The following is a 115,343-nucleotide window of genomic DNA, read 5'->3' as shown; positions in this document are numbered from 1 at the left end:
TACCTTCTTGAAAAATAAAACTGCCTTTTTTTATCTGCATTTTATATTCAACAGATGCAAGTAATTCCTTTAAATCTTGAGATAATTTCATACTGTTTGTCACAGCAATCACCTTTCTTCTTATAAGCAATACATTTCCTATTTTGAGTGTAAATATGTTGAAAATGCAAGAGCTATTTTAAAAATATAGTAAAATTTCAATGACCGTAAGGAGGAGAGACTGAAGATGTGAACAAAATGCGAACAGATTTGTGAAGAATTTTTGAATGGGGAAAGTGATGTGAGAAAAGTCACATTGAATTTGCAACTTATTTTTTATAATAAAGGCAAATAAACAATTGAAAGCTTACTAAGGATTGCAGCAGAAAAGAAGGGATATAGATGCACGAAAAAATGAAAGATTCATTAGAACGGCCACTTCAAGATTTACGTATTTCAGTTATTGATCGTTGTAATTTTAGGTGCACATACTGTATGCCTGCTGAAGTGTTCGGACCTGATTATGCTTTTTTGCAGGAAGAGTTTTTATTAACGTTCGATGAAATAGAAAGATTAGCAAGATTATTTATAAGTATGGGAGTCAATAAAATTAGGCTGACTGGCGGTGAACCGTTATTGCGTAAAGATTTACCTCAGTTAATCGCAAGGCTTACAAAACTAGAAGGCTTAAAAGACATTGGGCTCACAACAAACGGAATTCATTTAGCGAAACAAGCTAAGGCGTTAAAAGACGCGGGATTAAAGCGTGTAAATATTAGTTTAGATGCGATAGAGGATCACGTCTTCAAAAAAATTAACGGAAGAAATGTAAGTACAAAACCTGTACTGAAAGGAATAGCAGCAGCAAAGGCTGCTGGATTAGAGGTAAAGGTAAATATGGTCGTAAAAAAAGGAATGAATGATAGTCAAATTCTTCATATGGCTCGTTATTTTAAAGAAAAAGAAATTCAGCTCCGTTTCATTGAGTTTATGGATGTAGGCAGTACGAACGGATGGAATTTTGAACAAGTGATTACGAAGGAACAATTAATAGAGAAGATTAATCGCGTATATCCGGTTGAACCTGTTACACCTCGTTATTTTGGAGAAGTTGCGAAATTGTATCGATATGTAGGGAGCGATGCAGAAGTTGGATTTATTACTTCAGTATCAGAGTCATTTTGTTCTTCTTGTACGAGAGCTCGTATTTCGGCAGACGGTAAGTTTTTTACGTGTCTATTTGGAACGAAAGGAACGGATTTGCGAACGCTTCTTCGAGAAAATATTTCTGATGCATCACTATTAAAAATTTTACAACATACGTGGCGATATAGAACAGATCGATATTCAGATGAAAGAACGGCGGATAGTACAAATAAACGTCAAAAAGTTGAAATGTCTTACATTGGCGGATAGCGAGAGGAGGATTTCCTATGCAAGAGCGATATTCAAGGCAAGTATTGTTTTCTAGAATAGGTGAAATGGGTCAAAGAAAAATAAGAGAAAAGCATGTACTTTTAATCGGTGCGGGTGCACTAGGAGCTGCGAATGCAGAAGCATTTGCTAGGATGGGAATTGGGAAATTGACAATTGCCGATCGTGACTACGTCGAATGGAGTAATTTACAGCGGCAACAGTTATATACAGAAGAAGATGCAAAGCAATGCAAACCAAAAGCAATTGCAGCGGCAGAGCATTTAAGAAAGATTAATTCTGAAGTGGAAATTGTACCAGTTGTAACTGATGTCACAATGAAAGAAATGGAAGAGTTAACAAAAGAAGTGGACCTTATATTAGATGCGACTGACAATTTTGATACGCGTCTACTTATAAATGACATTTCACAAAAAGAAAATATACCTTGGATATACGGTGGATGTATTGGAAGTTACGGTGTAACGTATACAATTCTTCCAGGGAAAACACCGTGTTTTCGTTGCTTAATGGATCATCCTATGGGAGGTGCAACATGCGATACAGCCGGAATCATTCAACCAGCTGTACAAATGGTTGTTGCTCACCAAGTGACAGAAGCGATGAAAATATTGGTGGATGATTTCGATGCGCTGCGAGGGACAATGTTATCATTTGATATTTGGAACAATCAGTATCTCTCATTAAAAGTAAATAGACAGAAAAAAAGTACATGTCCATCTTGTGGGAAATTACGAACGTATCCAAGTTTAACATTTGAAGCACAAATGAAAACGGAAGTGTTATGCGGACGGAATACAGTTCAAATCCGTTCAGGAATAAAGAGAAATCTTAATTTAACCGAAATTCAAAAACGATTACAAAAGAGTGTACATGTCAAAAAAACACCTTACTTACTATCATTTTTAATTGATGAATATCGTTTCGTTTTATTTATAGACGGTAGGGCATTTATTCATGGGACAAATGATGTGAAAATAGCAAAACGATTATACGCAACATATATAGGGTGAACAGAAAGTGAGCGTCACCTTATTGAAAAGAGGTGAAAAAAGAATGTTAGAAAAACGTATACCAATTCCAGTGGCAGAAGCAGTTGCGCGTGTAATGGAATATGCCTACCAAGGTGAAATAGAAAAGGTTTCTCTTATAGAAAGCTACGGTAGAACACTTGGAGAAGATGTTATTGCAGATCATGATGTTCCGCATTTTAATCGCTCTCCGTACGATGGGTTTGCGATTCGAGCGGAAGATACAAAAGAAGCGAGTAGTAGTAACCCCATTCAGTTTGAAGTAATTGGCGAAATTGGAGCAGGTTTTGTTTTTCCAGAAGAAGTGAAACCATTTCAAACTGTCCGTATTATGACAGGCGCCGCAATTCCAGCCGGATGTAATGCAGTTGTTATGTTAGAGCTAACAGAAGGATTTGAAGAAAATGAAAAGACTTATATGAAATTGAAACGCTCCTTTATTGCTGGGGATAACATTTCTTTTAAAGGAGAAGATGTAAAACAAAATACCGTCCTTGTGAAAAAAGGTACTGTTATTAATCCTGGAGTAGCAGCACTTCTTGCTACGTTTGGTTATAGTTCTGTACACGTTATAAAACAGCCGGTTATTGGAATTGTAACGACAGGAAGCGAACTGCTTGAAGTACATGAACACTTAAAGCCAGGGAAGATTCGAAATAGTAACTCCTATATGATTGCTGCTCAAATTGAACGAGCTGGCGGAGTTGTACAGTATTATGGACAGTTCGCTGACGATATTGAGACGTGTTATAACACTGTAAAAAAAGCGATAAAAGAAGTCGATATTTTAATTACAACTGGTGGCGTTTCGGTAGGAGATTATGACTATTTACCTGCTATTTATGAGAGATTACAAGCAAATGTACTTTTTAGCAAAATAGCGATGCGACCAGGAAGTGTGACAACTGTAGCTGAGGTAGAAGGAAAACTACTATTTGGTTTATCTGGTAATCCTTCTGCTTGTTATGTCGGTTGTGAATTATTTGTTCGGCCAGTTATTCGAACATACTTGCATAGAAAAGATTCGCATGTATTTCGTGCAGAGGCGATTTTACAAAAAGACTTTCCAAAAGCAAACCCATTCACTCGTTTTGTAAGAGGAAAAGTGGAAATTGTAAATGGAAAATTGCAAGCGACACCAGTTGGTTTAGATAAATCTAGTGCAATTTCTTCACTTGCAGAGGCGAACGCATTTATTGTCCTGCCGGGAGGAACAAGGGGATTTGAAGCAGGAATAACTGTTTCGGTACTGTTATTAGAATCAAACGCTGGAAGTGAGTGGCCATGGGAAGAACCACTTCGGTCGTACAAATGATAGAAAAATAGATTGCTAACTTATATGAAGATAAGAGGTGCAAGATGACACATACGTATTATGAAGTGATTGATACACCTATTTCAATTGAGGAAGTTACAAACAAAGTAATTTGTCGTGAGTGCGGCGCAGTTACTACTTTCATTGGTACTGTTAGAGAATTTACGAAAGGCCGTCGTACGCTATATTTAGAGTATGTAGCATATAAAACAATGGCAGAAAAACAGCTTGAGAAAATTGGTACTGAAGTAGGAGAGAGGTGGCCTGGGACATTTGTCGCCATTACACATCGCATTGGTACATTACAAATTTGTGATCTTGCTGTTGTCGTCTCTGTTTCTACACCACACAGGAAAGCAGCCTATGAGGCGAACGAATATATTATGGAGCGTATAAAACAAATCGTTCCCATTTGGAAGAAAGAATTTTGGGAAGATGGTGAATCATGGATAGGTGATCAGTTAGAAAAGGTAGCATATGAGAATGATGAGTCTGGAAAGGGGATGAGAATATGATTGAAGTACTATTATTTGCACATTTACAAGAAGAAGTAAGTAAGTCAGCATTACACATAGATTGTGAAAATATTACGGTTGCTAAACTTAAGGAAGTGCTCATTAAGAAATACGACGTAGCGATTTCAAGTGAGATTATGGTTGCTATAAATGAAGAGTATGCAAATGAGGATGACATCATTCAAACTGGCGATGTTATAGCAATGATTCCGCCAGTGAGTGGTGGTTGATTCTTTTCAGCCTAATCATGTTAGGACGTGATTAGGCTGGAGGGAATGAATATAACTATGCATACATAGGAGGGAACAGGATGAAAAGTCCTAATTTTCAATTAAGTTTACAAACTTCTAATCTAGTTATCGGGTTTATGGTATGGGTCATTTTATCATCATTAATGCCTTATATTAAAGCGGATATTCCATTAACTGCGGGACAAATTTCTATGGTAACAGCAGTACCGGTTATATTAGGTTCTGTTCTTCGCATTCCAATTGGTTATTGGACAAATCGTTTCGGAGCAAGAAAATTATTCTTTATTAGTTTTATTCTATTATTATTTCCTGTCTTTTATATTAGTGTTGCCAATTCAATGATGGATTTAATTATTGGTGGTTTATTTGTCGGAATCGGTGGTGCTGTATTCTCTGTAGGCGTAACTTCTTTACCGAAATACTTTCCGAAAGAGAGTCACGGTTTTGTAAATGGTATATACGGTGTCGGTAACGCAGGAACAGCAATTACTTCGTTCTTAGCACCAGTTATCGCAACTTCAGTTGGCTGGAGAACGACAGTACAGTGTTATTTAGTTTTACTCGCAGCATTTGCACTTATGAACTTTTTATTAGGCGATCGTAAGGAGAAAAAGGTGAATACACCATTAATGGAACAAATAAAAGGTGTATATAAAAATGAAAAACTTTGGTTTTTATGTATCTTTTACTTTTTAACATTTGGATCTTTCGTCGCATTTACTGTATACTTACCAAACTTTTTAGTATCTCACTTCGGATTAGAAAAAGTGGATGCAGGTATGCGGACAGCAGGATTCATTGTACTTGCAACAATTATGCGGCCAATTGGCGGTTGGCTTGGTGATAAATTTAACCCATTTAAAATATTAATCTTCGTATTTATCGGTTTAACACTTTCAGGTATTATTTTATCATTCATGCCTAGTATGAACGTATATACTTTTGGTTGCTTACTAGTCGCATTTTGTGCAGGTATCGGTAATGGTACAATCTTCAAACTCGTTCCAATGTACTTCTCAGAACAAGCTGGTATTGTAAATGGACTCGTTTCAGCTTTAGGCGGACTAGGAGGGTTCTTCCCGCCGCTAATTTTAACATTATTATTCCAACTAACAGGTCATTATGCAATTGGATTTATGGCATTATCAGAAGTCGCACTTGCTTGTTTAATCATTACAGTGTGGATGTATAGTCAAGAAAAGCTGTTAGTGATGTTAAAGAATCATTAAAAAAGAAAAAGAGCCGTCCCGAAGTATTTTGGGATGGTTCTTTTAGTAATAGACTTCAACTTGTTTTTTATTGATATCTTAACAAATGTTTGTTTTCTAAAATATTGTGGTTTTTAAATAAAAAACAGAAGGGTAATGGAATTTTATGTTAAAAAATAGATATCAGATGTTATTCAATTAAAGGGCAGGTTAGCTCAAGCACAAAGATTAAACTAATTTTTAGAAAGCAAATATATCGAGAATGAAAATAATAACTTTTGAATTAAACGATGACTATTGATCGCTAACGAATCGATAAATAGTCGCTCCTTTCTAAAAGCTATCTATTAATATGTATAAAAATATATCAATAGCTTGAAATGTTCCGAAATTCAAAAAACATATAAAGGTATCTATAACAAGAAAAAACTGCATATTTTTTAGGACCAGATTTTTGGGTAAGGCTAATGGAGATTGTGAAAAAGTACACTTAAAATAAAGAATACAGTTTAGGTTGATAAGATAAAATTATGAATTTGTATAAATAATTCATAATTTTCTTTGTGATTCATATTTGATATGTTAAAGAAAAGAGAGCGTTTAATCCAACTAAAATATATGTAGAATGAGGTTTTAAATGTTTATTTTCATTATATTAGACGTAATAGTGCCAATATTAATATTGATGCTAATTGGTGCAATCTTACAAAGGAAGTTCCAATTTAACTTAAAGCAGCTATCTACACTTATTAATTATTGCTTGATGCCAGCGGCTGTATTTGTGAATATATATGATATTAGTATAGAAACAGGTTTGTTGCTCCAGATCATGTACTATTTAATGTTTTATAGTCTGAGTCTAATGCTAGTAAGTCATTTTATTTCAAAAACATTAAAGTTAGAAAAAGGAGAAAGTGCAGCTCTAAAAAATAGCATTTCGTTAATGAATTCCGGTAATTATGGATTACCAGTAAGTCAATTGATTTTCAGTCACAATCCAGTGGGGGTTTCCATTCAGATTTTCATTGTGATTTTCCAAAACCTTTTAACTTATTCATATGGGATTTATAACTTACTATCAGCAACAAAAACAATCGGAGGTATTATTCAATCATTTATAAGACTGCCTGTATTTCATGCGCTCGTACTAGGGATTCTCTTTCAATCGTTTACAATTCAAATACCTAATTCTATCTTTCTACCTCTTAATCAGCTTGCGAATAGTTTTGTTGCCATAGCACTCATATTGCTAGGAGCACAATTAGCCAACATTAAGCTTAATTTTTTCCATAGAGTCATAACATGGTCTTTAATTGGAAGGTTACTGATGGGGCCATTATTAGCACTTTCCATGATCTACCTCTTAAACATTGATGGAATTGTTGCACAATCATTATTTATTGCAAGTTCTTTTCCTACTTCAAGAAATACATCAACTATTGCTATGGAGTATCAAATAGAGCCTGAACTACATGCACAAATCGTTTTATTTTCAACACTTTTCAGCATTATTACAGTAACTGTCGTTATTTATTTGTCATATATTTTGTTTTGAATATACGTTTAAAACCGAATGGATTTGAGGCGGTAAATGATGGATGGAAATCCCATTGATATGAGAGGAAAACAGTCTATGATATATTGGGGGGCGTTTACAATTGTACCGTGTCTGATAATCAAGTGGCTTAATTCAAAAAAAGGAAACTCGTTACGGGTTATTTCGTATGAAAATCTTTAAAGCATCTGCATATAGACTTGCGAAAAAAGACATAATTTCGCTTATAATTGACGTTACGTGAGCTTAGTTTGATAGCGATGGGGTGGGAGTGTCAAGTAAGAATTTTTTCTTTATTGATTTTATGCGGTTTTTTCGCAAAATTGTAACTAAGGGGGGATTCCAAGTTGAGTAAACAGAATATCAGCACAACAGTTTCAGGAGATATAATTGTTACCCATCTAGTTGGAAATATAAAAACAGATGATGTGTATGAATGGTTTAATGGTTTTGAGCAGGTTTGTCAGCAATTCATTTCTGAAGGGCGGAAATACAAATTGTTGGTGGATAGAAAAGGATACACGCCAAATCATTTTTCTGTTCAAAAAGTATGGAAAGAGAAGTTCTTCAATGAAATCATTTTGAATAACAGTACGGCAATTGCATTTCTCCTTGAAGAGGGGGAGATAATGGATTATTTACAACAATCTAATACGAAAGAATCTGTGAGATTTTTTGATGATTATGAACAAGCGCTAATTTGGTTGAATGAATATCCAATATAAAACCTGTATTGAAGCAGTTGCCCTCAAGCAACTGCTTTTTTTGTCCGTAATTGTTGCCGTTATTTTTCTTCACAGATTCTTGTCCAATTGTTTGTCTGATCCTAAAAAACGTTTGTTCAAAGCTAATTACTATTTTAGCTAAGTGATAGATTACATTTTATGAGTACGAGAAAGTCTTTTTATAAGTTTAGCAAGGACAGAAGTTAATTCCTGTTTCATACGCTTCGTAAACGATGGGTCCTTACCTGAAGTTGAAATAGTGACAACATATTGATTATTTCTTATAACGCCAGGTGTGTGAAAAGATGATTCTGTACCATCACTTACAACGTTAACCCACTGGAAATCATGAGCGGCCTGTTTGACCATCATATTTACAGCGTGTTGATTTGTAGCTGCATAAATAAGGTGAGCATCTTTAATATCATCATTACTAAAAGCTTTTTGCTTCCAAGTAATATAAGAAAGTTCCTTCATTTCCTCGCAAATTTCTGGGCTGACAACAGTGACGAAAGCGCCTGTATCTTTTAATCCAGACGCTTTTCGATATGCAATTTTACCTCCACCAATGATAATGACCACTTTATTTTGTAGATTAAACATAAGAGGGTACATGTTATACATATATGCATTCCTCCATTCGTTCTAACAATGTTAGTTTCATATATGTATCAAACTGAAGACAGTTACAAGTCGTAACGTGATCATATTTTTTTGTATGCAATTCAATTTTTTGAAGTAATAATCCGGTAAAGAGAAGGTACGGCATGACATATACATGGGACGCAGTCGATGTTATATCCTTGAGCTCAACAGCAAAAGAGGGAGTTCCTTTCGTTAAAAAGGAACAGGATACTGGCATACCAAGTTTTCGTTCGACAGCTGCTCCGATTAGTTGTAACTCATGTATCGGTTGTGTATCACTACTGCCTCGTCCTACGAGTAAAATACTACTATTTTGCATTGGCATAGCTTCACGTATTCTTTTCACTACAAGTTCCACCATATGTGGATGTGTACTAAAAGGAGGTACAACTGAAAATGTTATTTGTGGATATTTCTTTTGTAGTTGCTCTATTTCAAAAGGAATATCACGTTTATAGTGAGCTGCTGCAAATAATAAAACAGGTACAATCATTATTTCAGTTACTCCCTCTATTATCGTTTCTGTAACTGCATCCGAAATAGTAGGTGTCGTTAGTTCTAGAAAAGCTATTTTTTGAATTCTTTCGTTTCGCTCTTTCATAACAGATTGAATAAATTGAATGAATTGTTCATTACCTTCTTGTAGCCGGCTCCCATGTCCAACATATACAATTCCTTTCATTGTCTCACCATGTCTTTCTTCATAAGAGTTTCTTGTAATTGATGATCTACGTTATGAAACCCAACTTTATTTGCATAGTGTAAAGTTGGAACGTCGGTATACGAGAATGGGAGAGTAAGAATATTGATAAAGCCAAGGCGTTTTATTTCTGCTAGAAACGTATCAATAGAAGCACGACCTTCAAATACAATGCTATCCCATGAGAATTCAGAAAGAATACGTGAATGAATTTCATCGAAGCGATGATCAATTGTGTACTCATGAGTCATCATATAGGAACCAGCACCAATTTTTTCTTGAATAACAGCAATTCGGTTAATGTTTCGTCCTAAATAAATCGTTGAATTCGAAGAAAATTGCGCAGGTTTACTGAACAATCCATATTGCATGAGCTTTTCTTGAATAGAAAGGTTCATATACTGAAGTTCTGCCTGTAAGGAACGAATATCTTTATAATATTTACTGCATGATTGCATTAAGATGTCTACACTGTCAGCGGAACAAAATACAAGACGATCAACGTTAAAAATCTTATTGATTTGTTCAGAGGTTAATGTGTATTCTTTCTTTTTGAAAGTTGGAATTTGATATATTTCTGCACCGGACTCTTGTAACATTTGCTTTATTGCGCTTTTTTTATTTGTTGCAGATGCAAATAAAACTTTTTTCTCGTGTAATGGTTTACGTTCTTTCCAAGCGATCTGATCCCGTAAGGAAACGACATCACCAACAATTGTCATAGAAGGATTAGAAATATTCTCGTTTTTGACGATAGGAACAATAGTTGAAAGTGTTCCTGTGACAACGCGCTGTTTCCCTGTCGTACCCCATTCGATGACTGCTATTGGTGTATCTTCCTTTTTGCCTGCTTGTAGTAAATTTTCGCAAATTGTAGGTAAGTTTTTTATACCCATGTAGTAGGCGATTGTGTCGCTATTGTGGGATGAATTATATTTTCCATGATCGGTTAAAGGACCTTTCGCATGCCCAGTTAATAAAGTGACGCTATTACTATAGTTGCGGTGGGTGAGGGGGATGCCAGCATAGCTACTAGCGGCGATGCTAGATGTAATGCCTGGTACAATTTCATATGGAATGTTCGCAGATGCTAAAGTTTCTGCTTCTTCACCAACACGGCCAAAAATAGATGGATCTCCGCCCTTTAAGCGGACTACGATTTTTCCTTCTTTCGCAAATTGAAGGAGGTGGGCGTTAATCATTTCTTGTCGCATAGTATGATTCTTTGGCATTTTTCCGCAATAAATAAGTTCGCATGTTTCTTTTGTATAACTAAGAAAGAAAGGGTTTAATAAACGGTCATATAAAACGATATCTGCACGATTTAAACAATCTATCGCTTTCTTTGTAATAAGCCCTTCATCACCTGGTCCTGCACCAACTAAATATACATATCCGTTCATAATCGCACCTCATCTATTTTTATGTAAAAGGAAGCCAGGGGGAGGCTTCCTTTCGTAAATTACATGTATATATAAATATCCCCGTCAATAACTTCTACTTCATACGTTTGAATACAACCGTCATCAGGTTTTTGAACTTCACCTGTTAGTAATGAAATTTTCCAATCATGTAGTGGACAAAAGACGAATTCGCCAGACACAATTCCTTCTGCTAACGGTCCGTTTTTATGAGGACAACGATTTTCTACAGCTCGAACATCGCCATTTGAAAGGCGGAATAGGGCGATAGATATACCTTTCATTTGCACCTCTTTACCGATTTGAATAGGAAGGTCTTCTGCACGCATAATTTTTATTTTATCTTTCGTTTGTATCATATAAATCACAGCTCCTTATTTCACAGTTTCTACTTCATACATCGCTTTTAACGACTTCGTTTCTATTGCTTGTCCCCAAGCTTCTTTATATGTGCCACGAGCTGTTTGGAAGCGTTCATTTAGTGTAGTGACCATATTTGCATCTTGCAGTATTTCTTTTATGTGATCGAAGCCTAAACGCTCTGTCCAGTAGGCAGTACGCTCTCCGTAAATACCAGTTTCACGATAATATTGCATGTAAGCTGTAGCGATGCGAAGGACATCATCTTCAGTAGGGACAATCATTACAAAATCAGCTTCGCGTACTTCCGTACCACCATTTCCGCCAATATAAAGTTGGTATCCATTTTCGACACAAACAACGCCAAAATCTTTCGTCAGTACTTCCGCACAGTTACGCGGACAGCCCGTTACACCCATCTTCATTTTATGAGGTGTATCTACCATTTCTAATGATTGTTCAAGCAACATACCAAGTCCTAATGAATCTTTCGTACCGAAACGGCAGAAACGAGAGCCAACACATGATTTTACATTACGAAGAGATTTTGAATACGCATATCCAGAAGTCATATTTAATTCAGCCCATACGTTAGGTAAATCTTGTTTCTTAATACCGTATAAGCCAATTCGGCTCGCACCTGTAATTTTCACAAGTGGAACATCGTACTTTTTCGCAACTTCAGCAATTTTCATTAAATCATCAGCTGTTGTAACACCTCCGTACATGCGTGGAATAACAGAGAATGTACCATCGTGCTGGATGTTACCATTCATTCTTTCATTCACGAAACGGGATGATTTATCATCTTCATATTCTTCTGGAATCGCCATACGTAAATAGTAGTTTAAAGCAGGACGACATTTTGAACAGCCTTCTTCAAGTACAAAACCAAGAACGTTTCGTACTTCTTTTGGAGATTTTAAACCTTTCTCATGAATGGCCGCTACGACTTTATCACGTGATAAAGGTGTACATCCGCACATACCGGTAGACTGCACAGAAGCATCAAAAGCATCTCCAAGTGTATGAGATAAAACTTGTTCTACAAGCGGACGACATTTACCACAAGACCCTGCGGCTTTCGTACAGCCTTTAACTTCTTCAAAAGTCTTTAACTCTTGTTCTAAAATGGCGTGAACGATTGTGCCTTTCGTAACACCATTACATCCGCAAATCGTGTCATCAGCACTCATAGTAGCAACGTTAAGTTCACTTTCTTCACCAGCTTTGTGAAGAATGGAAGCGGCTGTATATTCTTGTATATCTTCTTCTTTCTTTAACATGCTAAAGAGGCGTGTTCCGTCAGCTGTGTCACCATATAAAACGATACCGATGACTTTATTGTCACGAATTAATACTTTTTTATAGGAACGTTTACATTCATCAAAGATTGATATTGCTTTCGTTTGAGCATCTTCATAAATTTGACCAGCAGAGAATAAATCACAACCTGCAACTTTTAATTGCGTACCGACAATACTGCCCGAATATCCATCAGTTTGTAAATTTGTTATATGTTTTGCTAATATCGCACCTTGTTCATAAAGAGGAGCAACAAGTCCATATGCGATACCGTCATGCTCTGCACATTCTCCAACTGCATAAATGGACTCATCATTTGTTAGCATATAGTCATTGACTACAATACCGCGATTTACAATTAAACCAGCATCTTTTGCTATTTGCGTATTTGGGCGTATTCCGACAGCCATTACGACTAAATCACAATCTACAACTTCACCATCTTCAAATTGAATGCCCTCAACATGGTCTGTACCAAGAATTTTTACAGTTTTCTTTTCCATTAGAAATTTCATGCCTTGCGCTTCCAAATCTTCGCGTAATAGAGAAGCTGCTTTCGTATCTAGTTGCTGCTCCATTAAGTTTGGCATTAAATGAACAACATGTACGTCCATCCCTAAGTCAATAAGACCTCTTGCGGCTTCTAAACCAAGTAACCCACCACCAATAACAACGGCCTTTTTCTTTTCTTTAGCGGTGTCTATCATAAATTTTGTATCTTCAATTGTTCGAAATCCTGTTACACCAGGAAGAGTAGAACCTTCAACAGGTAAAATAAAAGCACTAGAACCTGTTGCGATAATGAGTTTGTCATATGTAAGAGTACGATTTTTTTCGGTGATAATGATTTTTGCTTCCCGGTTAATAATTTGAACTCTTTCGTTTGTATATAAAGTTATTTCGTTTTCTTCATACCAACTGTATTCATTCATAATGATATCTTGCATATTTGTTTTGCCTTGTAAAACGTGAGAGAGCATAATGCGATTGTAGTTTGGATGTGATTCATCTCCCAAAATAGTAATCTCATATGAATCACTATTATGTTTTAATATTTCTTCCATACAGCGTATTCCAGCCATACCATTTCCGATCATAACTAAACGTTTTTTCATTTTCGTTTCCCCTTTTTCTGTGAAATGTTGAACAAAGGATTATATTTCTATTATAGAAAATCCAAAAAAGGGGAGATGTGATATTTATCACATTTTTATAATGATTCACAAATTGTTAAAATTCGGATTTATTCGAGAGGGATGTGTATATTCTTTACCAAATGAAAAAACAGGACATAAGTATGTATACTCATGTCCTGCACTTGATTTATACTCTCGTAATTGCACGTGGAAATAAAATGTTATTTTCTAAATGAATATGCTCAAATAAATCAGACTCTAGTGCTTCAAGGCGTTGGTAAACAAGTCGATAAGTGCCGCAAGCTCCTTCTGGAGGAGTAAAGTCATTTGTAACTTTACGAAGCTCTTTAATAATGTTGCCTGCGTGGTTATGTTCATTTTCCAACTTATCTACTACTTTACGTAAATTCACATAGTTTTCTTCAATTGGATTTTGTTCAAATTCTAAAATTAATGGAAAATCTTCTGTTTCTTCTTTAATTAAATGTTGTTCTAATTCCATCTTTAATTCGTGAAATAGCTTATGAATTTGAGCTAAATGAGGCTGACTTGCCCCATGAACACGTACTACTTTTGTCACATACGGACTTAATTGTGGCAACTCTTCATTTAAATAGCGATGATGCTTATTTATAACATAATCAATCAATTCGCGATAAGAAGCATTTTTCCAATCAATTTCAGATTCATTTAATCGTTTCATATTATTATAAAGCGTATTTAACTCTGTAAGCACTTCAGTAGCTGATAAATTTCTTTCATGAATTGCATCAATAAGCGGTTTATTGCCACCACAACAAAAATCTATTCTATATGATTTAAAAAGATCACTAGCTTTCGGGAATTGTGTAACAATCTCACCGACAATAGAAGTTTCAGTAAATGTATGTTCCATATGAATGCCTCCATAAAGTTTAAATGTAATATCTGAATTAAGAATAGCGATAAATTAAAATCTATGTAGTGATTGAAATCACTTATTCTGTGTCATTTTTGAGAATAATAATAAGAATGTTATTAAAATAAGGGGGGAAAGTAATAAGTGGTAATATTTTACGTTAATAAAAAAGAAGCTTAGTAAAAGCTTCTTTTTCATTATTATTTTTCACATGCAATTCCATCGCCATCACGATCAAGATGAGAGCTATAACCTGGTTGCCCTTTATGTAAAGGAGCTTTCCCAGCTGCTCTAACTGCAGCACAATTTTTGTAGTATGCACTATCAGTATTACCATTAGCTGGTTGTGTGTGAGCTTGCTGTGCTTTTTGCTCTTCTTGTTGCTTCCGATTTTGTTCGTCAGCTAGGCGTTTTTGTTCTTCTTGTTGTTTACGAGCTTGTTCATCAGCCTGACGTTTTTGTTCTTCTTGTTGCTTACGAGCTTGTTCATCAGCCTGACGTTTTTGTTCTTCTTGTTGTTTACGAGCCTGTTCATCAGCTAGACGTTTTTGCTCTTCTTGTTGTTTACGAGCTTGTTCATCAGCCTGACGTTTTTCATCCTCTTGCTTACGAGCTTGTTCATCAGCCTGACGTTTTTCATCCTCTTGCTTACGAGCTCGTTCTTCGGCTAGACGCTTCTCATCTTCTTGCTTTTGAGTTTTTTCGTCCGCCTCTTTCTTTTCTAGCTCTTTTTTCTGTTCGCTATCTTTTTGCTCTTCATTGTTAGAGGCAACTTTTGTACTAGTTGCTGTCGTTTTTTCAGAAGAAGGAGCTGAAATACCTAATAACGCAACAAAAATGACAAATAATACGGCTGTAATAATAAATTGTTTTTTCGCTACACCTGTTTTCTTAATAACAGATAAGATTGCTAGCACAAGGAAGAAAATAAATAAAACAAAACTTAAAATAGAAAAGAATTCAACAATTGGGTTATTAGAAGTTTCAGCACTAGTTATTATTGATACAATCGAAATCATAAAAAGAATAACGGCAGGACGACCATATTGTTTTGCTTTTCCATTTTTCTTAAAGAATGAAATGATACATAAAATTAAAAGAATAAAAGCAATAAAAAATAAAGCAGCACCAATATTACTCAAAATCGCCATTTTCATACCTCCATTTGTAAGATTTTTCTTATTGATTATATAGGAACTTATTGGATATTACACGTTTTATATAAATTTAGAAAATTAATATTTTTCCTAAACTTATAAACATTTATTTTGTATATAAGGAAAAATAGATATATTTCCTATTACTTTTTGAAAGAGATTTCATAAATTATAGTATATCGATTGAAAGGAGGAGATTTGAATGGAATTTCAATTGTTGGTAACTTGTATATTACAAGAAGGTAATGCTTACTTTTTAGTAACGAAGGTAGACGATGTTATTACGTTAAAAGTACCGATTACTGCGGGAGTAGCAGGTTTATTCTTAGCTGTAGGTGTACCAAGATGTTCTTAATTTAAATCTCTATAGTAGAAGGGGAAGGGACATGCCTTCCTTTTCTACTATTACATAATATAATTATGTAAACTTAAATATCATATTTGTGATAGCACGTTTGAAATGGACATGCATATACTATAATGTTTCATTGGATGTTAGCGGTGAAAGGTAGTTTTAATAAGTGCATCCAGTGATGTTTTTAAGCTATGAAAATAAAAGAGGTGCTATTATATATGAAAAGAAAAACATTGGATATTCCAGTTACATTGCGAAGAGAGTGGTTTTTAATAGAGTTAGCTCATTTAACGAAAAAATATGGAATTGAAATTGCAACTAGCAAAATGGATGCTGCACCGTTTTTAAGAGATCAAGTTACGGAGTCAAAGATAGGGGAAGGGCTACAATACGATAAATATGATGATGAGTATATAATTGAAAATTAAAGGGTAACAACAAAATTAAATTAATTTATAACAAAATATAAAATAAAGCAGATTCTAAATATAGAATCTGCTTTATTATGAAATACTTGTAGTCAACTAGCCTCTTTCTAGTGTTTTTCCTACATATTTCTCTTGCGTTATTCCAAAAGAGTCACGAAGAATGCGAGCATAATCTTTAGAGCCTATTGGTCGTTTATTTTTGGTGCCTTTAAAGGTTTCTGTATAATTTTTATTTGTTAATGATATGTGACCATAAGTAGTTAATTTACAAGTGATAGCTCCTTTATTAAAAGGAGATTCTTTATGCTCTACAATCACTTTTTGAATGTTATTCACTTTTTTCTCATCTATTGGATCTACAGTGAAAGCATAGCCTATTTTCCATTCGTTTGAAGGTTCAGATTGTAAGAAACTTGTAGATTCCCCGTTAGCTCCTTTTCTCATTTCTAAAATATGCGTACCTTTTCGAGTATTTTGCTTACGAATTCGATATTCTCCTGTTTGAGAGGAGATGACTTCTCCGTTAAAAGGGACTGGATGTAAAGGGAGATGAGATGCAAAACCTGCATCCACAACATAATCTTTATCCTCATGACTTAATATGATAATGACATGACCATCATCGGGTTTCCATTTATTATCGTACAGATCATAAACAGTACCGGCTACTTTGTATACTTGAAACCCACAATCAATTAAAAAATAATACAATAAGGAGTTTAATTCATAACACAGTCCACCTCGTTTTTGAATAAGTAACTTTTCTATTAAGTTATCTTTTGAGATATTTTTAATAGTACCAGCCATAATATCAAGATTTTCATAGGGGAGAATCATTCCCATTTTTAACAGAATTTCATCTAAATCATCAAATGTTATTTCTTTTGCAGGAATTTTTAAGCGTTTAAAAAACTCCTTTTGTAAATTGGTCATCATAAAGTATTCTCCTTTCTTTTTACAGAATTTTCTTCTGCTCACCGATAGGTTAGTACTTCTAAAAAGTTAATTCAAGTGCGCGGAAATTATCATAATATATGTTTCTGGAAATATGATTTTCTATTCGGAAATTTCAGTTTAATTTTTAATCGTAGGAAAGTCATATAATATAAGCTCCTTTAAAATTAGTTTGTATTTAATGAAAAGAAAGTACATATCTTTATTATATTTTTCAATAATTAACTAGTAATAAAATATTTTTTTACTAAAATTTTTTCAAGATTTGTATGCTTTATATAAACAATAATGATTTAAAAAATATCTGGGTGTAGCGAAGTTAACAATTATTGAGAAACTTTTTTGTCGTATTCTATCAAAAGGAAGAGGTAGAAACAAAGAGAATAACGAGAGTTAAGGAAGAGGGTATACAACTAGTAACCTTCTAAAAATAGGGCTAACATCTTTTTAAAATAAAAGATTAGCTATTATTAAGGAAGGGAAAATATAAAATATTATAAAGAACACCTTCTTTCAAAAAAATAGGGGGAGTAATATGCGACTGATGAGAAGATGTGTGGCCTTACTAATTGTATTTTTTATCATGACTCCAACGATTAGCACAAATGTACAGGCAGAAGTTGTAAAAGAGCTTGGAAAGGGGTTTCCTGATACAGAAGTATTCACACCTGGAGAATGGTTTTTAGGCCAAAAACCAGCTAATTATGATGAGAATAAACCGCCAATTCTCTTTGTACAAGGAAGAAATGGTAATGCTGATAGTTGGTATGGAAAGACAGTATATCATGATATAAATGATATGTATGATTATGCTTTAAAAGCAGGCTATCAAACAGTGTTTATACAATTGTATGATGCAGCGGGGAAAGGTTCGGCTAGTCAGTGGGATAATGGAAAATTGTTAGCACAAAAACTTGAAGAGATATATAATCATTTCGGTAAAAAAGTTAATATTGTAGCGCATAGTAAAGGTGGTATTGATACACAAGCCGCATTAGTTGAATATGATGCGAATCGATTTGTTGGAAATGTTATTACACTTGCTACACCGCATCACGGCTCAAATTTAGCAGATTTGTCATATAGTTGGTGGGCAGGGTGGCTTGCTTCTATATTAGGTCAAAAAGATGATGGTACGTATTCGTTACAAATAGGTGAAATGGCAAAGTTTCGTTCAATAATAGATAACAACCCAGCAGCTAAATTAAACCGTTACTATACGGCTACTGGAACTAGCTGGGGACCAACATTTTCTGCATTATCTATGGGCGGGTTATATTTATCATCGTACGGTTCAAATGACGGACTAGTAAATGAATGGAGTGCGAAGCTATCGTACGGTACACATTTATTTACAGATTCCAGATTTGATCATGACAATATAAGAAAAGGATCAGCTGTTTTTGCACGAATTGAACCATATTTACGTACGACAAATGTGGGATTACCAGCTTTAGTAGCACCCAGCAATAGTTCAAATGAAAATCTAGAACAATTAAATACAACTTCAAATCAAAATATTTTAGGAGGCGAATTACCACAAAATCAGTGGATAGAGCAAAGTATTTCTGTTGATAAAAAGGCTGAAGGAATAGTTTCTGTACTAACTGCTTCTTCTGATGTAGAAGTACAAATGGTATCTCCAAAAGGAAAAATCTATGCAAATAAAGATAGCGCTATAACTACTGGTGAAGGCGAATCTTTCTTTAATGGGGCGACAATTAGAACATTTAAGTTTGATAAATTGGAAGTAGGCGAATGGAAAATCAAAATGATGGCGAAGCAGTCGAAAGATGCATATTTAGTTGTAAGCGATTACAAGGATGACGCACCATTTGTTCTTCGAATGCCTACAAAAGTTAAAGTAAATAAACTTGAGTATAAACTCAAAAAATCACCTGTAGCACCTGAAATGAAAGGGGATCTTTCCATAACAGTAAGAGTCGTTAATAAAGAAGGTAAGTTAGTCTCTGAATTTAATGAATTACAAAATGTTCATACGAATACATTTTCAGGTGCTTTGAAAGATATAAAACAACCGGGAGTATATAACGTTACGATGGATATAAAAGGGATGAATAAAGAAGGAAAACCATATAATCGTACGATTGTTAAGTCGGTTTATGTAGAGAAATAAGGAAGAATAAATAAGCATAATAAAAAAGTGCAGAAATCTTGTGTTAGAAAGAATTCTGCACTTTTTTATGTGGGGTGAGATAATAAAAGTTGAAGAAAACTGTTATTCAATAAAAAAAGATGCTGAAATAGTATCTGAATGTGAAGAAATAATATTACCTCCGATTCTTAATAAATTAAAACCATATAGTAGTATGTGGAAATTAATTGCAATTGGCATGTATGCTTGTACTATAAAAGGAAATAGATTTGGAATATAAAGCGGTCAAATAATGAAATGTAGTATTTGGGTATTACCTGTAACACCTTTTGAAGATGATAAGCTTCAAAATTTGATAGAAAAATCAATGGAATTTCTAAATGGATTGAAGTAACAAGGAAACGTTTATCACGCTATTTTCCGAGCAGTAAGACTCCCACCTCAAAATTCAGCGAAAGCAAAGAAGTTAGATGGGGGATGAACTAAACCCCCACTCATTAAAATTTCACTTTACTATATTAATTTCGTCTGACAAAATAGCAATATTACCTTTAGCTGTATGGATGTTATCATTTGGTGAAGTTATGATATTTAATCGTATGTATATTAGATTATTTAGTTTATTTTTTATTTGCGTAGTTGAGCAGGAAGAAGTCAGAAAATATAGAATAATGTACATATGAAGCATCATTTGTTTTTGGTGTGAATAGTAATTAAAGATACGCTAAAATATTTAAAATTGTAACGAAAGAGAGATTAAATAATAGAAGGAGCAACTTACATGGAAAATATATTAAAGGTATCTTCAAAATCAAGCCCAAATTCAGTCGCAGGTGCAATAGCAGGAGTACTAAGAACAAGTGGTAATGTGGAAATTCAAGCGATTGGGGCTGGAGCTATAAATCAAGCGATTAAAGCAATTGCGATTGCAAGAGGGTTCGTCGCTCCAAGTGGTATTGACTTAGCTTTTGTTCCAGCATTTCAAGAGATTTCTATTAATAATGAAGAAAGAACAGCGATTAAATTAATTGTAGGTCCTAGAAAGAAAAGGTCTTAGTAGAAGAGAGTGTTACTATAAGGGGAAAAGGCCAATAGACTTCCCATGTTAGATACGTTATTTTATGTAACCGATCTCCTTGGGTGTGGAAACGGCATTATACCGGATGCATGTCTGTTAAGTTCTCCTTAAACTTAGCGAGTGTTCTAGATACTTAAAAATCAACAACACTAAAACTGCTCATTCTTCTCCCAAGATTCAACGATATAGTATGAAAATTTTAGTTAGATCATCTAAAAGGAAGTAGTGACACTTAGTAGAAATAAATACGTGAGAATGTTGTGTGATTTATGGAGATTTAGGAGGTAATTTAGATATGTTAAAGAAACTTATGAATTGGTCAGAATCAATAACACATAAGAAAGTACTAGAAATTTGTGAAAGAAATAATGCTGTTGCTTATCCTTAACAATTAAGCATGTTATGAAAGCAAAAGACATATACAAAAAACATGAAGATTATGTAATAAATCAAATTGAATGCGATACAATCCTAGGATTGGCAAGTGTCACTTTAAGTCAGTTTGAACAAGGAGAAGAGCTTTTTGTTAAGTGCTTGGATATGGCTAAAAAACATAACTGTACTCGACTAATCACCTTAATTCAATACAACTTAGGTTTTCTTTATGCAAAACAAGGTATATCCGCAACTGCAATTCGACATTTAATGGATGTGTATAAATCTGAAAAACCATATCATAAAACTGTATTCTTACTGGCTCGAGAACATTTCAAAGTAAATGAAATTGAAAAAGCACAAGAATTTTTGACTCAAGGCTTTGAATTAGCTGATGTTGAATATACACATCATTTACGAATACTTCGAGCACAATACGATGAAAATTATAAGCAGAATCTAGAAACAACGATTGCAGATGGACTAGATTACTTTGAATCCCAAAAACTTTATGGATTTATGGAAGAGTACTCTGGAATTTTAGCGAAAAAACTTTATCAAGAAGGTAATCATGAGAAGGCTAGCCAATACTTTAATATATCTTATGATGCTAAAGAATTACTTCAGAAGGGAAGTGCGTTAAAATGAAAAAAGTACTAATAGGATTTTTTAGTTTTGCTGCTGTTTTAACTATTGGAAGTTTTACAGAATCTTTTACATCACAAGCTGATCATGGTAGACCACCTGCACCACAAAGACCAGATTATATTTCTAATGTGGCCGATTTTGATCACGGTAGACCACCTGCGCCGGCATACGAATACGGCGATACTTATATTGATCATGGTGAGCATATCTAAAACAAAAAGAGGACGTGATATATACGTCCTCTTTTTGTTTTATTTTAATTACGACCGAATTATATTTGAAATAATATAAAGGATAATGTTCTAGTATATCAATTCCATCAATAATAATGTCTGCGTGTGGCTTGCTATCAAGAAACTGTCCAAGTGTCAACAGGAACAAGTGTTAGTTTCTCATATAAATCTCATAATTGAGAATTGGTTTAAATAACCGGTGCAACAACAGCGAAATGCGATTCGTATATTTGCTCACATTTTGTTTACGTACTATATAAAAAAGTATGAAAATCTATAAAAATAATTATTTCAATAAAATTTGTTTTAGATATTAAAAAGTGCCAAAACCCTTGTGGTATAAGGGATTTGGCACTTTTGTGTTTTTTATATTTTATCAAATAAACAACCCTAAAACTGCTCATTCTTCTCCCAAGATTCAACGATATAATGTGCAATCGTCGGATTGAAGCCTTTACCAACTAAAAACATAATGGCAGCAACTTCTGTTAATGCGTGTTCATGTGATGTATGTTTTGCTTCATTTAAACCGTAATCTACCCATGGTTTTACGAAATCTAGTACGGGTTTCTTGAAAGGTAAAAACTGTGTACCGACAACTTGTTGAATTTGTTGTTGTGTTGGTTCAGTAATTGGTCCAGGTGGCAATATTTGTGGTTGTGTAATGTCTAGTGTTGGTCCAGGCGGTAAAATTTGTGGTTGAGTTGGATCTATTGTTGGTGGTTTAGGTGGTGAGACACGTGCGTCGTAGTTTGGTTGATACATTTGTTGTTGGTATTGCGGTTGTTGTGGTTGAGTTGTGTATGGGTTTTGTGGTGCTGCATATGGATTTTGAGGATATTGTTGTTCTTGGTTTTGTGGTGCTACATATGGATTTTGAGGATATTGTTGTTCTTGGTTTTGTGGTGCTGCATATGGATTTTGTTGATATTGTTGTTCTTGGTTTTGTGGTATTACATATGGATTTTGAGGATATTCATAATTTGGACGTGCGTCATATGGATTTTGTTGAAATTCAGTTTCTTGGTTTTGCGTTGTTGCATATGGGTTTTCATCATATTGTGGTTCTTGCTGTTGTAACTCTTGTTCTTCGTATTGTTCTGTGTATCTCTGTTCTTGTTGTTGAGGATACAATGGTTGCCTTGGATAAGGCGGTTGATTATTATAGAACATGTTTATTCCTCCTTCATGATGATGCCTACCACCTAGTGTATGGGCGGACAAGAAAATATGTGATGAAAAAATGCGGGCGTGTTACAATAAGTAACTGGGTGAAGATAAAATGACAAAACAAGAAAAAATTCAAAAAACAATTACTTTTGTAAAACATATTTTAGAAAAAGATGCGAGTGGGCATGATTGGTATCATATTGAACGTGTACATAAAATGGCGATTTCTTTATCTGAGCAAGAAGGTGGAAATCGTTTTATAATTGAAATGGCAGCATTACTTCACGATGTGGCAGATGAAAAGCTAAATGAAAGTGAAGAAGCAGGAATGAAAAAAGTTTCTGATTGGTTAGAAGAGCTGCGGGTTGAAGAAGAGGAAAGTAAACATATTCTTCATATCATCGCCAATATGTCTTATAAAGGTGGCCATGGCGGCACATTAGAGTCACTTGAAGGGAAAATTGTTCAAGATGCGGATCGTTTAGATGCTCTTGGTGCAATAGGAATTGCTCGTACATTTGCATATGGTGGGGCGAAAGGGAGATTAATGTATGACCCAACTATTCCGCCGCGTGAAGAAATGACGAAAGAAGAATATAGAAAAAATAATGATCCATCTTTAAATCATTTTTATGAAAAACTTTTGAAATTAAAAGATTTAATGAATACGAATGCAGCAAAACAAGAGGCTGAAATTCGTCATCGTTATATGGAACAGTTTATTGAACAATTTATGAAAGAGTGGAATGCACAAATATGAAAATGTTAACTGTGGAGAACTTATCAAAATCATATGGGGAAAAGCCGTTATTTGATGGATTATCATGTAGTATTACAGAAGGACAACGTGTCGGAATTATTGGTGTAAACGGAACTGGTAAATCGACATTATTAAAAATTATTGCAGGATTAGAAACTCCTGATACAGGTGATATGACGCATTCACGTGGGTATACAATTAGTTATTTATCACAGCAACCAGAGTTTGATGAAAAACTGACAGTATTAGAGCAAGTGTTCCATGGTGATACACCTTTAATTCGTCTTCTTCGTGATTATGAAAAAGCACTATTAAATATTGAAAAAGATCCAAGTAATGAAAAAGTACAGGAACAATTATTTGCAGTGCAGCAACGTATGGATGCAATGAGTGCATGGGAAGCAAATGCAAATGCGAAATCTCTTTTAACGAAATTAGGAATTACGGACTTCACTGCAATTGTTGGGAACTTATCTGGTGGACAGAAAAAACGTATCGCAATGGCACAATGTTTTATTGAAACACCTGATTTATTAATTTTAGACGAGCCTACGAACCATCTTGACCATGAAACAGTTGAATGGTTAGAAGAATATTTAGCGAGATATACAGGTTCGGTATTACTTGTAACCCATGATCGTTATTTCTTAGATCGTGTGACGAATCGTATTTTTGAATTAGATAATGGTAAATTATATAGCTACGAAGGAAACTATAGTACATTTTTAGAAGCGAAAGCACTTCGTGAAGAGCAAGAATTGGCACAAGAATCGAAACGCCAAAATTTATATCGTCGTGAACTTGCTTGGATTCGTCGTGGTGCAAAAGCCCGTTCTACGAAACAAAAGGCGCGTATTCAGCGTTTTGATGAGCTAAAGGCACAAGAAGGACCAGCTGCAAAACAGTCAGTTGATATTGCACTAAGCGGAAGTCGTCTAGGAAAGAAAGTACTTGAGTTAAAAGATGTAACGAAAAAATTTGGCGATAAGACGGTATTACATAATTTTAATCATATTGTGAAACCGGGTGATCGTATCGGAATTATTGGGGCGAATGGAAGCGGGAAATCTTCCCTATTAAATATGCTTGCAGGTAAGTTATCTCCTGATAGTGGTGAAGTTGAAGTAGGACAAACTGTAAAAGTTGCTTATTATACGCAAGAAAATGAAGAGATGAATTTAAATCAGCGTATGATTGAATACATTAAAGAGATTGCAGAAGTTATTCATACGACAGATGGAAAAGTAATTGGTGCATCTCAAATGTTAGAACGTTTCTTATTCCCGACGCATTCACATGGTACACCACTTGGTAAACTATCTGGTGGTGAAAGAAGACGTTTATATTTATTACGTATTTTAATGGGAGAACCAAACGTACTTTTACTTGATGAACCTACGAACGATCTAGATACACAAACATTAACAGTACTAGAAGATTATTTAGAAGATTTCCCAGGTGTCGTTTTAACTGTATCGCATGACCGTTACTTCTTAGATAAAGTAGTAGATGAACTGTTCATCTTTACTGGTGGAGGCGAAGTGCGTGAGTTTTTAGGTAGTTATACAGATTATTTAGAAATGGAAAAAACGAGAGAACTTATGGAGAAAGCGGAAGTTCAAAAAGAGAAAAAAGTTGTAGAAGAAGCTCCAAAACAACAACGTAAACGTAAACTTTCATACAATGAACAGCGTGAATGGGAAACGATTGAAGATACAATTGCCGAACTTGAAGAGAAAATTGAGTCAATTGGAGAAGAACTTGCGAAAGTTGGATCTGACTTCACAAAGGCACAAGAATTATCTGAAGCACAGCAGAAAACAGAAGAAGAGCTAGAAAAAAAGATGGAAAGATGGAGTGAACTATCAGACATCGTTGAAGGATTAAAATAAAAACAAGCTGCATATATTGAAAAGTAAAGAGAAAAACTTTACACTATTGGTAGAACCTATTTTAGGAGGGAAAAAATGAGAACATCTAATCCAATGTTGAAAAAAGAGGCATTCCGTAAAGAGGGAGCAAGCGCTTCTGCGATGACGATTGGCGGAACAGTAGGCAAAACGTTTATTATGCTTATCTTGCTACTTGCAACGTCTGTCTATTCATACATACAGATGATGCAGGGGACGATGAAGATGCCAGTATTAATTGGTGCTTTAATCGTTGCGGCAATCATCGCATTCGCGTCTATGTTCTTCCCGCGTATTTCACCTTTTGGTGCACCAATCTATGCAGCGGTAGAAGGGGTTGTGTTAGGAAGTATTTCAGCAGTTTATACAATGAAATTTGGCGATTCTATCGTTTTAAATGCTGTATTACTAACAATCTCAATTCTATTTGCAATGTTAGTGTTATATGCAACACGCGTAGTAAAAGTAACGGATAAATTCCGTACTGGCGTTATGGCAGCAACACTTGGAATTATGGTTATGTATTTAGTCGTATTCCTACTAAATATGTTTGGTGTAACTGTTCCATACATTCACCAAGGTGGTACAATCGGTATTATTATTAGTGCAGTTGTTATTGTAGTTGCTGCATTAAACTTATTACTAGATTTCGATTTAATCGAAAATGGTGTACGTAGTCAAGCTCCGAAATATATGGAGTGGTATACTGCGATGGGACTAATGCTTACATTAGTATGGTTATACTTAGAAATTCTTCGTTTTGTTTCTTACTTTACGAAAAATGACTAATAAAAAAATCCTGCATGAAAAATGCAGGATTTTTTTATTTTCAAAGATATATTGAATGTATGGTATAATATGGATGTTAGCAACTTGAAGTGAAGGAGATGGAATATGATGAAAGAGAAGAAGGGGATTATGAAAAAACTATTTTCTAAAAGTTTTTTCATAGAACTAGATGAAGCTTTAACGTATCCATCATCAAAAGTTATTACTTCAGCGATTGAAGGATATGCAGCTGAATGCAATGAAAGACTAAAATTTGAGAGTAAAGTTAAACCGATTACTTTCTACTTAGAAAATGCAATGTACCGTGCTGAAATAAAGATGGCTCGCGGAGGATATTACATATCTTGTACTGAAGTGTAATAAATTTTGAAACCATACATGTTTGAACTATGTATGGTTTCTTTTTTTGTTTTGTAAGGTCTAAAATAATACTTTTTACTTACGGATATATCATTTTGTGCTTTTTACCATTCAAACATTTCTCCTTACAATGAAGAAAAACATGTGAGGTGGTATAACTTATGATGAATCGAGTTGTATTAATCGGTAGATTGACAAAGGAGCCAGAATTATACTACACAAAACAAGGCGTCGCTTATGCACGAATATGTGTTGCGGTGAATAGAGGATTTCGAAATAGTTTAGGTGAACAACAAGTCGATTTTATTAATTGTGTCGTTTGGCGCAAATCGGCTGAGAATGTAGCTGAATATTGTAAGAAGGGGTCGCTCGTTGGGATTACAGGGCGTATTCAGACTAGTAATTACGATGATGAACAAGGCAAGAGAATATATAGAACTGAAGTTGTGATTGAGAGTATTACCTTTTTGGAGAGAAGGCGGGAGGGGGCATCGTAATAAAAGGTGATTTTAAGTAATAGCTTCGGAAAAAATTGTGGAAAGTATTTTAATAAACTTAAAGAGGGGATACCGCCAGCTTTTTTGAAAAAATAAGTAAAGAGTATATAAAATTTTAGAACGTTTTTTGGCTAATCCAGTAACAAACGAGAATCGTAAAACCCATCACAGGATAGGAATGTATAAAAAGATGAATCGAGTGATAGAAAATAAAAAAAGGGATTCCTTCTGAGCGTAAGGAATCCTCCTTTTTGTTGCTACCGATAATAGGACGTTATGTTAACTTTACATGAATATGTTATACAATAGATAAAAAAGAGATGGGGAGAACAATGAGTATAAACTATCCATTTAAACCAAAATCAAATCGTTATTTAGTACCAGGACAATTTTGGACTATTCCTTTAGATAACAGTAAATTTGCATGTGGTAGAGTAATTGAAACAGATCCAAATAGTAGAAGGGGATTTTTAGCAGGTTTGATGGACTGGATCGGAGATAGCCCACCTATGGCTGAAAATTTAAAAGGTTGTAAAACGTTAATACAAATAGATGTTCATATTAAAACCATTCATGAAACAGCATTGGATGGTTTTATAAGTGGCTATCGTTCATTAGAATTAGATGGAATTGAAACAGAGTATTTCACTTCACAAATGGTTCATGATGAGAATTGTATGTTAATGAAAGGATATTCAGTACTTAGACAGGCGACCAAAGAAGAAGCAGATACGTATAATCAGTTCGGTTACGCAGGTTACATGATGATTAAATGTTACGCAGAAGATTTATTAGCAAATAAATAACTTCCAATAACGAAAAATATGTAAATAAGCTATCCATATGGAGAGCTTATTTACATATTTTTTTTGTTTAGCGTGTTTTTTTCAAAAATAATGGCGATGCCTCAAGAAATGGATAAAAAGTAAAAATCATCGGAAACGAAAGCTTTTAAAATCCCGTTCCTAATTTAAAATGTAAAAAGAATGAAATAGTATGGTAGCGGGAAGAAAGTAGTAAAATTAAGCATCCGAGTAGGAGTATAGAGTGATAATATGTTACAATACAGCTAAGAACATGCAATAAAGGAGAGTTTTTTACGTGAAGATTAAAGCAATTGAACCGACGCCAAGTCCAAATACAATGAAAGTTATTTTGAATGAAGTATTACCATCAGGAGCGCGTAATAATTATACAAATGAAAATAAAGAACAAGCACCAATGCAAGTGCAAGAAATTTTGAAAATTGAAGGCATTAAAGGTGTATATCATGTAGCCGACTTTTTAGCAGTGGAGCGAAATGCGAAGTATGACTGGAAAGTTTTATTACAACAAGTTCGTGCTGTTTTCGGCGAAGAAGTATTGGAAGAAAGTGAAGAACAACAACTTGCTCATTTTGGAGAAGTGAAAGTGTTTGTTCAAATGTTCTTTACAATTCCAATGCAAGTAAAGTTAACAGATGGAACGACGGAAGAACGTGTTGGTTTACCAGATCGTTTTAAAGAATCAATTATGAAAGTGCAAATGTCTGCACCAAACGTTGTAAAAGAGCGTAAATGGGTAGAACAAAGTACACGTTACGGTAACTTTGAAGAAATCGGGAAAGAAGTAGTAGAAGAGATTGTTGCTGCTTATTCAGAAGAACGTGTAAATGAAACGGTTAAAGAATTATTAAATCAAGCAGGTGCTGTTGAAGTAACGATTCAAAAGCGTGAGCCATATAAAGTAACAGAAGAGATGATGAAAGATTCTGACTGGAAAAACCGTTTTGCAGCATTAGAACAAATGGATCCTACTGAAGAAGATATTCCAGTGTTGAAGATGGCGTTAGATGATGAAAAAGTTTCAATTCGTCGTTTAGCAACAGCGTATTTAGGTATGGTAAAAGGTGATGAAGTATTACCTTTATTATATAAAGCTTTATTAGATCGCTCTGTAAGTGTTCGTCGTACTGCAGGAGATTGTTTATCAGATGTAGGTGATCCGGCAGCGATGTTCGTTATGATTAAATCTCTGAAAGATCCAAGTAAATTAGTACGCTGGCGTGCAGCTATGTTCTTATTTGAACTTGGAGATGAAAGTGCGATTCCAGCATTAAAAGCAGCGCAAGATGATCCAGAGTTTGAAGTAGCCATGCAAGCACGTCTAGCATTAGAGCGTATTGAAGGCGGAGAAGAAGCAAAAGGTTCTGTATGGAAACAAATGACGGAGTCTCGTAAAGGGGAATAATATATGATTGTTTTCTATGATAGTTGGTGTCCGATGTGTACGGCCGTTGCAGAACGTACGAAAAAATTAGATAAAAAGGGTAAGATGGAATTTGTTTCATTTCGAGATGAAAATGTAGTTGAGAAGTATGAACTTTCTCAAGAACTACAAAGCAAGATGGAACAAAGATTGTATATTTTAAAACATAATAAGTGGTATGACGGTATTCAGAGCATAGATGTATTAGCAAAGGCCGTTCCATCTTATTGGTTTGCCGTTCCTTTTATAAAGCTATCTATCGTACTTGGTTTTGGAAGTAAAGTATACGATTATATCGCTAATAATAGAAAACTTGTTCCAGTGGGGCATTGCCGCGGTGGGGTTTGTGAAATCCCTACAAAAAAATGAAATCATCGTTATCTTTCTTTTGCACCTATTAATAGAGCGTGATATGATGAATTTGGAATGAAAGTTGAAGGAGAGATTACAAGATGTCAAATGCTTATGAAGAATACATGCGCCAAATGGTAATCCCAATGCGCCAAGAGTTAGTGCGTTCTGGGTTTGAAGAGTTAACTACAGAAGAAGCTGTAACAGAATTTATGGAAAATACATCAGGTACAACTTTAGTAGTTGTAAACTCTGTTTGTGGTTGTGCAGCTGGTTTAGCACGTCCATCAGCAGGTCAAGCGGTTGTTCGTGCTGAAAAACAACCTGATCATCTTGTAACTGTATTCGCAGGTCAAGATAAAGATGCTACTGCAAAAATGCGTGAATACTTCGGAGAAATTCCTCCATCTTCACCATCTATGGCATTATTAAAAGGAAAAGAAGTTGTTCACTTCATTCACCGTCATGAAATTGAAGGTGCAACTATGGACGAAATTATTACGAACTTAGAACAAGCTTTCGAAAAGAATTGCTAAAGAAGGGGGAGAGTAAATCTCCCTCTTTTCTTTATATAGAGGTGAAACAATGATCGTAACAACAGCAGGAAGAACGAATAAAGAAATGACAGATTATGCAAAGCAGGTAGCCGCAGAATTAAATCGTTCATTCGTTAAACGTAATGACATACCAGTGCATAAATTACATGAGCAGTATCAACAAGATGTGCTTGTCGTAGGGAAGAACCGATTAGCTATTTATCCGAAAGGTACGGAAGAATCGTTTTTCTTTCATCCGAACTCAGCGATGTTTCGTGTGAAAAGGTTAATGCGTGGAGAACACGATCCGTTTGTACAAGCCACGCAATTAGAGAGAGGAATGACAGTGTTAGATTGTACGCTCGGGATGGCATCAGATAGTATTGTAGCTAGTTATGTTGTTGGTGAAAGCGGAAAAGTAACAGGACTTGAAGGCAATGAGTATATGGCTTATATTATGGAAAATGGTTTGAAAACATGGTCTTCATCCGTTTCTGAAATTGATGAAGCAATGCAAAGAATTCAAGTAAAGCAAACGGAGCATTTTTCATTTTTAGCGCAATGTGAAGACAATAGTTACGATGTCGTTTACCTTGATCCGATGTTTGAAGAAACTGTCATAGAATCCGATGGAATTAAAGGATTAAAACACTTCGCTTTGTATCATGATATTACTGACGAAACAATTGCGGAGGCAAAACGAGTGGCGAGAAAACGTGTCGTTTTAAAAGATCATTTTCGTAGTTCTAGATTTGAAAAACACAATTTTTATGTATACAAAAGAAAAAGTGCTAAGTTTCACTTTGGTGTAATTGACCCTTGCTAATTGTTTGAAAAGATGTATAATAAGCAATAATTAATTAAATATACTGTCTGTGATGAAGAGAGTAGTCTTTTTTAGAAGGAAAGCGAGCTAGGGATGGTGTGAGCCTAGTACGGAAGAAAAAGGTGAAGCGCACTTCGGAGATGCTTCTTGAACGAATAGTAGAGAAAGCCGAGGCCCCCTGTCCTCGTTATAAACGGGAAAGTGGTTCGTAACGAACAACAAGGGTGGTACCACGGGTTAAAACTCGTCTCTTTTTTAGAGACGAGTTTTTTGTGTTTTAAAAAATAAGGAGGTTGTATCATGGATTATAAAATGCAGTTTGCGGAAAGTTTATCTAATATTTTCACGAATGAATTAACGCAAAAACAAATTTTAGATTTAATTGAAACACCGAAACAAGATGAATTTGGAGATGCAGCGTTCCCATGCTTTTCATTAGCGAAGCAATATAAAAAAGCACCAGCTCTTATCGCAAAGGAAGTTGCTGAGAAATTCAATGATCCGTTTTTTACGAAAGTAGAAGCCGTTGGTCCTTATGTAAATGTATTTTTCAATCGTGAAACTGTAAGTGATGCAGTATTAAAAACAGTTTTAGCGGAGAAAGAAGAGTTCGGTCAAAACCACTTTGGCTGTGAAAAAACAGTAGTAATTGATTATTCCTCTCCTAATATCGCGAAACCTTTTTCGATGGGGCATTTACGTTCTACAATGATAGGAAATTCGCTGAAACATATCGCTGAAAAATGTGGCTATGAAGTTGTAGGGATTAATTATATAGGAGATTGGGGAACACAGTTTGGAAAGTTAATTACGGCTTATAAAAAATGGGGAAATGAAGCAGTAGTTAAAGAAGATCCAATACGTGAGCTATTTAAGTTATATGTCCAATTCCATGAAGAGGTAAAAGACGACGAAGAACTAGAAGAAGAAGGACGTGCTTGGTTTAAGAAACTAGAAGAAGGTGATGAAGAAGCGGTAGAACTTTGGAATTGGTTCCGTCATGAGTCCCTTAAAGAATTTTCTCGCATTTATGAACTTCTCGGCGTAGAATTTACTAATTTTCAGGGAGAAGCATTTTATAATAATTTAATGGAAGATTTTATTGGGATTTTAGAAGAACATGAGTTGCTTGAAGAATCAGAAGGTGCATTAGTCGTTAATTTAGAAGAAGAAGGAATGCCGCCTTGCTTAATTAGAAAATCAGATGGTGCGACGATTTATGCAACGCGTGACTTAACGGCAGCTTTATATCGTCAAAACACTTATGGGTTTGATAAAGCGCTATATGTTGTTGGTCCAGAACAAAGCTTACATTTCAATCAATTTTTCACCGTATTAAAAAAACTTGGCTATACTTGGGTTGATGGTATGGAACACGTACCGTTTGGCTTCATTTTAAAAGATGGTAAGAAAATGTCGACACGTAAAGGAAGAGTTATTTTACTTGAAGAAGTACTCGAAGAAGCAATCGAACTTGCAAAACAAAATATTGAAGAGAAAAATCCAAACTTAAAACAAAAAGAAGTAGTAGCAAAGCAAGTCGGTGTTGGTGCAGTCATCTTCCACGATTTAAAAAATGAGCGTATGCACAATATTGAATTCTCATTAGAAAACATGCTGAAATTTGAAGGAGAAACAGGCCCGTACGTACAGTACACACATGCACGTGCTTGTTCTATTTTAAGAAAAGAAAGTGTAGAATTTGAAACATGTACATTTGCTTTAAAAGACGATCATAGCTGGAGTGTCGTAAAATTACTAAATAAATTCCCGCAAATAATTGAAGCAGCTTTCAATAAAAATGAGCCATCGTTTATTTCGAAATATATATTAGATGTAGCACAATCATTCAATAAATATTACGGTAATGTTCGTATATTAGAAGAGAGCAAAGAAAAAGACAGCAGACTCGCATTGGTTTATGCTGTGACGGTTGTATTAAAAGAAGGATTACGTTTACTTGGGGTGGAGGCACCTGAGGAAATGTAACATAGTAGTAAACTGACAAACTGGGTCTAGTATAAACCTGGTTTGTTTTTTTATTGGATATATATTTTTTTTGCAAAATCAATTAAAATCTTTTTAGAGAGGGTGATTCATATTGATTCGAACTTTTATTTTACAAATTCCTTGTCATAGAAGATTAGATAGGAGTTTTTTTAAACTACAAAAGTACATACCTTTATGTGCGCGTTGTACAGGCATGCTTATTGGTATTTTAATGTTTCCAATTTATTTTTATATGACACCTTCATTTCTTTTGGCAATCATACTATCATTTTTCGCTCAAATTCCGTTACTTATCGATGGGCTCACCCAAAAGTGGAAATGGAGAAGTAGCTCAAATTTGCTAAGAATAACTACTGGTGTATTAAGCGGTAATGGTATGGGATTATTCATTTCATCTACTGTTATATGGATATTATCTTAAGATATATAGTAATGGAGGTATTTACATAGATGTTCTGGATTTATTTAATTCTAATTTTTATTTCAGGCGGAAGTGGAATTGGTTTTATGACTCAAAATAACTATACAGAAGCAATAATAGCTTTTGTTATTTGTATACTATTGTTTGGGCTACTGTATTATTATCTTAAAAGAAACAAAAGAAAGAGAAAAGCAGATTGTGACGATTTAGACTGTACGGATTGTTTTGATTGTGATTGTACTTGTTAAATTTTTCTTCCAAATAAAAAGCTAGTGTATTTTTAATAATACACTAGCTTTTTGCTTTGAAATTTTAAGAAAAGTGTAGGAATACGGCTATTATATAGAGAACTTTAGTTTTGTATATAAAAGGAGGCGGGAAAATAATCTGTTTTGAACCACATTGGATTTCTAATACGGCTTCTTATTTACTAGATGGGGAGAAACAATCGGAATTTATTCAGCTAGGTGTTTTGCAGAAATTATTTGAAAGTGATACGCAAAGAAATGGTAAAGATGGCAATATATGCATGAAAATACCGATATATTTAAGTGAATTAGGTGTGAAAAATATTGAATGTAGAGTAAGCGATAAAGTGAACTTTTTAGATTTAAATATGCATCACAATGATAAAAACGATTTGTATCAATCATTAAAAGAAGAGGGGATTGCAGGTGATCCGGGTGATAAGCAACAATTTGTAGAACGTTTAATAGCCAGAGGATTAATATATGATAATGCGCTAGCTCAATATGAAGCTGAACTACGATTTTTTAAAATATTTCATGTGTATTCTTCTTTTGTATACGCTCCCAATATGAAAATTAAATTTGGTGACATAGTTTGTTAAAAGGTATGATGTATAAGGATTGTCGTTTAATGTCGATAAGTCGATATTCGACATATAATCGCTGATAAATGTTAAGAATCGGTCGATATAATTTGAAAATCGCCGATAAAATGAAAGAATCGCTGATATATTTGAATTATCGCCGATATAATTTTATGTACTAATTTCAGCTTCTACAAGATTAAAATTGCATGTTACGTTATTCCATATAATTAAACAAAATACGGAGAAAAACAATCATTTTTACTATATTTTGTTATAAATTTGAATAATATTAATTAATACGATCCATTATAAGAGATTTTAGTTGAATACATACTATATGGTGTGTAAAATCTAAGCAAGTAGCAGTTTAAATATAAATTCGAGGTGAATGCATGCTAGATTTTAAGCAGTTAGAAACTTGTTTAAAAGACAAGAGATTTGTAGATGGATTACAGGAAATAAATAATGAAATTGCATATATAAAAGAAACGAATACTTTATCCTATGTGAAGAATTGGCTGGCCAATATTCCTTCGCATAAGGAGCTCGATATATTAATTCGCCTTACTGATGAAGGGCTTATGCACCAATACAGTTCATTCCTCATTCGTTACGCTTATAAAAAATTCCCAAATATGAGAACGCTCTCTTTATATTGTGATGAGTTAATTGATGAGCGGAAAATTCTTGAAGCAGAGCAGTTGTTAAAATCTTCTTTAGAAGAGTTAAGTAAAGAAGAAATAGATGCAGATTTCTTAGCGAAAACATACTTTACGTTAGTACGATGTCTTTTAGAAATGAAACGAAACGAAGAAGCGTTAATGTATATGCAAAAAGCAGAGGAGTACAGTACACGCGCAGTGTTTGATAAATGGGGCTACGTTTATATGCATACAGGTGAATGGGAGAAAGCGGAAGAACAATTTATTGCTGGCATGCAGCATGAAGATTGTGAAGAGTTATCTACCTATTTATTATCACAATTGTATGCGAATAAAGGAGAACAAAAACGCGCGATACAGTTAATCGATGATGCAATTGTAAAATTCCCACAAGTACCATATTTTCATTTTGAGAAGATAAAGTATTTATTAGATTTAGAGCAATATGAAGAGATGTTAGCGGTAATAGATAACATAAATACTCAGCTGCCGTATCATGCCTATAATACTTACTTTGTACATTTACGTGCAGAAGCACTGTACAAAATGAATAAATTTGCAGATTTACAAAAACTATTAAAAGAAGAAAAGAGTTTAAAAGAATCTTTATATCATAATTTAGAAAAAAATCCGGATGGAAAAAAGGTTCACTTGCCGATAGTTCCTATTGTACAAAAGGATAATTATTGTGTTCCGACAAGTTTAGAGATGATGTTGCGTATATGGGGAGAGAAACGTACACAAGATGAAATAGCAGAGTTTATTTTTGATATGACAGGTTCGAAGTTTTCAGATACTGTTTCTTATTTAGAAGAATTAGGTTATGAATATCGTTATTTTAAAGGGAATAAAGAGAATTATAAGAGACTGATTGACGAAGGAATTCCTGTTTTATTAAGTATAGATATTGAGCATGCTTCACACGTACAAGTTCTATCTGGATATGATGATACATTGCAAGCTTTCTATGTTCAAGATCCAAACTTTATAGAACCAGTTCTTGTGGAATATAGTAAATTACAAGAAAAATATCGTTATACAGGCTGTTTAGCAATCACGTTTGTTCCGAAAGAAAAGAAGGAGCAACTAGCGTTTCTAAGTGAAGAAGAAAATCGTTATTTTAAATCTATTTTTTCTCTTACGGATCATTTAGATGAACATGACAAAGAGGGGATTAGTAACTTAGTACAATTTTTAAAAGAAACGAGTGATAATCCAAATACGTGGTTATATACGATAAAGCACTTAGATGTTGAAGTAGATAAAGAATTTATTTTATATTGTATCGATAAGTTAATGGAAAAGTTTCCGAACTCGGACTTTGTTAAATTGCATGGTGCACAGTGTTTTATTCGTCTTCAAGAAGTAGAGAAAGCGGAGCAAATGCTGACAAGCGTTGAGAAGAAAAATAATCGTGCTTTATATCATTTAATAAACGGAAGATATGCTTTTGAACAGGAAAGTTATCTAGAAGCGATTTCAAGCTTTCGTTTATCGTTACAATTAGACGCAGATCAGCCTATTGCTTGGAGTTTTCTCGCTTTATCCTATATGTATATTGATCAATCTGAAAAAGCATTGCAATACTCTCAAGTTGCGTTAGAGCGTAGTCCTGAAAGGTTCACTTTAACAAATCACGGTTTAATATTAATAGATTTAGAAAGATATGAAGAAGCATATGAAATCTTTAATGACTTGTTAAAAGAGTATAAATATGAAGCGCATGTATGGTATGAACGAGCGAGATGTGCACATCAACTAGGGAAATTATATTTAGCAATAAAAGGGCTTAAAGTAGCGATTCATTTGGATAGTAATGCACCTTACATTTATACGAAACTTTCGGAAATATACGAATCTGATTTGAAGGATGAGGAAAGTGCGAAAGAAATTTTATTAAAGGGTATTGAGAATTGTGATGATAAAGCACCTCTTTACGTAAAATTAGGTGATTATCATTTTCAAAATGATAGCTTGGAAGAAGCAGAAGTATTGTATAATCGTGCTTTAGAAGAAAATGATGAGGATGTTTATTCTCACTTCGGACTTACACAAGTTTATATGGCAAGAGAACAATATAAGGAAGCAAAAGAATATATACTTGGTCTTGAGAAGCAAATTGAAAAGAGCCAAGATTTCCTCATGAATGCAGGAATGGTTTTATGGGATGCTGAAATTGAACTTGGTGGAAATGAAGAAGGGTTTAAAGTAGCGCTATCTAAGTTAGAAAATGGTATAAAGAAAAGTGATTATAATGTAGCAAGTGCGTTAGATGAATATGTGAATCGAATTAAAGGAACGGAATTTGTACAACGAGGTATAGCATTTTTAAGAACGTTACACAAAGAAAGAAATGAAGTAAGTGAGTACGGTTGTTATGCAGGTATTTTATATGAATCTATTGGACAGTACGGCCAAGCGATGAAAAGATATAATAAGGCGATAGAACAAATGGAAACGGCATTACCGTATTACCGAATTGGCGAAACACTTATGGCATTAGGGCAATTGACGGAAGCAAAGCAGGCGTATGAAACATGTTTAGAGCTTGATGGGAATTTCGTAGGTGTACATTTACAGCTTGCGGAAATATACGAAAAAGAAGAAAACCGTTCTAAAGAACAAAGTCATATGGTTCAGGCGATGAAAGAAGAGCCGTTGCATATTAATATGGAATATTTGGCACAGCTTTCAGTAGATATGAATCTTCAGGAAGAATTGCTGACTGAACTAGAACAATTAGCGGACGAAGTACCTGAAATATGGCGTTTAGATGCGATTGCATATGTGTACGGAGCGATGAATGAAACAGATAAAGAACAAGCACAGATTGAATACGCGCTACAATTAGATGGTGAGCATATAGAAGTACTATATCATTATGCAAAAGTATTAGTGAAAAAAAGAAATGTAAAAGCAATTGAAGTTGCAATGAAAGTAATACAAAAAGATTTTGATAATGAACGTATATTTGATGTTTATGTAAAAGCAGTAGAGCAACATAAAAAATTGTCTAACATACGAGATTTTCTTCATACATTAAAGGTGAAAAAAGCAGAAAGGAGTACAGCATTCATGTATGCTGCAGCTGCGGTTACGGAAATATGGATTGAACGCCAGCTGCATGAACAGCCGAAACGATCTATCATTACGAGAGCTTTTTATCGTATGAAAAATCGTGCGAAAGAAATTTCAATGGTTACTATGATAATTGATTTATATGAAATCTCTTTAAAGTTAAATCCGAAAAATAGTATGGCAGCACAGCGATTTGCGCTATTTTATGAGAATGTAGAGATGAATAAAGAAGCAATAGAGATTCTACACACGTCACTAGAAAATAAATGGGATTATGACGTAGCGAAGCAACTTGCAAATCTTTTCGTTGAGTGCGAGGAAGAAGATATGTTAAGAGATGCTTTGGAATTAACGAAACAAATGGTTCGAGAACTACCAGATGATTATGATACTCTTCTTCTGCAAGCACAAGTATTCTTTAAAGCAGGGGAAGAAAGAAAAGCAGAAAAGATTATCTTACAATTAACAGAGCAAACACCGTTTGTAAGTAGAGCATTTCTTGCTTTAGGAGAAATATATCAAAGTCAAGAAAGGTTTGAAGAGGCAATTCATGTATTAGAAAATGCTTCTATACATCATCCAAATGAAACAGCAATTCTTCTTTCTTTAGCATCTTCATATCATGGTGCCGGCCAAACGATAAAGGCAGAAAAAATAACAAATGAAGTATTAATAATTGACGCGAGTGATTTGTTAGCAAGATATGATCGAGCTTGTTATTTAGCACAGTTAAATAGAAATGAAGAGGCGAAGGAAGAGCTTGAATTTGTCCTTCGTGAGGATGAATCGGGATTCTTTGCTGAACTTATTGAGGATGATGAAAATTTAGCAGCATTGCGAGAATTTGAAAAGTAATTGTATAAGAATAGGGAAAAAAGATAAGGATATATTTTGAATTAGTTGACAATTAGTTGCTAAATGGCATAAAATAACTTTTAACAAAGTATACAAATCTGAAGACGAGAAAGAGTAAAATAGTGAGCTGTTCTCCAGAGAGCCGGTATATTGCTGAAAACCGGTGTGCAGACGTTATTTGAAAATCATCTCCGAGGAGCCGAGGCTGAAAGTAAGTAAGCCCGGACGGATGTCTACCGTTACAAAGAACACGTATGATAGTACGTTGCTAAGTGCTATTAGTGAAAAAGCTAATAGAATTAGGGTGGTATCGCGGGTAAACCCGTCCCTACTTTATAGGGACGGGTTTTTTGTGTGCTTTAAAATATTCAAAGGAGTGATTGTATATGGAAAAAGTAGATGTAAAAGAATCAGCTGTAGGAAGAGAAATGCGAATTCGCAAACAGTGGAACGAACAAAATATTTTCGAACAATCAATTCAGAATCGAGAAGGCGCACAGTCTTTCGTATTTTATGAAGGACCACCAACGGCGAACGGACTACCGCATGTAGGTCATGCACTTGGACGAACAATTAAAGACTTAGTAGCAAGATATAAAACGATGGCTGGTTATAAAGTGTTAAGAAAAGCAGGATGGGATACACATGGTTTACCTGTAGAATTAGGCGTTGAGAAGCAACTTGGTATTTCTGGTAAACATGAGATCGAAGAATATGGCATTGAACCATTTATTCAAAAGTGTAAAGAGAGTGTTTTCACATATGAGAAGCAGTGGCGCGAATTCACTGAAAGTATTGGTTATTGGGTAGATATGGATGATCCATATGTAACTTTAAAGAATCCATATATCGAAAGTGTATGGAATATTTTGGGGACAATCCATGAAAAAGGATTGTTATATAAAGGACATAGAGTTTCACCATACTGCCCAAGCTGCCAAACCTCATTGAGCTCACATGAGGTTGCACAAGGGTATAAAACAGTAAAAGATTTAAGTGCAACTGTGAAGTTTAAAGTGAAAGATAGTGAAAATGAGTATTTCTTAGGTTGGACAACGACACCTTGGACACTTCCAGCAAACGTTGCGCTTGCTGTCCATCCAAATATAGAATACGTTAAAGCAAAACAAGAAAGTCATGTATACATTGTTGCGAAAGAACGTGTACAAGAAGTATTAAAAGAGAACTATGAAGTATTATCTGTTCATAAAGGCGAAGAATTATTAAACACATCTTATACAGCGCCATTTCCGATGAAAGAAGTTACAAATGGTTACCGCGTTATTGCAGCAGATTTTGTAACGGGAGATAGTGGTACAGGACTTGTTCATATTGCTCCAGCATATGGAGAGGACGATTATAGAGTTGTCCAAAGTGAAGGATTGTCATTCTTGCACGTTGTAGATGAAAAAGGTGAGTATACAGAGGCAGTACCATTTTTGAAAGGGAAATTTGTAAAAGATTGTGACGTGGATATCGTTCGTTATTTAGCGAAGGAAGGTTTACTGTATCATAAAGAAAAATATGAACATAGCTATCCGCATTGCTGGCGTTGTGATTCACCACTACTTTATTATGCAGGAGAAAGTTGGTTAATCCGAACAACTGCAATTAAAGATACATTTTTACAAAATAATGATTCTGTTACTTGGTATCCGGATCATATGAAACATGGACGTTTTGGTAAGTTTTTAGAAAATATGGTAGATTGGAATATTAGCCGAAATAGATATTGGGGAACGCCATTGAATGTATGGGAATGTGAAAGTTGTGATCATCAGTTCGCACCGAAAAGCATTGCCGAATTAAGAAAGCATAGTACGAAAGAAACACCAGAAGATTTGGAATTGCATAAGCCTTATGTAGATGAAGTGCAAGTCTGCTGCGGGAAATGCGGAGGCACAATGAATCGTACACCAGAAGTGATTGATGTTTGGTTTGATAGTGGTTCTATGCCATTTGCACAATATCATTACCCATTTGAAAATAAAGAGTTATTTGAAGAGCAGTTTCCAGCGGATGTTATTGCCGAAGGAATTGATCAAACACGCGGCTGGTTTTATAGTTTATTAGCAGTATCAGCACTATATACAGGAAAAGTACCGTATAAACGAGTGTTATCACTAGGGCATGTTTTAGATGAAGAAGGGCAGAAAATGTCTAAAAGCAAAGGAAATGCACTAGATCCAGTTGATTTAGTAGATAAATTTGGTGCAGATGCGCTAAGATGGGCTTTACTTGTTGATAGTGCCCCGTGGAATGCGAAGCGTTTTTCTGAAAGAACAGTACTGGAAGCGAAATCTAAATTTGTAGATACATTAGTGAATGTGTATAGCTTCTACGTTTTATATGCAAATTTAGATGAGTATAATCCGAAAGAAACGTATGATGTAAAGCTTACGAAATTAGACGAATGGGTATTATCAAGATTGCATAGTACAACGAAAAAAGTGAGAACTGCACTTGATGATTATCAATTTACGAATGCAGCTCGTGAAATTGCAGCACTTGTAGATGAAGTGAGTAACTGGTATGTAAGACGCTCACGTAATCGTTTCTGGGAATCTGGTATGAACGCTGAGAAAGCAGCTGCGTATGAGACACTTCATGAAGTGCTTGTAACAATTAGTAAATTAATTGCACCATTTACACCGTTTGTTGCGGAAGACATTCATCTGAATTTAGAAGGAAGAAGCGTTCATTTAGCCGATTATCCAGTTGTAAATGAATCACTACTTCAACCGAAATTAGAAGCGGAAATGGATGCTGTTTTACAAGTTGTTGAACTTGGAAGAAGTAACCGTAATCAGCATTCTTTAAAAGTAAAACAGCCGCTAGCAGAACTTGTATTACTTGAGCATAACGAGAATGATATGGATTGGGAATCTTATCGTGATATCGTTATGGATGAGTTAAATGTAAAAGCGTTCCATGTTGAACTCGATGAAACAAAATACACATCATATCAATTGAAGCTTAATTTTAAAACAGCGGGGCCAAAATTCGGTAAAAATGTGAATGCAGTGAATGGTTGGCTAAAACAATTATCACAAGAAGAAGTACAAAACTTTGTATCAACAGGAAGAGCAGTTTACGAAGCAACACTAGGAGAAGAAGTAGTTGTAACTGCTGACGATGTGTTAGTTGAGAAAGTTGCAAAATCAGGATTCTCTAATACGACTAACGGACAATATACAGTTATGTTAGATACGAATGTAACGGAAGAATTGTTACAAGAAGGAGTAGCGCGTGAATTCATTCGTGCGGTTCAAGAATATCGTAAACAGTTGAATTTACCAGTTAATTTACGAGTCGATATTATTCTTGATACAGAAGAAGAACTACAGCGAACGTTAACGAACCATAAAGATTTATTGGAAGAAAACTTACTCGTTAAACAATTTACATTTGGTAACTTAACGAACGAAGACGATGAACTTTCTTTAGGTGAAACAAAACTTAGAATTAAATTAAGTGCAGCTAATTAAAGAAAAAAGGAAGTTGGAATGATTCCAACTTCCTTTTTTGTATGATTAGAATTTATTTGACTATACATTCGATAGGACCACTAGCAATTGTCTTTTTTCATAACGTACCGAACACAATACCGTAGAAATATATTTCTACAGTATTGTGTTCAATTCATACATAAATATTGAGAAAATTTCACTTACCCTAAATGGAAAGGTAATAGAAGTGTTCATAGAGAATTACTCGTAGATTCAATTTTTATCCATCCGTTTTGCGGGGAATGATTGCCTAGTGGTAATGGGATAAGGTTGAGCTACTTTATTAGGGGGAGTGGTTCTATGTTTAATAAAAAAATGGTGGCAATGGCAATGACTGTGCCGTTAGTAATGGGGACAATTTCTACGGTTTCGGCATTGGAAAAACAACAGCAAGTAAAGTTAGAAGCTTATTCACCGCAGAAAAAAGCAACTGAATATTTAAAAGAAAATGCTGCGCAGTATGGATTGAAAACAGATCTTTCAGACTTGCAATATATTTCTACAACAGAAACGTCAGTAGCTTCATATGTTAGGTTCCAACAAGTTGTTAATGGTGCACCTGTATTTTCAAAACAAATAACAGTTACGCTTAACGGAGAGGGAAAGGGAGTACTCGCTGTTTCTGATTATCAGCCTGTTACAGGTGTGAAGGAAGTAACGACAAAAATTAGTGAAAAAGATGCAATACAAAAATCAATGGCGTATGTTGGAGAAGCAAGTGAGCAAAATTTATGGGCTCCTACAGATAAAGAATTCGGATATATTGTTGAAGAAGGAATTGCTCGTCCAGTATATAAAGTTGTAGTCCATTCTAATAATCCATTTGGTGCGTGGGAAACATTTATTGATGCAGAAAATGGAAAGTTAATTAAAAAAGTTGATATAAACCGAAAAGTAGAAGGAACAGGAAAAGTATTTTTACCTAACCCTGTCGTATCAAGCGGGAGTTTAGTGGGATTAAAAGATAATAATGATGCAGATTCTACAGCGCTAACGAACCAATTAAAAACTGTTACTTTAAAAGGCTTAGATGGGACAGGTTTTTTAATTGGAGAGTATGTAACGATTTCTTCAAAAGCGAGAACAAAATCTACAAACTTACAATTCAACTATACACGTGCAAATGATAGCTTTGAAGATGTAATGTCATATTATCATATTGATACATTGCAACGTTATATTCAAAGTCTAGGGTTTAAAAATATTAATAATCGTTCGATTAAAGTGAATGTGAATGGAACAACAGCTGATAACTCATTCTATTCACCGACAACGAAAGCTTTAACATTTGGTACTGGCGGTGTTGATGATGCAGAAGATGCTGGAATTATCGCACATGAATACGGACATTCGATCCAAGATAACCAAGTTCCTGGCTTTGGTAGTTCAACAGAAGGCGGAGCGATGGGAGAAGGATTTGGTGACTTCTTAGGTGCTACGTATGAAGATGCTGTATCGACAACAGGATATGGAAAAGCATGTGTTGGAGAGTGGGATGCGGCAGCTTACTCTAGTTCAGATCCAACGTGCTTACGCCGATTAGATACGAATAAAGTGTATCCGAAAGATATAAAAAATCAAGTACATGCTGACGGTGAAATTTGGTCACAAGGTCAATACGAAATGGCACAAGCTTTTGGCCGTGATGTAGCAACAAAAATCATTTTACAATCACACTGGTCATTAACACCAAACTCTAAATTCAGTGATGGAGCGAAAGCGATTAAGCAAGCGGATGCTCTTTTATATGGCGGACAACATGCTGCTGATATCGATCGCATTTGGGCAGCGAGAGGCATTAGTACGAATTAATATAAAAAGTCGTGGCATTTATAAGCCACGACTTTTTAATTTGCTTAAGAGCTGGTACTAGTAAGTAAAGCTATATCAATGATAGTGTGAATATATCCGTATCCCATTTACTTTTTAGCTTCTTTAAAAACAAAATGCTCTTTAAATTTTCTAGATTCAACTTTTTGACCATTTCGCATCGATCGGAATGGGTGTTCTTGCCATGTAATAATAACATCAACTTCATCTGCTTTTGTAGCAACGGGTAAATTAGCGTGTTCAAATCCAGTTTTTCCACTTGCCAAACGACTTTCCTTTAGGGAAAAGAGTTCATATTTCGTTTTCTTATTTGGTTCGTTGCGGAATACTTCGACATTTACATTATATACTTCACTATTCCCGACATTCTTTACTGAAAAATGATATGTTTGAAATTCCTCTTTTTTAGCTTGAAGCATATTCTTGTTTGTTTTTTTCGGTTTATCAATATTCACTTGCCATTGATCAGAGTTTTGAGAGATTGGTAAAGATTTTGGTGAATAGGCATACGTTTCGTTTACTACAATTAAGCAAAACAAAAGGAGAAAGAAACTAATTGCTTTTTGCATATACACACCTCGCTTTAAAATTTTTATTAATATGCGTAAATGAATTAGTTTTTATGTAAAAATTGGAAAATATGAAAGGTGTAATTTTGGATTTAATACATAAGAATATGTATTACAAAATTAACTTTTCACACTTTAGAAGAAGTTAGGAGTTATAAAACCAGAATGTTTCAAAAAAAGCTTGCGTTTTATAAGGTAAGGAGTTAGAATACTCTGTAAATATAAAAAGTGATGATCAGGAAAAGTACATGGTGCAAAGGTCTACAGAGAGCAGCCGGTTGCTGGGAAGGTTGCGATACCGCATGATGGAAAGACACCTGTGAGTGTTGCTTTGAACGTGATTATTAGTAAAAGCAAACGGTACCTACCGTTATCAGGGCTAAGATGGTCAGTATGACAATTTGGGTGGTACCGCGGAAAAAATCCGTCCCTATTTATAGGGGCGGATTTTTGTATTCTTTGAAAGGGGGTGAGTGACCGTGGATGATGACGATGACAACAATAACGTAAATAAATATAAAATTACTGGAGGGAAAAATAATGGATTCAATAATGAAGCGTTCACTCACAAAAGAATGTACAAAGCAAAGTGGAAAGGTTGTATTACTTCAAGGATGGGTAAAAAAGATTCGACATCTTGGAAATGTTAGTTTTTTATTATTACGGGACAGAACAGGAGTAATTCAATGTGTATTAGAAAATGAATTGGCTGGATATAAAGTGGATGTAGAAAGTGTCGTTCACGTAATTGGTGAAATAGTCGAGACATCGAAAACAGAATTGGGTGTTGAAGTACTTGCTCATGAAGTGAAAGTAATAAACGGTGCAGAGCCACTTCCATTTGAAATAAATAAAAAGAAGTTACAAGTTGGCTTAGATCAACTACTTAATGAGCGAGTAATATCATTAAGGCATGAGCGAACCGCAGCGATTTTTAAAGTAAAATCTGCACTCGTTCAGAGCTTTAGTGAAGTTCTTATAGAGAACGATTTCACACGAATATTTACGCCAAAAATTGTTTCGCAAGGGGCAGAAGGAGGAGCAAATGTTTTTAAGCTTCCATACTTCCAAAAAGAAGCTTATTTAGCACAATCACCACAGTTCTATAAGCAAATGATGGTGGCAGGTGGGTTAGAACGAGTTTTTGAAATTGCACCTGTATATAGAGCAGAACATCATAATTCTTCCCGTCATTTGAATGAATATATATCGTTAGACGTAGAGCTTGGTTTTATTCATGATTTTTATGAAGTGATGCAACTAGAAACGGATGTTTTACGATATATGTTTCAACAAGTAGCGAAAAAATGTGAAATAGAACTACAACTATTACAAATAGAAGTACCTATTATTACTGAAATACCTAAAATTACATTGTTAGAAGCACAAGAAATTTTGAAAAGTAAGTATCGTAAAGAATCTCCTGTAGGGGATTTAGATACAGAAGGTGAAAAGTTACTAGGGAAATATGTGAAGGAAATATATAATAGTGAATTTGTTTTCATTACGCATTATCCGAAAGAAGCGAGACCGATGTATACGATGCCGAATAAAGAGAATCCATCTATTACTGATTCATTCGACTTATTATATAAAGGATTAGAAATAACGTCAGGGGCACAGCGAATTCATAATTATGAAATGTTACTCGCTTCGTTTAAAGAAAAAGGATTACACCCAGATAAATTTCAATCTTATTTAAATACATTTCGATATGGTTGTCCACCACATGGAGGTTTCGGAATTGGGTTAGAAAGGGTTGTATATAAACTTTTAGAATTAACAAATGTACGAGAGGCGAGTGCTTTTCCGAGAGATTGTACTCGTCTCATACCGTAAAAAGAATCTTCGCGATTATCGCGAAGATTCTTTTTTTATAGTTCGTTTAAAAAGGTGAAAATATAGACTCTTTCTTTTTCTAATAAGCTTAGTAAAAGTCAGTTGAAATATGAACCATTTCGACAAAAAAATCAATATACCCTTGACAGTTACAAATATAACAGATATACTTCATATTAATTTCAAAAGAAAATATATTCTAAATATTAAAATGTGTTGAATAGGAGTAGTAAGGTCATGTATTTGTACAGAGAGCTATGGGTTGGTGTGACATAGTCAAATGACATCCTGAACTCGCCTAGGAGCAGTAAGGTGGAACGGAATTACATTCTTAGTAAATCTTAACGGTTAACCTTCGATATTAGGTTTGTAATCAAACGATTACTACTAAGGTGGATTCATAATGGAATCAATAAGGGTGGTACCGCGTTAAGTAAATGGCTTAGCGTCTCTTTATATAGAGATGCTAGGCCATTTTTTTATTATATAGAAGAAGAAATGGAGGGTTTAATTGGGTAGGTCTGTAAAATTTATTTATTTATATAAAAAGATTTAATTAGGAGGAAAATGAGATGAAACAGACGGAGCAATGGACTTCGAAATTAGGTTTTATAATGGCTGCAGCAGGATCTGCAATTGGACTTGGTGCGATATGGAAGTTTCCTTATATCGCTGGGAAGAGTGGGGGAGGAGCGTTCTTTTTAATCTTTATATTATTTACTGTTTTAATTGGACTACCGCTACTTATAGCTGAATTTATGATTGGACGCAGTACGCAGAAACAAGCAGTTGGAGCATTTAAAAGGATTGCACCAAATACAGGATGGCATTGGATTGGACGCCTTGGTGTTGGAACGTGTTTTATACTACTTTCGTTTTATAGTGTTGTAGGTGGATGGGTATTAATTTATTTATTCAGAGGAATAACTGGACAACTGATTACTCCAGGACAAAATTACGGTACATTATTTACTGAAACAATTGGGAATCCCGCTTGGGCTATTATGGGCCATTTCGCTTTTATGTTCATTACGATATGGGTTGTATCAAAGGGTGTACAAAACGGAATTGAAAAAGCAAGTAAATATATGTTGCCAGCATTGTTCGTTTTATTTGTCGCTCTTATTATTCGTTCGTTAACACTTGATGATGCAATGAAAGGTGTGAAGTTTTTCTTACAACCAGATTTTTCAAAGATTACTTCAGAAAGTATTTTGTTCGCAATGGGACAATCATTCTTTGCGATTAGTATCGGGATTTCAATTATGGTTACGTATAGTTCCTATTTAAATAAAAAAGAAAGTTTACCAAAATCAGCAATAACAATTGTTGGATTAAATTTATTTGTTTCATTATTTGCAGGTCTTGCTATTTTTCCAGCCGTATTTTCATTAGGAATGGAGCCAACAGAAGGACCTGGATTACTGTTTATCGTATTACCATCTGTATTTAGTCAAATCCCATTCGGTGGATTTTTCTTAACAGTATTCCTTGCACTATTTACATTTGCAACATTAACATCGGCATTTTCTCTACTAGAGACTGTTGTTTCAGCATTAGCAAATGGTGAACAAGAAAGAAGAACGAAATTATCATGGATGATTGGCTTCTGCATTTTCTTAGTAGGTATACCATCTGCGTTATCATTTGGAGTATGGAGTGATATTACGATTTTTGGAAAGAATATTTTTGATGCAGTAGACTTTTTATCTAGTAATATATTAATGCCACTTGGAGCACTATTTATTAGTATTTTCGTTTCATTCAAAATGGAGAAGAAGGTACTAGAAGCAGAGTTTTTTGTAGGTGGAAATTATGGAAAGAAAGTATTTACTTGTTGGGTATTTTTACTTCGATTTGTAGCACCACTTGCAATCATTATCGTCTTCTTAAATGTAATAGGGATTATTTAACATTAAATGTTATAATATTCAGTAAAAAAGGGTGATGATCATAAAGAAAAATTTGATAGAAGCAGGGAAATATATGAATATTAGAGGGAAAAAGCTATACGTTGAAACACATGGAAATCCTAAAAATAAGCCAGTCTTATACTTGCATGGTGGACCAGGAGAAAGTTGTTATGATTTTTCATTTCATCAAGCGGAACGTTTAAAAGATTCTCTATATGTAATTATGATAGATCAAAGAGGTGTTTGTCGCTCAGAAGAAATTACTGAAGACGAAGCTTTTGGATTAAATGATTTGATTGAAGACTGTGAGGAATTAAAAAAAGTATTACAAATTGAGAAGTGGTCTATAATTGGACACTCTTTCGGTGGATATGTAGCATTGCTTTATGCGTCGATATATCCAAGTTCAATAGAGAAAATAATATTTGAAGGACCAACTTTTGATTTTGCATTAACAAGTAGAGCTTTGTTGCAAAAGACAGGGCATTTATTAAAAAAGTATGGAAAAGAAGAAGTAGCAAAAGAGTCTCTTGCTTATTCATCTAGCGATGCTAGTTCAGAAGAGTTGTTAGAAGCTTATATAAGATTAAGCGCTGAATTAGAAGAAAAAAGAATGGAGATTTACAATAATAAGGAAGATAGGACAGATGAGAGTTTATACAGTGATGAAGAGTGGGAAATATTTTCAAATCGCTCCAAAATGCACTTTGATAGATTAAAATTAGAGGGAGCATGTCATACATCATTATTATCAAAAATAAAAGATGTACAAAATCTAATGTTATTAATTGTAGGAAAACATGATGTAGTAACGTGTGAAGAACAAATTAAAACATTTAATAAAGATGCCCGAAACGGCAAGTATATCGTATTTGAAGAGAGCGGCCATTCACCTCATTATGAGGAAGCAGATAGATTTGCAGAAACAGTCATACATTTTTTGAAATGAAGAAAAGGGTGCTTCTATAAATGAGAGGCACCCTTTCTAAATTTCTGAATATGTGATTGTGATGTTAGGCCACTTACTTTGCCAATTCTTTTTTATAACTCTGTTTTTGTACATATGTAATCGTTCTTTCGATTCAAGAAAGTGAGCTGTTGGTTTCACTTGTAAGGAAAGGACATCTTCAATACCACATGGGGCTGTTAAGATAACGTTGTTTAGTTCATCAAGTGTAACTCCTAAAGCCGTTGCTGTTTCAGGGAATTTAGAAATAGCATTAACAGAAGAAGAATATGGTGGCATATTATTCACTACATGCATACGAGCTTGATTTTTTACAGACCAAGGGATAGTAGCATCAATATTCATTAATTTCGTTTCTAATGATTGTTCGTATATCTCATCTTGATGTAGACTATCATAATAAATCACATCAACATCAGGCATAGCCGTTTTCGCTTCATAGTCATGTAAAGTATCCCAAATTTTAGAACGAACAAATCCGGCACAAATCCACCAATCAGGTAGCTCTAGTGATTTTGCCATTTGTAATACATTCATCATCCATTCGTCGTTTTCTATTAAGCGAATGATATCTTGTTCTGTTTGTATAGTCATTTGTTATATCACCTGCTTTTTTTTAGAGAGTAAATTTAATTCATAAGCTTTATAATCCATGTAATCCAGTAAGCACCTGGTATGAATAACAGTTGAGCTAGTAATGTACCAAAAAGTCTAGAAATCATTAGCCAAGCATACATTTTACTCATTGCTTCAGCACCTTCTTCTGATTGAAGAGCTCGCTCTGTTAAAAGAGCAATACGTGGATCTAGTAGCACTGTTAATAAAATAGTAGCAAAACCATTAATAAGACCGGAAGCTGTAGTGGCTTTTGTTGCGAAAGCTGGAATTAAAAAAGAAGCATATAGTGCGGAAAGAACTCCCGCTGTATAAATAGCAGTAGCAAACATGTTAATAAGCATAATACGCTTTGGAATACCACCGATACGCAGTCTATGAATCATTTCTAACTTTGGAAAGCGGACATATTTTTTTGTGTACTTTAATTTTTGAATGTTATTCGTTTTCATCATTCGAATGAAAGAACCGTCTGTTTCAAAGTTTTGAATGACATATCCAAATAGTTTTGTCAAAGTTGGATACAGTATAATCGCAAGCAATGTACCGATAGAAGCAGATAATAGTACAAGACGTATAATATGCTCTAAATCAATAGAAGGATCTAGTTTTGCTTCGTCCACAATCCCGCCAAGTAAAAAGGCTTGTAGTAAGTTTGACGTTCTTGAAATGAGTAATACGATTCCTACGACGGATAATGCGACAGCAATCTTCTTTAAACGAACCCCCGCTAATCGAATACTATAAGAGCTTGTTTCAACTGCGTGAATCACAATTGTGAAAGCCATTATAAAAATTAACGTAATTGACATTTGTTTCACCAGTTTCTATTAAAATAATTGTAACTTTTTTACTTTATCATATCTATCGTATTTTGTAACTGAAAGTATGTGACATATGGAAATTGATTTTTCGAAAAATAGATAATGATAGTATAATAGGGAGAAGTGGAAGGGATGTTAGCACTTATTTATACCGTAAATTAAGTGGAGGAATGAAGCATGTATAAAACATTTCTATTTGATTTAGATGGAACTTTAACGGATCCGAAAGAAGGGATTGTAAACTCGGTTTTATATGCATTAAAAAAAGTAGGAATTGAAGAAGTACATATAAGTGAGCTAGATTCATTTATAGGTCCTCCTATTCAGCAATCATTCATAGAGAGATATAATATGAGTGAAGGAGAGGTTGAGCGTGCTGTTTTTTACTTCCGTGAGTATTTAAAGCAGCGTGGATTGTTTGAAAATAATGTATACGAGGGGATTGTGAAGCTCTTGCAAAAATTAAAAAGTTCAGGGAATCGCATATTCGTAGCAACTTCAAAGCCCACTGTATTTGCGAAACAAGTTATAGAGCATTTTCAATTAACGAATTATTTCGAAGACATCATTGGAAGTAATTTAGATGGTACGAGAATAAAAAAAGAAGAAATAATTGCTCATATTTTACAAACACATGAAGAACTAAATAAAGAAGAAATGATAATGATTGGTGATAGAAAGCACGATATAATAGGTGCAAATCAGAATGGAATTGCTTCAATTGGTGTTTTATATGGCTATGGCTGTGAAAAAGAACTGACTGAAGTTAGTGCGACCTACATAGTGAAAGATGTTGAAGAACTGTATCATTTTTGTGTAGAGAAAAATTTAATACAGCAGTAAATATAGATTCTAGCAATCCCTTTATAACGTATGACGATGAATTCGTTTCTGTTTAAAGGGATTTTTCATATGTAATCGAATAATTATAATTAGACATTTTTAGCATAAAAATTTGTATGAATAAGAGGAGGGATGTCAGAATTAAAAGGTTAGTAGAAATTTATCAATAAAATTTTGAATATTCTGTTTAATGGAGGGGTAAAATTGGAGTTAGTTATTATATTATTAGCACTAAGTTTACTTATGTTCGTAGCATACAGAGGTTTTTCTGTTATTTTATTCGCGCCGATATTTGCATTATTTGCAGTATTTTTGACAGAACCTAGTTATGTATTACCTTTCTTTTCTAATATCTTTATGGAGAAAATGGTTGGATTTATAAAATTATATTTTCCTGTGTTTTTATTAGGAGCAATATTTGGAAAAGTAGTGGAAATGTCAGGAATTGCAGATTCTATCGCAAAAACAATTATTGAGTTAGTTGGTGAAAAACGTACTATATTAGCGATTGTATTAATGGGGGCTATTTTAACGTATAGTGGTGTTAGTGTGTATGTAGTAGTGTTTGCTGTTTATCCGTTCGCAGCTAAGTTGTTTCGACAAGCTAATATTCCAAAGCGTTTAATCCCTGGAACGATTGTTCTTGGAGCAGTAACGTTTACAATGGATGCGCTGCCTGGATCACCACAAATTCAAAATGTAATACCTACAACATTTTTTAAAACGGATATTTATGCTGCACCGATACTTGGGATTGTAGGAGCAATTTTTGTTCTTACATTAGGTTTACTATATTTAGAGAGTAGACGTAAGAAGGCAAAAGCAGCAGGTGAAGGATATTTTGGTTTTAATGATGGAAATACTGAAATGGCAGCATCTTTGCAAGTAGAACAAAAAAATATGCCATTAATTAATAACATTGAAATCACAAGAGCACAACAACTTATTGCATTTATACCACTTATTTTAGTAGGTGTAATGAATAAAGTGTTTACTATTATGATACCGAAGTGGTATCCAAGCGGTTTTGATTTTTCTGCAATTGGTATGAAAGCATTTGGAAAAGTAGAATTAAGTGCAGTAGTAGGAATTTGGTCTGTAGAATTGGCACTTATTATAGGGATCTTAACAACGTTATTATTATATTGGAAGCGAGTAGTAACAGGTTTCCAAGCTGGATTGAATACAAGTATTGGTGGAGCGCTACTTGCAACGATGAATACAGGAGCTGAGTTTGGATTCGGTGGTGTCATTGCAGCACTTCCAGGCTTCGCAATTATGAGAGATGGCATCTCTGCTACTTTCACAAATCCGTTAGTGAATGGTGCAGTAACGACGAATATTTTAGCTGGAATTACAGGCTCGGCATCAGGAGGAATGGGAATAGTATTAAGCGCAATGGGAGATAAATTTATTGCAGCGGCCAATCAATTTGATATTCCATTAGAAGTTATGCACCGTATCGTATCAATGGCATCAGGAGGAATGGATACACTACCACATAACGGGGCTATTATTACTATTCTTACAGTAACGGGATTAACACATAAACAGTCATATAAAGATATATTTGCTATTACTATTTTGAAAACGGTTGCTGTATTTTTAGTTATCGCATTCTATACTTTAACAGGACTCTATTAAAAAATTTGAATCGTAAAGATTCATCAAATCGATAATTTATATTATAAAATATTAATTAGGATAAGAAGGGGTGGGGGACTTGCAAGAAGTTTCTGAGTTTCGTATGCCAAAGTCGGTATTATATGGAAGGAATTCGCTTGAAAAACTGGGAGAACAATCAAAAAAGTTAGGGAAAAGAGCTTTTATAGTTACTGATACAATTATGGAGAAATTAGGATATGTTGAAAAGTGTATGCAACAACTAAATAAGAAAGGTATTACTGTTAGTACATATAATAAAGTGGATGCTGAGCCTACAAATATACACGTATTAGAAGCGTTATCTCTTTGTAAAGAGGAAAAGTGCGATTTTATTATTGGTATTGGTGGTGGAAGTTGTATTGATGCTGCGAAAGCAGTAGCGGTTTTATATACAAATGGTGGAGAAGTTGAGGATTATGTCCAAAAGGATATTGAAATAGAAAACAATCCACTACCACTTATTGCAATTCCAACAACTTCTGGTACTGGTTCGGAAGTTACAAGTGTAGCAGTAATTACGAATAAAAAAACAGATGTAAAAATGATGATGAAGCATCCTAGTTTTATACCGAAAGTAGCAATTATAGATCCAGTTTTGACAAGTTCGTTACCATCACAAATTACGGCAGCAACAGGAATAGATGCGTTATGTCATGCGATTGAAGCTTATATTTCTAAATTTTCACAACCACTTACAGATGTACTTGCTCTTTCAGCTATTGAAAGTATTATGAAATATTTACGTATAGCATATGAAGATGGACGTAATATGGAGGCAAGAGAAGCGATGATGATTGCTTCCTTACAAGCTGGAATTGCATTTTCTAATGCATCAGTTACATTAGTTCATGGAATGTCAAGGCCAGTGGGAGCATTATTTCATGTACCGCATGGAATATCAAATGCCATACTATTACCTACAGTGTTAGAGTTTACGAAAACAAGTGCAGTGAAAAGGTTAGCAAAAATTGGACGTAACTTAAATAAGGATTTGTATTCGAATTCTGATGAGGAAGTAGCAGACTATACGCTTTGGGAAATAAAAAAGCTTTGCTATGATCTTCGTATTCCAAATTTAAAAGAATACGGAATCGATGAAATTGAATTTGAAAATGCTATTTCTAAAATGGCATCAGATGCAATTGAAAGTGGTAGCCCAGCTAATAACCCACGTGTTCCATCATATGATGAAATCAAAGAGTTGTATCGAGAGTGTTTTAATTATAAGTATAAAGAATTTATAAAAATATTAGATCATTAATTTCAGAATATTCTATAAAAATTTCCTTGGAAATGAAAGTACAATTATTCTATATTTACGTTAAAACAAGACCTTATATGGTATTATCCCCTATAGGTAGACAGTAAAAAAAGAGTCCATCTGATATGATGGACTCAATACTGTTTTATCTGGAGGGGATTTTTTTATGGCAAGAAAAGGACAATCATTTCAAAAATATACAGAAGAACTAAAGCGAGAAGCAGTTCGTCTTCGATTAGAAGAGAGAAAATCATTGCGAGAAATTCGTGAACAACTCGGTGTGAAGAGCGATGCCCAGATTATTGAGTGGGTAAAACGTGCGCAACAGGGGGAGTCCTTTGATGATCAACGTGGTGTCTGGAATCGAAAGAATTTTAATAGTCTAGAAGAAGAAAATGCTTATTTGAAGGCACAGGTTGAGTATTTAAAAAAGCGCAATCCAAATCTACATGGGAAGGAATGGTCCTAAAGAAAGAACGATTTTCTCTTATCGATTCATTACGCCAAGCCTATCCACTCCGATGGTTGCTTCAAATCGCGGAAGTTTCTAAGGCTGGCTACTATAAATGGCGGAAATATCATAACGTGCAGCGTTTACGTCAGAAAAGGGATAGGTGGCATAAAGAACATATTTTATCTATTCATCGTCAGCACCCTTACTATGGGTATAAACGTATGACTCGTGCTTTGGCTCGAGAAGGAATGGTAATGAATCATAAACGTGTTCGTCGTCTTATGAGAGAGCTGGGTATTCAATCTATCATTCGAAAAAAACGTCCGTTTTATGGAAGAAAAACATCTGTGGTATTTAAAAATCATTTGAATCGAGAGTTTCAAGCTGAAAAGCAAAACCAAAAATTCGTAACAGATATTACTTATGTACGAATCGGAGAACAATTTGCCTATTTGTCAGCTGTGTTAGATCTATACAACAATGAAATTGTTGCCTGGAAGCTATCTTCAAGAAATGATTTAGATTTGGTTTTAACTACATTACGTCAATTAGAAGGGAAGTCATTAACTACTAAGCCCCTTTTCCATTCAGATCAAGGGTTTCAATATACATCTAAATCCTACGCAAAACAGTTAGAGAAATTAGGATTTGTCGGTAGTCATTCTAGACGTGGAAACTGTTTTGATAATGCGTGTATCGAATCATTCTTCTCACATTTAAAAACAGAGAAGTTGTATTTAGTGCGCCCAAAAACATATGAAATGGCCTACCGAGCAATTCAAGAATATATTCAGTTTTATAATACAGAAAGATTCCAAGAAAAACTTCACGGCCTTTCCCCGATAGAATATCGGGAAAAGGCCGTGGCATAATACTCTTTTTATTACTGTCTACTTGACAGGGAGATGACCATGTAGAAATTTCTCAATATTCGTCGATGAGGATGTGTGCTAAGATACAAGTGGATGTAAATTCCTTTCCGTTGTTTGTAAGTTTATATATAAAGAAGAGACGCTTTCATAAAGATTGCGTTTTTTCTTTTTTGTCTTATTATAAATTTTGAGAATGAAAAGAAAAACATACAATAGACAAAGAAGGAAGCTTACAAAAATGAGTTTCCGAATCGCTTTTATTTTTTATCTATCTTGTGGGAGCTAATAGAAAGGAATTAAAATAAAATATACTTGTTACTATGTTGTTGTACCCACACTTATATCACGTTTAGCATGGTACTACATATAAGAATAAGATACAGAAACAATCCCATGAGAAGTATATATTTCATATAAGTTGTATCATAGAAATCACTAAAAAAAATGACACTTACAATTGTAATCAACATAATAGATAATAAAACGACTGGATGCAAATAGAGTGGGTTTTTGGTTACATAGATGATGTAACAAGAAAAAGAGATTACGAATAGTAAGAAAGCAACGAAATTAGATTTATACATAAGAGAATTCCTTTCTCAAAAAATGCATACAAATATTGACGAATTGTAGCGAATCCGTGTGGGATTTGTACGAAAGATGTCGAATTAAACGTTTGTTTAAAACATAAAGATTGGGATAAAAGCCCTATATCGTTGATGCATCAACATTTTATCGTCAAGGAAATCCCCTTGATAGGTAGTATGTATTCGCCATATGTTGCAATTTAATCATGGGATCATAAAAAATAGGAAAAAAGATTGAGCGAATGCGCCCAATCTTCCAAATGACAGCTTACCACAGCTTATAGAATATAATAGCAAACATATATCCATTTGTCTCAATACGTTTATTATTTCGCATCTTCAAATACATGCAATGCATCTTTACGGAGCTTATCTTTTTCAGTATCTGACCTTTTGAAATCGTATTGATATAAAGCGGATTCCCAATCCCCATACATCGGATTCGGGAACACAATAAATTTTTCTCCAAATGCTTCGTGTATCGCTTCAACTGATTGATTTCTATCTTGTACAGATTTCTCATCAAATCCTGTAAAATCAGATAAATTATCTCCAAAGAATAGAATAATATCATGTTCTGTCGCAACTTTCTTTCTGCGTTCTTCCTTCCCTTTTTCTTCTTTTCCCTGCAATAAGACATGCTCCTTATCAGCTTGCGGGATATTCAGATTCTGTAAATTTTGTAAGGTAGCATCTAATTGACTTTGTTTGCGATTTGAAATGTAGTAGATCGCCACACCTTTTTTATTTGCATATTGTAAAAAGGAAACGGCACCAGGAAGATCTTCTGCTTTCGCTTGTTGAATCCAATCCTCCCATTTATAAGGAAATCCTTTCTTCTCTTTTACTGTCATGGCTTGATACGGACTATTATCCACGACAGTTTCATCTAAATCTAAAACGATGGCAGCCTTTTTCTCGGTACCTTTGGCAAGTGCTGCGTCTAATTTCATCTTTCCGATATTATATCCTTGATGATAGAGCGCTTTGACTTCTCCAGCGGTTTGATACCAAGCATCTGCCATCACTTGTTGTTCGGTTAGTGAAAATGGTTGTTTCGGCTGTGTTTGTGGTGACTGACACCCTATAAGAGAAAGAGAAAAAAGTGTTAGAGCTATACTTGTTTTGAAAATGGGTTTCATTGTGTATCACACTCCTAGTTGTATATTTTGTATGGTATGCGCTTACTTTACGGGAATTATATTAAAAATACAATGCTCTTTTATTAGAAAAACACCTTCAATTATTTTAAAGGTTCTTATAGGGTTGTGTACTCGTTTTAATTCGTTCACATGCTTTTCCTACTCCGCATAAATTAAAAACGTTTACTAGTCAATCTGAAGAGTTTGTTTCAAGTGAGTTCGTATACAGTTGGTACACAAAACCATTCGTTTCATATAGATTGGTTGTATCAACATGATCAAAACGGTTCTGTTGTTGTTCATTTTCAATTGCATTCCTCCCCATACAAATCTCCTTTAAAGTTAACCTGAATACTTAAAAAACTTTGATACAACTTAGGTTAACCTAGTTAACATGGGTCAATTCATTTGAATCAAATAAAAAACTAGTTCAGGTAGAAACCCAAACAGAACAAATTCAATGAAAAAATTCGAACTGTATATACATTTGGCTTTTTTTAAAATAAAAATCACAAATGTCTTTGTGTAAGTATTATAATTGGTATAGAATACAAAAAATCATTTTTCTTTTAACTTGTACAAAAAGAATCTATTGTATAACTGTCTTCTTCCCGTAAAAAATATAGGAGAGGATTGGTATATTGAACAAATCATTGTCTAGTGGTTCTAATCAATTATTACAAGAAATCGATCAGAAAATGAGGATAATTGAGTCTATGCTTATCCTTCGTTATATTTCTGGGCATGTGGGCATGTGCCTACAGAAGAAGCATATGAGGTCCATCAAATGTTGATAGAAGTATCTCAATTGTTACTCACGTTGGAACAAGAGCCCAAAATGGCATCACTTGCAAAGTGTTTAAGTCTACAACTACAAACCATCCAAGAAGAATACAATAGAATAATTGGATAGGTTAAAAACGGCATTATAATTATGAATATTTTTAAAAATAAAAAATCATCACGTTGTTTTTAGCCCTTTTTGGGGAACGGCAACGATTCCTTCTTTTTGGGGCCACTTATAAAAAACACATTAAATTTCAAATACTATTTTTATCTCCAGAGGATACCTCCTTTTACGGTTTTAAAAGAAAATAGGATAAATTACTTTTGTTTTGAATTCATATATCTTTTGATAAGGATAGGAAGAAAAACTCAAAATGATTCTAATTTTTGCATTCATCTACTTGAAAGATGAATGCTTTTTTTCGTACATAATAAAAAAATAAAACATTTTTGTCACAAAACTCGTCTTTCTGGGTTCTTTATAATACAGGCATCAAATGAGAGTGAGGTTTTAACTGACATGTTAAAGATAAAAAAGGAAGAAAAGCCTGTCTCGGATCTGACATTTGAAGATTTATTTAAGCAATATTACGTTTATGTTGTGAAACAAATTCTATGGATTGTGAAAAAACAACCTATTGCTGAAGAATTAGCACCAGAAGTATTTTTACAGCTATATAGAAATGATTGGAAGACAATTGAAAATGTATCTGGTTGGCTCATAAAATCTTCTACTTATGTTGCATATAAATATTTACGATCCGAAAAAAGGCATCAGGCGAGAATAGATAAAACGATACAACACCATGAGGTTCAACCTATCTCATCATTAGATGATGATTGGATTAGAAAAGAAGAGATTACAAAAGTACAAAACGTACTTAGTCATATGAATGAACGAGATCGAACCATATTGTTAATGAAATTTTCTGGTTTTCAATACAAAGAAATCGCAGACGTACTTCATATTGACATATCTGTTAGTAACGGTGGTAAAATCCTTTATAACAACGGTTCCAAATTCCCCAAAAATAACGGACAATGGTTTCAAAACGACAATGATGGAGTGGAGAAGCTATGGTCAAGATTGGGGAATTTTTTATGATCAGAGAATTGTATCAAAAAGGATGGACAATCAAAGCGATATCTGAAGAAACAGGATTTGATCCAAAAACTATTCGGAAATATATCCAGCAAGATGCATTACCATCAAAAAAGAAAGTAGAGAAAAAACCAAGTAAACTAGATCCATATAAACCATACCTCCTTCAAAGGATTAAAGAAGGTACTACAAATTGCGCAGTGTTATACGACGAAATTGTATCAATGGGATACCCAGGGAAGGCTACCATTTTGCGCGATTTTGTCAGACCTCATCGACAAACCCCTAAAAAACAAGCAACCTTACGGTTTGAAACACCACCTGGTAAACAGGCTCAAATGGATTGGGGATACATAGGGAACATAAAAGTTAACGAAAAAGAACAAGATGTATACGCGTTTGTAATGGTATTAGGGTACTCCAGAATGAAATATGTTGAATTTACTACAAGTATGGATTTAGAAACTTTAATGAAATGCCATATGAATGCATTTGCTTATTTTAATGGGGTTCCTGAACAAATCCTTTATGACAATATGAAAACTGTTGTAATTAAACATACACCAGTAGAGATTAGATTTAATCGAAGGTTCGAAGATTTTCTATCCTATTATGGGATTGTGCCGAAGGCGTGTAAGCCATATCGTCCACAAACAAAAGGAAAAGTAGAAAATGTAGTAGGGTATCTTAAAAAGAATTTTATGCAGCGTAAGCATACATTTACTTTAGAATCATTAAATGATGACGTCAGGGATTGGCTAAATAAAACGGCAAATCGTAAACCAAATGGAACAACAAAAGAAGCTCCAATCGCAAGATATCAAGTCGAGGAAAAGTATCTAGGAAAGTCTAATACAAAACCAGCCTTTCCAATTACAAAATGGGAAATACGAGAGGTTAGTAAGGATTGTTTTATCTCTTATCAAGGAAAACGTTACTCTGTACCGTTTCGATTCGTGGGCAAACAAGTGAAGATAAAAGAGACACTTGATCATCATCTTGAAATATATGATGAATTAGAGTGCGTCGCAATACATCCAATTCTTACAGGTAAGACTGAAACACATGTAAGCCTTGAACATTATAAAGGGCTGAATGCGACAACAAAAGGTTTGGCGACCCGTCACATTCAACCCGATGAGCTCGAAGTAGAACAACGTTCTCTTCAAGTGTATGAACAATTAGAAGGGAGTGATTCTGTATGACCACTCAGCTTATAATTGAACGCTTAATCAAAGTTGGATGGCATCATACCGCCGACCAAATTGATGGTCTTTTAGAAGATGCATCTAAACATAATGTACCATATTCTGAATTTCTAAACACCCTACTTTTGCATGAAATTGAAAAAAGAGAAGCATCAGCTTTACAGAAACGAATACAACACGCGAAACTTCCGTTTCATAAAACAATTCATGAATTTGACTTTACTTTTCAACCTAGTATTAGCGAAAAGCGAGTGAAAGAAGTATTAACATGCCGTTTTATTAATAATGGGGAAAATGTCCTACTCTTAGGACCTCCAGGAGTAGGGAAAACACATTTATCAATTGCATTTTCTAGCGAAGCTATCATGAAAGGTTATACAGCACTTTTTTTGAGAGCTGATGATTTTATTAATGAGTGTAAGAAGGCTCATACCAAGGGACTATTGAATCGAGTAATCAAACGTTGGAGTCGTCCTGATCTTCTTATCATTGACGAACTAGGCTATTTTCCCTTTGATGAATTAAGTGCCAATATCTTCTTTCAAATCATTTCAAAGCGATATGAAAAAGGGGGAGCACTCATTGTAACTTCAAATAAATCTTTTATAGAGTGGGGAAAGATTTTTGGAGATGAAGTATTAGCAACAGCTATTTTAGATCGACTCTTACATCACGCAACAACATTTAATATCAAGGGAGATTCATATAGGCTTCGTGAGAAGCAAAAAGCTGGAATACAGCCAACAACATTAAATCGCTAATAAAAGGGAATTTGATTCCGTCAAAAAAAGGGAATTTCAATACGTTATTGACATCTTCTACGCTGTACCCTAATTTATCAAATAATTGAGCGTTGTCTTCCTTGGACAAACGTTGATTAAGCGATACAATTAAATCCAAAATTGTTTTACAATCTACATTTATCTTTTCTAATTCCTCTTTCTTTTGGACAATTGGAACTGAAAAAATAGGTGTTTGTGTATTAAAATAAAAAAGTCTTTTTTCTATAATCTCTGAAAAAATTTTATTATGATATTTTATAGCATTTTCTTCGTTTTCCTTGAAATATGAAGTTAAATCTTCAGCTATTTTTATCATTTTAGTACCAACCTACCTTTTGCTAAGTTAATACTATATTCAATGATTTCCTTGCATATTTCTCTACCCTCTTCAACAGATAAAGGATACCATCCTGGACAATTGTTTACTTCAAACACATAAAATTGATTATTGTACTCAATAATATCTACTCCAGATAAGGATAGACCAATAGCATTAGAAGCTTTTAAAGCTATTTCTTTTAATAATGTATAATCTTTTACAACTTCAATATTTGCTCCCATTGCCACATTTGCTTTCCATGTTTTTTCATTAGGAATTCTTCTAAATGCATAAAATACTTCATTCCCCATTGTAGTAACTCGTATATCCCCATCAGGATGAGGAATATATTGTTGTACTAAAAGGTTTTTGTACTTTGATAATAAATTTTCTACAATAGGTAAATAACTCTCAAAATCTTCATTAATTCTTTCTACATCAGTCCCACCATAACCAAATGACGGCTTTATAACTATATTTTTATATGTCAGCCATAAATTTTTTATCTCTTCTACTGAATGAACTAGAAAAGTATCTGGAACATTCACACCACATTTAGTTAATAGTTTTTGGGTAATCATTTTACTTTCCGACATATAGTAATTATCGAAATTCTCATTTATACAATCTGTATACTCCTGAATGCTTTTCAATAATTCTAAATCCTGTTGATAGTATTCTGGCCTAATTTGCGCTCTTGATATAATAGTGTCAAATTCTTTTAAATCTACATTAAACACTGATAATTTAAAATCATTATTTATTACAGTCATTTTGACATCCTGTAGACTAAATAATAAACTATCATAACCCAATTCCTTTGCTATTTCATCTAGTTGTTTTGATTCGTATTCTTCATGATCCCAACCCATAATTCCAATTTTCATTTGTTATCCCTCCTAATATTATTTTTTTAGCATTCCTATAATCTAAACTATTTTAATAAAATTGATGTGTTACCTCTGTAAAAGAATAAATCAATACAGACGAAGTAATTACTAATGATATAACCATTATTTTCAACAAAAAAATATTTTCACAATAATAACTTTCTATCAAACACTTACCTTTGATTATAATCTCTGAATAAAATCCTACTTGTTAAGGCTTTCGAATAGATGAAGTGCCTTATCTTCTATTTTTTTTGCATTTATATCCCCTTTACCCACAACCATATATTCAATAGTTTCAGTTCTTGCAAAATCCTCAGTTAAAATAATTACGCCCTCTTGATACTCCTTCGTTACCAATAAATTATCCTGCTGTAATAAATCCAATAATTTTGCAAGGCTTTTCCCAGCTTTAATTTTATTTCTGGTAAGGATTTTGTAATCTTTAGCGTAATTTTCCCCGTATAATTTTTGAGCTAAATAATGAATATGACTGCATCCACCATTTCTACCATTAATTTCACTAATCATTAGCTTCCCATCATCTGTTAATAATCCATCAATATTAATATTACCTTCATATCCACGTTCACGAGCAACATTTGCCAATGCAGTAGAACTTGAAATAAATTCTGCTAATGTATATGGGTCCATGTTTGAAGTAGGAATTTCAAAACCATTCCATACTGGTTCCATTCTCATATCTCCAAAATTTAACAACAAAGGTCGTAAATTTTGTCTTGAAACGGCAAGTTCTGAATAGTAAACTCCCACCGTTTCATAATATACTTCTATTACTAATGCTGTGTTGCGAAATCCTATTAGTTTGCTCCATAAATAAGAAACGGTCTCTTCTATAGGTATATTTGGATCGTAATAAATTGTTTCAAAGGCACCTTTAGATTCCTTTTTATCAATGTTTTTCGTTAAAACTATATTTCCATCTCCCCCTGCATTTACATCTTGCTTTACAATTACAGAACCTGTTTTTGTTATTAGGGCTAGAATGGCCTTTTGAAGCTCATTTTTAGAATAACAATTCATCCCTTCTGCTACAGGAATATTGTGGGAAGCTGCAATTCTTCTAAACTCTACTTTACTATTTAGTACTTCAGACCCACCTTGTAATAGAAATTCAACTGTATGTGGATAAACGTTTGTATTCATATGTTGTGCAAATTGTGCAACTGCACGGTCAAAATAATATGGTAAAATCCCTATGGAATCATTACTTCCTGCTAATCCCCTTACTTTTTCATATAATCTCTCATCTGTTAATATATCAAATGTTAGTAATTTTGTTTTCTCCTCCTCAGAATCAGGTGGAGATAATATACTAATCTTGTCCGGATTAATCCTTAGAAGTTTACACATATATTCTTGAAATTCTCTTGAAATAGAATAAGGAAGTAAAAGAATATCACCCTCTTCCACAAACCAACTTAATCTATTTGCGACTATAGACGCACTTGCTAACATGTATGGAGTGTGATTTTTTGTTTCACCCACTAAGGATTCTCCATCTACGTTACCAATAATAATTTTCCGACTAGCTTTTTTTTGATGTTCTAGATTATTATCTTTTTTCATTAATATTTCCACTTATTAAACCCCCGTTTCTTTTTCCATGTTTAAGGAAATGACATTTTGTTTCGTATTTAGCCTACTAATTAACCAACAAGTAAAACATGTAATGCCACAATAAATAATCCATGGATAAATAGAATTCATTTCCATAAGCCACATTCCAATATAATTTCCGATTAGGGTTCCTCCTGCAAAAGAAATTTCAAACAATCCAAAATACCCTCCAGTATTGTTTCCTTGACTATAGTCTGCAACTGCCATATCTGAACTTGGTAAGATTAATGTTTCTCCCAATGTAAATACAACTATAATTAATACTAGCCACACTAAGGATTGAGTTAGTGGGATTAATATAAAACTAGCAGCACAAATTAACATCCCTATTTTTATTAAGTTTAGTGCTTCATGTTTTTCAAAATATTTTCGTAAGAAAAACATGAATATTAGACCCGTTATTCCATTTGCAATAAATATAAAACTAATATACTTTTCACTTTGGGTAATATTAAACACATGTATCGGGATCGATATTGTTAATTGTGCAAACATCGCCCAAAATAACATCATTGCAGAAATATATTTTAAATATGCTTTATTACCTATAATTTCTTTTATACTTTTTAATACATTAGTAGTTGTAGTCTGTGTTATGAAATGTTTATTAAACATAAATAATGTAACAAAAATACAAACTAATACTAAACCACTAATTATAAATGGTGTAGTAGCATCTATTCCGAGTAATAGGGCAGCAAATAACGGACCTAAAACAGCACCTGCATTTAATGCTTGATTTAAATAGGTAAAAATTCTTTTTCTATTTTTTGAATCTTGTGTAGCAAAAATTGATGTAACAGAAGGATCATAAAAAGCCCCTCCTATCCCAGTTAATGCAGATGCAAATACAAGCCCCCAAAAATCTGTAAATAGTCCATAGCCAATAAACCCAAATGCTCTAATCGCTATGCCAATAAACAAGGTGAGTCGATGACTAATTCTATCCCCTAATAGACCTGTTACAATAGGAAGTGCTCTACCACAAATCAGATTCGCTGAAATAATAGTACCAACTTCTATTGGCGTGAATTTAAGATTAATTGATAGATAAACTACTAAAAAAGGACTCACCATGAAAGTACCAGCATTCATTAGGAATGCTGATACAATCAAAATTTTTATATGGAGAGGAAGTTTTTCTTTATGTTCCCTCATTTGACCAATTCTTTCTGTGCTAAATTCTTTAGGAATTTTTCCTTATCAATAATAAAACGAGTATGATATCCCTCTACTACCTTATCGTGAAAATCATAACCTACAACTTTAAAAATCAGCTTTTTTCCACTTACTTCTACAAGCTCACTTTCAATATTTATAGTATGCCCCATTGGAGTAGCAGCTAAATGTTTCATCTCATGCGCATATCCTACTGTCATTTGGTTTGTGCTTAATTCGCTTTGTTCAATTGTTTTCATGCAGCTTAATTCAGTCAGCCATAATAATACTGGCGTCGCTAATACCGGTACATCATTCCTCCAATTGGTAGCAAGTTCATTTTCTGATATCTCATGGGTAAACTTACTTTTTAAACCCGCAATTAATTCCATACAACTGCCTCCCGATTTTGATATATTTTTTGCATTTGATTAAACATATTAACTCTTTGAATATCACTAGTTCCCCCTGCTATTCTAGTTCCTGCAGAATCTTGGAATAGTTTAGATATTTGACCTACCATATACCCACTATGACCATGTATTTGCATTACATGTTGTGCTGTCTGGAAAAGAGACTCAGTTCCAATATATTTAGCCATTGAACACATTAAAGACGCCTCGTCATCATTTTTTATTAATTTTTCTAAAGCAGAATAAGTAATTAATTTTGTAGTTTCTATGTTCATTTTTATATCTGTTAGCTTCTGTTGTATATATTGATGATTTGCAATTGGAGTTTTAAACGCTACCCTGTCGTTAGAATATTCCAAACTTTTAAACATCAATCCTTCCATAAATGCAGCAGCAACCAGTCCATATAAAAGTCGATCCAAAGAAATCATATTATATAAAGTTTGTAAGCCATCCCCTGGGTGACCTAATATAGATTTATTCGTGATACTCACGTTATTTAAATAAATATCACCTGTTGGACTTGTCCGATTTCCGAACATATCTTCTTTTTCACCAAAACTTAAACCTTCCAGGTCTTTTTCTAGGATAAATAAAGTAATATCTTGTTTCCCCAATTCTGGAATTCTTCCAACTAGAACAACAATATCCGCGATTGGTGCATTTGTTATATGCGATTTTTTACCATTAAGAATAATTTGGTTTGCATCATATTCACCAGCTGTACGGATTCGTGCTACATCGGATCCACCTGTTGATTCTGTAATAGCAGTTGCACCAATCTTACCGTTCATCAACTCATTTAAATAATAATGTTTTTGTTCTTCTGTTCCATGTAAAAGAAGAACTCGTAAGCAACCAATATGAGCAATTATAGATAATAAAAACCCTAAATCTGTAGAGCGTGATGCTAACCCTTCAAGGGCTGCCGAAAATTCCCACCAAGACATTCCTAATCCTCCATACTCTTCTGGTACGGGAATTTTCCAGATTCCTTCTTTAGTAATTTGATTCCATGTTTCAAAATCAAACGATCTGTTCTGATAACATTCTGCTGCGTTTTCATTTAATGTTGTGCTAAACTGGGTATATTTTGTCTTCATTGCTTGCTGAACACTATTCCAATTAAATTCCATTAAAATTCCTCTTCTCTATTTATAATTTATTATTTTAAAATACAGAATATTAATTCCGTATCATACTATAATTCTTTTTTTATGCTAAATAAAACATTATGTTAATCATAATAATGTTCAGTACCTAAATGTAAATCTACTACTGCAGCAAGTGACTGTAGTTGCGGACTAGCTTCTGAACAGTGGACAATTCCACTATCGTAAAAAGTCTTGTAAAGTCCAGTTTGGAACGAAATGATGGGAATGTTCATATTCATACAGTTATAAATTTCTATATAGTAATTTATAACTGTATCGGACTCAATAACAACAATATATTCATTGTTTTTTTCAAATTCTATAATGGCATATTTGTTACCCCTTATCCGTACATACTCTTCTATACGTTCCCCAATTGAATAAACCATCTCCTGTAACATTTTTCCCCTCCAATGCTTTTAATTTTAGTGAAACCACACATTAATTACTTTAACTATTAAATTCCACAAAATTTTCCTCTTATACATGTGTACCTGGATAAATAATTCAATGAAATACAGGATAAGTGAATCATCTGTAGTCCCATTATGTACCGAGATTATTAGTAAGAATTTAATGTTTTTCTCTAAAATAATACAATGTATGATTTCAAATACATCATATAATTATTTCAAAATAACTTTTAAAAAACTAACTATCCACTATTATAGTTAAAAAAAGATATTGATAGCCTAGTTAATTAGGTTAACGACATCCCAATCACTATCTAGTTTTCAATTTAGCCTTTTGGGTTTGCTATATTAAAATTTTTACCACAAATGTAAATTTATTTAAACAAGTTTTTTTAGGATACTATCGTTTTTCAAAAATTTTCTGAATATAAAGAAAAATATTAGAATCCTATCATATATCATGTTCTGTATCTAAAAAACTACTTTAATTTTAGTATTAGCATAGAGGTATTATTAAGAAATTTTTAAAAATAAATTTCTCAAATTAAAAAATTGTGTACATATCTCATAAATTTTTCTCAATATTAAAAACGAAGTGATTTCCATATAATGAAATATATATATATTTACGAATATATATATTTCGAATTAAATAAAGTTTATTGACTAACAAGATAAAGATAAAAAAGAATGCCCATATATCTATCAATGGACATTCTTACAAATTAAATACTCATAATTGAATTTTATTTTTTTTACGGTGCCGCTGAACTTTTGCAATGGTGCCACATGATCTACCTTTAGGTTCAGATGCATACATTCCACACCAACGTTTACTTGCATTGCGCGAATTATCATAAAAAACCCAACGACAGTCTGGACAGGCTTTAAGCCGTTTCCACTGATTTTTTGCAATACTTTCGATGATAATTATCAATATCTCACTAAAAAAGTCTTGTTTATTTTTAGGATTATATTGAATATTTTCAGGATTAACAATAGATATTTCTATAGGGTACTGAGTTAACCATTTATTTAAACTATTAGTTGTATTTAACTCTATTGATATTCGTAAATCCTTACGAAATTGATGCAGTATCTCTAAATCTCTAGAAAAATGTATATCTCCAAAATACTTAAAAATAAAATCCTCTACATCTTTTTTGGTATTCAAACGATCAGTTGGTTTACGAGTATCATTGGGAATTTCCCAAGTATTTAAGAAATCACGAATGATCTCTAATCTTCCTGGAGCTATTTGATTATTAATCAATACCACTCACCTCATAATTTTTAGGATTGACTTTATTATACAACTGTTGATAACATAATAAAAGATAGTTGTTAACCACTAAAATAAATAGATGGTTAATAAATATCTTTCTATATTCCCAAGTGCTTGAAAGGTGGTGATTATTACCGTTGTAGTAGGTAATTATGTTCAGTGTAATAAAAAGAACGTTTTAGTGAAAAATGCGAACATAAAAAGCTGTCTATCAAGATTACTCTATATAAACAGTCCTACATATTATCATTTACTATAAATTTACTTTTTATTAAAAAAATCAAACCTGTTTTGTTTCGGTGTATTGTTTGCATTGATAACAATTTAATTTTATTAAACAATATTAAGGAGGTTCTACAATGGAAATCAGTTTCACTTCAAATACACAAAAAATACCTACTAATTTGAATAAATCACCAAAACTTATTATTGGTAACGTAGGGGCCGAATCTTTAGTTGGTGAGCCTGATAAATTAACTGAAAAGGCTGGATCAATGTGGTCATCATTTTCTTATCGCTTAGCTTGGTTACTTGAAAAGGGTGATATTTTACTAATACCTAGAGAAATCTCTAATGATTTTTTAACTTATATACTATCCATTAAAGGATTACAACTGGATGACATACATGTAATAGTACCTGAAAGTGTACATAAAAAAGATTTATTAACTTATGAGACTTTAAATAGCCCTAAATTAAAAGAAAAACTCTTAGGTCTAATGGGAGGAGCTGATTGGGAAGTTATACCTTATTTTTTTGACAGGTCTGTGGCTCAATTAGTAAAAAACTTACCAGTTAAAATTAAATCTCATACTTTGGATTATTTTCGACAAGGTGGATCAGAAGTTTTAAATAGTAAGATTGAATATCGTAGAATTGCGGGAGCATATAATATTCCTGTGCCAGAGGGAATAAATTGTTATACATCAAAAGAATTGAATCAGGCTATGAGAGAACTTATTGATATAACAGGGTCAATAATTGTAAAACAAGACACGAATGCAAGTGGTCAAGGCAACATTGTCATTACATATGATAAGAGAACTGAATCACCTGGTGCATACAAAACATTATGTATTAATCAAGAATCCGAATTAGAAGAAATATATTCAGGCATTTGGATGCAATTGATAGGTGAATTAAATACTAAATTAGTAGTTGAAGCTTATTACGAAACATTTTCAGTGTTCTATGCTGAACTAGAAGTTAAAGAAGGTGTCCTTAGACCTTATTTGTTGAATTTTGGAGATATGAGAATGGAGCCAGTATGGAATGGATTTGAAATACCAACCGTATCATTAAGACCATACGCTATAGGTGAATTTATTTCTAATTGTACAAAACTTACTGAAGTTGTTATGCAAAGAGGGTATATTGGATTGATAAATATTGACGGTATTTTAACTAGTGATGGAAAAATCATGATTTCCGAGATTAATGGACGTACAGGCGGCTCTACCCATGTACATGTCGTTGCTCATCATTTATACGGAGATAATTATGGAGATAATTACACAATTTTGACTCAAAATAAAGTTAGTATAGGTAACAAAACATTTGGTGAATTGTTGAAAGAACTTGAAGTAAATAGCTTATTAGCTTCAAAGAATAAAGAGGGTGTCGTTCTTTTAAATGATGAAAATCAAAGCAAATCTATCGAATATATGATTATAGGTGAGACAAGAGAAAAAGCTTATGATTTAGAAAAATCTTTCAGGGCATTTTTAAGTGAATTTATTATTTAATATCTATAGAGGAGCGTATTTCAATGAGTACATTCAGCCTTTCAAAATCATCCGTCTTAAAACCGAATATTTCCAAATCATATCCTATTGTAAAGTATGGAAAAGGAGTTTACATATATGATCAAGAGAATAAGAAATATTTAGATGGCTGCTCTGGAGCGATAGTAGCTAATATTGGTCATGGTGTAAAAGAAATTGCAGAAATTGCATACAATCAGCTCTCAAAAATTGCGTTTACATATAGAACACAATTTACTAATTCGCCTTTAGAAGAGCTAGGTAATAAAATTACGCAACTCTCCCCCAATCTCAATCATATCTTTTTTTCTAATAGTGGATCAGAAGCAACTGAAACGGCATTACGTTTAGCTATTCAATATTGGCAAGAACTTGGAAAAGCAAAAAAAAACATAATATTATCAAGAAAGATTAGTTATCATGGAGTAACTTTAGGTGCCCTTTCGATGTCGGGGAGTGATCGTAGAATAAAATTTGAAGATATTCTAACTTATAAACCAGCTATTCCAACACCATACTGTTATAGATGCCCTTTCTCTAAGGATCCTGAAACTTGTAATTTAGAATGTGCAACCGCTATAGAGTCTGTAATTAAAGAAATGGGAAGCGAGAATATTGCTGGGATTATCATGGAACCTGTTGTAGGAGCATCAGGTGGAGCGATTACACCATCTGAGAGCTACTTTAAGATAGTTAAAAAAATATGTGATAAGTACGATATTCTGCTAATATGTGACGAAGTGATGACGGGTTTAGGTCGAACTGGAGAGTGGTTTGGAATCAACAACTGGAATGTTGAGCCAGATATTATTGCTCTTGGTAAAGGGATGAGTGCAGGCTATACCCCAATTTCAGGTGTTTTGTTTAATCAAAAAATTTATGATGCAATACATGCTGGTTCTGGAATAGCAGTATATGGGCACACATACAGTGGAAACCCAGGTTCTGCTGCCATTTCATTAGGGGTATTAAACTATATTGAGTCTAACGATCTTATAACAAATGTTCGTAAAAACGAAGCAATTATAAGAAAAAACCTAAATGAATTAAAGAATAGATTTGAATTTATTGGCGATGTAAGAGGCATAGGTTTACTTTGGGGGGTAGAATTAGTCTCCAATAAAGAAAAACGAAGTCCTTTCCCACGGAATCTTAATATTGCAGATATTATTGTAGATATTGCTTTAGAAAAAGGACTATTAATATATCCTGTTAAAAATATGATTAACTATTCAGAGGGTGATGCTTTCTTAATAGCTCCCCCATTTACTATCACAGAAAATGAATTAGAGGAATTATTTAATATATTGACAGATTCATTATTAAGTTTAGAGCAGCACATATTAAAGGTAGAGAAAAAATAATAGAAATAAATCTGAGCGACATTGAAATTAAATACATTTAAAAATTCCATATTTAACCTACTATTTTATACGTGTTCCAGTTCCATTTGGATTGAGACAAAGATGGTGGTAAATCTAATACACAAAAAAATTAACTCTCTAAATAGGAGGAATTAGATTATGAACTTTCAAGTTGATTCTTTAGGAAAATATGAATATGTAGTTCAAGAAAAGGACTTAGCAAACAACTGGGAAAATGACGTAGAAGTATTAGCAACCCCCGTTTTACTCTGGTTAGCAGAAGTATCTTGTATGGATGCTATTAAAAACCAAATTGAAGAAAATTATATGTCTTTAGAGCTAGGTCATTATGAAATGAAGCATTTGGCCCCATCTCTTTATAATGAGAAAGTAACAATTCATTCAAAATTAATTAAAGTTGATAAAAATAAATTGCTTTTTGAAGTTGAGGCATTCGATGAAAGTAATAAAATATTAAGTGGTTTTCATGAAAGAGCTGTAGTAAAAAAAGAAAAATTCTCAAAAAAATTAGAAGAAAAAAGAGAGGCAATCAAAGTCAATGGTTAGCGAAAAAATTCCTGTTCCCATCAAGATTTTGCTTACAGCTGTTTTATTTATGAATACAGGAAGTTTTATGATAATGCCTTTTTTAGCAATACATTTAACTAATGATCTCCACTTCTCTTCTTGGGAAGTGGGGACCATTTTAACTACAATTCTTATTTCACAAAGAGGGTTGCCAATATTCACGGGTTTTATAGGTGACCGAGTAAGCCATACAATAAATATTCTTCTAGGAGTTGTAATAAGAGCGGTAGGATTTGGATTATTTGTTTTTGCTAGTGATTTTTGGTCAGTAAGTATCGCCTCATTTTTTATTGGTTTTGGAGGAGCATTATTTGATCCATCTATTACTGCTTTCTTTACTACTCAAAAAGAGGCGCTACGAAAGAAAATATTTACTTATTTTAACCAAATGCTTAATGCAGGCGTAATTGTGGGGCCTTTAGTTGGGGCCTTATTAGTTCAATTTGATCCAGTATATCCATTTACGATTGCAAGTATCGCTATGCTACTTTTAGCATTTGTTCTTTTTGTATATCGTAATAAGTATCCTAAGACGTTTAAAGATACTAAAAAAATATTGGCAAGCTTAAAGGATACAGCTTCAAATAAGTTATTTTTACTATTTATGTGTATTATGCCTTTATTTTGGATTATGTTTGTTCAATTAAATATTTCTTTTCCAGTCAAAGCATACAATTTAACTGACAATAAACAATTAGTAAGTTCTATTTTTATTTTAAATGGTGTTTCCGGATTATTATTAATGTTCTTATTAAGAAAAATATTTATTAGTAAGCATCCCTTGATTATGGTAAAACTAGGCGTTTTGATTATGGGACTCTCAATTGGTGCTATTCCACTAATTTCATCAATTTATTGGATGTTATTTTGTATATTTCTTTATACTCTTGGAGAAACACTTGCCCTTCCAGGTGCTGAAATGACTGTTGCCCAGTTTAGTAACAATAAACCTGCAGGCTTATTTTTCGGTATTTTCCAAGCCTTTTGGGCCTTTGGAGGCACTATTGGTAACTATCTTGGAGCTTGGTTAAATAAATTTAATCACATATCGGTCTACTGGTTAATATTTTTAGCGATTGGAATTCTAGCTTCTCTATTGTTCCATATAGTTCATCAAAAGATGGAACAACCTATTTCTTCTTCTAAAAAACATAATATGAGTATTTAAATATAGTTAATCAAAGGAAATCAGTGCTTCAAAACCTTGAAGTACTGTGTTTTTAGAATAACAGATCATTCAGTACCCTTACCACTTTTAGTTTACTATAAAATAAGTATGTATATCAAAATGATTTAATAATCCATACAATTAACAAGAATGACGTAGATACAATAGACATAAGATTCAAATTTTATAAGTAAGTTACCTAAACGATAGACTTTCAATAAAAACTATCTTTTTAAAAATACAGCTCATAATAAGTTATTTTTTCCTTTGTTATAATAAACAAAATTCGTTAATTGCATTAATTCATTCACCAGTTATTCAACAACTGTCTGGTAAAAAAAGAAAAGGTATAATGTCAGCTATATCCTTTGGTTCCCTCAACCTATTATCGGTCGATAAACCTTCAGTATGTTTCTGACTGGCTTTATTTTCAAATATCTCATTATTTAATTCTATATTAATTACACATTGAATTATTCTCTTTATATATTTTACGTATCTGTTCCCTTTGAACCCTACTATTATAGGGTTCCTTTTTTTATAATCATATATTTATTAATTAACTTATCAATTTCCTGACTTAAATGGAGGACTTTCGTATGACTAAAGCAAAGTTTATTTACCAGTTCTACTAATTCTAATTTTCTATTAGATCATTTAACTTCGCTGTCATAAAGTCGTTAGAAAAATCTTTCAATGCATTCTTCATTACATTTAATTCTTCTTGTGATTTAATTTCAATACTGTTTAAGAAATCAAATACTTTTGATTGTTCCTCCGCAACAAAGTTTTGTGTCATATAATCATCTTGGAAGTCTTTCTTCGCCTTTTCTTTTACTTTATTCATTGCCTCTGTTTTGTTTATGCTTTTCATTGGATTTTCGAATGCTCCAGTAGGTTGTTCCGGTTTTGGCTCTTCTTTCTTTTCCGGCTGCTGCGCTACTTGTTGCTCTTTTTTCGCTAACTCATCTTTTAACTTCTTCACTTGCTCATCAAGAGATTTTTTTTCAGTTTCTAACACACTCATATCACCTTTCAACTTTTGCGTTTCTTCAAAATGTTCATCTACTAATTTATTATATTCTTTCTCAGAGTACATTTTTTCACTGGTTGATGTCGTTTTCTCTTTCGTAACAACTACATTAATAATTACAAATAAGGCTACAATTCCTATTAACGCAGCGAAAATCTTATTTTTATTCATGATTAATCCTCCAAAATGTAAAATTTCAAAAATTATCATAACAGACCAAATCCCTTTCACTTGGCACATTCTGTCGAATTAATACAATAAAAAAAGCATCTAAAACAGATGCTTTTTTTCATTCTTAATACGTAAACGTAATCTTCACTAAAGAATATCCTTCTTTCGCATTGTAAGGCTCCGCTTTATAAGAAACTCGATTTGCCCCTTGCGGATAACCGATTTCCCCAATTGCCTTTTTCACATCTTGCAGTGCACCGTTCATTGATTGCTTATAAAGTACTTCTATCTTTTCTGGCTTTGTACTATAGCGCTGCTGCATTTTATTTTTTAATTCAGTATAGTTATTTGCGATATATTCATTTCCTAAATAATTTAACTTTGTATCTTTTAATATTTGCTGATATGCAGGCGTTTTCGTACTACCTGCCGCAATTTTATTTGTCAGTGTACTATAATAATTTGTTGTAGCTTGCGGGTAGTCTCCGCGGTTCCACTCATGATTTTTTGCGATTTGTTCATCTGATAAATTGAAATACGAATACGTTACGCGGCCCTGCTCATCTGGAACCGGATCATCGAATGTTGTATCAAGATGATACCATTTGTTTTCGATTTTCACTAAATTCCAAGCATGGGGTTGTCCGTCCCCAGTTCCTGTCACGAAATGATTTTCAATTCCTGCTTCTTTTAATAATTGATAGGTTAATAGTGCGTAACCTTGGCAAACTGCAGAACGATTTACAAGTGCTTCATATGCTGTGTAAGCTTTATAAGACGTATCATAAGAAACATGTTTTACTACATAATCATGAATCGCCTTCACTTTTTCGTGATCATCCATTCCAACTTGAGTAATAGAAGAAACGATTGCTTTCGCTTGTTTCATGACATATTCCGTCTGTTCTTTCGTTTCACGATATGTAATATTAAGCGTAAACGTATAATTTCCAGGTGATCCAGAAAGTCCATATGAAACATTCGATCTATTATTATTTGTATACTCATTTTTACTTGCAACTTCTTTATATGCGTTAAAGAGTGTATTCATCACTTCTTCTGTATTATTATTTTTCGTTTTATATGGAAGTGTAATATTCGTTTCATACATATTAATACGCTTTTGTACTTCCTCTTTAAACCCTGTTAATAATGCCGCATCTCCTGTATCTTTCACATTAGCATTTTTATATTTTAAAGTTTTATATAAAAATTGCGCATACTGTTCACGTGTTACTGTACCATACGGTTCAAAATTTCCGTCTCCTGTGCCATCTGCGATTCCATTTGACTGCACTGCACTAATTGCGTTTTCTGCCCAAAACGGATTTGGAACATCTTTAAAAGTATGTTTTTGTTTTGCCGCAAGATGGAAAGCATTTGTAAGAATTTGTGCCATTTCCGCACGACTCACAGAAGCTTTCGGTCTAAATTGGCCATTTTCATCACCTTTAAAAACTCCTAAATTTGTTAAAGTTAATACCTCTTCTGGGAACATTGTAGAACTTTGATTAATATCACCGTAAGGATTTTTAAACGTAGACCCATCCTTTAATACGAAACGAGTTCCAGCATTACTAAACGAACCGCCTTGTTTATTCGGTACTAACACTCGATAAATTAAAGCCGCAACTTGCTCCCTTGTCGCAACATCTCCAAAACCAAATATCCCATTTCCATAACCGGAAATAATATTCTTACTCGCTAAATCTTTAATTGCAGGATATGACCAATGTGATGTCGGCACATCAGAAAAAACACCCACTTCAGCAGCTTTCACATCACTGCCATTTGTATATAACAACGCACCACCAATAAGTGATAATGATGTAATTGATTTTAATAATTTTGTATACATAATGTCTTCTCCCAATACGTTCTCTATTTTTGTTGGTTTATGTCGAAAAATCTAAAAATATGACAAAATATATTATACAATTAAAAGTTTTTGAGGGATATATTGAATTTTAAAATATGCAAAAATTCATATTGTTATAAGGATTCATAGTGATATTATGTTATTTTACTTGCGAATATATAAATAAAAAAACGCTCATCTGAGCGTTTCATCTATATACTTATTAGTTACTTTTTCTTCACTTAGAACTCTTCTTCAGTAATCATCCTTCGATCTAACAACTCTTTATACTTCAATATTTCTTCAGCCCCACGGCTCTCCATGCGTATATTGTATAACACTTGTTGTATTGACCTTTGATTGGTCCGTTGAAACATTTACTCCATTTAGAGATAATTCTATTGAATTTTTCACTACTAATTACAAAAATATCTTATAATCTTTATATAATAAATTAATGTATTAGGGGTAGATAAAATGCCAGTTACACTCGAACTTATTCTTTTCATTCTTATAGCAATTAGTGCTGTTGGCTATTTAATAAAAGAATTTCAAAAAACTAGGAAACGAACACTTGGAATTTCACTAGAATTTTTAGTTCTTTTCTGGTCAATATGGAGAATATCAACTCTCATAATCTAATTTATAAAACATGAATTCCTTCGAATGAAGTGAAACTTTAATCAGTGGGAGTTTTATTCATCCCCCACTGATTATTAGTTAAACCAATCGGGATTTTACGGGATAAATTTACCAGTATTTTTACCACAACATTCATGTTAAAATCCCTTGTGAGTACGACATAACTCGACCTTATGAAGCTCCGCAGCTTTTATCGCGGAGCTTTTTTTATTTAAAATAACTTTTTTGTTCATTTTTTTGATACATTTACGAAACATTCATATGTTACGTTATATAAGTCCTTTTTTAAATCATATTCATTCTAGCAAAAAGTCCTAGTCCCCCTAGGACTTTTTGCATTCAAATAATGAGTTGTCTTTTTTCTCAATAACCGAAACTATTTAAGGTGGTAAAATAATAATTGGACTGGCATCCAATACCATATTACAATGGAGCAAATCTCAAGAAGGCACCTTAGGGTGTCTTTTTTATAGAGAATCAGTTTAAAAACTAAAAATAAAGGAACCTCAATAAATGAGGTTCAAAAAATCTACTATTTTAAATTACCTTCGTAAAAAGCAACTCCATTTTGAACATGTTTTAAATACCACGTAATCGTCCCGCCACAAACATTTTCATTAAAACTATTAGCATATACTCCATTTGAGTAATAAAGAGTTCTTTTGAATTTCCCATTAGAATACTCATAAGGAATTGAGCATGTTGCTTGCTTCGGAGAGCTCACAGCTTTTTGTGTATCAGCTGAAGCTGCACCAATTCCTCCTGTTAATGCAATACCTGTTGCTAACGCTCCTACTACTAATTTCTTGAACATAATAAATCCCCCTTTAATAGTTTTTATTGATTACAACTTAAATGTATCACTTTTGTAATTTATGTAAATATCTTGAATATGTAGAAATATTTATTTAATTATTGGTAATATTAGGATTTTATTTTATCAAATGGAAAATAGAGGAATTATTAGATGAGCATGTGAAAATACAGATAGGTTTATATTAAATGAACGTGGTCCAAGTCGGCGAAAGGCACCTTTTGGTTTCTTTTTTTACATAAAAAAATCTCACCATCTTATAGAAACGATAAGCCCTTTAAAACAATAATTGCAACTATATTAATTTTACATTACATTAAGGTTAGAGAATGTTCTTATATTAATAAAGTGCTAAATAGTAGGTGGCAAAATGGAATTTAACGATTTGGGTATTACCATTAAAGAACTTAGAATTAAAAAAAATATATCACAATCCGAATTATGTCATGGAATATGTTCACAAAGTCAAATTAGTAAGATTGAAAAAGGTATGATTTATCCATCTAGTATATTGTTATATCAATTATCAGAAAGACTTGGTATTGATCCAAATAACATATTTGCACTAACTCAAAACAAAAGATTAAAATATGTAGAAAATGTAAAATATGTAATAAAAGATTGCTTAAAACAAAAACAATATAAAGAACTTTATGAAATAGTAAAAAAAGAGAAAAACTTAAATAATTTTCAAACAAAAGATGAGAAACAATTTCTAATATGGCATGAAGCAATTGCTATATTTGTGGTGGATAAATCAATAAAAACTGCTTTAGATTTTTTAAATAATGCATTAAAACTGACTTTAACTAATTCTGATTTTTTATCAGAAAGAGAAATAGATATTATGCAAACAATGGCTATATTTTATGCGGAAAATAAAGAATATGATAAAAGTATTACTATATTAAGAAGGTGTTTAACTAATTTTAATAAGCTAGATTTTCCTAGAGATAAAGAAATTAAATTAAAACTCATGTTAAATTTAGCAAAATGTTTCGACTTCACATATCAACATGAAGAGGCAATAAAGTACATTGATAAAGGTATCAAATTAGCAATTAATCTAAATACTTTATACCTACTAGGTGAACTATTCTATTTAAAAGGTCAGTGTTTATTAAAAATTAAACAACATAATGTAGAAGAGGTTATTTATAACTGGAAAAAAGCATTATTTATATTTGAACTAACAGAAAAAGAATATTATACAAAAGTGATACCAGATGAACTTATTGAAATACAAAATAAAAAACACTCATAATTTCGTAAAAACTACTTACAAAACCCACAGAAAAAATCCCTATAGCTTTTAAACTTAGATCGATAATATTAAAATAATTTAAGCCGGCGGAAGGCACCTTTTGGTGTCTTTTCTTTATTTTTACAAGGACCTGCTCAATTAATTCTTAAAAACATAATAGGGAATATTGTTTTATTTATCTCATTTTCATTCATGCTATATATAAAATTCGCTAATAAATCCACCTCAAACATACTTATATGCATAGGAGTATGTTTGAGGTGGAACTCCTTCAAATACTAATTCCTTTTATAAGCCGTTTTTTTGATGTAGATGACATTATTCTCAATACAATAGAATGAATTATGGGAACATATTTAGCAATATATATCAAAAAACAATATTAAGATCCTCCCTCCACCTTAAGGTAGAAGGTATCTTCTAATTTCTATTTCAAACTACTCGCAATCTCGGTAAAGATAACCCAAAGCGCATACGCACTTGCATCTAGATATCCTTAACTTCTTTCACCAACTACCGCTCCTCTGCCGAACGATCTTTCACCGATAGATTGTATGCCGTGAAGTGCTATTTGTAACATTTCAATTCAGATATACGACAGTAAAGAATACATCATCACGGTGTCAGCAAGCAAAAGTGTATTCTGCATTTCTGAAAACAGTAGATGGCAGATTATGACCTACTGAATCTGCTAAGAAAGAATATACAAGAACATCCTTAACATCCTCTCTATTTCCACTAATGATGACATCAAGGAAATCTTCTACTTGGAATTCTGGAGTAAACAACACAATCTTAGTTGTTCTGTTTGGTTCTAAAGAAACAAAAGTACGAGAGATTTCAACTAATTCATTTTGAGTTGGGAAAAAAGTGTTTCGGCTTCTCTTAACAGTTACCGTTACATTACTAGTATGGCAACGTGAATCATTGTTTAACATAATGTTGAGAGTAGTTGGAATAATCCCATTTTCAGAAACTGGAACTCGAAACACTCCCGTAGATTTATAAGCCATATAATCACATTCTTTCAAAATAAAATATATTTACAATATATTAGATGCAAAAAACGTTCATTTTGATATGGACAAATTATATGATTAATATATTTATAATAACCCTCGGTATTACTAAGCCAAAGTTTTAAAAGATTAACAAATAATTACCTCTGCAAATTTAGAAACCCTTTGCATTTTTATAATCAGATAAACTAAATCGTTACCGCATTAACAAAGGGACTCCAATTATGGAGTCCCTTTGTTAATTAGCAATTAAAAATGATCAGCATGTGAGTATTGTATAATTTCTTCCTTTTTTAGAGCATGTTGTGTATCACCTGTATTGTTACTAAATGATAATGTTATCACTAATCCTAACGCCGCTAATATAAGCTTCTTCATTATTTTAACGCCCCTTTTCTTAGTAATTTTTGTTTCGCTTCGTAACATACATTGAAATAATCACTAACTTTTTCATGCTTATTCAATTTGCGGAAGCGAACCGCTAATACTTCTGCATATTCTTCTACGAAATCCCATAAATCCTGCTTTTCGAAGTAAGAAATACTTTTTTCCACTTCTTCTTCTAAGAGTTCAATTGCTTCATCTTCATTAAGAGAACGTAAAATATTGAAATGATATACATACTCTTCATTTCCTAATTCTATACAAACTGCTAATCCTTTTTCAATAAGTTCTTTTGCAATATTTATTTCTCTTAGCTTATAGTGTTCACGTGCTTGTAAGAACAATGCTTTAAATTGGGCAGGATTCTTCTCTGTCACTTCTGATAAATGACGAATCGCTAATGTAGATAAGTTTTGAGTTGCGTATAATAATCCTAAATTATGCCTTACTACTAAAATCAATTTTTCCACATTATGTTTTTGCAAAAGATCAATGGAACGATTCAAATGTTCTTCCGCTTTTTCAAATTGCTTTAAGAATATACAAGCTGTCCCTAGTGTGTTTTCACAAGAAGCGACTTTCACCTCGTATCCAGCATGTCTTTCAAAGATTTCTTTCGCTTTATTTGCGTATTCAATAGATATGAGCATACTAGACATATGATGATTTAACACCGCATATTTTTGATAAAACTCTGCATGCTCTAGTTCGTCAGAAATATGTTCTAATAGGCTCTCAGCTTCTTCATATTGCCTTCTGGCTTCATTATAGTTACTAAACATTAAAGCATGTTCTGCTTTAAAAGAATGATAGTAATAAGCTGTGAGTGTATCTGTCGATTCGTCAATTGTATCAATTGCTTCAAAACTATCTTTTCGAATACTTACTCGATCAGTTAGCATTCTATATTTTAGGTCTAGTAAAGAATAATATAATAATAAATTTTGATTTTGATTTTCTTTTTCTTCTGCATGTTTAATCTGTTCAATTTTTTCATCTATTTCTTTCTTTAATTCAGTTGCTTTTATAATTTGCTGCGACAACATCATTTGATAAAAATCATTAAGTTGTTGCATAACTGCTTCATGCATTAAAATATTTGTGCTCATATCACTACGTCCTCCTCAACCACTTCTATTCACCTAAATATTACCATAATTCCGCAAATTATATAACAATTCACCCCGCAATTATAAATTGATAAAAAAATAACAGAATATTCTAAATTAAAAAAAGGGACTGGCTGACACATGGTTACTGTATAAAAAATAAAAAACTTATGATATTTGATCTTATTTATGGTTCTGTTACAAAGTTTTCTAAGTTAATATAAACTCTAGAAAAAATGAATACAGATCACCAAAAATGAGTTATCTTTAATCCGAACAATAATTATAATCGTTGCAAAAATTCTCATTATTGTTAATAATAAAATATTTTGATATTCCATTTTTCCTAAAAGTGTACTATACTGTAAATTGCTGAGGGGGCATTTTTAGTATTTTATGGTAACCATTCAATTTGTTAGGTTGTTATTAGTATTATGGTAACGAAAACCTTATATTTCCCCTTGAAGATAAAGCATTAGCAGCAATCACATCGAAATATCATAATAATAATTATGTTCTTAACATATATCAAGGAGTTTTAATTCAGAAAATTCTAATCATTAACTGATATAAAGTGCTAAATAAAATATTTAGACAATTGAAGTCCAACAATGATTAGAAGATATATATATTAGAAAAGGAATTTTGGGAGATCTTATCCTATATAACTAATACATATAGCGTTGTATCTTTAAATCAATAAATTTTTCGATAAGCTAGTTAATAGATTATTGAATTTAATCTTTTGATAGAGTTAAAAAAATCAACTTTATATTCTAATTTAGAAATTACTAGGTGGTGTCGGTAGTGTTTGAGTATCTTTTAGTTAAAGCCTTATTTACTATTTTCTTAATTAGCCTAATCGTGTTAATCAGTGTAATATGGACTAAAATAGAAAAAATTATGGACGAGACTGTATTTAAAAACGTTTCTGAAAAAACCAGATATGTAGGAACTATGATAATTGTTATGGTGGGAGAATTTGTTCTCATAGTCATTACTTCATTAAATTGGAAAGCTTCAATTATTGACACACTCTTTTTTGGTAGTATTATTTTGTTCTGCTGTATATGGCTAATACCTTATTTTGTTAATCAACAACAAAACGTCGCTAAAGTTATGGATAAGCATTTTAGTGGAGGGGTAGATTTAGGTGAAATTCAAGTTCATCGTGCGAAACTTTCTGCATTTAATTTAGGAAGTATTGTATTTTCTATAGTGGGAATCATTATACCTATTTGTTATTATTTTAAATACTTTTTATAACGCTTTATTGGTACTGTTGCAAATTTTTTTAAGATATAGTAATAGGTGAGATTACAGATATTTATGTAGAAACAACTTAGATGTATAAGACAATCCATTTGAGCGAAAACAGTAAAATACCCTATAAAAAAAGAGACCCTATAAGGTCTCTTTTACTTGTATTAATTAAAAAATGATACTCATTTCCAAAACATCCACCAAGACTTCTTCTTAAACTTGGCTGCCGCTATTTCTTCCTGAGCTGATACAATAGTACGTTTAGCATCTTGAATCTCCCTGACCATCTTCATAAGATTATCATCCCTTAGCTCTAACTTCTTTTCTATCTTTTTTTCCCGTTCCTTCATATCTTCCATTATTAATTTATTCCTTTTGAAGTACTTTTTATCAATTGAGAAATTTTCCAAAACACAATTAAACAACCTAAACTCCCTATTTATAGGAACTCACGTTGCTTCTTTTAAAACTATTATCTTAGTATTTATAAACATACATATCTTTACAGAGAAAACATCTAACGAAATTATATATTAATCAATTATAGAAAAGTCCCTCCACCTTAAGGCAGAGGGACTTTCCAATTACTATTTCAAACTACCCGCAATCTCCGTAAAGATAACCCCAAGCGCATGTGCACCTGCATCAGGGTATCCTAAACTTCTTTCGCCAACTGTACCAGCGCGGCCCATGCGAGCTACGATTTCTTTCGTGTACTCTGCTCCTTTAACTGCTGCTTCTGCTCCTTTTTCAAAAGCAGTTTTCATGTCTTCTTCGTTTGAAGCGCTATCTAACCAAGAATCTACACATGGAGCAAGCGCGTCAACAAGTGTTTTGTCACCAACTACCGCTCCTCTACCAAATGATCTTTCTCCGATAGATTGTATACCTTGAAGTGCTGCTTGCAACATTTCAGCGAATTCTTTCACCGTTAGCTCACGTTTTTCTCCTGCTGCTTTGCTAGCTGCGCGGAATGCACCACCCCAAATTGGACCAGATGCGCCGCCGCAATGTTCCATAATAATCATTGAACAACCGTCAAGGAATGACCCAATCGTTACGTTCTCTTGATCTACAATAGAATGCCACTCACGTTTTAATTGCTTAAATCCTTTTGCCACACTCATTCCGAAGTCGCCGTCACCTGCGTGTGTATCTAACTCACAGAACGGTACTTCGTTTTTAATAATAACGTCGCTCATTTTATCAACGAGATAAATCATGTTGTTTAATGTAATAACATTATCCTTAATAACAGCGTGCTCTTCCGCCGTTTCTATTTCAAAGGAAACTTCCTTCTCTTCTTTCTCTTCAAGCACATTCACGTACTCTACACTTTCAACTGGCCCATCTACTTTAAACGCTGGTGTATTACACTCTTTTGATAGTAATGTTTTTAACTCATCATCTAACTTCATCACTGTTAAAGACATGCCAGCCATATCGATACTCGTCATATAGTTACCGACGAATACTCTATTGATTTTAATGTTTCTAGCAGCTAATTCTCTCGTCACTGCGTTGTTAAATAAGTAAAGTTCTTGCAGTGGTGTTCCGCCAAAACCGTTAACTAGAAGTGCGATTTCCTCGCCATCTTTTACTCCTAAATCTTTTACAAGATCATTTGTCATACGGTTAGCTAGTTCATCTGCTGACAGCATTTTTTCACGCTTAATTCCTGGTTCGCCGTGAATACCTACGCCGTATTCCATTTCATCTTCCGCAAGTGTGAAAGTAGGTGATCCGCTCGCTGGAACTGTACAAGAAGTTAACGCTAAACCGATTGTGCGCACGTTAGCCGCTGCTTTTTCCGCTACAGCTTTCACCGCTCCTAAATCCATACCTTCTTCCGCTGCTGCGCCGGCAATTTTATGAACTAAAATAACTCCCGCAACGCCGCGGCGTCCTACTGTATATAGGCTATCTTCTACCGCAATATCATCATCCACTTTTACGTAGTCGACTTCAATTCCATCTTCCGTCGCTAAATGAGCTCCGTTTTTGAAATTCATAATATCGCCGCTGTAATTTTTAATAATTAATAACGTTCCTTTTTTACTAGCTGTCTCTTTAATCGCTTGATACACCTGAATTTGTGAAGGTGACGCAAACACATCTCCGCACACCGCCGCATCTAACATTCCTTTTCCGACTAATCCTGCATGTGCCGGCTCATGGCCACTACCGCCGCCACTAATTAACGTTACTTTGTTTTCGTTCATTTCTTTCTTCTTAATAACTTTATATTTTTTCAAAAGTTCAAGCTCTGGGTGAGCCATAACCATTCCGTTACACATTTCCATTACTAATGTTTCTGGTTTGTTTATAATCTTTTTCATTGTGATTATCCCTCAATTCCTTTAATATATTGTGATATATTTGAAATCTTCTTCTTACTATCCATGTTAAAATGAAAGCGTTTTATAGTAAACGGACAAAATGGACAATCTGTCTAAAGACACCGTTCTCATTTATGGGTAGGATTTTCATATTACTAACATTCTAGGGATGATTGAGATGACCTCTTCTATAATTTCTAAAAAGATAATCGCGAACTCATTGAAGTATTTAATGGAAACAGAGTCGTTTCATAAAATATCAGTGAGCGATATTATGTTACACTGTCAAATGCGTAGGCAAACTTTTTATTATCATTTTAAAGATAAATTTGAACTATTAAGCTGGATTTATAGAGAAGAAACGAAAGAGAACATTATCGATTTTCTTGACTATGAAACGTGGGAAAACATTTTTGATTTATTATTTGATTACTTTTACGAAAATCAAAAATTTTACCGAAATGCTTTTAAAGTCATTGAACAAAACTCGTTTAATCACTATTTATTTGAGCATACGAAAAACTTATATATGAAGATTATTGATGAATTATCTGTGAGCTGTGGATTCAGCCTTTCTGATGAGACAAAAAATACGATTGCCTCCTTTTATAGTCACGGCTTCGTCGGAACGATAAAAGATTGGATTGAAAGCAAATGCGAAGTAGATCCTTCCATTATGTCTTCTCTCATGAAAAATATGATAAACAATCAATTACTACTATTACTGGAGCAATCAGCAAAGTAATTAAAGGGTGGCAAAAGCAATGAAAAAGATTATGAATGATGTACAAAATATCGTTCAAGATATGATGCATGGCTTTTATTTTGAACATAACGACAAAGTAAATTACGACGAAACAAATAACATCATTTATGTAAAAGATATCCAAAAAATGAAGCAAGACGTCGCTATTATAAGCGGCGGTGGTAGCGGACATGAGCCTGCTGATATTGGCTATGTAGGAAAAGGAATGCTTACAGCGGCCGTAAACGGCAGCATTTTCACTCCGCCTACAGTAGAACAAATTATAATGGCAACTCGCCTTATGCCGAAAGATAAAAGTATTTTATTCATCATTAAAAACTTTAAAGATGACGTTGAAAACTTTCTAGCGGCAAAGCAAATTGCTAAAGAAGAAGGAAGAAAAATTGACCACATCATCGTAAATGACGACGTTTCAATTGAAGATGATGTTTCCTTTAATAAAAGAAGACGCGGCGTCGCTGGTACTGTTTTCATTCAAAAAATACTTGGTGCAGCCGCTCTTGAAGGACATTCTTTAGAAGAACTGACTGCACTCGGCCGTTCTATCACTGAAAACTTACACACATTAGGAGTCGCCCTTTCACCTGCCAACGATCCAGTGAAAGGACAAGCTTCATTCACATTAAACGAAGATGAAGTCTTTTACGGCGTCGGTATTCACGGTGAAAAAGGTTACCGCAAAGAATCGCTGTCCTCTTCTGAAATATTAGCGATTGAACTGATGAACAAACTAAAAAGTATTTATCGCTGGAGAAAAGGCGACAACTTCGCCATCCTTATTAACGGACTCGGTGCGACACCATTAATGGAACAATACATTTTCGCAAACGACATTCGCCGTTTGTGTGAACTTGAAGGATTGCAAGTTACATTCGTAAAGGTTGGTACGCTGTTGACTTCTTTAGATATGAAGGGTGTTTCGCTTAGTTTGCTTAAAGTAGAGGACTTGGATTGGGTGAAGTGGTTGAAGGCGGATGTTAGAGTGGGTAATTGGTAAGTAAAAATTATGATGATAAAAGCCTTTAACTATAACTGAAGTGCACCCCAATTGTTAGACACAGTCTAACAATTGGAGGTGCATTTTTTATGGCTAAATTTTCTTCAAAAGAAAAAATCCAAGCGGTGAAACGATATTTAGATGGTACAGAAAGTGGAAAAACAATTGCTAAATCTATAGGAGTTAACCCTAGCGTACTTCGTGAGTGGATTAGACGATATGAGTCTTCAGGTGAAAAGGCCTTTGAAAAGTGCTATACATTCTACCCAGCCCAGTATAAACTAGATGTACTTTATTATATGAATGAACACGGGACATCTATCAGAGAAACAGCGGCACTTTTCAATATACCGTCTTATGAAACACTTCGGAAATGGAAAATAGCTTATGAAACAGGAGGATTGGATGCCCTACAATCAAAGAAAAAGGGGCGTCCAACCATGAAAGATAAAAAAATAAAACCAGTAGATGAAGGATCAATCGAAGCCTTACAAGCGGAAAATGAGCGTTTACGTATGGAAAATTCATATTTAAAAAAGTTGAATGCCTTAGTTCAAAACAAAGAAAAATCACCAAACAAGACAAAGCGCAAGTAATCTACGAGTTAAGGCATGAATTTCCTATCAAGGAGTTACTTCAACTCGCAAACATTCCACGTAGTACGTACTATTACTGGATGAAACATTTTAATCGTCCTGATCCAAATGCGGAGGTAAAAGAACTGATTCAAGCTATTTATAATGAACACGATGGGTGTTATGGTTATCGTCGTATTCGTGATGAACTTATGAATCGTGGACACAAAGTAAATCATAAAAAAGTGTATCGTCTTATGAAAGAATTAGGGTTAAAATGTCTGGTTCGTATGAAAAAATATCGCTCTTACAAAGGGACAGTTGGGAAAATTGCACCAAATATTTTAAATCGCAACTTCCAAGCTGAAAAACCAAATGAAAAGTGGGTTACAGATATTACGGAGTTTAAGTTATTTGGGGAGAAGTTATACCTATCACCAATGTTGGATTTATTTAATGGTGAAATTATCACGTATACAATTGGTTCAAGACCGACCTATTCCCTTGTTTCAACGATGTTGGACCAAGCCCTTTATTGTGTAACCGATCCGGATAAACTCCTCATTCACTCTGATCAAGGTTGGCACTATCAAATGAAACAATACCGTCATTCTCTTAAGAATTGTGGCATAACTCAAAGTATGTCTCGCAAAGGAAACTGTTATGACAATGCCGTTATTGAAAATTTCTTCGGTATCATGAAATCGGAATTTCTGTATCGAAAAGAATTTGAAAGTATAACACATTTCAAACAAGAGTTAGCAAAGTATATAGAATACTATAATCATAAAAGAATTAAGGCAAAATTAAAGGGTATGAGCCCAGTACAATACCGGGCTCATACCCTAGAGGCTGCCTAATGAAACGATCTGTCTAACTTTCGGGGGTCACTTCACTGCCTGGAAGGTGGCTGTTTGTCGGCAAGTTGATAGAATGACTAAAAAAGGACAAACTCTCCAATGTGAGAAGTTTGTCCAAAAAGTTTTTCATGTTAACTATTTTTACACTAATACGAATAATAATGAATTAGAATAATGACTTAATACTTGCTAAGACAGTAAGTACACCTACAATAATAACAAATACGTTGCTCATTTTCCCTTTGTATTTAGCTAGTACTGGCACTTTTTGAATCGCATACATCGGTAATAGACATAAGATAGCAGCAACTAAAGGACCGCTTAGAGAATCAATAAGTCCAAGAATACTTGGATTTGTATAAGCAACAAACCAGCATGATAATACAACAAAAGTAAGGATTACTGTCTTAATTGTTTTTTCTTCAATATCTTTTCCACGTGATTTACCAAACTTAATAATCATGTCACGCATTACTTCAAATGCTCCGATATAATGGCCAAGGAAAGACTTTGTAATAGCCACAAAAGCAATAATTGGAGCTGCAATAGTGATTACAGGCGAATTAAGCTCATTAGCAAGATATGAAAGAATTGATAAGTTTTGTTCTTTTGCCATTTTTATATCATCTGGAGTCAAGCTCAATGCGCTACTCCAAACGAAGAACATAACAACAGCGAATGTCATGATATAACAAACCTTTTGTATTTGCGCACATTTAGCATCAGTGGCTTCGATTCCATACGTAGCTCTCTGTTTCACAACAAATGATGAAATCATAGGTGAATGATTAAATGAGAATACGATGATTGGTAGAATCATCAATATCGTCCCAAAATAGCCTGTTCCTGTTGAAGCAGTTGAAACAGCTGAAAAACTAAGCATTGACGTATTCCACTGTGGAATTAAAGATATTGCGATAAAAAGTAGAGAAACTATGAAAGGATACACTAACATACTCATTACCTTTACAGTAATATCTTGACCAAAATTCAGTATAGCGATAAGACCAAGAACTAATACAAGTGATAAAATAGCTCTTGGAGGTTCTGGCATGTGCAATTGATGCACGATAAAACTACTTGCAGTGTTTGTAAGCGCAACCGAATACATTAGCACGATTGTATAAATTGAACCGAAATATACGATGTTAAAAATGATACTCGCTTTATTTCCGAAATACTCTCTAATTGTACCTGTGATCCCCTCATCAGCAGAATTAGAAGCGTATATCATTTTAGCAAGCGCCCTATGTGAGTAGTACATAACTGGATATGCAAGTAATGTAATTAGTAGTAAAGATAATAAACCACCTGAACCTGCATTAATCGGTAAAAAGAGCACCCCTGCTCCAATTGCAGTTCCAAATAGACTCAGTGCCCATGTAGTATCCTGCTTATGCCACTTTTTCGGATCTGCATATTGCTCATTTTTTAGTGCGGTATTTTCAGCTTGAACTTCTATTTTCTTTGCAGTATTCCCGTTCATATAATAACTCCCCCTTGTATCTATTCCTGCATCTCTCTTTGCATCTAACAAATATTCCCTTTCTGGAAAATGAATTCCTTACAAGTTGCCCCACATTGTATGTCCTTCATCATAATGAATCCAAATTGAAACATTCACTAATTAGCGTCCTAATATAATTGTTAGCGTTCACAAAAAAGTTTACTCGTAATATCCGCTCTTTATATAAAGACCCCTTAAGAGAACAATATAGAATAGACTTCATAAATACGTTGCAACATTTCTAATAACAGTGTATTACTTTAATGGTTTCTCTTTTTTACTTTTAACAGTAATTTTAGCTAAACCGGCCTCTCTTAATTTGCGAGGCATTTCTTTCTCAATTCTATACATTACCTTCATAACTTCGGTAGCACTGATGATATTGCTTACACAAGCCACTGAAGCACATTACATACATTTCGCCTCTAATCACACACCTTTCTTACTAAGAATCGCATTTTTTATATTTTCTCCAGAGATAATAAAATTTCTCTCGACGCCCTCATTATAACGTGTATATTTATAAAATTAATATTTTTATATTTTCAGAAATATTAAAGTGGAATAATTTTATACAGATAATATTTTACAGTTAGCATGTAGCCATTGTTTTTATAACTTAAAGCTGAATTAGTTAGTAAAAAAATACAATAATACATTATCTTTCTAGGTGATTTATTATAAAGACACTTATATCCACTTTTATCAAAAAATTTTATTTTAAACATAAAAGATATTGTAATAAATAATTAATGTAGGTAAAAAGAAAAAAACCAAAAATACATAAACCAAATTTCAGGATATATATTATCAATATTGAATTCATATACGATTTAAAAAGCTACACTGAGCAAAAAACAAAAAAGCTGCCCCATATGGACAGCTCATTTACATAATTATCGTTATCAGGAATACACAAACAAATCAATTCAATATCATCTTAATTGTAATTTGTTCGGCTCTTCTTCAGGAATATCTCTATGTTTGTAATGAATCGTTTTTACATCGTTTCCCTTTATGCGAAAAGTAATTGCGTCCTCTCCATAAGGCGGATTGTGTGCACCCTCAAAAGTTTAAATTTTAAAATCCCTCATTAACTAGCTCTTTTATCGAGTTTAATTTTGAAGAAAGCTCGATAAACCATTCTTCATCCCCTGTTAATAATGCAAGATCTATAAGATAAAGGATTTGTTCCTTATTTATTACCTTTGATTCAGGGAGTTTGTTAACGTGTTTACTAAAGAGTAAAATCGCTTCGTTTATTGTGTACTTGCCGTCACGTTTCACAATACTAACTGTAACTATATCCTCCACATCATCAAGTGATACAATATAACCAACTATTAATTCACCTTCATTTGATATTCCACGAACCCAATCTCCTACTTTTAAAACATGATTATTATTTGACATCATACCGTTTCACCTTCTTATAAATATTTTTTGTGACGATAAAAAAGATATAAAAACAAATTATACTGTAATATTTTTCATTACATTTAAGCGTTAAGAACTCACGGCTATATAATAATTAAGCCCCCTTAACGCTCTTGATTGATAAGGTCAACAACTTCTTTCATTGTATAATTCTTTAAGTATTCACCTAGATGTTCTTCAGCACCTAAGAAAATAGCGAAAAGAACTTTTCGCATGTTCGAACCTACAACACACTGATTGTTTGATTCCGGACACTTCGGCTGCAAAGCACCTTCAGAGGTTATCTGATAAATATGCCAAAGATTAATTTCATCTAAATCGCGAGCGAAAATAAAACCTCCACCAGTTCCCTCTTTCGATTGTATAAATTTATGTTTTTTTAACAAACTTAGCACTTTACGAATACGTACTGGATGTACACCTGCACTTTCTGAAATAGCATTACTTGTTGACATCCGGTCTGGCTGTAAAGCTAAATAAGTTAAACTGTGAATGGCCAAGGTAAAGTCGCTGTTCATGATTTTCCTCCTACGATTCAAAATATTGTTTTTCATATATTAACATACTGTAGCCATAAATATTACAGATAGGTTAGAACGTTAAAACATATAGAATACTTCTTGCCATAAAAAATTAATTCTCTTATATTCTATCCGGTCCCACCTATATCTGATAACTTCATTTAGCTTTTTAAGTTGAAAATAAAATTAAACACTCCACTGTTTCTTCACTTGTTCTTCTGCCAACTGTTCAATTTTTGTCCAAATCGTATCTTTACTCACAATAACATTTGTTTGATAATTTCTATCATTATAATTAACTGTAACACATACTTCAATCATCTTCTGCTTCCTCCTTTCAAAAAACTTTTTCTAAAAAATACTACTTATTAATTGGCCAATTTTTGCAATTCAATGTTCAAAAACGTTCGAACGCTACGTGGTAAAAATTTACGAATTTCTTCCTCATTAAAACCAATCTGCAATCTTTTCTCGTCCAGCATAATTGGGCGACGTAACATTAGTGGATGCTCAATTATTAATGTATAAAATTCATTGAGCGAGAGCTCCTCAATATTTATATTTAAGTCCTGAAAAGTTTTCGATCTAGTTGAAATAATTTCAGTAGCCCCCTCTTCAGTTAAACGAAGAATTGATTTAAGCTCATCAACTGTCATAGAATTTGATACGATGTTTTTTTCAATATAATCAATTTGATGCTCTTCAAGCCATGCTTTCGCTTTTCGGCATGAGGCACAGCTTGCTGTTGTATATAGAATTACCATATTTAACTCACTCCTTTAATGTTATGAAACGTACATTTTAAACATCGTTTATTGAAATGTATTAAAAAAAATTACAGTTTAGAATCAAATACAAGCAATATTATTTATTCGAGAATATTTAATTTATCTACATTTTACAGACGATAACAACTCACTTCTAAAAACTATACTGTAATTTTAAACTTTACAGTTCTATAAATCAAATGTTAAGTCTTGGATTCATTCTATTAACTTATAATAGGAGCAGTTGAGACAATACTTGCCTCAACCGATTTTTATATCTCTTTATAATTTTTTGCAGTAATGACTGTTTCAAACTCAAAGGTTTCGGGTAGATGATCTGCATAAGAATATTCAAAAGTTCGTCCATCCGTTAAATAAGCTACTTGTTCAACTCGCATTAGGAAATCCTGATTTGTTAAGTTCATAAACTGCTTTCCCCTATCATCTGGGCGAATTCCTTTAACCCTGACAACAGATGTCCCTACTTCAAGACCAAGTTTATTTTGAATATGTGAGTATATCGACTCCTCTAAAACAGAAGCCTCAACACCTGGGATAACCGAAATTGGCATCCATGTATGCTCCATAATCGTCGGAATGCTGTGAATGATGCGGAGGCGAATGATTTTATAGACGAAATCACCGATTGAAACTCCCAATTTCTCAGCAACTACTTCATCAGCCCCAACAATCGCAAACTCGATAATTTTACTTTCTACCTCACTGCCGTATACAGCTTTCGTACCCGTTAAAGTTTGAATCATTCGTGCCTTTTCCTGTTGACGCCAATCTTGCACCACTGTTCCACTTCCGCGCCGGCGGATAATGTAGCCATCTCTAACTAATAGATCCAGCGCTTTCTTAATAGTAAGGGCTGAAACACCAAATTCTTCAGCAAGGACGGGGCTACTCGGAATTTTTTCGTTGATTTTATATTCACCGTCTAAAATTTGCTGTTTAATCTTTTGATAAATGCCGAGGTATTTTACTTGTGTTGATCCGCTTGCCATTTCCATACCTCCTTTATACTGCAAACTCTCTTCTATTCATTCAAATGTAAAGCCTCAAGTTTGTAAACTGAAGGTGATGGGGCAGCAAATCCATTTTCTAAGATTTCAATATTCGTTACCACTTCTTCGTCTTTCACAAGTTTTGGTGCACCATTTATAATTGTTTCATACGCGGCATCATAGAAACGACCGTAATCACCAAGTGGCGTTTTAATTTGTTTTTCAATCCAGTCACCATTTGCATTACGATACTTAGCAACTCCATAGTACATCGGTGAATCTTCACCAAACCCTGCACTCTCAGGCATAATCCCCGCTTTCAAATCATTTTCCTGCTGATCTTCACCGTATTTAATAAATGATCCATTTGTTCCATGGACGATAAAGCGTGGATAATCTTTTGCTACGACATGGTTTGTTTTCAGCTTAATCTTCAACTGATTTCCGTAATGTAAACCAACATCGAAATAGTTATCAACCGCACCTTCCATTTCATTATTACGAATATCGTATGTCACCGTATCTGGACGGCCGAATAGTGAAATCATGCGGTCCATCGTATGAATACCTAAACTATAAAATGAACCTTCTTCTTTTGGAGCTTCATGAGTGATTGAACCAGGACGGAAATAATCAATATGTGATTCAATCTCAATAATATCACCAAGGAATCCTTGTTCAACTACTTGCTTCACAGCTAAAAAATCACCATCAAAACGGCGGTTTTGATAAGGCATAACTACTACACCTTTTTCTCGTCCTAAAGCTAATAATTCTTTCGCATGTTCCACTGTATCGCAAAATGGTTTTTCAACGATAACTGATTTTCCAGCAAGTATAACTTTTTTCGCTAATTCGTAATGCGTATGTGCTGGCGTACAGACCGTCACCACTTGAATTTCTTTGTCATTCAACAATTCATCCAAATCAGTAGTGAAGTAAACACCTTTTTCCTCATATGGAGCCGCTAATTTTTCATTTATTTGCCGTACAAAAATCGTTTTTATTTTTATATTATTACGTGTGTTTACATAAGGTAAGTGATAGCGGTTAGCTGACTTTCCAAATCCAATAAAGCCCATTGTTAATGTCATATTTTTCAACTTCCTTGCTCATAAATTTTCGTTTCTATATTTATTATATAATTTAATCATTAAAAGTATATAGTTTTAACTTTATAATTATATATTAAATAAAAAATCCACGATAAAATTCATTCTCACTATAAGTTATGGACCTATAAAGTGAAACTTTAATCAGTGGGGCGGTTTATCCCCTACTGATTATTTACCCGTAAATACCGGGATGAAAAGGAGCGTAATGAACATGGCATATACTACTATATCTATGGAAATTTTTGGATCACCTGAACAAGTATGGCAATTAATCGGAGGTTTCAACTCCCTTCCAGACTGGTTACCTTATATACCTAGTAGTAAATTAACCGAAGGCGGTCGTGTACGTCATCTAGCTAATCCAGAGGGTGAAACAATTATAGAACGCTTAGAAGTATTCAATGATAAGGAACGTTACTACATGTATTCAATCATGAATGCACCGTTCCCGGTCACTAATTATTTATCTACAATCCAAGTTAAAGAAGGTACTGAAAGTAACACATCATTAGTAGAGTGGTCTGGTACGTTCACTCCTGTTGAGGTTAGTGTTGAAGAGGCAATAAATCTGTTTCATGGTATCTACAGCGATGGACTGAAAGCATTGCAGCAAGCATTTCTAGATTAATTCATGTAATTGATTGAGACGAGAAAGTTAATTAACAGTCAAATATTCGATTTTGTAGTTAAATTCATTATGAAAGATAAACAAATACAAATTTCATGCACTCTTGTTAATTACACGAAATAAAAAATACTACCTCCAAATGGAAGGTAGTATTTTTATTAATCCGGAAAAACAATTAATCCCTCTTCTTTTTCCTCCTGTTTTAAATCTTCTTCTGGGAAGTTTACAGTTGAATTTTTATCCCCGGTTCGTTTTGTTTCTTCACCTGGAAATACGAAAGTTGAATTTTCTTTTCCTTCATTTTTTTCTACGTTATCTGGAAATACCATAGGATCATTGGTAGTCAAATCACTATGAAATCCAAGGTTAGACAAAATCGCTTTTAAATCTGGTAAAACCCCTATTTTATCAGATGATGGGTTATTAGACTTTGTGCCTGTATTAGGATTACTTAAAATTGCTCTCAATTCTTTTGGTGTATATGCCTTACCTAAATGTTCTTTAGCAATCCCTTGAATTGATACAGCAGCCCCAGCAATTATAGGCGAAGCGCTAGAAGTACCACGGAAGTTAGAAGTATAACGATTCATTATATTCTGATCTGTAACTTTTTGTCCTTTACTATTTTGATTTTGATATGTATCTAATGTATCAACATACTCTCCCCAACCATATACATCAATTCTACTACCATAGTTAGAGAAACCTAAACGTTTATGAGGAACTCTTGCAGTAGATGCTCCAACTATAATAGCTCCTGAATCTTTAAAGTCTGGACTATTTCGATTTAAAATCTGTTTACCATTACGGTCTTTAAATTCATCTAAATCAATCCCACCATTACCAGCTGCTTCTACAATAATAATGCCTTTATCTGTACCTTTGCGAATTGCGTTAAATATACTCGGGTATACTTCTACTGGTAAAGGGTCATCTCCATATCCATCATATTTAAAGGATTCTTCTATTAATAAAACATCTCCAGCCTGTAAAGAATCTACGGCACTTAAAATAGCATCTCTTACATCGATTCTCCCATTATCTCGAATCACTGAAATTACTTTTGCCTTTGCTTTTGGTGCAATCCCAATGTTCCCAATCCCATTGTCAGCTGCAGAAACAACACCTAGAACTGAAGTACCGTGAGAAAGATCATTACTCATTTTTCCAGACATAAATTCAATATTTTGACCGACTAAATCTTCATGATTTAATAACCAGCCTTCTTCCAAATCTACAAAGGTTGCTCCTTGACCATCTCCTCCTTTAATTCCCCAAGCATAAGGAGCATTAATTCCTAAAGGTGCCTCTTCAAGATATCCCTGTCTCGAAAATCTAGGATCATCATAAGGATTCACTGATAATACAGGCAATCTCGAGCTAGGCGTTGTGTTTATACTCTTATTAGAACGAACTTGTATTTTACTAGAATCGTTATTAGCAGCATGTACTGTATTTGTTACAAATGTCGTACCTACTCCAGCAAAAGTTGTAATTGCAAGTGATGATATCAACATACCTTTAAAATTTTTCATCTTTCCACCTCTAGTTTTCTATTAGAATTAACATATTTAATAATGTGTATGAACCGAAATGCTTTTTATCTTATTATAAAAATTAATAGATTTTTATAACTTTTTGATTTACATAAAAACTCCTTTCATTCTTGTAATTCAATGTGTATATTTCAAAACAACAAACTCACTGTAACCATTATAGTTACACATTTATTGATTTTCAACTACGAAATATAAATTTTAAAAAATAAATTTATATTACTTTAAAACAGCATTAGCCTTTTACGCACATAAAAAAGCAAAATATCTGTCCAAATTACAGCGATCAATAAGTTTATGGACTGCGAAAGAAATACGAAAAAGCAAAGCACTAAGTGCTTTGCTCCTTATAACATTCCTTTTAACTTTTCACCAATTAACCTCGCTACATACTCATAGCCTTCTGGTCCAAAGTGTAATCCATCTTTTTCATCATTTTCTACAAATCTTTTATAATCCCGTTCTTGAATCATTTCAGCGAATACGTTTAGAAAATAACTTCCTGTTTCCCTCGCCACTTTCTCCACCACGTCTGCATACTGACCCAGCACTCTATTTGTTCTATTACGCTGTCTTTCTTCATCAACTGGTGCAGGACTAATCAGTAGTACTTTATCTGATGAAATATGGTTCACAATCTTCTCTAAGTTTTCTTTATATGCTTGTAATGACACTTGAGAAAAAGAAACTGCATCATTCGTACCAAGAAAAACTGTTACGAAATCTGGTTTATATGATATTACATCTTCTTCAATCCTATGTAACGCATCCAATGTATTATCCCCTGGAACACCTGCATTCACTACTTTCCATTTCGGAAACATCTCTTGCAAACGTGGTGTTAATCTCGGCATTCCATCAAAAAATGTTTCATCAGCTGTAATACTATCTCCAAAACATACTAACGTTTTCATTAAGCTACTCTCCTTTTACGTATGAAACAACTTTCCTTCTATTGCTTTTATATATCTTTCAGCAGAACGTTCAACTGCCCCATTTGCATTTTCTTTTACTACTCGATGAAAAGCGTTGTATAAACGATTAAACTGTAACGGCTTCACTCGGTTCACCATTTCTTCCACTTTTCTCGCTGGTAATGGAATTAAGTTTGGATAGCTGTACATAAAGCTTACCCACTTCTCATCTGCTACGACTTGAATAATATCACCTGTTAACAAAATCCCTTTTCCATCATTACCTTCTTCCCAATGCAATACAGAACCACCACTAAAATGTCCTCCAAGACGATGTACAGTAATCCCATCCGCTAATTGTAAAGACTCACCAGACCAATAAATAATACGACTACTTGGGCGCATCACCCATTCTTTATCATCTTCATGTATATAAATTGGTACATCAAATGTCTCTGCCCATTCTACTTGCGTTGAATAATAATGAGGATGAGACAATGCAATTGCATCTAATCCACCAAGCTCTTTTATTTTCGCAATTGTCGTTTCATCTAAATACGTAATGCAGTCCCATAGTAAACGATATGACTCTGTTTTCACTATAAATGCCGTTTGACCGATCGCAAATCCTGGTTTTGTCGTAATACTATAAAGTCCATTTTCCTCTTTGATTATTTCATTTTTATATGTATCATCTGTTTGCAAATTTTCTAAAGTCGTCCAAGACTGCCCTTTCGGATTCACATACTGCCTTTCTTCATCACAAATATGACAACTCACCGGTTCATCTACACTCGCTGCATACTGCACACCGCACGTTGTACAAACGAAATTTTTCATAATAATTTCCCCTATCCCTATATTTTTATTAAGCTGATTTTTGTTGATAATGATCTACTTTTTTATTTTCAATTAATAAACTTATAAAAGTAAGTAAATAGACAACTGTAACCAATAATGGCATTACAGTAAATCCTTTTTCGCTTCTGCAACATTCATCTCACTATCTCCCCCAAAATATTTGTACTATAAAGTCACCTCAACCTCACCCATCCAATAACGCCAAGCTGCTAAATAATCTTCTAAATCTTTCGGGTGGTGCCGTAAACATGTATCTATACGCAAATATAATCCTATGACTATTTCTTCATATAAATCACGGTCTTTTTTATGAAATACACATTGTTTCATCGCATAATCGATTGTTTCTTTTGTTAAATCTTCCGGGGCTGAACAGAACGCATAAATTAAATCATATATAGGATCTCCTAACAATGGTAAAGGATCAATTACACCATGCAGCTCATTCTCTTTAAATATAAAGTTATGAAATCCAAGATCACCATGTAATAAAAACGGCTGATTTATTCCAGCGTCCCTATTTGCTAACTTAAGAACCGTTCTATACTCTTCTTCACTTATGTAACATCTTACATTTTCATGAGCTTCTATCACATTTGTTGTTAAAAATTCATTCCAAGATTGAACCGGATTTTCTTTCCATCCCCAGCCATCAACCTCTGTAGCTACTTCATACTTATTGATAACTTTCTTTACAAGTTTACAAAGAACACTCCGTTTATGGCCTAGTTTGCAAGAAGTTGTGCCCTCAAGGAATGAGTAAACAATATAGCGATTTAAAGGTTCCTTATATAAAAGCTTTGGAAATAATTCGTCCTTTTTATAAAACTGAAGAAAATAAGCTTCTTCACGTATGACATCCGATTCATTCAACTTTATAACGTATTGTTCATCTAACAAATATATAGTACTTGTCGTTCCCCCATTTAATGCTTTTACGCTATTTGGATAATGTGAAACAACTTTTTCCTTAACTAGTTGTGCAGTGATTATTGAAATGTCCATTCTCTCACCCTTCAACTCCGAATATTCCCTTAATTCAAAAGACAACTTTACTATTATTTGACAAACATAAGGGAATTTCCCCTAAAAATCTTAATATAACAAAAAAAAATTTTATTTCATTGCAACTGCTTCCTTCAATATTCCATTATATAGTTCATTCCATTTATGGTAATGCGATGTGATTTCTTCACTCCAAATGATCTTCATTTAATCTAGTAATTTCTATTGAATTATCTCTTTCTTTTAACTTATGAGCCAAACTTTCTACACCAAACACTTCTGTAAACGTATGACTGCCTACAATTAAATTAATTCCTTTAAATTTCGCATGTTGAACTGTATATAATGTTTTTTCACCGGTTATGTACGTGTCACACCCTTTCTCTAATGCACGCTCAATCAAATTTGTGTTGTTTCCTGCACCGGTTAAAATCGCAATCTGTTTTACTGGTTTATCGTGATTTCTCCAGCTCTTCACTTTCTCTTCCATTTTTTCTTCAAGTTTTCCAACTAAGTTTGAAAAAGGAATCGCTTCTTTATATTCTCCTATTCCCGGTAGTTCTTCTTCCTCATAGGTTGAATATTCCAGTATTGTATCTATCCCAATTTCGTTAAATAACGATGTACACGTGCCAAACTTTACAAAATCTAACGGCAAATGAATCCAAAAATGATTCATTTCATATTGCTTCAATTTCTCAATACAAGCCTCTTCCATACCAAATAAAAAACTCCACGGCGCATGATGTGTAACTATCATATCGACTCCATTTCGATACGCTTCTTCAATAGTTTCTAACGTTAAATTTGTTGTGTAACCGATTTTGTGAAACTCTTCTTTACTTATATAAGTAAAACCATATTCATCATCGCCATATTTATGAAGATGCTCTCCAAATAGTGATGTTATATGTTCTTTAAACTGCTTTATATTCATTTTTATTTCTCCTTTCATTTACTTTTATATTTCATAAATAAGGAAATACTAAATTACAACGTTACATACATATAGGAGGACAATATGAAACCTGAATTTTTAAAAGCTGTACATGATGCAATCGGAAATGTCGAACACATTCATATAGAGGAAAGCGGTGCTGACAGCTTACTTATTCATCATGATGATGCACAGCAGTTACAACAAGTTGCTAAGGCGTTAGAAAATAATAATTTCCGCTCCGCTTTAAGAACAACTGGAGATGCTTCGTACATTGAAGTATTGAACAGATAATGAAAGTCCGGATGTATTCCGGGCTTTCTTTTTTATCGCGCTATTCACCGAGCAGTAAGACCCCCACTGATTAAAGTTTCACTTTATATCGAAATTTCAAACTCTTTTACATACACCGCTGTTCCAGCAATATCTATTTGTAACTTTTCGTTTTCTATCCCTTTCGTTACATAAACAGTTACACGACCATCTTTATTTATTTCCTGTCCTTGTTCAACGATTAAACCCAATTCATGTTCAAAATCTTTCTCTAAATACTCCGCATAATACGCTCCCATTACACCTGAAGCTGTTCCTGTCACTGGATCTTCAGTCGTCCCAGCGTAAGCTGATGAAAAATGACGGCCGTGCATTTGTGCTAGTTCATCATAAGTTTCTAGACAAATGGGGTGAATAGAAGCATTAGGTATTTCTTTTAATACTGATGGAAATGCAGCATTATTAGGTGTCATTCTCTCACATGCATTAAGATTTTTAATCGGTACAATTACAGTCCAATTACCAGTACTTCCATATACAATCGGTAAACTTACATCTAAATCATTTACTTCTAAACCGATACTTTGAGCTAATTCTTCTTTTGAACCTGTAAATTCTTTAAACTGAGGTGCTGCCTGTCTCATTTTAATAAAGGTTTCTCCATTTTCATTTACACCTATTTGTATCGGTAAAATCCCAGCCTTCGTTTCAATCGTAAGGTTACTTTTCTCTTCTAATAAACCTTTTTCGCGCAAGGCAAATATCGTCCCTACTGTCCCATGACCACATAAATCCATTTCAAAACCAGGTGTAAAATAGCGCATTCTTATATCTCCTACTTCTGAGAAAAGAACAAAAGTTGTTTCGTTATATCCAACTTTTTCAGCAATAATTTGCATTTCCTCTTCCGTTAACCCACCTGCTTCTAATACAATACCTGCTGGATTTCCCTTATTTGGTTTATTCGTAAATGCGTCGTAATGAAATACGTTTATAGTCTTCATTTTCTTTTCTCCTAACCTTCTTTAAAGATTTTATAATAAAGCTCTATCTTCGTTTTCAACGAACAATTATTTCTCCAAAATATCCTCTGCATCTTTTCATTTGAAGTATGTGTGCTTCCAATGTAATAAGTAGCCCCCATTTCCTTTAACATATGCAACGATTGAAGATGCATATGGGAAGCAATTCCTTTCCCGCGATAATAAGGCATTACCCCAAAATAAAATAATCGTCCTTCACTTTCTGTTCCAGTTTCTATATGCGGTATGGACATACCAATTGGCTCATTTTTATCATAAAAAACAATACATGACTTTTCCCAGCCCGTACCTAACTCTGTTTGCACTGAATAAAAATGCTCATCGATAGTTAAAATTGAAGTTTGATTCCCTGAACCCGACATACATTGTTCCCAAATATATTTAAATTCTTTTTCCGCTAACGTTCCTTCTGCTATTGATTGATATGTATATTGTCTTTCAGGTCCTTCTACATTGTTCAATTCTCTACATACTTCTATCTTTGCGGCATACAAAGAAAAACCGGCATCAAGTAACACTCTCACACTTGAGTTATAACTACTAAACCTTTTGTTTAATACAATACTCGCTCTTTTTAACTCCCAATTAAAACAAACTTCTTCAAATCTACTTATCTTTTCTTTATAAGTTTGTACATCATAAAGAACATTCTCTTCTATCTCTTCAATCGTTACTGCATTTGGTAAGCCATTTAATACTTTTTTAGAAGGGCCAAATAGATTCTGAATGATTGCAAGATCGTATATCACCACTTCAATTCCCCCACACCAGGCTTAATAAACTTTCCTGAAATATCCTCATTTGAATCTATTACCCAATCATATATATTTTTTGCTCCTTCAGCCGGAGTCATATTCGCATCAAAGGCACCAATATCAGTTTTTAATTTTCCTGGGTGAATGGCAGTTACACGAATTCCTTTATTCTCAAACTCTTGTTGTAAGCAGAGTGTTAACATATTTTGTGCAGCTTTAGCAATTCGATATAAATATGAGAACTGGCCTTGCGGAAACTCTTTGTTCGCCATTTTATGTAATGATCCTAATCGAGAGGACACATTTATTATTCTCGGATGATTCGATTTAGCCAACGCCACATATGTACCTTTTACAGCCCGAATTACACCTAAGCAATGAATATTAAATAAGTTCGTTAACTCTTCTGAATTTGTATGTAAAATCTCAGTCTCCTTCCCAGTAATGCCAGCGTTATTTATAACTAGATCAACATACTCTGTATATTCCTCAAGCTGCTTCTTAATTTGCTCCGTACTCTCATCAGCCGATAAGTCTGCCATTATAGGAAAACATCTACCACTAAATATTTGCTTCAATTGCGTTACCGCAACCTCAGTTCTAACTAATGGATAAACGATATGCCCATTTTCATAAGATACTTTTACTAACTGTAATCCTAACCCGCGGCTGCCACCTGTAATAAACACTCTCATATATTCATCTCCTTATTTTTATAATAAATAAGAAAATCCATCCACTTACCATTCTCTAATGAAAACGCCTCTCTCTTGCATTCAAATGAAAAGCCTGCTCTTTCCGCAAGACGCACTGATGGCTGATTATCAACACATATATGTAATTCGATTCTATGAAAATCAAGGCTACTAAAAAATAACGGTAACGCAGCTTTCACACTTTCAACACCATATCCATTTCTCCAATATTGATTATGTATCGAGTATCCCATCATCGCCCATTGATAGTCCATACGTAAAATTTTTATTAGCTCTAGCTTTCCAATTTAGCTCCGTCTTCTTTACGAAAAATGCCTAATACATACATCTCATCTCTATGTGCTGCTTCATCAAAACCTCTTACCCATTCCGTGAACCATGCTTTTGTTGATGATGCCAGAACTTGATAGCAATCGTCATATTTATACTGCGATGGCAGTCTCTTGTTAAATCCATCTAACCAACTTTCATAATCACCTTTTTGAAATGGACGAATAATGAGTCTATCCGTCTCTACTTCTAATAACGGTAGCTTCATTTAATTTCATCCCTCGAATTATTAATTGAATATTCTTTATCATCTTACACAAAATACAAAATCTAGTAAATTATTATGTTTTTGATACATAAAAACCCAGTCATGCTTTATACATAACTGGGTTCTCCATCGTTTCATAATTTTCTATTTCACAAGAACTGCATCTCGTAATTCCCTCTTCAACACTTTTCCTAAAGCGTTTTTCGGCAACTCATCTATGAATACTACTTCTGGTATTTTATAACTTGCTAATTTCTCTTTGCAATACTGAAGAATACTTTCTTCTGTTAATGTTGTTTCGCTATCCTTCACAAGATAAGCTCTTGGAACCTCTCCCCAAAAGTCATCTGGAACTCCAACTACCGCAACTTCTAAAACACCATGTATTTCATGAATAACATCTTCTACCTGATCTGGATATACGTTGTCACCACCGCGTATAATAACGTCTTTATATCTTCCCATAATATGCAGGAATCCATCATCATCTATCATGCCAGCATCACCCATGTTAAACCAGTTATCTTTTACTACCTTCTTTGTCGCCTTTTCATTATTCCAATATCCTTTAAACATGTATGGACTTTTCACATGAATCTCTCCAACTTCATTTGTTGTTAGTTCATGTCCTGTTTCCGGATGAACAATTTTCACCTCTACATTTTTCAAGGTCTTTCCTACAGAAGACATCTTTTCTTTTCCCATCATTGGATGCCATGAGGTTACAACCCAACCTTCTGTACTACCATAGCCTTGCACCATATATATGCCTTTTTCCATATATTGTTGAATGAGTGTTTCTGGCACTTTTGTACCACCGCTTTGTGCTACTTTAAAGGTTGAAATGTTACGTTCTTTTTTATGTAGTTCATCAAGCATGTAGCTATAAACGGCTGGGAAAGCAAGCATCGTAGTAATTTTCTCTTCTTCAATCTTATCCCAAATAAGAGCAGGATTCGAATCAGCTAAGAAGATCATCGTAACGCCATGATAAATACAATTTAAAATAGAAAGCACGCCACTCATATGAAACAATGGATGCACAGATAAAAAGCGTTCACCTGCTGGGATTTCTCTTTGTCCCGCAATTTCAGCAAAATAATGATGTAAGTTTTTATGTCCAATTACACATGCTTTCGCCTGTCCAGTCGTTCCTGATGTAAACAAGTAAATGGCATCGTCTTCTTCATGAACTTCTACGTTCGGTTCTGTCGTTGGCTGTTTTTGCAACTCTAATTCAAATGAACCAAAGCCTTCTTTTGTCGTTTGAATTACATAAGGAATTTCTTTAACAGCATCAACCTTTAATAACACTTCACTAAATTCTTCATCAATAACTAACACTTTTAATTTCGCTTCTTTTACAATCGTTTCTAATTCATAAACAGTCAGCTGATGATTTAGCGGAATAAATACCGCTCCAATTTTTAAACTTGCCATCATAACGCTTGGAAATGGGTGATTGTTTTTGCATAGTATTCCTATACGATCTCCTCTTTGCACACCATTATGTAACAAATAATGTGCAAACTGATTTACTCGTTCATTATATTGCTGAAACGAATATCTTTTCTTCCCCCCTACAAGCGCTTCCAAACTTGGTGATTGCATTGCTCTCTTTTGTAATAATTGTCGCATCGTTCTCAAGTAAAACTCCCCTTTATATATGTTAGGTTTTTTATTTTACCAGATTAACTATTAATTTACTAAAGATTACACTTAGTGAATATAAGAAGAATATAAAATAGCCATTTACTTTACAAGTAAATGGCTATTTCCCATTATATATTAGAATACTTCTTGTTCATCACATATTGCACATACTCAGGTGCACTTTTATCAATCTCTTCATCACTTAGTTTATATTCTGCACCATATAAATAAAAGGAAGGTATAAATTCCATACCTGTGTATAAGCATGTAGCTTGGAATGGTTTCGTCAACTCATCCATTGTAATTCCACTATTTTCATAGTCTTTTTCTAATCCACCTATAGAAATAGCTACACCAAATTCTTTCCCCTTCACTTTATCTCCTTTAGATCCGTACGCAAATCCATATGTTAATACATCATCGAACCATTTTTTTAATAATGGTGGTGAGCTGTACCAGTAAAGCGGAAATTGAAATATATATCTGTCATGTGCTACTAATAACTTTTGCTCTTCTTCAATATTAAACTCCCAATTCGGTGCCACTTTATACAATTCATGCACCGTAATTTCATCCGAATATTTCTCAAGTTCTTCAATCCATCTTTTATTAATTTTTGATTTTTCAATATCAGGATGTGCTACAATTACAAGTGTTTTCATCTTTTTTCATCCCCTTTATAAATTATTCAACCCTTTACGTATTAGTATGAATGAGTCACATATAATTGAAAAGTACGTACTTTAAAGTGCTATAGGAACCTTAAAGTACCTGTGGAGGTGTTATATGAATCAAAATGATGACTGCCCAATTGCAACTACACTCGATGTAATCGGTGGAAAATGGAAAGTTCATATTTTATGTGTCTTAATAGATGGAAAAATGCGAACAAATGAAATCCGACGAGAAATTCCAAACATTACGCAAAAAGTTCTTACACAACAACTTCGGCAACTTGAAGCTGATGGTATTATCCATCGTACTGCATATCAAGAAGTTCCACCAAAGGTTGAGTACACACTAAGTGAATACGGAAAATCTTTAATGCAAATTATGGATGAATTATGTGAATGGGGGAAAGATCATCAAATGAAAAGATTACATGACTAAAAAAACATTACCGTCTTTATTAAATATTCTACATTCATATTAGTAGTTCAATATTTCTACTGAAATTTTATATTAGAGGGACTCCAACAACTCGTAATTTAGAACCCCAAATCTTTCAGAAGTAAAAAACAATAACATTCATCTATATCTTTATAACAAAAGTATCCTATACTTTTCACCTTATATTTTACTCGGACATTTTTTATTAATTGAACCGCATCCTAGTTGTTAGACATATAGTCAACAATTTGAGATGTGGTTTTATTAGTCGAATAACAGTTCTCATCAACTTTAATAATCATGACTGCACACAAAATACTTTGCAAAGAATTCCTGTACAAGCTGATTTTTCACATAGACTTACCAAATAGCATTTTTATAAAAAACTTCTCACATTTGAATTGTACAAGCATATTTTATTATATGGGGACTCCCTACTCATAGAAAACTACCTTTCTACTCTAAGAGCGCGCATATTTGTGTGCTCTTAAATTATTTACAATAAAATAAAGAGTTTATTAATTTTCTTAATTCACTATCAGAAAAGTACCCATAATAATATCTTTATATTTATCTATTATTTTTTATAAAACTATATTATTTTGGAGTTGGTTAATACGTTACAAAAAACTGACCGTGTAATCATTATGGTCCCTCCATTTTCACAAGTGTTTGTTACATTTTACTCATCATCAGGAGAACTTCTTTCATCACAAATCTTATCTAATACCTCTCCACATCCTGTATCAATGTATGCACTTAATGAAATGGAAAGCGAATTATTTGAAGTCGAGTTAAAACCACTACTACCTCATTAAAACTACGAATAGCGGAAAGACCTTTACAACTCCCACATGGAACTATAGCAGTAGCATTTTTAGTAAAAATAGCACAAGCATAAGAAGCTACAGCCTTTAATGCAAACGCCATTACATATCAATGCTACCCAATGGCTACTGCTGCAGACACGCTATATAGCTTTAACTACAACTATGTAGACTTCTCCTAGGAACTTCATTTTAGTTTCCAAGGAAACTAAAATGAAGTATAATTATATATGTACAATAGATAGCATTTATAAATCTATTTACAATTTTTCACATTAGCTCTTAAACAATTAAATAAATGGAGGGCATGATATGGACAATTATTATGATGTAGCGGTAGTTGGTGGTGGTCCAGTTGGGCTTATGGCAGCATGTGAATTAGCTATTCAAGGCGTAAAAGTTGTTGTTTTAGAGAGAAGATTAGACCGGGTACGAAATTCTAGAGCACTCACACTACACCCCCGCTCCTTAGAATTGATGGCTATGAGAGGTATTGCAGATCGATTTTTAGCTAGAGGCAAGAAATTAAATACAAGTCATTTTGCTGCCTTAGATACAAGATTAAACTTTAAAAATTTAAATACTGATTTTCCGTATACACTTTTTATTCCCCAATCTATTACAGAAGAAATATTAGAAGAACGTGCATTAGAATTAGGTGTAGTCATTAAACGTGGGCATACTCTGAAAGACTTAAAACAATATGAAACATTCGTACAACTAGAAATAGAACAAAGAGAAACAATATATAAAATAGAAGTTCCATATGTAATAGGAGCTGACGGAGCAAGAAGTAAAGTTCGTGAATTATCAAATATACCGTTTAATGGAACAAACACAACAACTACTGCTATATTAGGTGATGTTATTTTAGAAAATATACCAGATACTCCATTTTTATCTACTTCTAATATAAATGGGATATTAATGATGGTACCTATTACACCTGATGTATTTCGTTTTGCAATTGTTGATCCTAAGAATCAGACAATACCCGTTCATGTTGCTGTTACAGAAAAAGAGTTTATAGATAGTATTTATAGTATTACAGGTGAACATCTTCAAATTAAGAGCACAATATGGCTTTCTCGTTTTGGCAATGCAACCAAACTAGCAAATACTTATCAACATAAGCGTGTATTCTTAGCAGGGGATGCAGCACATATTCATTTCCCTGCTGGAGGACAAGGTTTGAATGTAGGCCTACAAGATGCTTTTAATATAGGCTGGAAATTAGGGCTCGCAATAAAACAAAAAAAATATGAAAGTCTATTAGAAAGTTATCATATTGAAAGACATGCTGTGGGAAAACAATTTTTCAAGGAAGTACAAGCGCAAGAACAATTAATGATAAACTTTTCAAACGCAGGAATGGAATTAAGGGATTTATTTTCGCACTTACTTACATATCCCGAGATAAATCACGATTTATCTGAAAGAGTAAGTGGGTTAGGGGTAATGTATTCATCGATGCACGATACAGAAAGACATCCATTGATAGGAAAAAGATGTACAAATCTCACTATTTCTTCTCTAAATAAGAAAAGTTATAAACTCTTTGAATTAATGAAAGATGGTAACTTTATTTTATTAATACACCCTTCTTATATAGATAAGATAAATAAAATGAATATTGATTCGCACATAAAGGTAGTTGTAGGAGAAATACAAGATTCTGAGTTAAAAAATATAGATACTATTTTGATTCGACCAGATGGTCACATTGCCGACATTGAGTATACCAAGATAGATAACTGGGAATATTCCTGAAAAACGATTATCAACCGTATTAGTGATACAATATAAATTCACTTTTATAAAACGAAAAGAATCCTATTTATTTAGGATTCTTTTCGTTTTGCCCATCTCACTATTTATAAAAACATGTCCACAAGGGAAAAATATTAAACTTACAGTTAACTATAAAATTCCGCTCTGATGTACTACAAAAAACTCCCACCTACATACTCTCATAATCAAAAATATTTTTCTCTATTTCATATAAAGTATGATAAGCATCCATAAAGATAAAGCACAAAGGATAGCAAGCACTATACGAGTAGATAGTACCCTTACTTCGAAATCGGTTTTCTTGGATGGTTCAGGATATGCAATTACATAAATCCCTTTTAATAGTGCGAGCCATGCAATAAGTGTAATGAGTCCCTGCCAATTAAGTGTCCAAACATTATGTAGGATAACAGTACCTAACCCAAGGAAAATTGATAGAAAGCCATATATAATTCCAAATCCTCTGTCTTCTACCACTAATTTTTCTTCTCTAATTTTAATTTATTAACAATGTAAGATACCAATGTATTCAATGGAGTAATAATAGTCTTAGATGTTTTATACTCAACTTGCTTAGATGCATCAACCATAGATAATTGAGCAACAGAGATAAATTTCTTTTCATCTTTAATGATTTGATTTAAGAACTTTGTAACTTCTTGGTTGTATTCTTTTTTTAATCCTTTCATTATCAATTCAAAAACACTATTTATGACAACAACCTCTAAATCTAAAGATTTTTGAAGGCTATTAGCATGATGTTTAAGACGTTCTACTGTGCCTTCAACAGTTGCAGGATTTGTAAAAACAATTGTCTGAGGTTGCTGTATATTGCATATGTAATCAAAGAAAGGTACATCAATTTTAATAATTGGCACTGATATTAAGTCTTGGTCTTCATGTAAAATTGCAATATAATTTGTACAAGTAATAAGGATAGCATCAACATTACATTGAGCAATCCATTCTATTTGCTCTTTAACTTTAAATTGAGCATCTGATTCTTGAAATTTTTCATTGGATGTAACCTGATACATTAATGCCGGGTCAACAAAATGGATTAATTCAATGTTAAATGAGGTAAGTGCCTTTTCTATATATTCTATATTTGAATAATGGGCATGTAAGCATCCTAACCTTTTTCTCAAATCCATTCCACCTTTATTATATTTTCGCTTATTCTATCAGTATGCGAATCCACGTGTCTACTGAAATTGAGACCTTTTCTTACATTCTATAAAATGCACCTTTAACTGAACAATTTATTTTCACTAAATAGTTCCTTAATTGATTTTTTTAATAAATAAGGTAACAAGTAATTTTGCAAAATCTAGGATGCAGAGGATTTAAGTTATATTTTTTTGCATATTGAGCATGTTGATCTTTCCACTTAGGAATTAAGCCTGTGTGGACTTACTTTGACTCCAGACCTATTGCTAGTTTGTCAAACGTTTAAGGTAATCAAAATTTATAAAGATAGCGTATAAATTGAAACCAAAACATTCTTCCTTTTATTACAGATATTAAAAAATATGGTATAAAAATCCCGTTTTATACCATATTTTCAAACAATTATTTTATTTATTAAGGAACTTTACTTCAGATCTTCACTTGTGTAAAAACCTTAAAAATTCTCTCCATAGAATTGCTTTCCTATCCTTTTCTTAATTTTGACGTCTAGAAATCAGCATTTAAACTAAACATGCTAATATTGATTTTGTGCGATTGTCAGTTACCTCATAATAAATTTCTAATCCTTTCCGAGTACCTGTAACCATTTTAGCAGCTTTTAGTTTAGATAAATGTTGACTAATTGTACTTTGAGGCATTTCCAAATCCCCATACATTGTTGTTACATTAGTAGGACCTTTTGCAAGCATTATTTTTACTAAAGATAGACGAACTGGATGCGCCAATACCTTTAACACCTCAGCGATTTCTTGAAACATTTCTTTTTTTTCTTTCATCTTATTTCTCCCCTTTTATATGCATATTTATGTTATCCATATATATAATTCGAAGGTATATGCGTTTTTGTGTCCGTCATTTTAAAAAAATATAAAAAAACTTTAATCCGAAACTAAAAGATTAGCTTAACATAATGTCTCACTATTAATGATGAATAGGAATCTCGTTATAGAAACACCAGTTTTTATGCTACAACTCTACATTCAACTAACTAAAATCAATGAAAAAAAGAGCAGATAGTCTGCTCTCTTATGATGCCTCCTTATGTTCCGTGGAATGTTTAACACTCCCCATTCTCTTTAGTTTATTCCATCCTACCGCTACGCCTCGAATAGATGAGAATATAGATTTAATGACAACATAAGTCATAAATTGACGATAAATAAAGCGTTGTAAAATTAACCACACTAACGGTTTAGGGTCCTCTTTCTCTAATTTAAATGCAAACAGAGATGCAAAAAGGTCTAATAAAAAGAATATAAGATAAAACCCTAACACTTTTAGCGGATTGCTACCAAACAGCCCCATAATCATTAAAATATCTGCAAAAGGAGCAATGAATTGCAGAACATATTGGAATAACCACATGTTAGGCAATGCAATAAATCCTAACGTTTTATGTTTTGTATGAAACACTGCTTTTCGATGTTTCCAAAGACATTGGAGTGTACCATATGACCAACGATATCGCTGTTTAATTAGACTTTTCACATCTTCAGGTGATTCCGTAAAAGCATAGGCCTTTTCTTCATATACAATTTTATATCCTTGACGTAAAAATGTAATAGTAAGATCCGTATCTTCTGCTAACGTATCCTCACTTAAATATCCAGATTCAACTACATTTTTTTTACGCCATGCTCCAATAGCTCCTGGAACTACTGTAATACAATTTAACTCATCAAAAGCTCTACGTTCTAAATTAAACCCGGTAATATACTCAACATGTTGCCAAGTAGTTAACAAGTTTCGTCTATTTCCCACTTTGACATTACCTGAAACTGCTGCTACATTCTGATTTTCAAAGTGTCTAATCATGAGAGAAATAGCGTCTTGCGCAATAATAGTATCCGCATCTAATGTGACAATAATCTCTCCTCGAGATTGTTGAAACCCTAGGTTCATTGCCGATGATTTCCCGCCGTTTTCTTTCTGAATGAAACGAACTTTAGGGTGTTTATAAAATGTTTCTTGCATTACTTTTGACGTACCATCTGTCGATCCGTCATCCACAACAATAACTTCAAATTCTCCATACTTACTATCCAAAATTGAGCGAATTGTCTTAGCTATCACCTTTTCTTCATTATATGCTGCTATGACAACACTAACAAAAGGTTGGTAGGACGAATTAATAGAGCGAGATAACGTTTTTCTTTTTTGCTTCCATGCAAAATAAATTAAGAATAAGAATCGAAAAATCCCTAATCCAATAGCAATATAAAAAATAGTTGTTAATATATGTTTAAAGTATCCCGCCCCTGAAAAGACAGCTTTATTGTAAAGTAAATATTGCTCACCCTCAGAAGAAACTGGGGGCATAATTTCATCTCGTTCTTTATTCATTAAATCTGAAATTGTTACAAAACTATATCCATGCTTTTTAAGCTCTTTAATAATGATCGGCAACGCCTCTACCGTATGGGTACGATTCCCTCCCGCATCATGGAGAAGAATAATATTTCCTTCTCCCTTATAAACGGGATTAAGAGCACGCTTTACTAATTCATTAGTTGATGGTGTTGCCCAGTCCTCAGGATCCACTTTTTCTGCTACCATTGTATAGTTCATATTTTGTGCCCGTAAAATAGGCATTATTTCATTTGAGGAATCCGGGTTAGCATCCGCTTCGTATGGTGGCCTAAACAAAACTGTAGAATGCCCAGTTATTTCCTGGATCAGACGTTGCGTCGTATTAAGTTCTACTTTTGTTCGTAGTAAAGACGTATCAGCTACGTTAGGATGCTTGAAAGTATGATTGCCAATTTCATGCCCTTCATCGTATATTCTTTTTACAATACTAGGATTTAGTTGTGCGTTTTCACCAAGGACAAAAAAAGCAGCTTTTATTTTATTCTCTTTTAATATATCTAAAATTTCTGGCGTATATTTCGGGTCTGGTCCATCATCAAATGTTAATACTACTTGTTTCCCTTTCGGTTTTCCATATCGTTGCACTTCGTATGCAGATGGTAAAGATTGATATACTTCATCTGTAAGATAACCATCTTTGCCTACTTTAAAATCTCTCAATCCATTTTGCTTTTCATTCTCAATCTGTAAAATTTCACCTTGTCCAGAATAATTCACTTCATCTAAACTAGTGATTTTATGTAATACATCAGGATTTTTTTGTGCCTCAATCGGATTTTTTAAAACTTTCCATATTGTAGGATCTTCTGCTCCTAATCTCCATAACGCAAACCCCTTTGCATTGTTGTCCATTGCGATTTTCACTTGATTATAGAGAGTAACACTGTCTAAGAACCAAGCAGTATGTTCTTTCTCTCCTGTTTTATATCTAAAATAAGGATTTCCACTCATGTTATCCCATTGAATTTTCATATTGGAATCATTCGCCATTGTCATAACTTCTGAAAAAGTTAAAGACTTCGCAGGTTTTTTACTATTTATTTCCCAATCATATCCGTAGTTACCGAAAGCAACTATAAGTTTATTAGACGGAATATTCAGTTCATTCAATGTATGTTGGAACCACTTATTTGAAGCAATTGGTCCTGGTTCCCCCGCTCCATAGTGCTCATCGTACATCATTACAATCATACGATCTATTATTTTTGCTAATGCACCATAATCAAAAGCCTTATCATTAGCTGGAACATCTTGTGTAACGAGCAAATCATGTTTATGAAAGACCGTAGTAAGTTCTTTCATAAAATTTGTTAAGTTTTCTCTATCACTTTCAGGTACGGCCTCAAAGTCAATATTAATACCTGAAAACTGACTCTTTTTAACTTCGCTTACTAAATCATTAATAAATTTCGTCTTCACATCATTCGGCGAATTCAGTAACTTATGGATAAGATCACTATCAGGGCCAGAAGCTTTTTCTGTATAGTTAGTAAGTAACGGCATAATTTTCACATGATTTTTTTTTGCTAGTTTTACAATCTCAGGTTTTATCTCACTTCTAATCGTTAAATCTTCTTTTAAATGATACCATTCTGGTACTAACGTGGTTAATGAATTGATATTTTCTTTTAAAGACGCTGTACTATTTTCATCCCAGTTTACATAAAAACC

105 protein-coding genes, 8 pseudogenes and 4 other annotated features (2 of these 117 only partly in view) are annotated in these 115,343 nt (G+C 33.6%); of the genes and pseudogenes, 56 read left to right on the top strand and 57 right to left on the bottom strand.

The window, feature by feature from the left end:
* Positions 1–103: the start of a Crp/Fnr family transcriptional regulator gene (locus F3I02_RS26740; RefSeq protein ID WP_000185188.1), read on the bottom strand. Its footprint begins 590 nt before the window's first position; 103 of the gene's 693 nt are visible here — the first part of the coding sequence; the start codon lies at positions 101–103; the stop codon falls past the left edge of the window.
* A gap of 278 nt (positions 104–381) precedes the next feature.
* Between F3I02_RS26740 and moaA the strand changes: the two genes are divergently transcribed.
* From moaA to F3I02_RS26700, 8 genes are all read left to right on the top strand, one after another.
* On the top strand, positions 382–1,395 hold the full coding sequence (gene moaA, locus F3I02_RS26735; protein ID WP_000544617.1) for a GTP 3',8-cyclase MoaA: 1,014 nt from the start codon (positions 382–384) through the stop codon (positions 1,393–1,395).
* Between the two features lie 17 nt (positions 1,396–1,412).
* A complete protein-coding gene (locus F3I02_RS26730) occupies positions 1,413–2,426 on the top strand; it encodes a molybdopterin-synthase adenylyltransferase MoeB (protein ID WP_163051525.1) in 1,014 nt (337 codons plus the stop codon).
* A gap of 43 nt (positions 2,427–2,469) precedes the next feature.
* Positions 2,470–3,759, top strand: coding sequence for a molybdopterin molybdotransferase MoeA (locus F3I02_RS26725; protein ID WP_163051527.1), 1,290 nt, complete (start codon positions 2,470–2,472; stop codon positions 3,757–3,759).
* A 44-nt stretch (positions 3,760–3,803) separates the two neighbouring features.
* The gene (locus F3I02_RS26720) at positions 3,804–4,274 is read left to right on the top strand and encodes a molybdenum cofactor biosynthesis protein MoaE (protein ID WP_163051529.1); all 471 of its coding nucleotides are present in this window, start codon (positions 3,804–3,806) and stop codon (positions 4,272–4,274) included.
* Positions 4,271–4,504 (top strand): molybdopterin converting factor subunit 1, encoded by a 234-nt coding sequence (moaD, locus tag F3I02_RS26715; protein ID WP_000573686.1) that lies wholly within the window; start codon positions 4,271–4,273, stop codon positions 4,502–4,504. The genes F3I02_RS26720 and moaD overlap by 4 nt, the downstream gene beginning before the upstream one ends.
* A gap of 80 nt (positions 4,505–4,584) precedes the next feature.
* The gene (gene narK / locus F3I02_RS26710) at positions 4,585–5,754 is read left to right on the top strand and encodes a nitrate transporter NarK (RefSeq protein ID WP_000841864.1); all 1,170 of its coding nucleotides are present in this window, start codon (positions 4,585–4,587) and stop codon (positions 5,752–5,754) included.
* A gap of 616 nt (positions 5,755–6,370) precedes the next feature.
* Positions 6,371–7,288: an AEC family transporter gene (locus tag F3I02_RS26705; protein ID WP_000469521.1), complete on the top strand. Its 918-nt coding sequence runs from the start codon at positions 6,371–6,373 to the stop codon at positions 7,286–7,288.
* A 347-nt stretch (positions 7,289–7,635) separates the two neighbouring features.
* Positions 7,636–8,013 (top strand): hypothetical protein, encoded by a 378-nt coding sequence (locus tag F3I02_RS26700; RefSeq protein WP_002181618.1) that lies wholly within the window; start codon positions 7,636–7,638, stop codon positions 8,011–8,013.
* A gap of 150 nt (positions 8,014–8,163) precedes the next feature.
* On the opposite strand, the gene F3I02_RS26695 is transcribed toward F3I02_RS26700, so the two are convergent.
* From F3I02_RS26695 to F3I02_RS26665, 7 genes are all read right to left on the bottom strand, one after another.
* The gene (locus F3I02_RS26695) at positions 8,164–8,637 is read right to left on the bottom strand and encodes a precorrin-2 dehydrogenase (RefSeq protein ID WP_163051531.1); all 474 of its coding nucleotides are present in this window, start codon (positions 8,635–8,637) and stop codon (positions 8,164–8,166) included.
* Complete coding sequence (locus F3I02_RS26690; protein WP_163051533.1) at positions 8,630–9,340, bottom strand: sirohydrochlorin chelatase; 711 nt, start codon at positions 9,338–9,340, stop codon at positions 8,630–8,632. Before F3I02_RS26690 ends, F3I02_RS26695 begins: the two co-directional genes overlap by 8 nt.
* Positions 9,337–10,761: a uroporphyrin-III C-methyltransferase gene (locus tag F3I02_RS26685; protein ID WP_046946368.1), complete on the bottom strand. Its 1,425-nt coding sequence runs from the start codon at positions 10,759–10,761 to the stop codon at positions 9,337–9,339. The genes F3I02_RS26690 and F3I02_RS26685 overlap by 4 nt, the downstream gene beginning before the upstream one ends.
* Before the next feature lie 59 nt (positions 10,762–10,820).
* Complete coding sequence (nirD, locus tag F3I02_RS26680; RefSeq protein ID WP_000616667.1) at positions 10,821–11,138, bottom strand: nitrite reductase small subunit NirD; 318 nt, start codon at positions 11,136–11,138, stop codon at positions 10,821–10,823.
* Between the two features lie 15 nt (positions 11,139–11,153).
* Entirely contained in the window at positions 11,154–13,559 is a 2,406-nt protein-coding gene (gene nirB, locus F3I02_RS26675) for an NADPH-nitrite reductase large subunit (RefSeq protein ID WP_196478585.1), read from the bottom strand.
* A gap of 208 nt (positions 13,560–13,767) precedes the next feature.
* Positions 13,768–14,475, bottom strand: a complete 708-nt coding sequence (ric, locus tag F3I02_RS26670; RefSeq protein WP_000401365.1) for an iron-sulfur cluster repair di-iron protein — start codon at positions 14,473–14,475, stop codon at positions 13,768–13,770.
* A gap of 203 nt (positions 14,476–14,678) precedes the next feature.
* Positions 14,679–15,629: an excalibur calcium-binding domain-containing protein gene (locus F3I02_RS26665; RefSeq protein ID WP_196478584.1), complete on the bottom strand. Its 951-nt coding sequence runs from the start codon at positions 15,627–15,629 to the stop codon at positions 14,679–14,681.
* 208 nt (positions 15,630–15,837) lie between these two features.
* Between F3I02_RS26665 and exsG the strand changes: the two genes are divergently transcribed.
* Positions 15,838–15,990 carry an exosporium protein ExsG gene (gene exsG / locus F3I02_RS26660; RefSeq protein WP_163051537.1) on the top strand — a complete coding sequence of 51 codons (153 nt, stop codon included), beginning with the start codon at positions 15,838–15,840 and terminating at the stop codon, positions 15,988–15,990.
* A gap of 218 nt (positions 15,991–16,208) precedes the next feature.
* Complete coding sequence (locus F3I02_RS26655; protein ID WP_000824206.1) at positions 16,209–16,418, top strand: hypothetical protein; 210 nt, start codon at positions 16,209–16,211, stop codon at positions 16,416–16,418.
* Between the two features lie 96 nt (positions 16,419–16,514).
* Here the strand turns inward: F3I02_RS26655 and F3I02_RS26650 are convergent, their stop codons facing one another.
* Positions 16,515–17,354: an arylamine N-acetyltransferase family protein gene (locus tag F3I02_RS26650; protein WP_000988899.1), complete on the bottom strand. Its 840-nt coding sequence runs from the start codon at positions 17,352–17,354 to the stop codon at positions 16,515–16,517.
* A gap of 553 nt (positions 17,355–17,907) precedes the next feature.
* Between F3I02_RS26650 and F3I02_RS26645 the strand changes: the two genes are divergently transcribed.
* From F3I02_RS26645 to F3I02_RS26625, 5 genes and pseudogenes are all read left to right on the top strand, one after another.
* A complete protein-coding gene (locus F3I02_RS26645) occupies positions 17,908–19,509 on the top strand; it encodes an esterase/lipase family protein (RefSeq protein ID WP_001238712.1) in 1,602 nt (533 codons plus the stop codon).
* A 40-nt stretch (positions 19,510–19,549) separates the two neighbouring features.
* Positions 19,550–19,768: a hypothetical protein gene (locus tag F3I02_RS26640; RefSeq protein ID WP_000893486.1), complete on the top strand. Its 219-nt coding sequence runs from the start codon at positions 19,550–19,552 to the stop codon at positions 19,766–19,768.
* 501 nt (positions 19,769–20,269) lie between these two features.
* Complete coding sequence (locus F3I02_RS26635; RefSeq protein WP_000427801.1) at positions 20,270–20,545, top strand: stage V sporulation protein S; 276 nt, start codon at positions 20,270–20,272, stop codon at positions 20,543–20,545.
* A gap of 405 nt (positions 20,546–20,950) precedes the next feature.
* Positions 20,951–21,589 (top strand): annotated as a pseudogene (locus tag F3I02_RS26630) (aspartate phosphatase); the annotation flags it as partial.
* Positions 21,586–21,801, top strand: coding sequence for a hypothetical protein (locus tag F3I02_RS26625; protein ID WP_000756629.1), 216 nt, complete (start codon positions 21,586–21,588; stop codon positions 21,799–21,801). The pseudogene F3I02_RS26630 and the gene F3I02_RS26625, both read left to right, overlap by 4 nt.
* 411 nt (positions 21,802–22,212) lie before the next feature.
* On the opposite strand, the gene F3I02_RS26620 is transcribed toward F3I02_RS26625, so the two are convergent.
* Positions 22,213–22,995, bottom strand: coding sequence for a hypothetical protein (locus F3I02_RS26620; protein ID WP_046946361.1), 783 nt, complete (start codon positions 22,993–22,995; stop codon positions 22,213–22,215).
* Positions 22,996–23,104: 109 nt separating this feature from the next.
* Between F3I02_RS26620 and F3I02_RS26615 the strand changes: the two genes are divergently transcribed.
* From F3I02_RS26615 to F3I02_RS26535, 17 genes and pseudogenes are all read left to right on the top strand, one after another.
* On the top strand, positions 23,105–23,752 hold the full coding sequence (locus tag F3I02_RS26615) for an HD domain-containing protein (protein ID WP_000165964.1): 648 nt from the start codon (positions 23,105–23,107) through the stop codon (positions 23,750–23,752).
* Positions 23,749–25,644, top strand: coding sequence for an ABC-F family ATP-binding cassette domain-containing protein (locus tag F3I02_RS26610; protein WP_000783169.1), 1,896 nt, complete (start codon positions 23,749–23,751; stop codon positions 25,642–25,644). Before F3I02_RS26615 ends, F3I02_RS26610 begins: the two co-directional genes overlap by 4 nt.
* Before the next feature lie 75 nt (positions 25,645–25,719).
* Positions 25,720–26,451 carry a Bax inhibitor-1/YccA family protein gene (locus F3I02_RS26605; protein ID WP_001260655.1) on the top strand — a complete coding sequence of 244 codons (732 nt, stop codon included), beginning with the start codon at positions 25,720–25,722 and terminating at the stop codon, positions 26,449–26,451.
* A 105-nt stretch (positions 26,452–26,556) separates the two neighbouring features.
* Positions 26,557–26,811 (top strand): DUF4318 domain-containing protein, encoded by a 255-nt coding sequence (locus F3I02_RS26600; RefSeq protein ID WP_000975137.1) that lies wholly within the window; start codon positions 26,557–26,559, stop codon positions 26,809–26,811.
* Positions 26,812–26,972: 161 nt separating this feature from the next.
* Positions 26,973–27,308, top strand: a complete 336-nt coding sequence (locus F3I02_RS26595) for a single-stranded DNA-binding protein (protein ID WP_000982014.1) — start codon at positions 26,973–26,975, stop codon at positions 27,306–27,308.
* Between the two features lie 332 nt (positions 27,309–27,640).
* Positions 27,641–28,114, top strand: a complete 474-nt coding sequence (locus F3I02_RS26590; RefSeq protein WP_230876893.1) for an Imm26 family immunity protein — start codon at positions 27,641–27,643, stop codon at positions 28,112–28,114.
* Between the two features lie 295 nt (positions 28,115–28,409).
* A complete protein-coding gene (locus F3I02_RS26585) occupies positions 28,410–29,537 on the top strand; it encodes a conserved virulence factor C family protein (protein WP_000692564.1) in 1,128 nt (375 codons plus the stop codon).
* 3 nt (positions 29,538–29,540) lie between these two features.
* Positions 29,541–29,924 carry a thiol-disulfide oxidoreductase DCC family protein gene (locus F3I02_RS26580; protein ID WP_000634872.1) on the top strand — a complete coding sequence of 128 codons (384 nt, stop codon included), beginning with the start codon at positions 29,541–29,543 and terminating at the stop codon, positions 29,922–29,924.
* A gap of 83 nt (positions 29,925–30,007) precedes the next feature.
* A complete protein-coding gene (locus F3I02_RS26575) occupies positions 30,008–30,442 on the top strand; it encodes a BrxA/BrxB family bacilliredoxin (protein WP_000063706.1) in 435 nt (144 codons plus the stop codon).
* A gap of 49 nt (positions 30,443–30,491) precedes the next feature.
* Entirely contained in the window at positions 30,492–31,268 is a 777-nt protein-coding gene (locus F3I02_RS26570; protein WP_000637453.1) for a class I SAM-dependent methyltransferase, read from the top strand.
* 40 nt (positions 31,269–31,308) lie between these two features.
* Positions 31,309–31,523: a binding site (T-box leader), on the top strand.
* A 45-nt stretch (positions 31,524–31,568) separates the two neighbouring features.
* Positions 31,569–33,257: an arginine--tRNA ligase gene (gene argS / locus F3I02_RS26565; RefSeq protein WP_000384908.1), complete on the top strand. Its 1,689-nt coding sequence runs from the start codon at positions 31,569–31,571 to the stop codon at positions 33,255–33,257.
* A gap of 112 nt (positions 33,258–33,369) precedes the next feature.
* Positions 33,370–33,699 carry a DUF2085 domain-containing protein gene (locus F3I02_RS26560; protein WP_046946359.1) on the top strand — a complete coding sequence of 110 codons (330 nt, stop codon included), beginning with the start codon at positions 33,370–33,372 and terminating at the stop codon, positions 33,697–33,699.
* 29 nt (positions 33,700–33,728) lie between these two features.
* Entirely contained in the window at positions 33,729–33,947 is a 219-nt protein-coding gene (locus tag F3I02_RS26555) for a hypothetical protein (protein WP_000498606.1), read from the top strand.
* A gap of 116 nt (positions 33,948–34,063) precedes the next feature.
* A pseudogene (locus F3I02_RS26550) lies at positions 34,064–34,549 on the top strand (methyltransferase); the annotation flags it as partial.
* A 377-nt stretch (positions 34,550–34,926) separates the two neighbouring features.
* Positions 34,927–39,129: a bacteriocin-processing peptidase family protein gene (locus F3I02_RS26545; protein WP_046946358.1), complete on the top strand. Its 4,203-nt coding sequence runs from the start codon at positions 34,927–34,929 to the stop codon at positions 39,127–39,129.
* 92 nt (positions 39,130–39,221) lie between these two features.
* Positions 39,222–39,462 (top strand) — a binding site (T-box leader).
* Between the two features lie 53 nt (positions 39,463–39,515).
* Positions 39,516–42,617 carry an isoleucine--tRNA ligase gene (gene ileS / locus F3I02_RS26540; RefSeq protein WP_196478581.1) on the top strand — a complete coding sequence of 1,034 codons (3,102 nt, stop codon included), beginning with the start codon at positions 39,516–39,518 and terminating at the stop codon, positions 42,615–42,617.
* Positions 42,618–42,938: 321 nt separating this feature from the next.
* On the top strand, positions 42,939–44,450 hold the full coding sequence (locus tag F3I02_RS26535) for a M36 family metallopeptidase (protein WP_000482279.1): 1,512 nt from the start codon (positions 42,939–42,941) through the stop codon (positions 44,448–44,450).
* 107 nt (positions 44,451–44,557) lie between these two features.
* Here F3I02_RS26535 and F3I02_RS26530 read toward each other — a convergent pair whose 3' ends face one another.
* Complete coding sequence (locus F3I02_RS26530) at positions 44,558–45,037, bottom strand: hypothetical protein (protein ID WP_001167917.1); 480 nt, start codon at positions 45,035–45,037, stop codon at positions 44,558–44,560.
* Between the two features lie 222 nt (positions 45,038–45,259).
* Positions 45,260–45,472 (top strand) — a binding site (T-box leader).
* A gap of 105 nt (positions 45,473–45,577) precedes the next feature.
* Between F3I02_RS26530 and aspS the strand changes: the two genes are divergently transcribed.
* From aspS to F3I02_RS26515, 3 genes are all read left to right on the top strand, one after another.
* Positions 45,578–46,876, top strand: coding sequence for an aspartate--tRNA(Asn) ligase (gene aspS, locus F3I02_RS26525; protein ID WP_000377340.1), 1,299 nt, complete (start codon positions 45,578–45,580; stop codon positions 46,874–46,876).
* Between the two features lie 207 nt (positions 46,877–47,083).
* Positions 47,084–47,332, top strand: a binding site (T-box leader).
* Positions 47,333–47,448: 116 nt separating this feature from the next.
* Complete coding sequence (locus F3I02_RS26520; RefSeq protein WP_000814520.1) at positions 47,449–48,789, top strand: sodium-dependent transporter; 1,341 nt, start codon at positions 47,449–47,451, stop codon at positions 48,787–48,789.
* Positions 48,790–48,862: 73 nt separating this feature from the next.
* Positions 48,863–49,738 (top strand): alpha/beta fold hydrolase, encoded by an 876-nt coding sequence (locus tag F3I02_RS26515; RefSeq protein ID WP_196478580.1) that lies wholly within the window; start codon positions 48,863–48,865, stop codon positions 49,736–49,738.
* A 36-nt stretch (positions 49,739–49,774) separates the two neighbouring features.
* Here the strand turns inward: F3I02_RS26515 and F3I02_RS26510 are convergent, their stop codons facing one another.
* Together F3I02_RS26510 and F3I02_RS26505 are read right to left on the bottom strand one after the other, a co-directional pair.
* The gene (locus tag F3I02_RS26510; protein ID WP_046946357.1) at positions 49,775–50,350 is read right to left on the bottom strand and encodes a nucleotidyltransferase family protein; all 576 of its coding nucleotides are present in this window, start codon (positions 50,348–50,350) and stop codon (positions 49,775–49,777) included.
* A gap of 35 nt (positions 50,351–50,385) precedes the next feature.
* A complete protein-coding gene (locus F3I02_RS26505) occupies positions 50,386–51,183 on the bottom strand; it encodes a lipid II flippase Amj family protein (protein ID WP_000028911.1) in 798 nt (265 codons plus the stop codon).
* A gap of 189 nt (positions 51,184–51,372) precedes the next feature.
* Here F3I02_RS26505 and F3I02_RS26500 point away from each other — a divergent pair, with 189 nt between their 5' ends.
* The 4 genes from F3I02_RS26500 (at position 51,373) to F3I02_RS26485 (ending at position 56,290) form a co-directional block, all read left to right on the top strand.
* On the top strand, positions 51,373–52,038 hold the full coding sequence (locus F3I02_RS26500; protein WP_196478579.1) for an HAD family hydrolase: 666 nt from the start codon (positions 51,373–51,375) through the stop codon (positions 52,036–52,038).
* 204 nt (positions 52,039–52,242) lie between these two features.
* On the top strand, positions 52,243–53,682 hold the full coding sequence (locus F3I02_RS26495) for a GntP family permease (RefSeq protein ID WP_000424327.1): 1,440 nt from the start codon (positions 52,243–52,245) through the stop codon (positions 53,680–53,682).
* A 79-nt stretch (positions 53,683–53,761) separates the two neighbouring features.
* Entirely contained in the window at positions 53,762–54,964 is a 1,203-nt protein-coding gene (locus F3I02_RS26490) for an iron-containing alcohol dehydrogenase (RefSeq protein WP_196478578.1), read from the top strand.
* Positions 54,965–55,130: 166 nt separating this feature from the next.
* Positions 55,131–56,290, top strand: a protein-coding gene (locus F3I02_RS26485) for an IS3-like element ISBth8 family transposase (RefSeq protein ID WP_196477519.1) whose coding sequence is annotated in 2 segments (ribosomal slippage) — positions 55,131–55,389 and positions 55,389–56,290 — 1,161 coding nt in all. Because the reading frame shifts where the segments join, the coding sequence is not laid out codon by codon here.
* A 913-nt stretch (positions 56,291–57,203) separates the two neighbouring features.
* On the opposite strand, the gene F3I02_RS26480 is transcribed toward F3I02_RS26485, so the two are convergent.
* Together F3I02_RS26480 and F3I02_RS34515 are read right to left on the bottom strand one after the other, a co-directional pair.
* Complete coding sequence (locus F3I02_RS26480; RefSeq protein WP_196477520.1) at positions 57,204–58,019, bottom strand: 5'-nucleotidase, lipoprotein e(P4) family; 816 nt, start codon at positions 58,017–58,019, stop codon at positions 57,204–57,206.
* A 190-nt stretch (positions 58,020–58,209) separates the two neighbouring features.
* On the bottom strand, positions 58,210–58,344 hold the full coding sequence (locus F3I02_RS34515; protein WP_269061755.1) for a hypothetical protein: 135 nt from the start codon (positions 58,342–58,344) through the stop codon (positions 58,210–58,212).
* Between the two features lie 462 nt (positions 58,345–58,806).
* On the opposite strand from F3I02_RS34515, the gene F3I02_RS34510 reads away from it, so the two are divergent.
* The 4 genes from F3I02_RS34510 to istB all read left to right on the top strand — a co-directional run bounded on the left by F3I02_RS34510 (position 58,807) and on the right by istB (position 61,876).
* Positions 58,807–58,932 (top strand): hypothetical protein, encoded by a 126-nt coding sequence (locus tag F3I02_RS34510; RefSeq protein WP_269061756.1) that lies wholly within the window; start codon positions 58,807–58,809, stop codon positions 58,930–58,932.
* A gap of 393 nt (positions 58,933–59,325) precedes the next feature.
* Complete coding sequence (locus F3I02_RS26470) at positions 59,326–59,910, top strand: RNA polymerase sigma factor SigX (RefSeq protein WP_230876756.1); 585 nt, start codon at positions 59,326–59,328, stop codon at positions 59,908–59,910.
* Positions 59,883–61,112 carry an IS21 family transposase gene (gene istA, locus F3I02_RS26465; RefSeq protein WP_196477521.1) on the top strand — a complete coding sequence of 410 codons (1,230 nt, stop codon included), beginning with the start codon at positions 59,883–59,885 and terminating at the stop codon, positions 61,110–61,112. The genes F3I02_RS26470 and istA overlap by 28 nt, the downstream gene beginning before the upstream one ends.
* Positions 61,109–61,876, top strand: a complete 768-nt coding sequence (gene istB, locus F3I02_RS26460) for an IS21-like element helper ATPase IstB (RefSeq protein ID WP_196477610.1) — start codon at positions 61,109–61,111, stop codon at positions 61,874–61,876. Before istA ends, istB begins: the two co-directional genes overlap by 4 nt.
* On the opposite strand, the gene F3I02_RS26455 is transcribed toward istB, so the two are convergent.
* The 8 genes from F3I02_RS26455 to F3I02_RS26420 form a co-directional block, all read right to left on the bottom strand.
* On the bottom strand, positions 61,806–62,213 hold the full coding sequence (locus tag F3I02_RS26455) for a hypothetical protein (protein ID WP_230876892.1): 408 nt from the start codon (positions 62,211–62,213) through the stop codon (positions 61,806–61,808). The genes istB and F3I02_RS26455 overlap by 71 nt on opposite strands.
* Positions 62,210–63,103 carry an ATP-grasp domain-containing protein gene (locus F3I02_RS26450; RefSeq protein WP_196478577.1) on the bottom strand — a complete coding sequence of 298 codons (894 nt, stop codon included), beginning with the start codon at positions 63,101–63,103 and terminating at the stop codon, positions 62,210–62,212. The genes F3I02_RS26455 and F3I02_RS26450 overlap by 4 nt, the downstream gene beginning before the upstream one ends.
* A gap of 207 nt (positions 63,104–63,310) precedes the next feature.
* Positions 63,311–64,708, bottom strand: a complete 1,398-nt coding sequence (locus F3I02_RS26445; protein ID WP_000404416.1) for a preATP grasp domain-containing protein — start codon at positions 64,706–64,708, stop codon at positions 63,311–63,313.
* Between the two features lie 3 nt (positions 64,709–64,711).
* Positions 64,712–65,905: an MDR family MFS transporter gene (locus F3I02_RS26440; RefSeq protein WP_001206702.1), complete on the bottom strand. Its 1,194-nt coding sequence runs from the start codon at positions 65,903–65,905 to the stop codon at positions 64,712–64,714.
* Complete coding sequence (locus tag F3I02_RS26435; protein WP_000419007.1) at positions 65,902–66,297, bottom strand: thioesterase family protein; 396 nt, start codon at positions 66,295–66,297, stop codon at positions 65,902–65,904. Before F3I02_RS26435 ends, F3I02_RS26440 begins: the two co-directional genes overlap by 4 nt.
* Positions 66,288–67,454, bottom strand: a complete 1,167-nt coding sequence (locus tag F3I02_RS26430; RefSeq protein WP_000395615.1) for an acyl-CoA dehydrogenase family protein — start codon at positions 67,452–67,454, stop codon at positions 66,288–66,290. The genes F3I02_RS26435 and F3I02_RS26430 overlap by 10 nt, the downstream gene beginning before the upstream one ends.
* A 101-nt stretch (positions 67,455–67,555) precedes the next feature.
* Entirely contained in the window at positions 67,556–67,873 is a 318-nt protein-coding gene (locus F3I02_RS26425) for a hypothetical protein (RefSeq protein WP_074594340.1), read from the bottom strand.
* Positions 67,874–68,618: 745 nt separating this feature from the next.
* Positions 68,619–69,158: a CGNR zinc finger domain-containing protein gene (locus F3I02_RS26420; protein WP_000609507.1), complete on the bottom strand. Its 540-nt coding sequence runs from the start codon at positions 69,156–69,158 to the stop codon at positions 68,619–68,621.
* Positions 69,159–69,529: 371 nt separating this feature from the next.
* On the opposite strand from F3I02_RS26420, the gene F3I02_RS26415 reads away from it, so the two are divergent.
* From F3I02_RS26415 to F3I02_RS26400, 4 genes are all read left to right on the top strand, one after another.
* Positions 69,530–70,915, top strand: coding sequence for a preATP grasp domain-containing protein (locus F3I02_RS26415; protein ID WP_000406132.1), 1,386 nt, complete (start codon positions 69,530–69,532; stop codon positions 70,913–70,915).
* A gap of 23 nt (positions 70,916–70,938) precedes the next feature.
* A complete protein-coding gene (locus F3I02_RS26410) occupies positions 70,939–72,297 on the top strand; it encodes an aspartate aminotransferase family protein (protein WP_000102998.1) in 1,359 nt (452 codons plus the stop codon).
* 159 nt (positions 72,298–72,456) lie between these two features.
* On the top strand, positions 72,457–72,864 hold the full coding sequence (locus F3I02_RS26405; RefSeq protein ID WP_196478576.1) for a thioesterase family protein: 408 nt from the start codon (positions 72,457–72,459) through the stop codon (positions 72,862–72,864).
* Positions 72,857–74,053 carry an MDR family MFS transporter gene (locus F3I02_RS26400; RefSeq protein ID WP_000253212.1) on the top strand — a complete coding sequence of 399 codons (1,197 nt, stop codon included), beginning with the start codon at positions 72,857–72,859 and terminating at the stop codon, positions 74,051–74,053. The genes F3I02_RS26405 and F3I02_RS26400 overlap by 8 nt, the downstream gene beginning before the upstream one ends.
* A 521-nt stretch (positions 74,054–74,574) precedes the next feature.
* Here the strand turns inward: F3I02_RS26400 and F3I02_RS26395 are convergent.
* From F3I02_RS26395 to F3I02_RS26380, 4 genes are all read right to left on the bottom strand, one after another.
* Positions 74,575–74,679: an aspartyl-phosphate phosphatase Spo0E family protein gene (locus tag F3I02_RS26395; RefSeq protein WP_074594354.1), complete on the bottom strand. Its 105-nt coding sequence runs from the start codon at positions 74,677–74,679 to the stop codon at positions 74,575–74,577.
* An 11-nt stretch (positions 74,680–74,690) separates the two neighbouring features.
* Positions 74,691–75,257, bottom strand: coding sequence for a hypothetical protein (locus tag F3I02_RS26390; protein ID WP_001038911.1), 567 nt, complete (start codon positions 75,255–75,257; stop codon positions 74,691–74,693).
* A gap of 124 nt (positions 75,258–75,381) precedes the next feature.
* Positions 75,382–77,115 (bottom strand): S-layer homology domain-containing protein, encoded by a 1,734-nt coding sequence (locus F3I02_RS26385; protein WP_196478575.1) that lies wholly within the window; start codon positions 77,113–77,115, stop codon positions 75,382–75,384.
* 1,174 nt (positions 77,116–78,289) lie between these two features.
* Positions 78,290–78,571, bottom strand: coding sequence for an LCI fold-containing protein (locus tag F3I02_RS26380; RefSeq protein WP_000473814.1), 282 nt, complete (start codon positions 78,569–78,571; stop codon positions 78,290–78,292).
* A gap of 370 nt (positions 78,572–78,941) precedes the next feature.
* Between F3I02_RS26380 and F3I02_RS26375 the strand changes: the two genes are divergently transcribed.
* A complete protein-coding gene (locus F3I02_RS26375) occupies positions 78,942–79,835 on the top strand; it encodes a helix-turn-helix domain-containing protein (protein ID WP_196478574.1) in 894 nt (297 codons plus the stop codon).
* A gap of 499 nt (positions 79,836–80,334) precedes the next feature.
* On the opposite strand, the pseudogene F3I02_RS35050 reads toward F3I02_RS26375, so the two are convergent.
* The 4 genes and pseudogenes from F3I02_RS35050 to F3I02_RS26365 form a co-directional block, all read right to left on the bottom strand.
* A pseudogene (locus F3I02_RS35050) lies at positions 80,335–80,418 on the bottom strand (dihydroxyacetone kinase, ATP-dependent); the annotation flags it as partial.
* Between the two features lie 40 nt (positions 80,419–80,458).
* Complete coding sequence (locus F3I02_RS26370; RefSeq protein WP_196478573.1) at positions 80,459–80,848, bottom strand: hypothetical protein; 390 nt, start codon at positions 80,846–80,848, stop codon at positions 80,459–80,461.
* 255 nt (positions 80,849–81,103) lie between these two features.
* Positions 81,104–81,232 carry a hypothetical protein gene (locus F3I02_RS34505; RefSeq protein ID WP_000733501.1) on the bottom strand — a complete coding sequence of 43 codons (129 nt, stop codon included), beginning with the start codon at positions 81,230–81,232 and terminating at the stop codon, positions 81,104–81,106.
* Entirely contained in the window at positions 81,232–82,347 is a 1,116-nt protein-coding gene (locus tag F3I02_RS26365) for a tetratricopeptide repeat protein (protein ID WP_196478572.1), read from the bottom strand. Before F3I02_RS26365 ends, F3I02_RS34505 begins: the two co-directional genes overlap by 1 nt.
* 807 nt (positions 82,348–83,154) lie before the next feature.
* Between F3I02_RS26365 and F3I02_RS26360 the strand changes: the two genes are divergently transcribed.
* Entirely contained in the window at positions 83,155–83,613 is a 459-nt protein-coding gene (locus F3I02_RS26360; protein WP_000464476.1) for a hypothetical protein, read from the top strand.
* A gap of 179 nt (positions 83,614–83,792) precedes the next feature.
* On the opposite strand, the pseudogene F3I02_RS26355 reads toward F3I02_RS26360, so the two are convergent.
* Positions 83,793–83,987: pseudogene (locus F3I02_RS26355) on the bottom strand (DUF3967 domain-containing protein); the annotation flags it as partial.
* Between the two features lie 210 nt (positions 83,988–84,197).
* Positions 84,198–85,949 carry a dihydroxyacetone kinase subunit DhaK gene (dhaK, locus tag F3I02_RS26350; RefSeq protein ID WP_196478571.1) on the bottom strand — a complete coding sequence of 584 codons (1,752 nt, stop codon included), beginning with the start codon at positions 85,947–85,949 and terminating at the stop codon, positions 84,198–84,200.
* A 178-nt stretch (positions 85,950–86,127) separates the two neighbouring features.
* Here dhaK and dhaS point away from each other — a divergent pair, with 178 nt between their 5' ends.
* The 3 genes from dhaS to F3I02_RS26335 all read left to right on the top strand — a co-directional run bounded on the left by dhaS (position 86,128) and on the right by F3I02_RS26335 (position 89,147).
* Complete coding sequence (gene dhaS, locus F3I02_RS26345) at positions 86,128–86,694, top strand: dihydroxyacetone kinase transcriptional activator DhaS (RefSeq protein ID WP_000204220.1); 567 nt, start codon at positions 86,128–86,130, stop codon at positions 86,692–86,694.
* Positions 86,695–86,713: 19 nt separating this feature from the next.
* Positions 86,714–87,712, top strand: a complete 999-nt coding sequence (dhaQ, locus tag F3I02_RS26340; RefSeq protein WP_016078008.1) for a DhaKLM operon coactivator DhaQ — start codon at positions 86,714–86,716, stop codon at positions 87,710–87,712.
* Positions 87,713–87,801: 89 nt separating this feature from the next.
* Positions 87,802–89,147 (top strand): IS3-like element ISBth10 family transposase gene (locus F3I02_RS26335; RefSeq protein WP_085960089.1). Its coding sequence is split into 2 segments (ribosomal slippage): positions 87,802–88,243 and positions 88,243–89,147, totalling 1,347 coding nucleotides; the frame shifts between segments, so codons are not numbered across the junction.
* A 166-nt stretch (positions 89,148–89,313) separates the two neighbouring features.
* On the opposite strand, the gene F3I02_RS26330 is transcribed toward F3I02_RS26335, so the two are convergent.
* The 8 genes and pseudogenes from F3I02_RS26330 to F3I02_RS26295 all read right to left on the bottom strand — a co-directional run bounded on the left by F3I02_RS26330 (position 89,314) and on the right by F3I02_RS26295 (position 95,483).
* On the bottom strand, positions 89,314–90,633 hold the full coding sequence (locus tag F3I02_RS26330; protein WP_001014169.1) for an aromatic amino acid transport family protein: 1,320 nt from the start codon (positions 90,631–90,633) through the stop codon (positions 89,314–89,316).
* A 956-nt stretch (positions 90,634–91,589) separates the two neighbouring features.
* Positions 91,590–91,727 (bottom strand): annotated as a pseudogene (locus tag F3I02_RS26325) (DUF3888 domain-containing protein); the annotation flags it as partial.
* Between the two features lie 7 nt (positions 91,728–91,734).
* Complete coding sequence (locus F3I02_RS26320) at positions 91,735–92,070, bottom strand: IDEAL domain-containing protein (RefSeq protein WP_000987461.1); 336 nt, start codon at positions 92,068–92,070, stop codon at positions 91,735–91,737.
* Positions 92,071–92,195: 125 nt separating this feature from the next.
* Positions 92,196–92,609, bottom strand: coding sequence for an Rrf2-family transcriptional regulator SaiR (saiR, locus tag F3I02_RS26315; RefSeq protein WP_001083465.1), 414 nt, complete (start codon positions 92,607–92,609; stop codon positions 92,196–92,198).
* Positions 92,610–92,798: 189 nt separating this feature from the next.
* Entirely contained in the window at positions 92,799–92,933 is a 135-nt protein-coding gene (locus F3I02_RS26310; protein WP_000573530.1) for a BA3454 family stress response protein, read from the bottom strand.
* Between the two features lie 47 nt (positions 92,934–92,980).
* On the bottom strand, positions 92,981–93,376 hold the full coding sequence (gene spxA, locus F3I02_RS26305) for a transcriptional regulator SpxA (RefSeq protein WP_000236190.1): 396 nt from the start codon (positions 93,374–93,376) through the stop codon (positions 92,981–92,983).
* 275 nt (positions 93,377–93,651) lie between these two features.
* Positions 93,652–94,389, bottom strand: a complete 738-nt coding sequence (locus tag F3I02_RS26300; RefSeq protein ID WP_000146280.1) for a GntR family transcriptional regulator — start codon at positions 94,387–94,389, stop codon at positions 93,652–93,654.
* 32 nt (positions 94,390–94,421) lie between these two features.
* Positions 94,422–95,483 carry an oxidoreductase gene (locus tag F3I02_RS26295; RefSeq protein WP_000176634.1) on the bottom strand — a complete coding sequence of 354 codons (1,062 nt, stop codon included), beginning with the start codon at positions 95,481–95,483 and terminating at the stop codon, positions 94,422–94,424.
* Between the two features lie 232 nt (positions 95,484–95,715).
* Here F3I02_RS26295 and F3I02_RS26290 point away from each other — a divergent pair, with 232 nt between their 5' ends.
* On the top strand, positions 95,716–96,132 hold the full coding sequence (locus tag F3I02_RS26290; RefSeq protein WP_000332042.1) for an SRPBCC family protein: 417 nt from the start codon (positions 95,716–95,718) through the stop codon (positions 96,130–96,132).
* A gap of 158 nt (positions 96,133–96,290) precedes the next feature.
* Here the strand turns inward: F3I02_RS26290 and F3I02_RS26285 are convergent, their stop codons facing one another.
* The 6 genes and pseudogenes from F3I02_RS26285 to F3I02_RS26265 all read right to left on the bottom strand — a co-directional run bounded on the left by F3I02_RS26285 (position 96,291) and on the right by F3I02_RS26265 (position 101,405).
* A complete protein-coding gene (locus tag F3I02_RS26285; RefSeq protein ID WP_000787688.1) occupies positions 96,291–97,667 on the bottom strand; it encodes a S8 family peptidase in 1,377 nt (458 codons plus the stop codon).
* A gap of 368 nt (positions 97,668–98,035) precedes the next feature.
* The gene (locus tag F3I02_RS26280) at positions 98,036–98,602 is read right to left on the bottom strand and encodes an SGNH/GDSL hydrolase family protein (protein ID WP_046945741.1); all 567 of its coding nucleotides are present in this window, start codon (positions 98,600–98,602) and stop codon (positions 98,036–98,038) included.
* A gap of 15 nt (positions 98,603–98,617) precedes the next feature.
* Positions 98,618–99,442 carry an MBL fold metallo-hydrolase gene (locus F3I02_RS26275; protein WP_000788155.1) on the bottom strand — a complete coding sequence of 275 codons (825 nt, stop codon included), beginning with the start codon at positions 99,440–99,442 and terminating at the stop codon, positions 98,618–98,620.
* 28 nt (positions 99,443–99,470) lie between these two features.
* Positions 99,471–99,587: pseudogene (locus tag F3I02_RS35175) on the bottom strand (DUF7010 family protein); the annotation flags it as partial.
* Between the two features lie 41 nt (positions 99,588–99,628).
* On the bottom strand, positions 99,629–100,468 hold the full coding sequence (locus F3I02_RS26270) for a phosphotransferase (RefSeq protein ID WP_074593348.1): 840 nt from the start codon (positions 100,466–100,468) through the stop codon (positions 99,629–99,631).
* Positions 100,469–100,655: 187 nt separating this feature from the next.
* Positions 100,656–101,405 (bottom strand): Nif3-like dinuclear metal center hexameric protein, encoded by a 750-nt coding sequence (locus F3I02_RS26265; protein ID WP_046945738.1) that lies wholly within the window; start codon positions 101,403–101,405, stop codon positions 100,656–100,658.
* Between the two features lie 84 nt (positions 101,406–101,489).
* Between F3I02_RS26265 and F3I02_RS26260 the strand changes: the two genes are divergently transcribed.
* Positions 101,490–101,699, top strand: coding sequence for a hypothetical protein (locus tag F3I02_RS26260; RefSeq protein ID WP_000801650.1), 210 nt, complete (start codon positions 101,490–101,492; stop codon positions 101,697–101,699).
* An 83-nt stretch (positions 101,700–101,782) separates the two neighbouring features.
* Here F3I02_RS26260 and F3I02_RS26255 read toward each other — a convergent pair whose 3' ends face one another.
* The 6 genes and pseudogenes from F3I02_RS26255 to F3I02_RS26230 all read right to left on the bottom strand — a co-directional run bounded on the left by F3I02_RS26255 (position 101,783) and on the right by F3I02_RS26230 (position 107,045).
* Positions 101,783–102,682 carry a PhzF family phenazine biosynthesis isomerase gene (locus tag F3I02_RS26255; RefSeq protein WP_000849333.1) on the bottom strand — a complete coding sequence of 300 codons (900 nt, stop codon included), beginning with the start codon at positions 102,680–102,682 and terminating at the stop codon, positions 101,783–101,785.
* An 11-nt stretch (positions 102,683–102,693) separates the two neighbouring features.
* Positions 102,694–103,470: a GNAT family N-acetyltransferase gene (locus F3I02_RS26250; protein ID WP_142237953.1), complete on the bottom strand. Its 777-nt coding sequence runs from the start codon at positions 103,468–103,470 to the stop codon at positions 102,694–102,696.
* Positions 103,467–104,171, bottom strand: coding sequence for an SDR family NAD(P)-dependent oxidoreductase (locus tag F3I02_RS26245; protein WP_074593346.1), 705 nt, complete (start codon positions 104,169–104,171; stop codon positions 103,467–103,469). Before F3I02_RS26245 ends, F3I02_RS26250 begins: the two co-directional genes overlap by 4 nt.
* Positions 104,168–104,730 (bottom strand): annotated as a pseudogene (locus F3I02_RS26240) (GNAT family N-acetyltransferase). The gene F3I02_RS26245 and the pseudogene F3I02_RS26240 overlap by 4 nt, the downstream one beginning before the upstream one ends.
* Positions 104,731–104,874: 144 nt before the next feature.
* Positions 104,875–106,368, bottom strand: coding sequence for a class I adenylate-forming enzyme family protein (locus F3I02_RS26235; protein WP_074593390.1), 1,494 nt, complete (start codon positions 106,366–106,368; stop codon positions 104,875–104,877).
* A gap of 143 nt (positions 106,369–106,511) precedes the next feature.
* Positions 106,512–107,045: an NAD(P)H-dependent oxidoreductase gene (locus tag F3I02_RS26230; RefSeq protein WP_196478570.1), complete on the bottom strand. Its 534-nt coding sequence runs from the start codon at positions 107,043–107,045 to the stop codon at positions 106,512–106,514.
* A gap of 124 nt (positions 107,046–107,169) precedes the next feature.
* Between F3I02_RS26230 and F3I02_RS26225 the strand changes: the two genes are divergently transcribed.
* Positions 107,170–107,493: a winged helix-turn-helix transcriptional regulator gene (locus tag F3I02_RS26225; protein ID WP_001072961.1), complete on the top strand. Its 324-nt coding sequence runs from the start codon at positions 107,170–107,172 to the stop codon at positions 107,491–107,493.
* A gap of 1,139 nt (positions 107,494–108,632) precedes the next feature.
* Positions 108,633–110,090: an FAD-dependent oxidoreductase gene (locus F3I02_RS26220; protein WP_000371166.1), complete on the top strand. Its 1,458-nt coding sequence runs from the start codon at positions 108,633–108,635 to the stop codon at positions 110,088–110,090.
* Positions 110,091–110,312: 222 nt separating this feature from the next.
* On the opposite strand, the pseudogene F3I02_RS26215 reads toward F3I02_RS26220, so the two are convergent.
* The 4 genes and pseudogenes from F3I02_RS26215 to F3I02_RS26200 all read right to left on the bottom strand — a co-directional run.
* Positions 110,313–110,597, bottom strand: a pseudogene (locus F3I02_RS26215) (hypothetical protein); the annotation flags it as partial.
* Entirely contained in the window at positions 110,588–111,265 is a 678-nt protein-coding gene (locus tag F3I02_RS26210; protein WP_003302066.1) for a hypothetical protein, read from the bottom strand. The pseudogene F3I02_RS26215 and the gene F3I02_RS26210, both read right to left, overlap by 10 nt.
* Positions 111,266–111,802: 537 nt before the next feature.
* On the bottom strand, positions 111,803–112,078 hold the full coding sequence (locus tag F3I02_RS26205) for an ArsR/SmtB family transcription factor (protein ID WP_000660065.1): 276 nt from the start codon (positions 112,076–112,078) through the stop codon (positions 111,803–111,805).
* A gap of 250 nt (positions 112,079–112,328) precedes the next feature.
* Positions 112,329–115,343, bottom strand: partial view of a trifunctional glycoside hydrolase family 18/polysaccharide deacetylase/glycosyltransferase family 2 protein gene (locus F3I02_RS26200; RefSeq protein ID WP_196478600.1) — the 3' portion only. 333 nt of this gene lie beyond the right edge of the window; 3,015 of the gene's 3,348 nt are visible here — the last part of the coding sequence; its start codon lies beyond the right edge, outside the window; the stop codon is at positions 112,329–112,331.

The sequence above is a fragment of the Bacillus sp. SRB3LM genome, from assembly GCF_015712745.1.
Taxonomy (GTDB): Bacteria; Bacillota; Bacilli; order Bacillales; family Bacillaceae_G; genus Bacillus_A; species Bacillus_A thuringiensis_K.
The sequence above is the reverse complement of the archived record's forward strand: the minus strand, read 5'-3'. Positions and strand labels throughout refer to the sequence as shown.

Excerpts from the sequence above, each read along its gene's own strand:
- moaA (WP_000544617.1), top strand. The coding sequence starts at position 382 with ATGCACGAAAAAATGAAAGATTCATTAGAACGGCCACTTCAAGATTTA.
- F3I02_RS26730 (WP_163051525.1), top strand. The coding sequence starts at position 1,413 with ATGCAAGAGCGATATTCAAGGCAAGTATTGTTTTCTAGAATAGGTGAA.
- F3I02_RS26725 (WP_163051527.1), top strand. The coding sequence starts at position 2,470 with ATGTTAGAAAAACGTATACCAATTCCAGTGGCAGAAGCAGTTGCGCGT.
- F3I02_RS26720 (WP_163051529.1), top strand. The coding sequence starts at position 3,804 with ATGACACATACGTATTATGAAGTGATTGATACACCTATTTCAATTGAG.
- moaD (WP_000573686.1), top strand. The coding sequence starts at position 4,271 with ATGATTGAAGTACTATTATTTGCACATTTACAAGAAGAAGTAAGTAAG.
- narK (WP_000841864.1), top strand. The coding sequence starts at position 4,585 with ATGAAAAGTCCTAATTTTCAATTAAGTTTACAAACTTCTAATCTAGTT.
- F3I02_RS26705 (WP_000469521.1), top strand. The coding sequence starts at position 6,371 with ATGTTTATTTTCATTATATTAGACGTAATAGTGCCAATATTAATATTG.
- F3I02_RS26695 (WP_163051531.1), bottom strand. The coding sequence starts at position 8,637 with ATGTATAACATGTACCCTCTTATGTTTAATCTACAAAATAAAGTGGTC.
- F3I02_RS26690 (WP_163051533.1), bottom strand. The coding sequence starts at position 9,340 with ATGAAAGGAATTGTATATGTTGGACATGGGAGCCGGCTACAAGAAGGT.
- F3I02_RS26685 (WP_046946368.1), bottom strand. The coding sequence starts at position 10,761 with ATGAACGGATATGTATATTTAGTTGGTGCAGGACCAGGTGATGAAGGG.
- nirD (WP_000616667.1), bottom strand. The coding sequence starts at position 11,138 with ATGATACAAACGAAAGATAAAATAAAAATTATGCGTGCAGAAGACCTT.
- nirB (WP_196478585.1), bottom strand. The coding sequence starts at position 13,559 with ATGAAAAAACGTTTAGTTATGATCGGAAATGGTATGGCTGGAATACGC.
- ric (WP_000401365.1), bottom strand. The coding sequence starts at position 14,475 with ATGGAACATACATTTACTGAAACTTCTATTGTCGGTGAGATTGTTACA.
- F3I02_RS26665 (WP_196478584.1), bottom strand. The coding sequence starts at position 15,629 with ATGGCGATTTTGAGTAATATTGGTGCTGCTTTATTTTTTATTGCTTTT.
- exsG (WP_163051537.1), top strand. The coding sequence starts at position 15,838 with ATGGAATTTCAATTGTTGGTAACTTGTATATTACAAGAAGGTAATGCT.
- F3I02_RS26655 (WP_000824206.1), top strand. The coding sequence starts at position 16,209 with ATGAAAAGAAAAACATTGGATATTCCAGTTACATTGCGAAGAGAGTGG.
- F3I02_RS26650 (WP_000988899.1), bottom strand. The coding sequence starts at position 17,354 with ATGATGACCAATTTACAAAAGGAGTTTTTTAAACGCTTAAAAATTCCT.
- F3I02_RS26645 (WP_001238712.1), top strand. The coding sequence starts at position 17,908 with ATGCGACTGATGAGAAGATGTGTGGCCTTACTAATTGTATTTTTTATC.
- F3I02_RS26635 (WP_000427801.1), top strand. The coding sequence starts at position 20,270 with ATGGAAAATATATTAAAGGTATCTTCAAAATCAAGCCCAAATTCAGTC.
- F3I02_RS26625 (WP_000756629.1), top strand. The coding sequence starts at position 21,586 with ATGAAAAAAGTACTAATAGGATTTTTTAGTTTTGCTGCTGTTTTAACT.
- F3I02_RS26620 (WP_046946361.1), bottom strand. The coding sequence starts at position 22,995 with ATGTTCTATAATAATCAACCGCCTTATCCAAGGCAACCATTGTATCCT.
- F3I02_RS26615 (WP_000165964.1), top strand. The coding sequence starts at position 23,105 with ATGACAAAACAAGAAAAAATTCAAAAAACAATTACTTTTGTAAAACAT.
- F3I02_RS26610 (WP_000783169.1), top strand. The coding sequence starts at position 23,749 with ATGAAAATGTTAACTGTGGAGAACTTATCAAAATCATATGGGGAAAAG.
- F3I02_RS26605 (WP_001260655.1), top strand. The coding sequence starts at position 25,720 with ATGAGAACATCTAATCCAATGTTGAAAAAAGAGGCATTCCGTAAAGAG.
- F3I02_RS26600 (WP_000975137.1), top strand. The coding sequence starts at position 26,557 with ATGATGAAAGAGAAGAAGGGGATTATGAAAAAACTATTTTCTAAAAGT.
- F3I02_RS26595 (WP_000982014.1), top strand. The coding sequence starts at position 26,973 with ATGATGAATCGAGTTGTATTAATCGGTAGATTGACAAAGGAGCCAGAA.
- F3I02_RS26590 (WP_230876893.1), top strand. The coding sequence starts at position 27,641 with ATGAGTATAAACTATCCATTTAAACCAAAATCAAATCGTTATTTAGTA.
- F3I02_RS26580 (WP_000634872.1), top strand. The coding sequence starts at position 29,541 with ATGATTGTTTTCTATGATAGTTGGTGTCCGATGTGTACGGCCGTTGCA.
- F3I02_RS26575 (WP_000063706.1), top strand. The coding sequence starts at position 30,008 with ATGTCAAATGCTTATGAAGAATACATGCGCCAAATGGTAATCCCAATG.
- F3I02_RS26570 (WP_000637453.1), top strand. The coding sequence starts at position 30,492 with ATGATCGTAACAACAGCAGGAAGAACGAATAAAGAAATGACAGATTAT.
- argS (WP_000384908.1), top strand. The coding sequence starts at position 31,569 with ATGGATTATAAAATGCAGTTTGCGGAAAGTTTATCTAATATTTTCACG.
- F3I02_RS26555 (WP_000498606.1), top strand. The coding sequence starts at position 33,729 with ATGTTCTGGATTTATTTAATTCTAATTTTTATTTCAGGCGGAAGTGGA.
- F3I02_RS26545 (WP_046946358.1), top strand. The coding sequence starts at position 34,927 with ATGCTAGATTTTAAGCAGTTAGAAACTTGTTTAAAAGACAAGAGATTT.
- ileS (WP_196478581.1), top strand. The coding sequence starts at position 39,516 with ATGGAAAAAGTAGATGTAAAAGAATCAGCTGTAGGAAGAGAAATGCGA.
- F3I02_RS26535 (WP_000482279.1), top strand. The coding sequence starts at position 42,939 with ATGTTTAATAAAAAAATGGTGGCAATGGCAATGACTGTGCCGTTAGTA.
- F3I02_RS26530 (WP_001167917.1), bottom strand. The coding sequence starts at position 45,037 with ATGCAAAAAGCAATTAGTTTCTTTCTCCTTTTGTTTTGCTTAATTGTA.
- aspS (WP_000377340.1), top strand. The coding sequence starts at position 45,578 with ATGGATTCAATAATGAAGCGTTCACTCACAAAAGAATGTACAAAGCAA.
- F3I02_RS26520 (WP_000814520.1), top strand. The coding sequence starts at position 47,449 with ATGAAACAGACGGAGCAATGGACTTCGAAATTAGGTTTTATAATGGCT.
- F3I02_RS26515 (WP_196478580.1), top strand. The coding sequence starts at position 48,863 with ATGAATATTAGAGGGAAAAAGCTATACGTTGAAACACATGGAAATCCT.
- F3I02_RS26510 (WP_046946357.1), bottom strand. The coding sequence starts at position 50,350 with ATGACTATACAAACAGAACAAGATATCATTCGCTTAATAGAAAACGAC.
- F3I02_RS26505 (WP_000028911.1), bottom strand. The coding sequence starts at position 51,183 with ATGTCAATTACGTTAATTTTTATAATGGCTTTCACAATTGTGATTCAC.
- F3I02_RS26500 (WP_196478579.1), top strand. The coding sequence starts at position 51,373 with ATGTATAAAACATTTCTATTTGATTTAGATGGAACTTTAACGGATCCG.
- F3I02_RS26480 (WP_196477520.1), bottom strand. The coding sequence starts at position 58,019 with ATGAAACCCATTTTCAAAACAAGTATAGCTCTAACACTTTTTTCTCTT.
- F3I02_RS34515 (WP_269061755.1), bottom strand. The coding sequence starts at position 58,344 with ATGGGGAGGAATGCAATTGAAAATGAACAACAACAGAACCGTTTTGAT.
- F3I02_RS34510 (WP_269061756.1), top strand. The coding sequence starts at position 58,807 with ATGTTGATAGAAGTATCTCAATTGTTACTCACGTTGGAACAAGAGCCC.
- F3I02_RS26470 (WP_230876756.1), top strand. The coding sequence starts at position 59,326 with ATGTTAAAGATAAAAAAGGAAGAAAAGCCTGTCTCGGATCTGACATTT.
- istA (WP_196477521.1), top strand. The coding sequence starts at position 59,883 with ATGGTCAAGATTGGGGAATTTTTTATGATCAGAGAATTGTATCAAAAA.
- istB (WP_196477610.1), top strand. The coding sequence starts at position 61,109 with ATGACCACTCAGCTTATAATTGAACGCTTAATCAAAGTTGGATGGCAT.
- F3I02_RS26455 (WP_230876892.1), bottom strand. The coding sequence starts at position 62,213 with ATGATAAAAATAGCTGAAGATTTAACTTCATATTTCAAGGAAAACGAA.
- F3I02_RS26450 (WP_196478577.1), bottom strand. The coding sequence starts at position 63,103 with ATGAAAATTGGAATTATGGGTTGGGATCATGAAGAATACGAATCAAAA.
- F3I02_RS26440 (WP_001206702.1), bottom strand. The coding sequence starts at position 65,905 with ATGAGGGAACATAAAGAAAAACTTCCTCTCCATATAAAAATTTTGATT.
- F3I02_RS26435 (WP_000419007.1), bottom strand. The coding sequence starts at position 66,297 with ATGGAATTAATTGCGGGTTTAAAAAGTAAGTTTACCCATGAGATATCA.
- F3I02_RS26430 (WP_000395615.1), bottom strand. The coding sequence starts at position 67,454 with ATGGAATTTAATTGGAATAGTGTTCAGCAAGCAATGAAGACAAAATAT.
- F3I02_RS26425 (WP_074594340.1), bottom strand. The coding sequence starts at position 67,873 with ATGTTACAGGAGATGGTTTATTCAATTGGGGAACGTATAGAAGAGTAT.
- F3I02_RS26415 (WP_000406132.1), top strand. The coding sequence starts at position 69,530 with ATGGAAATCAGTTTCACTTCAAATACACAAAAAATACCTACTAATTTG.
- F3I02_RS26410 (WP_000102998.1), top strand. The coding sequence starts at position 70,939 with ATGAGTACATTCAGCCTTTCAAAATCATCCGTCTTAAAACCGAATATT.
- F3I02_RS26405 (WP_196478576.1), top strand. The coding sequence starts at position 72,457 with ATGAACTTTCAAGTTGATTCTTTAGGAAAATATGAATATGTAGTTCAA.
- F3I02_RS26400 (WP_000253212.1), top strand. The coding sequence starts at position 72,857 with ATGGTTAGCGAAAAAATTCCTGTTCCCATCAAGATTTTGCTTACAGCT.
- F3I02_RS26390 (WP_001038911.1), bottom strand. The coding sequence starts at position 75,257 with ATGAATAAAAATAAGATTTTCGCTGCGTTAATAGGAATTGTAGCCTTA.
- F3I02_RS26385 (WP_196478575.1), bottom strand. The coding sequence starts at position 77,115 with ATGTATACAAAATTATTAAAATCAATTACATCATTATCACTTATTGGT.
- F3I02_RS26380 (WP_000473814.1), bottom strand. The coding sequence starts at position 78,571 with ATGTTCAAGAAATTAGTAGTAGGAGCGTTAGCAACAGGTATTGCATTA.
- F3I02_RS26375 (WP_196478574.1), top strand. The coding sequence starts at position 78,942 with ATGGAATTTAACGATTTGGGTATTACCATTAAAGAACTTAGAATTAAA.
- F3I02_RS26370 (WP_196478573.1), bottom strand. The coding sequence starts at position 80,848 with ATGGCTTATAAATCTACGGGAGTGTTTCGAGTTCCAGTTTCTGAAAAT.
- F3I02_RS34505 (WP_000733501.1), bottom strand. The coding sequence starts at position 81,232 with ATGAAGAAGCTTATATTAGCGGCGTTAGGATTAGTGATAACATTATCA.
- F3I02_RS26365 (WP_196478572.1), bottom strand. The coding sequence starts at position 82,347 with ATGAGCACAAATATTTTAATGCATGAAGCAGTTATGCAACAACTTAAT.
- dhaK (WP_196478571.1), bottom strand. The coding sequence starts at position 85,949 with ATGAAAAAGATTATAAACAAACCAGAAACATTAGTAATGGAAATGTGT.
- dhaS (WP_000204220.1), top strand. The coding sequence starts at position 86,128 with ATGACCTCTTCTATAATTTCTAAAAAGATAATCGCGAACTCATTGAAG.
- dhaQ (WP_016078008.1), top strand. The coding sequence starts at position 86,714 with ATGAAAAAGATTATGAATGATGTACAAAATATCGTTCAAGATATGATG.
- F3I02_RS26330 (WP_001014169.1), bottom strand. The coding sequence starts at position 90,633 with ATGAACGGGAATACTGCAAAGAAAATAGAAGTTCAAGCTGAAAATACC.
- F3I02_RS26320 (WP_000987461.1), bottom strand. The coding sequence starts at position 92,070 with ATGATGTCAAATAATAATCATGTTTTAAAAGTAGGAGATTGGGTTCGT.
- saiR (WP_001083465.1), bottom strand. The coding sequence starts at position 92,609 with ATGAACAGCGACTTTACCTTGGCCATTCACAGTTTAACTTATTTAGCT.
- F3I02_RS26310 (WP_000573530.1), bottom strand. The coding sequence starts at position 92,933 with ATGATTGAAGTATGTGTTACAGTTAATTATAATGATAGAAATTATCAA.
- spxA (WP_000236190.1), bottom strand. The coding sequence starts at position 93,376 with ATGGTAATTCTATATACAACAGCAAGCTGTGCCTCATGCCGAAAAGCG.
- F3I02_RS26300 (WP_000146280.1), bottom strand. The coding sequence starts at position 94,389 with ATGGCAAGCGGATCAACACAAGTAAAATACCTCGGCATTTATCAAAAG.
- F3I02_RS26295 (WP_000176634.1), bottom strand. The coding sequence starts at position 95,483 with ATGACATTAACAATGGGCTTTATTGGATTTGGAAAGTCAGCTAACCGC.
- F3I02_RS26290 (WP_000332042.1), top strand. The coding sequence starts at position 95,716 with ATGGCATATACTACTATATCTATGGAAATTTTTGGATCACCTGAACAA.
- F3I02_RS26285 (WP_000787688.1), bottom strand. The coding sequence starts at position 97,667 with ATGAAAAATTTTAAAGGTATGTTGATATCATCACTTGCAATTACAACT.
- F3I02_RS26280 (WP_046945741.1), bottom strand. The coding sequence starts at position 98,602 with ATGAAAACGTTAGTATGTTTTGGAGATAGTATTACAGCTGATGAAACA.
- F3I02_RS26275 (WP_000788155.1), bottom strand. The coding sequence starts at position 99,442 with ATGAAAAATTTCGTTTGTACAACGTGCGGTGTGCAGTATGCAGCGAGT.
- F3I02_RS26270 (WP_074593348.1), bottom strand. The coding sequence starts at position 100,468 with ATGGACATTTCAATAATCACTGCACAACTAGTTAAGGAAAAAGTTGTT.
- F3I02_RS26265 (WP_046945738.1), bottom strand. The coding sequence starts at position 101,405 with ATGAATATAAAGCAGTTTAAAGAACATATAACATCACTATTTGGAGAG.
- F3I02_RS26260 (WP_000801650.1), top strand. The coding sequence starts at position 101,490 with ATGAAACCTGAATTTTTAAAAGCTGTACATGATGCAATCGGAAATGTC.
- F3I02_RS26255 (WP_000849333.1), bottom strand. The coding sequence starts at position 102,682 with ATGAAGACTATAAACGTATTTCATTACGACGCATTTACGAATAAACCA.
- F3I02_RS26245 (WP_074593346.1), bottom strand. The coding sequence starts at position 104,171 with ATGAGAGTGTTTATTACAGGTGGCAGCCGCGGGTTAGGATTACAGTTA.
- F3I02_RS26235 (WP_074593390.1), bottom strand. The coding sequence starts at position 106,368 with ATGCGACAATTATTACAAAAGAGAGCAATGCAATCACCAAGTTTGGAA.
- F3I02_RS26230 (WP_196478570.1), bottom strand. The coding sequence starts at position 107,045 with ATGAAAACACTTGTAATTGTAGCACATCCTGATATTGAAAAATCAAAA.
- F3I02_RS26225 (WP_001072961.1), top strand. The coding sequence starts at position 107,170 with ATGAATCAAAATGATGACTGCCCAATTGCAACTACACTCGATGTAATC.
- F3I02_RS26220 (WP_000371166.1), top strand. The coding sequence starts at position 108,633 with ATGGACAATTATTATGATGTAGCGGTAGTTGGTGGTGGTCCAGTTGGG.
- F3I02_RS26210 (WP_003302066.1), bottom strand. The coding sequence starts at position 111,265 with ATGGATTTGAGAAAAAGGTTAGGATGCTTACATGCCCATTATTCAAAT.
- F3I02_RS26205 (WP_000660065.1), bottom strand. The coding sequence starts at position 112,078 with ATGAAAGAAAAAAAAGAAATGTTTCAAGAAATCGCTGAGGTGTTAAAG.